Raw genomic sequence first — 112,435 nt, 5'->3', positions numbered from 1 at the left:
TCCCTGCAAATCGCAGCTATCGCGCAGAAGGAGGGGATGCGCACCCTGCGCACCTCGGGACTGGAGAAGGCCCGGCTCGGGGTCACCAGTCTGGCCGAGGTCAATCGGGTCACCACCAACTGATCCATGTGACGGAACGACCCGCCGGTTTGGTTGGCAGAGCGAATTCGTCGTTCACGAACACGGAATAGATGACAGCCCGAATGACAGAATAATCAGGCATTAAAGTGACCGGGCTGGCGCCAAGAAGGTACCACCCACCCTATCAGTACCCCGCAGGCATCAAGCCAGTCGGGCACCTTGACCAGGTTGGTGACGTGCAGAGTCCGACTCTGACAACTAACCCCATTGCAGGATGCAAAGATGGCAACCCTAACGAAAAAGAACAATGCCCCCAAGAAAGTCTTCGCCTTCCGCTGGCACGGGGTTAATCGCAAGGGGCAGAAGGTCTCCGGCGAGCTGCAGGCCGACAGCATCAACACCGTCAAGACCGAACTACGCAAGCAGGGAGTCAACGTCACCAAGGTAGCCAAGAAATCCCAGGGGCTCTTCTCCAAGGGCGGCGCCAAGATCAAACCGATGGATATCGCCATCGTCTCACGCCAGATCACCACCATGCTCTCCGCCGGCGTACCACTGGTGCAGAGCCTGCAGATCATCGCCCGCAGTCACGAGAAAGCCTCGATGCGCGAGCTGATGGGGCAGATTGCCGCCGATGTGGAGACCGGTACCCCCATGTCGGAGGCGCTGCGCCGCCATCCCCTCTACTTTGACGATCTCTACTGCGATCTGGTTGAAGCCGGTGAGCAATCCGGGGCACTGGAGACCATCTACGACCGTATCGCCACTTACCGGGAAAAGTCGGAAGCGCTCAAGTCGAAGATCAAGAAGGCGATGTTCTACCCCACCATGGTCATTCTGGTCGCCATCGTGGTCACCTCCATCCTGCTGCTGTTCGTCATTCCGCAGTTCGAGGATATCTTCAAGAGCTTCGGTGCCGAGCTGCCGGTGTTCACCCAGTTTGTTATCGGCATCTCCCGCTTTATGCAGAACTGGTGGTATGTCTTCTTTGGTGGCACCGCCCTTGGCATCTTCCTTTACGTGCGGGCCTGGCGGGCCTCCCAGAAGGTGAAAGACAATACCGACAAGTTCGTCCTCACCATTCCGGTGGTCGGGATGATCCTGCACAAGGCGGCTATGGCTCGCTTTGCCCGCACCCTGTCGACCACCTTCTCCGCCGGTATTCCGCTGGTAGATGCGCTGATTTCAGCGGCTGGCGCATCGGGTAACTATGTCTATCGCACCGCGGTAATGGCGATCCGCAACGAGGTTGTGGCCGGTATGCAGATCAACGTGGCAATGCGCACCGTCGATCTCTTCCCCGACATGGTGATCCAGATGGTGATGATCGGTGAGGAGTCCGGCGCCATCGATGATATGCTCTCCAAGGTCGCCACCATCTTCGAACAGGAGGTGGATGACTTGGTCGATGGCCTCACCAGCCTGCTGGAACCCCTCATCATGGTGGTGCTCGGGGTGCTGGTCGGCGGCATGGTTATCGCCATGTACCTGCCCATCTTCAAGCTTGGCGACGTGGTAGGCTGATTTATCAGGGCATGGCACCACAACCATGCCCTCCCCCCAATTCAATAACTGACGGTTGGTTATGACACTTCTTCTCGAGCTGGCTCACAGCTTGCCCTGGCTCTACTTCTCGCTGGTTTTTCTCTTCTCCCTGATGATCGGCAGTTTCCTCAATGTGGTGATCCACCGCTTGCCCATCATGCTGGAGCGAGAGTGGCAGGCCGAGTATCGCAGCTACTTCGCCCCCGACGAAGAGGCCATCGCACCAGAGCGCTACAACCTGATGGTCCCCCGCTCCGCGTGCCCTCACTGTGGCCACGCCATCACTGCGCTTGAGAACATCCCGCTGTTGAGCTGGCTCTGGCTCAAAGGGCGTTGCCGCGACTGCCAGGCCCCCATCTCGGCCCGCTATCCGCTGGTAGAGCTGCTGACAGCCCTGCTCTCGGTGGCCGTTGCCATGGTCATAACACCGGGCTGGGGGACGCTGGCCGCCCTATTGCTGACCTGGGTGCTGGTCGCCCTTACCTTCATCGATCTCGACAAGATGTTGCTGCCCGACCAGCTCACCCTGCCACTGCTGTGGGGCGGGCTGCTGTTCAATCTGGCAAGTGGCTTCGTCCCCTTGGCTGATGCAGTGAGCGGCGCCATGGTGGGCTATCTGGTGCTCTGGAGCCTCTACTGGGCTTTCAAGCTGCTAACCGGCAAGGAGGGGATGGGCTATGGCGACTTCAAGCTGCTGGCGGCGCTGGGCGCCTGGCTCGGCTGGCAGGCGCTGCCCATAATTCTGCTGCTCTCATCTCTGGTCGGTGCCGTGATCGGCATCAGCCTGATCGCCTTGCAAAAACATCATCAGGGCAAACCCATTCCCTTCGGCCCCTACCTCGCCATCGCGGGCTGGATTGCGCTGCTATGGGGCGATACCCTCACCCGCTGGTATCTCTCTACCCTGCTTTGAGCAAGAGGCCCCCATGTATGTAGTTGCTATCACAGGTGGTATCGGCAGCGGCAAGACCACTATCGCCAATCAGTTTGCCGCGCTGGGTATCGAGGTGGTGGATGCCGATGTGATCGCCCGCGAAGTGGTCGAGCCGGGCACCCCGGCCCTTGCTGCCATCGCCGACCATTTTGGCCCTGATGTGATTGCTCCGAGCGGTCAACTCGACCGTCGTGCACTGCGTGAGCGGGTCTTCAGCGACCCGCAGGCCAAGGGGTGGCTCAATGCCCTGCTTCACCCGCTTATTCGCAGTGAAATGCTGCGCCAGTGTGCCGCGGCCAGTTCTCCTTACTGCCTGCTGGTGGTGCCACTGCTGGTGGAGAACAAACTCACCGGCCTCGCCAATCGGGTACTGGTGATCGATGTGGACGAAGCAACCCAGATTGAGCGCACCTGCCGTCGGGATGGGGTATCGGCCGAGCAAGCCAAGGCCATCATCGCCGCCCAAGCGAGTCGGGTGGAACGCCTCGCTGCGGCGGATGATGTCATCGAAAACCACAATGGCAGCGAAATGGCGATTAAAACGCGGATTTTGGCGCTGCACGAGACATATCTGGCAATTGCCTCTCAACAAGGCCGCCAAGTGTGAGTACACTAGGCCGGTTTATGGCTGGCCAGGATTAGGCATGATTTACGATTTCCCCCTCAATGAAAAAAGCCGGACCTATCTTCGTCTGGAGTCCCTGTTTTCCCAGATCCGCGACAATCTGGAGAGTGAACAATCCTGGGCACATATCGCCTTCTTCAAGGGGCTGTTCGATCTGCAGGAGTTGCTGGAGCGTGGTGACCTGCGCGCCGACCTCATCAAGGATCTGGAGCGTCTCGGCCAGCGTCTGAGCCACTGGGCCAGCCTGCCCGACGTCGATCTGGAGCAGATCAAACTGATGCAGCAAGAGAGCAGCCAGCTCTCTCGCAACCTGCTCAACTCGCCACGCCCGGGTGCCCGCCTGAAAGAGGATCGTCTGCTCGGCTCCATCCGCCAGCGCTTCTCCATCCCCGGTGGCCTGTGTGCCTTCGATGTGCCGCAGCTGCACCACTGGCTCGGTACCCCGGCCATCACCCGTCACCAGCAGATGCAAGGCTGGCTGAGCGACATCAACCTGCTGATGAATGCCATCACCCTGCTGCTGCGTCTGTGGCGCGAATCAGGCAGCTTCAGTGAGCAGATTGCCAGCAACGGTTTCTTCCAGGACACCGCCGAGAGCGCCGAGCTGATCCGCATCAAGCTGCCGGGCAATCTGTTCTGCTACCCGACCCTGAGCGGCCACAAGAACCGCTTCGCCCTGCGCTTTCTGCCCACCGCAGAACAGCCGATTGGCGATGTGCCATTCCAGCTCGCCTGCTGCTAAGGAGGGCTTATGGTCACCAAGGTAAAGTGCCCGACCTGTCAGAGCGAAGTGGAGTGGGGCCCGCAGAGTCCGTTCCGCCCCTTCTGCAGCAAGCGCTGCCAGCTGATCGATCTCGGCGAATGGGCCGATGAAGAGAAGCGGATCCCGGGGGAGATCAACCCGGATCTGCTGCCGGAGCCGGAAGAGGGCGATCAGTGGCTATAAGCCCCTGGTCACGCACCTCTGCAATATCAAAAAAGGGCCGATTGGCCCTTTTTTCATGTTTGTTGATTACTACCGGCTCAAGCCTGCAGACCCTGTATCCGCGCTACAATCGGGCCATTGGCATCAGGGAAGTGGTAGTTGTTCAGCTCGGCCACCGGCACCCACAGGCACTCCTGCCCCTCTTTGCCGAACGGCTCACCGCTGAAACGGGTCACCTTCCAGATATCCAGCAATACCTGCTTCTCGGGGTAGTCGTGCTGCAGTTCCATGAAGGGGGCACAATCCAATACCCGGATGCCGATCTCTTCCCACAGCTCCCGATCCAGTGCGGTGAGCAGATCCTCACCCGACTCCACCTTGCCACCGGGAAACTCCCAGCGATCCCCCTGATGGCGATCGGAGGAGCGTCGGGCGATGAAGATATCGCCCCGTTCATTCTCGATGACGCCAACCGCCACCCAGATCCGTTTTTTCTGTTCCATCAATTACCTCTGTTCGCTTGTTGCCACCAATAACAAGGCGGGCTCTTGGCCCGCCTTGTTATGGCATAGCGTCGATCAGGTCAACTGACCGTGGCAGTGCTTGTACTTCTTGCCGGAACCACACGGGCAGGGATCGTTTCGGCCGACCTTCTGCTCGTCGCGTACGAAGGTGGTGTGACCCTCTTCGCCTGCGGCCTGTTCATCGGCCAGCTGGCTCTCGGCAGCGGCGTGGGTATAGGTACGGGGAGCGGCTTCCGCCTGCTGGCGTTGCTGCTCTTCCATCGCTTCCACATCGCGCTCCTGCACCTGAACACGGCTCAGGATGCTGACCACGTCGCGCTTGAGGGTTTCCAGCATCTGGGTGAACAGATCGAAGGATTCGCGCTTGTACTCCTGCTTGGGGTTCTTCTGGGCGTAACCGCGCAGATGGATACCTTGACGCAGGTGATCCATGGCCGCCAGATGCTCTTTCCAGAGGCCATCCAGGGTTTGCAGCATCACCGCCTTCTCGAAGTTGCGCAGCACCTCTTTGCCGACCAGATCTTCCTTGTGGGCATAGAGCTTGGTGGCTTCGTCCAGAATGCGCTCGCGCAGCTTCTCTTCATACAGCTTGTCATCTTCCGCCAGCCACTGCTGCAGCGGCAGATCCAGCGCGAAGTCGGCCTTCAGGCGCGCTTCCAGACCCGGCACATCCCACATCTCTTCCAGAGACTGGGGCGGGATGTACTCGTCGATCACCGCGCCGTAGACGTCGTCACGGATAACGTGAATGGTCTCGGAGATGTCGTTGGTATCCAGCAGCTCGTTGCGCTGCTCGTAGACCACCTTGCGCTGATCGTTGGCAACGTCATCAAACTCCAGCAAGCTCTTGCGGATGTCGAAGTTGCGACCTTCCACCTTGCGCTGGGCGTTTTCGATCGCCTTGGTGACCCACGGGTGCTCGATGGCTTCGCCCTCTTCCATGCCCAGCTTCTTCATCATGCCGGTCACGCGATCGGAGGCGAAGATCCGCATCAGGGTATCTTCCATGGAGAGGTAGAAACGGGAAGAGCCCGGGTCACCCTGACGACCGGAACGGCCGCGCAGCTGGTTATCGATACGACGGGATTCGTGACGCTCGGTGCCGATAATGTGCAGACCACCGGCGGCCAGCACCGCATCGTGACGCACCTGCCAGGCGGCTTTCAGCTCGGCAATCTGCTCGCTGGTCGGGTTCTCCAGCTTGGCAATCTCTGCCTGCCAGTTGCCACCCAACACGATGTCGGTACCACGACCGGCCATGTTGGTGGCGATGGTGACCGCACCTGTCTGACCGGCCTGGGCGACGATCTCCGCTTCCATGGCGTGGAACTTGGCGTTCAGCACTTTGTGCGGGATCTTCTCCTTGGTCAGGATGCCGGAGAGCAGCTCGGAGTTCTCGATAGAGACAGTACCAACCAGTACAGGCTGGCCCTTGGCCACGCACTGACGGATATCTTCGATGATGGCGGCATACTTCTCGTTGGCAGTCAGGTAGACCAGATCGCCCATGTCCTTGCGCACCATCGGCTTGTTGGTCGGGATAACCACGGTATCCAGGCCATAAATCTGCTGGAATTCAAAGGCTTCTGTATCTGCAGTACCTGTCATCCCCGCCAGCTTGTTGTAGAGACGGAAGTAGTTCTGGAAGGTGATGGATGCCAGCGTCTGGTTCTCGTTCTGGATCTTCACCCCTTCCTTCGCTTCAACGGCCTGATGCAGACCATCGGACCAGCGACGACCCGGCATGGTACGGCCGGTGTGCTCATCGACAATGACGATCTCATCTTTCTGGACGATATAGTCCACGTTACGCTCGAACAGGGTGTGAGCGCGCAGACCGGCATTGACGTGGTGCAGCAGGCTGATGTTGGAGGCGGAGAACAGGGAGTCGTTCTCGTCCAGCAGCCCCTCTTTCTTGAGCAGCTCTTCCACGAAGATCTGACCGTTTTCGGTCAGCAGGGCCTGACGGTTCTTCTCGTCCACCGTGTAGTGACCGTCGCCGGTGTACTCTTCGGTGTCTTCCTTGTCCTGCTTGACCAGCAGCGGGATCAACTTGTTGACGCGGATATAGAGCTCTGAGCTGTCTTCGGCCGGGCCGGAGATGATGAGCGGAGTACGGGCTTCATCGATAAGCACCGAGTCAACTTCATCCACCAGCGCATAGTTGAGCGGACGCTGTACGCGCTGCTCTGGCGAGAACGCCATGTTGTCGCGCAGGTAGTCAAAACCGAATTCGTTGTTGGTACCGTAGGTGATGTCGGCGGCGTAGGCGTCACGCTTCTGGGATGCGTCCATACCGGGCACGTTGCAGTCGACGGTCATGCCGAGGAAGGCGAACAGCGGACGGTTCGCTTCCGCATCACGCTTGGCCAGGTAGTCGTTCACCGTCACCACGTGGACGCCGCGGCCACTCAGGGCATTCAGGTAAGCTGGCAGAGTCGCAGTAAGAGTCTTACCTTCACCGGTTTTCATTTCCGCAATGCGGTTGGAGTTCAGCACCATGCCGCCGATCAGCTGCACGTCGAAGTGACGCATGCCAAACACCCGCTTGGAGGCTTCACGCACGGTCGCGAACGCTTCCGGCAGCAACTGCTCCAGGGTCTCACCCTGCTCGATACGCTGACGATACTCGGCCGTTTTGGCCTGCAACTCGGCATCGGACAGAGCCTCGAACTGCGGCTCCATGGCATTGATCTGTTTTACAATTTTGCGCAAAGCCTTGAGCGTTCTGTCGTTCCGGCTGCCGATAATCTTGGTAAGCAGTGTGCTAATCATGGGTACCAACTATTTCTGGTTATAAAAGCGTTCCGTCACTGGAACCTGAAGAAAAAAACCTAACCCCGTCTGGCACTGAGAAAGCGTGCGGGGTTGACCTGACGACCATCTTTCAACACTTCGTAATGCAGATGGACCCCGGTCGCGCGACCGGTGCGTCCCATCAAGGCAATCTTCTGACCCTGATCAACCAGGGTGCCCACCTCGACCAGCAACTTGGAGTTGTGGGCATAGCGGGTGACCAGGCCATTGCCGTGATTAATCTCCACCATATTGCCAAATTCCGGATGACGGCCCGCCCAGCTGACAATGCCGGGCCCGGTGGCCAGAATCGGGGTTCCGGGTTTGCCACGGAAATCGACCCCTTTGTGCATCTTGGCACGCCCGTTGAACGGATCGACCCGTCCACCAAACCCGGACGAGACCCAAACTCGCTCCTGTTTGACTGGCGTGCCGGAAATAAAACCGGCATCGGTGATATGGTGATTCATGATGAAAGATTCAAGTACCGACAGCTGCTCTTCACGGCTGCTGAGCTGCTGGCTGAGGTGCTTCATCGAGGCTTGCAGCTCGTTGAGGCTCACTTCCAGCTCTTCATCATAAGAAGGGCCGCCCATGGGGGGCAGCTCTTTGAAATTGAACTCGTCGGGATCGAGATCGGCCTGCTCGGTCAATCGTTCGCCGAGGGCATTGAGACGGCCAAGCTGGCCCTGCATGGTGCCTACCTGAGCAGCCAGCATTGCCAACTGTTCACGGGCTTCGTCGCCACTCTGGTCGACGGACTGTTGCTCGGCAACGGCAAGCGCCACTTCCAGCGCCTCCATTTTCTGGTGCCAGCTCTGCCAGAGCCAACCACCACCAAGGGCTAACAGGGAGAAGAGAATACCGCCGACCCAGGCCAGACGTTGTTTGGGCAGGTGCAACTTGCGTCGCTGCTTGCCATGGAGGATCAGGGTAATGCTCATAGAAATCAGTCTGCTCGGTCAGGTGCGGCCAGGAGCCTGCACGGGAAATAAAACCGGGAGATAATCGGTATTAAAGGATGGAGTAAACAAATGACGGAACGTCGGTGCGGAGAGAGGACCGACGTTCCGTTGCACAGCTATCAGGCCAGAACCAGACCGTTATCGTAGTAAGCGATAGGCGCTTTGTCGCCCTCACCCTCGAAGGTCACCAGTTCCCAAGCCTCCTGCTCGGCCAGCAAGGCACGCAGCAGCTTGTTGTTCAGGGCATGTCCGGTCTTGTAGGCACGGAACTCACCGATGATGCTGCGGTTACACATATAGAGGTCACCGATCGCGTCCAGCATCTTGTGCTTGACGAACTCGTCCTCATAACGCAAACCGTCTTCGTTCAGCACCCGATAGTCGTCCAGTACCACGGCGTTTTCCAGGCTTCCGCCCAGCGCCAGGTTCTGGGAACGCAGGTACTCGATATCACGCATGAACCCGAAGGTACGGGCACGGCTGATCTCTTTCACGAAGGAGGCACCGGAGAAATCCAGTACGCAACGCTGATTACGACCTTCAAAGACCGGATGCTGGAAGTCTATCTCGAGATCCATCTTGAAGCCGTTGCGATAGGGGTGGAACTCAGCCCACTTGTCGCCGTCTTCAACCCGGATGCTCTTCTTGATCCGCACAAACTGCTTGGCAGCATTCTGCTCACGGATCCCGACTTCCTGCAGCAGGTAGATAAAGGGATGCGCACTGCCATCCATCACCGGGATCTCGGGCGCGTCAACCTCAACGTAGAGGTTGTCGATCCCCATCCCGGCCAACGCGGCGGAGAGGTGCTCAATGGTAGAGACACGGACACCGGCTTCGTTGACCAGAGCGGTACAGAGCACGGTATCGCGCACCTGATCGGCATTGGCTGGCAGCTCCACCACAGGATTCAGGTCGGTACGCAAGTAAACGATCCCTGTGTTCACAGGCGCCGGACGGAACGTCATGGTGACTTTCCGGCCCGAATGCAGGCCGACACCAGTCGCCTGTACACTCGTTTTCAAGGTTCTTTGTCTAATCATGGGTGTACCCTAAACAGCTTAAAATCCGGACCAGATGGTCGTTGGCAGGCCATCTTAGCACATTCCTTGAACAACAAACAAACGAGAGCCATAAGAGGCTTAGTCAGCTTGCTTGCGCAGGAACGCCGGAATATCCAGGTAATCCGGTTCACGACGAGCTTGCGGCTCGGCGTTGACCACCTTGGCCGGGGCTTCGTCCATCACGCGGCCTTGCATCATGTCGCTAACCAGCGGCTGACGCACCGGGCGCTCTTGCACCTGGCTGCTCTTGACCAAAGTGATGTCCGGCTTGCGCTCGGCACCGATACCGGTAGCAACCACAGTCACACGCAGTTCGTCGTGCATTTCCGGATCGATTACGGTACCCACTACTACAGTGGCGTTCTCGGAAGCGAAGGCCTTGACCGCGTTACCCACGGTTTCGAACTCTTCGATGGTCATGTCCATACCGGCGGTGATGTTGACCAGGATGCCACGGGCACCGGCCAGATCCACATCTTCCAGCAGCGGGCTGGAGATGGCTTTCTCGGCCGCTTCTTCAGCTCGGTCATCACCGGAGGCGGAACCGGTACCCATCATGGCAGTACCCATTTCACGCATTACGGTACGTACGTCCGCGAAGTCGACGTTGATCAAGCCCGGGCGGGTGATCAGCTCGGCAATGCCCTGTACCGCGCCAAGCAGTACATCGTTGGCCGCCTTGAAGGCATCCAGCAGGGAGATACCGCGACCCAGCACCTTCAGCAACTTGTCGTTGGGGATGGTGATCAGGGAGTCGACGTTCTTGGAGAGCTCCTCAATGCCGTGCGCGGCGAAGCCCATCCGCTTCTTCCCTTCAAAGGAGAACGGCTTGGTCACCACAGCAACGGTCAGGATGCCCATCTCGCGTGCCACTTCGGCCACGATCGGCGCAGCACCGGTACCGGTACCACCACCCATACCGGCGGCGATGAATACCATGTCGGAACCGGTCAGCAGCTCACGCAGTGCTTCGCGATCTTCCATGGCCGCATCACGACCCACTTCCGGATTGGCGCCGGCCCCCAGACCCTTGGTGATGCCACCGCCGATCTGCAGGGTAGTGTTGGCGCTGGAGTTACGCAGTGCCTGGGCGTCGGTGTTGACGGTAATAAACTCAACACCCTCAATATTTTGACGAACCATGTGCTCGACAGCGTTACCGCCGCCGCCACCTACACCGATCACTTTAATGACGGCTTCGTCAGTGTGGCTATCCATAAATTCAAACATGTTGTCTCTCCGCTTTATTTGCCTGACTCAGCAAAATTCTTAGAACTCGCCACGCAGCCAGTTGCTAACCCGTTTGACCAGGCCACCGACGCTTGCCTTGGCGGCATATTCTTTGTTGCTACCTGTGGCTTGATGGGTGCGGCCATATTGCAGCAACCCGACCGCAGTCGAGTACACCGGTGCCTGCACGTAATCACTCAAACCACGTATGTTCATGGGCTCTCCCACCCGGACCTGGCTCTGGAAGATCTGCTCTGCACACTCCACAATGCCTTCAATCTGGGCAGCGCCGCCGGTCAAGACCACACCGGCTGCCAGCTGATGCTTGACCCCCTGCGCTTTCAACTCGCTCTGTACCCGCACCAGCTCATCATTCACCATGGAGAGCAACTCGGTGTAACGGGGCTCAATCACTTCAGCCAGTGTCTGCCGTTGCAGGCTGCGCGCCGGACGACCGCCGACACTGGGTACTTCAATATTGTCTTCCTTGCTGACCAGACGACCGAGGGCGCAACCGTAGCGCACCTTGATCGCTTCCGCGTCGAGCGGCGGCGTGCCGAAGGCATAGGCGATGTCGCTGGTCACAGTGCTGCCAGCGTACGGGATCACCTTGGTGTGGCGCAGGGCACCGCCGGTAAACAGCGACATGTCCATGGTGCCGCCACCGATGTCCACCACGCAGACACCCAGCTCTTTCTCGTCTTCGGTCAACACGGCATAGCTGGAGGCCAGCGCGGAGAAGATCAGTTGATCCACGCGCAAGCCGACCTTCTCCACACATTTCTCGATGTTGCGGGCCATGTCGTTGTGGCAGGTGATCAGGTGAACCTTGGCAGCCATCCGCACACCGGAGAGGCCGACCGGATTCTTGATCCCTTCCTGATAATCGATGGCAAACTCCTGAGGCAGCACATGCAGCACGCGCAGCTCGTCGGAGAGGCGAACCGACTTGGCGGTGTGGATCACGTTGTCCACATCCTCCTGGGTCACCTCTTCATCGGAGATGGGCACCATGCCGGTCTCGTTGCGGCAGTCGATATGCTTGCCGGACAACCCCAGATAGACCGAGCTGATCTGGCAATCTGCCATCATCTCGGCCTCTTCCACCGCGCGGCGCAGTGACTTGACCACGGAGTCGAGGTCATTGACCCCGCCCTTCTCCATTCCGCGAGAAGCGTGACTGCCCATACCGATGACGTTCAGTTCACCGTCCGGCAATACTTCCCCGACCAGTACCGCCACCTTGGTTGTGCCGATATCCAGTCCGACAATCAAATTCCTATCTGCGGTGTTGGTCATGCACTTTCTCTTCGCTCTTCTTCCAGCCAACTGCCATTCCGGTGTCGTATCGAAGATCCACGTAGGCGACTTGCGCACGGGGTTCGATAACCGGGAAGGCATCGATAAACCGCTGCAACCGGAGCGCAATGTCATTGCGTCCCAGGAACAGCTTGATATTGCCATCCAGGGTCAGTTCCCAGGCATGGCGGGGGGTCAGATTCACCCCCAGCAACTTGTATCCCTTGGCAGCCAGTTGCGACTCGTACTGCCGACTCTCTTTCAACACCCGGGCGGCCTGGTCATCCGGCCCTGACAGCTGCAACAGCGGCGTCTTGACCCGATCCGGGGCACTGAATACCTTGCCCTTGGTGTTGACGAAGCGGTTGCCATTCCAGCGCGCCGCCACATCTTGTTCCGTGAGGTAGATCTTGATCTTGTTCGGCCACTTCTTGCGTACCGAGACCGAGGCCACCCATGGCAAGGCATTGAGCCTTGCCTGCAATTCGTTGACGTCCAATTCGAAGAAGTTGCGCAGCTCGGCGCCATCCAGCACGGCCATCCGCAGCTCTTCGGTTTGCAAATACTGGTGTTGCCCCTGCAGCAACAGCTCGCTCATGGGCAACCGGTTGGCATCTGTCAGCCAACCTTTAACATCCAGCGCCGTCCGGTAGCAGCCCCATATCACCAGCAGGAAAAATGCTACCCCTGCGATGAAGCCACCCTTGGTGCGCCCCTGTGCCCTTGCCTCCACCCGATCGATCCCCGTGTAACGCGCTAAACCGGCCTTTGACAGACCGGTTCGCCATTATATAGGCCCCGGCTTGGCGGTCAAAATACTCATTGGGCCCTCAGGCGCCAGATTTCATGCTATCTATGCTCAATTTCATCTCTCCGAGACGACGGGCCAGCGCCCCGACGTTCCCGGCACCTTGAGTCAGCACCAAATCCCCCTCGCCGATCAGGTCGGCCAGCACGGCTGGCACGTCATCCGGTGTAGCGACGAAGATGGGTTCCAGGTTGCCGCGCGAGCGAATGGAGCGGCACAGTGCCCGTCCATCAGCGCCCGGGATCGGCTCCTCACCGGCAGCATAAACCTCCAGCATCACCAGCACGTCTACCTTGGAGAGCACATCGGCGAAGTCCTCGTAGAGGTCGCGGGTGCGGGTATAACGGTGTGGCTGGAACACCATCACCAGACGCTTCTCGGGCCAACCGGCACGGGCGGCGTTGATGGTGACCTTCACTTCGCTCGGGTGGTGACCGTAATCGTCCACCAGCATCGCCTTGCCCCGACCGGTTTCAAACTCGCCATACTGCTGGAAGCGACGACCGACCCCTTCAAATTTGGCCAGTGCAGAGATGATGGCCTCATCGCTGACACCGTCCTCTGTCGCGACAGCTATCGCCGCTGCGGCGTTCAATGCATTGTGAATACCCGGCAAATTGAGGGTCACCTGCAGCTCGCCCGCCTCTTTGCGGCGAACACGGAAGCAGCTGTGGTTGGTGGTCTGGACAAAATCCAGCACCTGCACATCGGCATCGTCAGAGAGACCGTAGGTCAAGGTCGGACGGGCAATCTCGGGCAACATGCCACGGATCACCGGATCATCGATGCAGACCACCGCCAGTCCGTAGAAGGGCAGATTGTGCAGAAACTCGATGAAGGTGGCCTTCAGCTTGGAGAAATCACCGCCGTAGGTGTCCATGTGATCCGCTTCGATGTTGGTCACGATAGAGACCATCGGCTGCAGATGCAGGAAAGAGGCGTCGCTCTCGTCCGCCTCGGCAATCAGGTAGCGGCTGCTGCCCAGGCGGGCATTGGTGCCGGCACTGTTGAGCAGGCCACCGATGACGAAGGTCGGATCGCGGTCGGCTTCGGCATAGATGCTCGCCACCAGACTGGTGGTGGTGGTCTTGCCGTGGGTACCGGCAATGGCGATACCGTGGCGGAAACGCATCAGCTCGGCCAGCATCTCGGCGCGGCGCACCACCGGGATCCGCAGTTCACGGGCAGCCAGCAGCTCCGGGTTGTCCTGCTTGATGGCGGTAGAGACCACCACCACGCTGGCACCCTCAACGTGTTCGGCACTGTGCCCGACGAAGATGTGCGCGCCCAGTCCGGCCAACCGCTCGGTCACGGCGTTGCGAGCCAGATCAGAACCCGTTACCTGATACCCTTCGTTGGCAAGCACTTCGGCGATCCCGCCCATACCGGCACCACCGATGCCGATAAAGTGGATGCGACGCACGCGGCGCATTTCGGGGATCACAGTGCGCAGTTTTGCCAGTTCAACCTTGGTCATAATCGTCTCTTTAGTCTGCCGCAGGCCATGTGCCGTCAAAGCGCGGCTGCACGGCGGCATCAATACATACAGGTACAAGGCTGCCCGGTGTCACCGCTGCAACCTTGCTCATCAATCTTTACCACACTGCCCGGTTGCGAGCTGTTTGCACTCATCCGCAACCCGCTCGGCCGCATCCGTGATGGCGACGCGGCGAGCCGCTTTCGCCATGTTAAACAGGGTCTCCCTGCGACCAGCCAGCCAGGTCAGGCGTGCCGCCAGCGATGCGGTATTCAGCTCGGACTGGGGCAGAAACTCGGCGGCACCGCCGTCGACCAGGGTCAGGGCGTTACGGGTCTGGTGATCATCCACCGCATGGGGCAGCGGCACGAAAATGGCGGCCACACCGGCGGCAGCCACTTCGGAAACAGTCAGCGCACCGGCACGGCAGACCACCAGATCGGCCCAGGCGTAGGCGCTGGCCATATCCTTGATAAATTCGCTCACCTCGGCATTGATGCCGTGCTGGGCATAGGCAGCAGAGACAGCCTCGGCATTTCCCTTGCCACACTGGTGACGCACTTCAATGGGCACGCCGGATGCCGCCACCGCAGCAGGTACCTGCTCGTTGAGCACCCGAGCGCCCAGACTGCCGCCCACGATCAGCAGATGCAGTGGCTCATCCCCGCTGCGCAGTTGCGGATCCGGCAGGGCGACCACTTCGGGACGCACCGGATTGCCCACCACGGCGGTACGACGGCTCGGCGCGAAGGCGCCCGGAAATGCCATCAACACCCGCCTGGCGATACGGGCCAGCAACTTGTTGGTCATGCCGGCAGCAGCATTCTGCTCATGCAGCAGCAGCGGGATGCCGGATAACCAGGCCGCCACGCCACCCGGGCCGGAGGCAAAACCGCCCATGCCGAGCACCACATCAGGGCGAACGGTCTTGAGTACCTGACGCGCCTGCAGGATCGATTTGACGATGCGATAGGGCGCCACCAGCAGTCGCTTGATGCCGTTACCACGCACCCCCTGAATATCGATGAAGGAGATGGGATAACCGTGGGCGGGCACCAGCTCCGCCTCCATCCGGTCGGCAGTGCCGAGCCAGTGGACAGTCCAGCCCTGGGCCTTCAGGCGATCGGCCACGGCCAGACCGGGGAACACATGCCCACCGGTACCACCTGCCATCACCAACAGAGTCTTGCTCACTAAACCTCCCGCACGCGCGCCTGGGCTGTCGCCTGACGCAACTCAAAATCGATTCGAATCAACATGCTCACCGCCACCGACATGATGATGAGACTGGAACCACCGTAACTGACCAGCGGCAGGGTCAAGCCCTTGGTCGGCATCATGCCGCTGGCCGCGCCGACGTTGACGAAGGTCTGGAAGCTGAACCAGATGCCAATACCGATGGCCAGATAACCGTCATAGAGCCGCTCTGCCACCAGCGCGCGATGCCCCAGCTTGAGCGCCTTGACCGCCAGCGCAAAAATCAGGAACAGGGCGCCCAGCACCCCGACGTAACCCAGCTCTTCACCGAGGATCGCAAACACGAAGTCGGTGTGCGCTTCCGGCAGGTACTCCATCTTCTGGATAGAGTTGCCAAGCCCTTCGCCAAACCAGCTGCCACGGCCAAACGCCATCAGCGACTGGGTCAGCTGGTAGCCACTGCCAAACGGATCGGCCCAGGGGTCCATAAAGGAGGTCACCCGCCGCATCCGGTAGGGCTCGACGATGATCAGCATCACCACCGAACCGAGGCCTGCGCCGATCAGGGTCAAAAACTGTCCCAATCGGGCTCCGGCCAGAAACAGCATGCCGAACGAGGTAACGAACATCACCACGGTGGAACCCAGGTCCGGCTGCAACAGCAGCAAGACCGCCAGCACCCCGAACACCGCCAGCGGTTTCAGGAAGCCGATCCAGGCTTCACGAACTTCGCTCTGGCGCCGCACCAGATAACCGGCCAGATAGACAAACAGCGCCAGCTTGCCAAACTCGGCAGGCTGCAGGTTGAAGGGGCCGAGCGGCAACCAGCGCACCGCACCGTTGACGTTCCGCCCCACCAGCAGCACCAGCACCAGCATCAAGATCGCCAGCAGCAACATGGGGCCGTTGTGCTGTTGCCAGCGCGCCATCGGCACTTGCAACACAAACCAGGAGATACCGAGCGCCATCACCAGAAACAGGGCGTGACGTTTCACAAACATGAAGGGGTCATCCCCCAGCGCAATCCCTTCGGGGATCGACGCCGAGGCCACGATGACCACCCCGACCGCCATCAGGGAGAGCGCCAGCAGTACCAGCTGCCGATCGTAGAGACCGGCAGGACGCGCTGGTAACAACCAGCGCTGGAACAGACCTGCTGCTGCGCGAAGGGCGTTCATAGTGCCAGCACCATCTCGGTGAAACGATCGCCGCGCACCTCGAACGACTTGAACTGATCGAGGCTGGCACAGGCTGGCGCCAGCAGCACCCAGTCACCGGGCTTGGCATCGGCAGCCGCTTTGGCAACCGCAGCGGCCAGGTCGGCCACCCGTTCGGTCTGCTCGCCCAGTGCCAGCAGCACCTCGGCATCCTGACCGAAGCAGTACATGTGATCGATCTGGTTGCCCAGCAGCGCCTGGATCGGGCCAAAATCCTGCCCCTTGCCCTGACCACCGGCCAGCAGCAGCAGGCGCCCCTTGACCGACTCGCGCACACCGGCAACGGCAGCCAGCGTGGCTCCCACGTTGGTGGCCTTGGAGTCGTTGATCCAGCGCACCCCGTTTACCTCGCGTACGAAGCGGGCGCGATGGGGCAAGCCCTCGAAGCGGCGCAGCACGGTGAGTTGCGCAGCGCGGGGAATACCGACCGCATCGCACAGCGCCATGGCCGCAAGGGCGTTGGCCTGATTGTGAGCACCGACGATCTTCATCTCGTCCACCGCCAGCAGCGGTTCGCCGTGCAGGGTCAACCAGTAGCGGCCATCCAGCAGGCAACGGCCATAACCATTGCAGTCGAGACCAAAGCTCTGCCACACCTGACCCACATCGGGCAGGGTCTGGGCATCATCACGATTGACCAGAATGTGTTTGGAGTGCTGATGGATCTCCATCTTGGCGGCGCGATAGTCGGCCATGCCCTGATAACGATCCATGTGATCTTCTGAGAGGTTCAGCACCACGGAGGCGGCTGCACGCAAACTGTGAGTAGTTTCCAGCTGGAAGCTGGAGAGCTCCAGCACGCAGAGATCCATCGGCTGCTTGAGCAGCTCCAGCGCAGGTGTGCCGATATTACCGCCCACGCCGACATTGAGACCGGCTTCGGCAATCATCTCGCCCACCAAGGTGGTAACGGTGCTCTTGCCGTTCGAGCCGGTGATGGCGATGACCGGAGTCTGGGTCTCGCGAACAAACAGTTCGATGTCACCGACGATCTGTACGCCACACTCGGCAGCCGCTTTCAGTTCGGGGGTCGCCAGCGCGATACCCGGGCTCGCGACAATCATGTGCGCCTGCTTGAGCAGCGCCTCGTCGAGCCCGTGGATCAGCTCCACCTCCGGCGGCAGTTGATCCTTGCCGGGCGGGTTGGCGCGGGTATCCATCACCAGTGGCGTCACGCCACGGCCGAGGAAGTAATCGACACAGGAGAGCCCGGTTTTGCCCAATCCGATGATGATGACCATGGCCTTACCTCACCTTCAGGGTGGCAAGACCCAGCAGCACCAGCACGAGGGTGATGATCCAGAAGCGCACGATAACGCGCGGCTCCGGCCAGCCCTTCTTCTCGTAGTGATGATGGATCGGCGCCATGCGGAAGATCCGCACGCCGCGCAGCTTGTATGAACCCACCTGCAGGATCACCGAAACGGTCTCCATCACGAAGACGCCGCCCATGATCACCAGCAGGAACTCCTGACGTACCAGCACTGCGATGGTGCCGAGCGCGCCACCGAGGGCCAGAGAGCCAACGTCGCCCATAAAGACCTGCGCCGGATAGGTATTGAACCAGAGGAAACCCAGACCCGCCCCGACAATGGCGGTACAGACGATCACCAGCTCGGAGGTATAGGGCACGTAGGGAATGTGCAGGTAGTTGGCAAAGTTGACGTTACCGGTGGCCCAGGCGATCAGGGCAAAGCCCCCCGCCACCATCACGGTCGGCATGATGGCCAGGCCATCGAGACCGTCGGTCAGGTTGACCGCATTGGAGGTACCGACGATGACAAAGTAGGTCAGCAGGATAAACATCAGGCCAAGCTGCGGCATCACATCCTTTAGGAAAGGCACCACCAGCTGGGTCTGTCCCTCATGGGTTGCAGTCGCATAGAGGAACACAGCCACCGCCAGCGCTACCGCGGATTGCCAGAAATACTTCCAGCGAGCAATCAGGCCGTCGGTATTCTTGCGCACCACCTTGAGGTAGTCGTCGGCAAAGCCGATGGCGCCGTAGGCACCCAGCACAAACAGCACCAGCCAGACATAGGGGTTGTCGAGGCGGCACCAGAGCAACACTGAAGTGAAAATCGCAGCAATGATCATCAGGCCCCCCATGGTCGGGGTGCCCCGCTTGCTGAGGTGGGACTCGGGACCGTCGTTGCGGATCACCTGACCAAACTTCAGGATCTGCAGACGGCGAATGAGGCGTGGCCCCATCCAGAGGGCAACCCCCAGTCCGGTGATGATCGACAGGATGGCGCGAAACGTCAGGTAGGAGAAGACGTTGAAGAAGGTGAAGTGCGGGGTGAGCAGTTCGGCCAGCCAGACTAGCATGTGGCTGACTCCTGATGGCCTTTGACCATCTCGACGATATCTTCCATGCGGGAGCCACGGGCGCCCTTGACCAGAATCGAAATTTCCTGATGTGTATTTATCATTTGCGCAAGCACTTCAAACAACGACGCCTTGTTATCGAAATGTCGGCCCACCGCGGCATCTGCGGTGTGGCGACTATCTTCCCCCACTGTCAGCACGGCATCCAGACCGCACTCGCGGGCATGACGGCCAACCCGGGCGTGTTGCTCGGCAGACTCCTCACCCAGTTCCCGCATATCACCGAACACCAGCACCTTGAAGCCGCCCATGGCGGTCAGGGCATCGATGCCCGCCAGCACGGACTCCACGCTGGCATTGTAGGTATCATCCACCAGAGTCAGACCGCCCCAGCGCTGCACGCAGAAGCGCCCCTTGACCGGCGCCATCTGTTCCAGCCCAGCCTTGACACAGGCGAGGGATGCGCCGAGGGCCAGACAGCCCGCGGCGGCAGCCAACGCATTGGCCACGTTGTGGCGACCCGGGATCGCTAGAGTCAGGCTCAGCTCGCCTTGCGGGGTTACCATCACGAACTCGGCACAACCTTGTTCGTTGAGTACAAGGTTGCGCGCGTGGAACGGCTGACTCTGATCTTCGATAGAGAAGGCCCACTGAATGCCACGCTCACGCCACTTCGGCCAGAATTCGTTGTCGGCGTTGACGATGGCGGTTCCACCCTCGCTCAGCCCCTCAAAGATTTCGCTCTTGGCGTGAAACACCCCTTCCAGCGAGCCGAAGCCCTCCAGATGGGCCGCCGCCACATTGTTGATGATGGCGGCATCGGGTTTGGCCAGTGAAGTAGTCCAGGCGATTTCGCCCGGATGGTTGGCACCCAGCTCCATCACCGCAAACTTGTGTTGCGGTTCGAGGCGCAGCAGGGTGAGCGGCACGCCCACCTCATTGTTGAAGTTGCCAGCGGTGGCCAGTACTTCCCCTTCGTTGCGCAGGATGGCGGTTGCCATCTCCTTCACCGTGGTCTTGCCGCAGCTGCCGGTAATGGCCAGCACTTTCGGGTTGATGCGCTCGCGCACCAGTTTGCCGAGACGGCCCAGCCCCTTCAGACTGTCGGTCACCACCAGCTGGGGGATGGCCAGCGGCAGCTCACGCTCGACCAGCAGGGCAGAGGCCCCTGCCTGAACGGCCTGCTCGCAAAAATCGTGGGCATCGAAGCGCTCGCCGCGCAGGGCAACGAACAGGGCACCCGCGCCCAGTGTGCGGGTGTCGGTACTGACGACGCTGATCTCGCCATCGTTACCAATCAGACGGGCATCGAGTACCTGCGCCAGCTCGGCAAGCCTGAGGGTCATCATTTGAATGACTCCAATAATGTGTGTAAGGCGGCCGCAACGGTTTCCCGGTCGCTGTAGTGCCGCTTGTCGGTTCCAATGATCTGATAATCCTCGTGACCCTTACCGGCCACCAGGATGATGTCCTGTTTGCTCGCCTGACCGATGGCCAGCGAAATCGCCTTGACCCGGTCGTGCTCCACCTGCACCGCAGCAGGATCGCGAAGACCCGCCACCATGTCGGCCATGATCCGGGCCGGCTCCTCGGTACGGGGATTGTCGTCGGTCAGGATCACGCGATCCGCATACTGCTCGGCCATGGCGGCCATCATGGGGCGCTTGCCGCGATCGCGGTCGCCACCACAACCGACCAGACACCAGAGCTGGCCTGTGCAATGCACCCGCAGGGCCTGCAATGCCTTCTCCAGCGCATCCGGGGTGTGGGCGTAATCGACCACCGCCAGCGGCGTATCGCCACCGCCAAAACACTCCATACGACCCGTCACCGGCTGCAATTTCGGGGCCGTTGCCAGTAGCTCATGGAAGTCATAGCCGAGCACCAGCATCACGCCCATCGCGGCCAGCACATTGCTGACGTTGAAGCGCCCGAGCAAGGGGGCGGATAATACACCATTCCCCCAGCTGGAGTTAATCTGCGCGCGAAAACCTTGCTGGTGAAAATCGAGCTGCTGCGCCGTTAATTGACGGCCAGAATGGTGTTCAATCGGGCCATTAACGCTGAACGCCACCGCTGCTGGGTACTTTTCGAGCCACTTGGCACCCAGCTCGTCATCGCGGTTGATCACTGCATTCGACTCATCGACCAGCTGCAACAGCTGCTCTTTGGCCGCGCCATAGGCTTCCATGGTGCCGTGGTAGTCGAGGTGATCCCGGCTCAGGTTGGTGAAAACGGCAGCGGCAAACGGCAGTGCGGCAACACGATGCTGCACCAGACCATGGCTGGAGACCTCCATCGCCACCAGATCCGCCCCCTGCGCTTGCAGCGCAGCCAGATTGGCTTGCACCTGCACGGCGCTACCGGTGGTATTTTCCGCTTCGATCAGATTGCCAAACAGGCCGTTGCCGATGGTGCCCATCACACCCGCCTTGCCACCCAGCAGGGTGCGCCAGTTGGCGACCAGCAAAGCGGTAGTGCTCTTGCCGTTGGTGCCGGTGATCCCGACCAGATCCAATTTTTGGGCTGGCTGATCGTAGAAATAGCCCGCAAGAGCAGAGAGGTGAGCGGGCAGATCCCGCATCCCGATACAGGGAACCGGAGTCGATGGTGGGATAAATTCATCATCCTCCTCAAACACAACAGCGGTCGCTCCCTGAGCCACCGCCTGTTCGATAAACCGTCTGCCATCCATCTGATGACCACGAATGGCCACGAAGAGCGAGCCGGGGCCAACCCGCCGACTATCCAGCTGGATATCGGTCAGGGTGAGCGTCGGCGCCTGGATACCGAAGGGGCGCAGTAATGCATCAAGTGCGCGGGACAAGAGAAGCCTCCGTACGGGCAAGTTTGGTGGGCACCGCTGGCGGCACCGCATCGGGACGAATATTGAAGAGCTGCAGCACCCCGCCCATGGCCTCTGCAAACGGTGGGGTCGCCACGGCGCCGCCATAATAGGCGCTGCCTTTTGGCTCGTTGATCACCACCACCATGACGAAACGGGGGTCACTGGCGGGCGCGAAACCGGCAAACCAGGCCATGTAATCCTTGCCATAGCCACCGGCGACGGCGACCTTGGCGGTACCACTCTTGCCACCGACCCGATAGCCCGGGATCTTGGCTTTTGGAATGGCGTTGTCGACCACATACTCCAGCGCCTGCAACATGGCAGCGGCGTTGTTGTGATCAATCACCTGCTCACCCTTGGGCGGCGTAGTCACCTTGACGATGGAGAGCGGCACCCGTTTGCCCTTGTTAGCCAGGGTGGCGTAGGCGGAAGCCAGCTGCAGCGGGGTGACTCGCAGACCATAACCAAACGAGAGGGTCGCACGCTCGATATCGGACCAGCGACGACGCTGGGGCAGCATGCCGCTGCTCTCACCCATCAGCCCGCTGCCGGTATCCATGCCGAAACCGAACATGCTGAGGGTATTGATCATCTCCTGCGCCGGCATCCGCAGCGCAATGCGCGACATACCGATGTTGGAGGAGTAACGCAGGATATCGTAGAGGTTGGTCGCCTTGTGGATACTGACGTCCTTGATCTGCTTGGCACCGATAAAGAGCGGACCACCGGGAATGAAATCTTTCCAGCTGGTGACACCTGCCTGCAAGGCACTGAGCAAAATCAATGGCTTGACGGTCGAACCCGGCTCGTAGGTATCGGTCACCACCCGGTTGCGTACCCGGAAGCTCTGATACTGGCCGCGGTTGTTCGGGTTGTAGGAGGGGGTGTTGACCATGGCGAGCACTTCACCGGTCTTGATATCCAGCATCACCATGGAGCCGGAGGTCGCCTTGTTCTCGTCGGTTGCCCGCTTGAGGGCACGGTAGGCCAATGCCTGCACCCGCTGATCGATACTGAGCTGCAGATCGTTGGCGTTCTTGCCCTCTTTGACGATGCCAAGCCGCTCGATGACGCGCCCCTGACGATCCTTGCGCACCCGCATTTCGCCTGGTGTCGCCGTCAGCCACTCGTTGTAGCTGCGCTCGATCCCTTCAATACCGCTGCCATCGATGTTGGTCACCCCCACCAGATGGGCACTGATTTCGCCGGTCGGATAGAAGCGGCGCGCTTCGGGGCGCAGGTAGACGCCACCCAGCTTGAGCCCCTTGATATATTCCGCCACCGCAGGAGTAACCTGACGCTGCAGATAGACGAAGCGCTTGCTGGGGTTGGCGATGCGGTGTTTGAGGGTATTGATGTCGAGCTTGAGCACGGCGGAGAGCGCCAGCCAGGCTCGCTCATTATTGATGGCACCGGACTCGTGTACCGTCTTGGGATCGGCCCAGACCGCTTCGACCGGCACAGAAACCGCCAGCTGCTCGCCGTTGCGATCGGTGATCATACCGCGCACCGCCTGGGTAGAGGTGGTACGCAGGGAGCGCATGTCACCCTCCTGACGCAGACGATCCGGATTGATCACCTGGATCCAGGCCAGACGCAGGATCAGACCCACAAACGCGATGCCGATAAACACCGCAAGCGTGCGAAAGCGCCACGGATAGATCGATGGCGCTTTGACATTCGCTTTGGCAGCTTTGGCTGTAGCCTTGCGTTTCATGGTTGGGTAATTACCTTCTCGGTGGTCACCAGCGGACGACCCATTTGCAACTTGTCCATCGCCAGACTCGCCACCCGGGAGTGTTCAGCCAGGGTGCCCTGCTCCAGCAGCAGGTGGCGCCATTCGATATTGAGGCGATCCTCTTCCGCCATCAGATCGTTCTGCTTGGCCGTCAGACCGCGGGTCATGTTGGTCACCAGGATCACGGCAAACGCGGTCACCAGCACGGCGACCGACAGAAAAATCTGCAGCTTGTGCCGCCAGAGATCGGCAACGATCTCCTTGGCCAGATGAACACGCACTTCGCTCATCGCTTACTCCGCCAGCCGTTCGGCAACCCGCAGCACCGAGCTGCGTGATCGGCTGTTTTCAGATACTTCATGATCAGAAGGCTTAAGTGCCTTGCCGACCGACTTCAATTTGCGACCGCCAGCCAGCTGGGCCTCGGTCAACGGAATGCCATAAGGCACTTCCGGCCCCTTCTCGTGCTTGCGGATGAAATGCTTTACCAATCGATCTTCCAGAGAATGGAAGCTGATCACCGACAGACGGCCATGTGGTGCCAGCACTTCCAGTGCACCGTTGAGCGCGGTTTCGATCTCGTCCAGCTCGCTGTTGATATAGATGCGAATGGCCTGGAAACTGCGGGTTGCCGCATGCTTGCCCTTCTCCTTGCTCGGATTGACCCGGGCAATCATCTCCGCCAGTTGGCGGGTACGCACATAAGGCTCGGTCACCCGGTCGTGCACGATGGCACGGGCGATCTTCTTGGCAAAACGCTCCTCACCGAAGGTCTTCAGCACCCAGGCGATGTCATCCACATCGGCCTTGGCCAGCCACTCGGCGGCGCTCTGACCGGAGGTGGGGTCCATCCGCATATCGAGCGGACCATCTTTCATAAAGCTGAAGCCGCGCTCGGCATCATCCAACTGGGGTGAAGAGACCCCCAGATCCAGCAGGAAGCCATCCACCTTGCCCAGCAAACCGCGCTCATCCAGATAGGAGGCGATGCCGGAGAAGGGGCCATGCACGATTTCGAAACGGGGATCCTGGATCTTGGCCGCTTCGGCGATCGCCTGGGGATCGCGGTCGATGGCGATCAGGCGGCCATTGGGGCCAAGGTGCTGCAGGATCAGACGAGAATGACCACCACGGCCAAAAGTACCGTCGACGTAGACACCGTCCGGCTTGATGGCCAGACCTTCAACGGCTTCGTGCAGCAGCACTGTGATGTGTTCAGCGGCTTGGGTCATTTATAAAGAGAAATCCTGTAGTCGTGGTGAGCTTGCCCAATCGTCCCCGGGCAGACCCAAGATGTCGTCATTGACCTGTTGTTGCCAGCGGGCTTCATCCCACAGCTCAAACTTGTTGAGCTGGCCCACCAGCATGATTTTCTTGTCCAGTCCCGCATGGTTGCGCAGTGGCTGACTGAGCAGCAGACGGCCATTGCCATCCAGCTCGCATTCGGTTGCATGTCCCAGCAGCAGACGCTGCAAACGGCGCTCTTGCGGATTCATGCTGGATAGAGTCTTGAGCTTGCGCTCGACCTCTTCCCATTCATTCAGGGGATAAAGCAGCAGACAGGGATGGGCAATATCGATGGTGCAGACCAGCTGGCCGTCGCTTTCGTCGCGCAGCCAATCACGGAATTTGGTCGGAATTGCCAGCCGCCCTTTACTGTCCAGGCTGATGGCATGAGCGCCACGCAACAAATTGCAGTCCCTGAAGGTGAGTGAGCAGGCAGATTGCCCCTCTAAAAACCACTTTGATCCACTTTTCCCCACCTTGAAGTTTAAGGACGTGCAGGGGGCTTTTCAAGCAAGGAGATGGGACAGAGGGAACATATTGACGCAGCAATTGCATACCGCGGATTGAGTGGGTTGATTTTCCACAAGTTATTTGGCGTTAAACTCTGGTGATTAATTGAAATAAGTGAATGAACTGAGAACACACACAATATGTGGGTGCGAACAACCATCCTAGGTTCTATCACCATCTATCGCTGCCATCGTGCCAAATACAAAACTATTCGATTGATTTAAAACATATATTTTCATGCAAAATGACAAGGTCGAAAATATCTTGCCAACGAAGCCATATTTTCTCATGCATAAAAAAGAGCCCCGCGATAAATCGCGGGGCTCTTCGGAATGAGGTCGGAGTCGGCCTGTAAGCCGGGTTCTGTACCGGGTTGCCCCGGGTAGCAATCATTCCTCTAGGCCAGCAATCGCTCGCTGGCTCAAGCAACCTACCCGCCCCCAACGCGGGCCGCGCCAATAGGGGCCTATTTGGTCTTGCTTCGGGTGGAGTTTACCGTGCCACGAACTGTTGCCAGTCGCGCGGTGCGCTCTTACCGCACCCTTTCACCCTTACCTGATCCCTTGCGGGCCATCGGCGGTCTGCTCTCTGTTGCACTGGTCGTAGGCTCACGCCCCCCAGGCGTTACCTGGCACCCTGCCCTGTGAAGCCCGGACTTTCCTCCCCTCCGCCCGTCTGTCCCGAGGGACACAACGACGAAGCAGCGATTGCCCAGCCAACTCCGAGGCGCGGATTATAGCCTTGCGATACGCACGGGGTAAACCGGCAATTCCCGTTTACAGCCATTTATCGCGCTTTGGTCCCCGTTTACAGGGTGAATGCTCGCCGGTTCGGGGGATTGCACAGGTCAGAAAAAAGTCTACTGGCCTATTTCATCGGCTCAATAGTGCTCGAGACCGTATTTATAGAGGGCATTCTTCTTCACGCCGTGGATCTCAGCGGTCAGGGCGGCCGCTTTTTTCAGTGGCAGCTCGGTTACCAGCAGCCCCAGAGTGCGGATCGCCTCGGCTGGCAGATCCTCTTCCTCTTTGGAAGCGCCAGCCACGACCAGCACGATCTCTCCGCGGCAGCGGTTGTCATCCTCGCCAAGCCAGGTCAGCATTTCGGACGCTGGCAGACCGTGGATCGACTCGAAGGTCTTGGTCAGCTCACGGCACACCACCACCTGACGCTCGCCGAGAATGCGAGCAATCGCTTCCACTGTATCCTGCACACGGCGCGGGGATTCGTAGAACACCAGCGAGCGGGTGTCTTCAATAACGGCTTGCAGGCGATCGTCACGTCCCTTGCTCTTGGCAGGCAGGAAGCCCTCAAAGGCAAATCGATCGGTGGGCAGACCGGCCGCGCTCAGGGCGGTGATGGCAGCACAGGGACCGGGCAGCGGCACCACCTTGACCCCGGCTTCACGACAGCGGGTGACCAAGTGATAACCGGGGTCGCTGATGAGCGGAGTGCCGGCATCGGAGACCAGCGCAACACTCTTGCCCTCTTTGATCCGACCGATCAGTACATCGGCCTTCTGCTGCTCGTTGTGATCGTGCAGGGCGAAGGTCGGCACCGAGATTTGGTAGTGGCTGAGCAGGATACCGGTATGACGGGTATCTTCGGCTGCCACCAGATCGACACTGCGTAAAATGTCCAATGCACGCTGGGTGATGTCCGCCAGATTGCCGATCGGAGTGGGGACTATATACAGGGTTGGGATGTCACTCATGGGATCTCCGAGTGCCCCGACAATTGTGTCGCCATATTGGCCCGTTTACACTATGGGGAACTTCAACACTGGTCGGGGAATGAACTTGAACCGGGTTACAAAGCAGCTAAGTGTATCACGACTCTTCGGCATCATACTCGCGGCAGTACTGCTCGCCGCCTGTGCGTCGGAGCCCAATCAACCGTCAGGGCCGTCAGGCATGCCCTCTGCGTTCTCCAATCTGACCAAGAATGCCCAGTGGTATCTTGAGCAGGTGGACCCGGCCAAGCCGGCTGAGGCCTTTACCTGGCAGATGCTGGCGGCACGCAGCTATCTGGCGCTGGGCCAGGCCAAACCGGCCTCGGCACTGTTCCAGCAATTGCAGAAGCAGGCCAAAGACCCCGCCCAGAAGGCGCAGTTGCAACTGCTGCAAGCCCATCTGTTGCTGGCACAAGGCCACGCCAATCAGGCGCTGATCCTGCTGGAAGGCAAACCCGAGGCGGTGCTGGATGCCGATACCCAGAAGGATTGGTATCGCCAGCGCGTGGTGCTGCAGCTCGACATCAACAACAAGTTTGGCGCAGCCAAGTCGTTGATTGCACTGGAGCCCTACCTCAATCAGAGCGAGCAGGCGACCAACCATCAGCAAATCTGGTCGTTGCTCAAAAGCATGACCCCCTCCACCCTGCAGGCGCTGGAAGAGGCTCCGGCCCCTGATGTGACCACCGGCTGGTTGCGACTGGCGGCACTGGTCAACGAGTTTGGCGCCCAGCCGAACCTGCTGGCCCGCCAGCTGGCAGGCTGGAAGCGCGACTTCCCCAACCATCCAGCCCAGAAGGATATGCCGGCAGGATTGGGCGATCTGGCTGCTACTGCCAGCACCTCGGTGCAACAGATCGCTGTGCTGCTGCCCCTCTCAGGCAATCTGGAGCCGCAGGGCGCCGCTATCCGTAACGGTATGCTGATGTCTTATAAGGAAAATCAGGGGCAATTCACCCTGAACTTCTACGACACCCAGAGCAAGTCGACCGGCGACCTTTACAAGCAGGCGATTCAGGAAGGGGCAGACATGATCATCGGTCCGCTGCTGAAAGACCGGGTCGAGGAGCTGCTCAAAGCCAATCCGACCGTGCCGGTACTGGCACTCAACGAGCTGGACAAGCCGGTCGTCAACGACACCACCTACTACTTCTCCCTCTCTGCTGCCGCAGATGCCGCACAGGCAGCCCAGTACCTCTACACCCAGGGCTACCGCAAACCGCTGCTAATCGCCGCCCAGGGGCGGATCGGTTACAGCAGTATCAAGGCGTTCGAGCAGAGCTGGGCCACCCTGAGCCAGGATAAGCCGGTCGTTGCCACCTTCGGTGCCCGCAACGAAGTACAGGGGATGGTCAAAAATGCCCTTAGCGGCCGCTCTACCGCCCGTGCTGGCGAGGTAGTGCAACTCTCTGATGCCGCACCGCGCAGCATCGATGCCGTTTATGTGGTGGCCAACAGCCTGGAAACCCGGATGATCAAGCCCTACGTGGATGTCTCGGTCAATCCGATGGGCAGCCTACCCATCTACACCAGCTCCCGTGGTTACGACAGCGCAGCCACCGAGGTCGCCTCCGAGCTCAATGGCATGCACATCGCAGATATGCCGCTGCTGCTAGGCGGCTACGAGAAACAGCGCGAGCAGATCGCCCTGCTCTGGCCGCAGACCCAGGGCGACCTGCTGCGTCTGTTTGCCATGGGCTACGATGCCGTCAGTCTGGCAGAAAACCTGCAGCAGATGCGCAAGGTAGGCGGCATGCAGCAGGCTGGCATGAGCGGTCAGCTGAGCGTGGATGCCCAGGGCAATATCGTGCGGATGCTGAGCTGGGGTACTTACCAGAATGGCAAACTGGTCGACGAGAACGCCGTTCAGCAACTGGAGGAGCCCTCCAATGAAGGAACTATGGAAACGGATGCGCCAGCAGTTGCCGAGCCTGTTCCCCTCACCAACGAGCAAGGGACAGCACTTTGAACAAGTCGCTGAACGCTGGTTGCAGGCTCAGGGCCTGCAACCGGTAGCTCGCAACTACCGCTGTCGTGGCGGTGAAATAGATCTCATCATGCACCAGGGCCAGACCCTGGTGTTTGTTGAGGTGCGCTACCGGGCCACCGGCAGCCATGGCGGGGCCGCCAGCTCGGTCACCCGCAGCAAACAGCACAAGATCATGCTGGCAGCGCGCCACTATTTGAAGCAACATGCCATCAACGAGGCCAATCAGGCCTGCCGATTCGATGTGATTGCGTTCGAGGGCGACCAGCCAGCCTGGATCCAGAACGCATTTTAAGAGGACCCTATGACTGACCGCATCAAAGAGAACTACACCGAAAGCATCCAGACCAAGATAGCCGCCGCCGAGGCGCTGCCGGATGCCATCCATACTGCAGCCCAGATGATCACCATCTGCCTGCTCAATGGCCACAAGGTGCTGGCATGCGGTAACGGTCCTTCTGCCGCACTGGCGCAGCTGTTTATCTCCGAGCTGGTCAACTGCTACGAGACTCAGCGCCCCTCCCTGCCCGGCATGGCCCTGACCCCGGACATGGCGACCATCAGCGCCATCGCCACCGATCACGGTTTTGAAGAGGTCTACGCCAAGCAGATCCGCGCGCTGGGCCAGCCTGGCGACATTCTGGTGGTCATCACCACCTCCGGCCACAGCCGCAGCCTGATCAAGGCCGCCGAGGCTGCCCTCTCCCGTGACATGACCATAGTGGTGCTGAGCGGGGGGGACGGTGGCGAAATGGCAGGTCTGCTCGGCCCGAACGATGTGGAGATCCGTGTTCCCTCCGCCCGTCGCCCTCGCATTCTGGAAGTGAACCTGTTGACCCTGCACTGCCTGTGTGATCTCATCGACCAGACACTTTTCCCGCAACAGGAAGATTGAAACCATGAAAAAGCACACTATCCTGCTCGGTCTGCTGGTTAGCACCCTGCTGCTGCAAGGCTGCGCAGCCTTGGTTGTTGGTGGCGCCGCAGGGACTGCCAAGGCCTCTGGCGATCGCCGAACCCTGGGCGCGCAGTGGGATGACCAGACCATCGAGCTGAAAGCGGCCAATCTGCTGGCCGACAACAAACCCCTCAGCGCAGCCAGCAAGATCAGCGTCTACAGCAACAATGGCCGCGTCCTGCTGGTCGGCCAGACACCTTCTGACGTTTATAAGATTGAGGCGGGCAAAATTGTCAGTCGCATCGAAGGGGTCCGCCACGTCTACAACGAATTGCGCATCGGCCAACCTGCCAGTTTCACCACTCGCAGCAATGACTCCTGGATCACCTCCAAGGTGAAAGCCGACATGTTCGGCACCAAGAATTTCGACAGCACCAAGGTCAAGGTGGTCACCGAGAACGGCGAGGTGTTCCTGATTGGTCTGGTGACTCGCCAAGAGGGAGAGCAGGCAGTCAACATCGCCCGCCATGTCACCGGCGTGAAGCGCGTGATCAAGGCCTTCGAGTTCGCCCAGAACTAAGCTCGACCGCACATAAAAAAACGCAGCCAATCGGCTGCGTTTTTTATTTGATCACCTTCAGGGTCGGACGACCGCTTGGACGCGGCGGTTCCGGCTCAGGCTCCACCGGCGCTTCAGCCTGCTCCAGCCAGATATCGTAACCCGGCTCGGGCGGGAACATGGTACCCACGCCGTTCTCCCGGGCATGGATAGCCAGCACTGCCGCCATCGGGATGTAAACCTGCTGGGAGACGCCGCCAAAGCGGGCACTGAAACTGATGGCCTCGTTATCCATGTGAAATTGCATCACGGCTCGGGGCGCGATATTCAGCACAATTTGCCCGTCCTGAGCAAACTGCATCGGCACCATCACATGGGGAATGTTGACGTTGACCACCAGATGAGGGGTCAGATCGTTGTCCAGCAACCAGTCAAAGAACGCCCGTAACAAGTACGGGCGGCTCGGTGTCATTGTCGGTTCCATGCTCATACGCCAGCACGGATCTCGCGTTCGGCTTCGGTCAGGGAAGCCTGGAAGGACTCACGCTCGAACAGACGAACCATGTAGGCCTTCAGCTCTTTGGCGCCACGACCGGTCAGGTCGATGCCAAGGCTCGGCAGACGCCACAGCAGCGGTGCCATGTAGCAATCCACCAGACCGAACTCTTCGCTCATGAAATAGGGCATTTCACCGAAGATCGGCGCGATGGCCAGCAGGTTGTCACGCAGTTCGTTGCGTGCCGCTTCAGCATCGGTACCGGCCATGATCTTGTCAGCCAGTGAGTACCAATCCAGCTCGATGCGGTGCATCATCAGACGGCTGTTACCGCGGGCAACCGGGTAAACAGGCATCAGGGGCGGATGCGGGAAGCGCTCATCCAGATACTCCATGATGATGCGCGAGGTGTAGAGCGCCAGCTCACGATCAACCAGGGTCGGTACAGAGTTGTACGGGTTCAGCTCGGCCAGCTCATCCGGCAGATTGGCTGGATCAACCTGGCAGATATCCACGCTAACACCCTTCTCCGCCAGGACAATACGCACCTGATGGCTGAACATATCGTTGGCACCGGAAAACAGCGTCATTACCGAACGCTTATTGGCAGCTACAGCCATTGAACCCTCCCGTCATTAAAAAGCAGAAACGGCAATGAAGCATCTTGGTCTTCATTGCCGTGCATTATATTACTCGGATCTGGTCGCTTAGTGAACGTCGCGCCAGAATTCCTTCTTCAACAGCACAGTGAAGATGAAGAAGATCACGATGAAACCAAGCACCCAGAAGCCCATGCGTTCACGCTCCTGTTGTACCGGTTCAGCCGAGTAGACCAAGAAGTTTACCAGATCCAGTACCGTCTTATCATACTCTTCGTCATCCATTTCACCATTACCGTCAGATTTGATGCTGACAACCTGTTGGGTTTCCACTCCGTCGACCGTGTGAGTAGCGAACTCGGCACGGGGGGTTCCCTGCAACGGCTCCAGCACATGGGGCATGCCCACGGACGGGAACACGGCGTTGTTCACCCCGAACGGACGGGTCTCATCCACGTAGAAGGAGCGCAGATAGGTGTAGATCCAGTCTGCACCGCGCACCCGAGCAACCAGTGTCAGATCGGGGGGCGGTGCACCAAACCACTTGGCGGCATCCTTCTCTGACATGGCGCTCTTCATCAGATCACCGACCTTTGCACCGGTGAAAATCAGGTTCTCTTTCATCAAATCTTCGGGGATCCCGAGATCTTCTGCGACCCGGTTATAACGCTGATACTGGGTGGAGTGGCATCCGGCGCAATAGTTCATGAAGGTGGCCGCGCCGCGTTGCAGCGATGCCTTGTCACTCAGATCGTAATTGGCTTTGTCCAGATGAACAGCTCCGCCACTTGCAAATACCAGAGATGGCAGCAGGGTCAGCACTGCAAATATTATTCTTTTCATTTAAATGTCACCCTCTCCGGCAGCGGCTTGGTGCTTTCATTCTTGCTATAGAAGAACAGCAGGACGAAGAACCCGAAATATCCCAGTGAACAGATCTGGGCAACCAGCGTCAACGTCGGCGTCGATGGCAGCACCCCCAACACCCCTAGGATGATGAAGCAGACCACAAACTGAGCAATGTTCAGCTTGTGCAGCATGCTGCGATAACGCACCGAACGCACCTTGCAGCGATCCAGCCACGGCAGCAGGAACAGTACCACGATGGAGAGACCCATCATGATGACGCCAAGCAGCTTGTCCGGCACCGCCCGCAAAATGGCGTAAAACGGCGTGAAGTACCACACAGGCGCAATGTGCTCCGGAGTTTTCAGACCGTTGGCCACTTCAAAGTTCGGTTTCTCGAGGAAGTAACCCCACATATCCGGCTTGAAGAAGATGATGGCGCAGAAGAAGAACAGGAAGCCTGCCACACCGATCATATCCTTGACGGTGAAGTAAGGGTGGAACGCCACCGCATCCAGCGGCCAGCCGTTCTCGTCCTTGTGCTTCTTGATGTCGATACCGTCCGGATTGTTGGAGCCTACTTCGTGCAGCGCCAGAATGTGCATGGCAACCAGCATCACCAGCACCAGCGGCAACGCGATGACGTGCAGCGCGAAGAAGCGGTTAAGGGTCGCACCGGAGATGACGTAGTCACCGCGGATCCACAGGGTCAAATCGTCACCGATGACCGGAATGGCGCCAAACAGCGAGATGATGACCTGGGCACCCCAGAATGACATCTGGCCCCAGGGCAACAAGTAGCCCATAAAGGCTTCCGCCATCAGCACCAGGAAGATCAGCATGCCGAAGATCCACAGCAGTTCACGAGGCTTCTGATAAGAGCCATAGATCATGCCGCGGAACATGTGCATGTAGACCACGATGAAGAATGCAGACGCACCGGTTGAGTGCATGTAACGCAGCAACCAGCCGTACTCCACATCGCGCATGATGTACTCCACGGAGGCAAACGCACCTTCCGCGGAGGGGTTGTAGTTCATGGTCAGCCAGATACCGGTGATGATCTGGTTAACCAGCACCAGCATGGCCAGCGAGCCGAAGAAGTACCAGAAGTTCAGGTTCTTCGGTGCCGGATACTTGGCCATGTGGTCGTTGTACATGGCCGTGAGCGGGAATCGATAATCGATCCAGCCCATCAGTTTACTCAACATGGTCAGGCCTCCTTGCCATCGGCACCGACCAGGATGGTGGTGTCATTAATGAATTGATAGGGCGGAATGACCAGGTTCAGCGGTGCAGGCACCCCCTGGAACACACGGCCGGCCATGTCGAACTTGGAGCCATGGCACGGGCAGAAGAAGCCGGACGTAACGCCCTGCACCTGCTCGCCAAAGCTGTCAGGCAGATAGGAAGGTGAACACCCCAAGTGGGTGCAAATACCGACCGCGACAAAAATTTCGGGCTTGATCGATCTGTACCCGTTATGGGCATAGTCAGGCTGCTGCGGCTCTTCAGATGAGGGATCCCGCAGCTTGTCATCATGCGCGGCCAAGGCATCCAGCGTCTGTTTGGTGCGTTTCACCACCCAGACAGGCTTGCCTCGCCACTCGACACGGATGAGCTGACCCGGTTCCAACTTGCTGATATCGACTTCAACCGGCGCACCGGCTGCTTTGGCCTTGGCGCTCGGATTCCATGACTTTATAAACGGCACTGCGGTAAACGCAGCTCCTACCCCACCAACGGCAACCGTTGACCAGGTAAGAAATCTGCGGCGACCGGTATCAACTGGCGCATTGCTCATCCAAAAACTCTCCCATGTGGACTCCGCACATTCTTATAGTGTCCCTGTTCCCCATTTTTCCCGTGACAACAGCGGCGGAAGCTGGATTTACAATTGCCACAGAAAACAGGGGAAATTTTAAAGAAAAGATAACAACTTGACAAGAAAGAGCGGTGAGCAATGAAAACAATAAAGAAACAATTTTTTGTCTTTTGTGACGCGTGGTTAGCATTGATGTCGGTAATATTACCAATAAAAAAAGCCTGGCAACCGCCAGGCTTTTTTGACACTCGAAAGAGTGAGTACCAAAAGCGAATTAACGCTTGGAGTACTGCGGACGCTTACGAGCTTTGTGCAGACCAACTTTCTTACGCTCAACCTTACGGGCATCACGAGTAACAAAGCCAGCTTTACGCAGTTCGGAACGCAGGGTTTCGTCGTACTGCATCAGAGCACGAGTGATACCGTGGCGGATCGCACCAGCTTGACCGGAGATGCCACCACCGTTAACGGTGATGTACAGGTCCAGTTTCTCGGTCATCTCAACCAGTTCCAGCGGCTGACGAACTACCATGCGGGCAGTCGGACGGCCGAAGTACTGCTCCAGGGAGCGCTGGTTGATTACGATCTTGCCGCTACCCGCTTTGATAAATACGCGAGCAGTGGAGCTTTTGCGACGGCCGGTACCGTAGTATTGATTTTCTGCCATGTTGCCAGTTCCCGATTAGATATCCAGTACTTGAGGTTGCTGAGCAGCATGAGCATGCTCGGCGCCTGCGTAAACTTTCAGTTTACGGAACATGGCACGGCCCAGAGGACCTTTCGGCAGCATGCCTTTGACGGCTGCTTCGATTACCATTTCCGGTTTACGCTGAATCAGCTTGTCGAAGCTGATTGACTTGATACCACCCGGGAAACCGGAGTGAGCGTGGTACATTTTGTCGGTAAATTTCTTACCGGTTACGTGTACCTTCTCAGCGTTTACAACGATGATGTAATCACCGGTGTCAACGTGCGGAGTGTACTCAGCTTTGTGCTTACCACGCAGACGAGCAGCGATCTCGGTTGCGATACGACCCAGAGTTTTACCTTCTGCGTCCACAATGTACCAGTCACGTTTTACGGTTTCTGGCTTGGCAACGAAAGTTTTCATTAAGTTAAACCCAATTACCTGTTACAGACCCAATTGCTTATGGGGGCTCTCCCACAAACAACAAACGATGGCCTACCTGTACCCCTTCGAATACAAGTAAAGCTTAAAGTGTTGCTGTCTTATCGACAGCTGTAACGTGGGCCGGGCGATTATAAGTGAAGTTGCCTTAAATATCACCTGCTAATTTCACTGCCATGAAACCAGCAAATGTCGCCCGGCCCTACCTGCCGCAGATGCCCATCCGACTGGCAGGCGCGGTATTGTGACTAAGGAAGGTGCACTCTGGCAAGGTATTCGTGCGATTGCATTTCCTGAAGCCGCGAAAGACAGCGTTGGAATTCGAAATTCAGCAGCCCTTCGCCGTAGAGTTCTGTCATGGGAACCGCCGCCGACATGATGAGTTTGACGTGCCGTTCGTAGAACTCATCGACCATGGCAATGAAGCGGCGAGCCGCGTCATCTGTGCCTGTGCCCATTGGCTGAACATTGGCCAGCAGAATGGTATGGAACAGTCTGGCCAGCTCGATATAGTCGTTCTGGGAGCGGGGAGTACAGCAAAGTTGCTCAAATTCCATATAGAGCACCCCTTCCCCCATCCCGAGCGACCTCAGCTGACGATGATTGACCTCGAACGCCCCCTCGCAAGCCGTGTGCCCACCGGTTAATTGCTGAAAATAGTGGTCAAGATTGGCTTTTGCCTGCAAATCCAGCGGGCAGTGATAAATCTCGGCTTGTTCCAGCGTACGCAGGCGATAGTCGATACCGCCATCCACGTTAAGTACCTCGCAATGACGCTCGATAAGCTCGATAGCAGGCAGAAAACGGGCTCGCTGCAGCCCGTTGCGATAAAGATCCTGCGGCGGAATATTTGAAGTGGCGACCAGCACGACACCGTGACCAAACAGCTCCTGAAACAGCGTGCCCAACAACATGGCATCGGTGATGTCGGAGACAAAAAATTCGTCGAAACAGATGATGTCTGTTTCACTGGCAAGCTTGCTGGCCACCAGCTTGAGGGGATCGGACTGCCCGCTCAGCTCCTGCAGTTCATCGTGAATGCGGTGCATGAAACGGTGGAAATGGCTGCGCATCTTGCGCGTCCCAGGCAGGCTGTCGAAAAAAGTATCCATCAGCCAGGTCTTGCCTCGGCCCACTCCGCCCCACATATAGATACCGAGGACGGGCTCCGGCGGCTTGGGCTTTTGCAGCCAACCCAGCAGCCCTCGAGATCTGGTCGGAGTCGGGCGCCGTAGCAAATCCTGATACAGTCGCTCCAGCCTGCTAATGGCCATCCCCTGCGCGGGGTCGGCCACAAAGCCGGGGCGCAGCAGATCCTGCTGGTATTTTTGCTGCGGTGTCATCCTTGAGCGCCTCTCCAAGTCCCTGAATCGAGGACAAAATGGTATCACGGCCTCAGGACGCACGGTATAGTGCCATCAAGGCATGGCGGTTATGACGACCGCATAAACCCACTCTGTTTTAGCTGTAACAAGGAGCATCTATGAGTCTGTTAACTGGGATCCTGCTGGCTGTCGCGGCCTTGATTATCGGTATCGTTCTCGGCCGTTTTTCGGTGCGTAGCCGCGATGCTGGCCGTCTGGAACAGGAACTGAAGAAGGCCCACAAGGAGCTCGAGAGTTATCAGGGCCAGATCAACACCCACTTCGCCGACAGCGCTGCCCTGATGGAGCAACTGGCCGAGCAGTATCAGACCCTCTATCGCCACATGGCCGAGCAGAGCAAATTCCTGGCCAAGGCGCAGGAACCGCTGTTCCGCGAGTCATTGGTAGAAGAAGCCCCTGCCAATGTGGCAGAAGAACCGGGCGTTCCGCCTCGCGACTATGCTGGTGCCTCTTCCGGACTGCTCAAGCAACCAAACTAGTTCCTCGCGGAACTAATTGGCCAGTCCCGTGGTCTGACCTTGACGATTGCAATGCAACTTTTTCTGGGAGCTGTTTTTCATATGCGTAAACCTCTTTCCATGCTCAGTGTGCTAGCCCTCAGTGTCGGTATCGCCATGTCTGCGGCCCCTGCTCAGGCTGCACTGCCTTCCCTGTTAGGTTCAAATCAGGAGATGCCAAGCCTGGCGCCTGTTCTCGAACAGGTCACCCCGGCGGTGGTCAATATCTCGGTTTCTGGCAAAAAAATTACCCGTCAGCGTCTGCCGGAACAGTTCAAGTTCTTCTTCGGCCCCAACATGCCCGATGAACAGGTGAGCGAGCAGCCGTTCCAGGCGCTCGGCTCCGGTGTCATCGTCGATGCCAAGAAGGGTTACGTGATCACCAACGCCCACGTGGTGCACGAGGCGGATGAGATCAAGGTCAACCTGAAGGATGGTCGTGAGTATGCGGCCAAGAAGATTGGTGAAGACAAGCAGTCCGACATCGCCCTGCTGCAAATCAAGGCCGAGGATCTGGTGCAGATCAAGTTCGCCGACTCCGATGAGCTGCGGGTAGGTGACTATGCGCTGGCCATCGGCAACCCGTTTGGGCTGGGCCAGACCGTCACCTCCGGTATTGTCAGTGCGCTGGGTCGCAGCGGCCTCAACATCGAGAATCTGGAGAACTTCATCCAGACCGATGCGGCCATCAACTCCGGTAACTCCGGCGGAGCCCTGCTCAACCTGCGTGGCGAGCTGATCGGTATCAACACCGCGATTCTGGGCCCGAACGGCGGCAACATCGGCATCGGCTTTGCTATCCCCTCCAACATGGTGCGGGATCTGACCGAGCAGATCGTCAAGTACGGTGAAGTGCGTCGTGGCCAGCTGGGGATTACCGGCACCGAGCTCACCTCCGACATCGCCAAAACCTTCGGCTACAACAAGAAGGATGGTGCCTTCGTCAATCAGGTCATGCCTGATTCGGCGGCCGACAAGGCGGGCATCAAGGCTGGCGATATCATCGTCAGCATCGATGGCAAACCGGTTCGCTCCTTTGGCGAGCTGCGTGCCAAGATCGCTACCATGGGCGCTGGCAAGCAGGTCGAGCTGGGACTGATCCGCGATGGCAAGTCACAAACGGCCAAGGTGACCCTGAAGCAGGCTGATGACAGCGAAGTACGCGCCAGTGCGCTGCATCCAGCACTGGAAGGGGCTAAGCTGAGCACCACTACCGACCCGGTCTCCGGCGTCGCGGTGGCCGACATTGATCCTCGCTCTCCGGCAGCCGCTTCAGGCCTGCAGAAGGGTGACATCATCATCGGGGTCAACCGCCTGCGCATCAACACCCTGGGCGAGCTGACCAAGGCGCTCAAGAACAAGCCTGACGTGCTGGCGCTCAACATCCAGCGCGGCGACTCCTCGCTCTATCTGGTGATCCGCTAACGCTCAAGTTGTTCGCCAACCCCTCCATCACCCGCGGCCTTCACCGCGGGTGATTTTTATCCATCGATAGTGTTATTCTCTGCGCGCAGCCTGTACGGATGAGAATGACATGAAAATCCCCCCTTTAGTCAGTTACTTGGGCAAGTCTGTCGGTTTTGGATTGACCGTCGCGGCGCTGCTGTTGCTGCTGTTTCCCCATTTTCGCGGTGGTGCCCAACTGCCCGGCATCATCACCAATGCCCGTGAACTGAGTTTCTCCTATGCCGCCCATCGGGCAGGCCCTGCCGTCGTCAACATCTACACCCGCAGCTTTGCCCCCAATCAGGGCAATCAGGGGGAACTGCGCCCGCAAGGGTTGGGTTCCGGCGTCATCATGAATCAGCGCGGCTATGTGCTGACCAACTACCACGTCATCGCCGATGCCGACCAGATCATCGTCGCGTTGCAGGATGGCCGGGTCTTCAGCGCCGAGCTGGTCGGTACCGATCAGCTCACCGATCTGGCAGTGCTCTACATCGAATCGGACAACCTGCCGGTGATCCCGCAGGATCCAGAGCGACTGCCAGAAGTGGGGGATGTGGTGCTCGCTATCGGCAACCCCTACAACGTCGGCCAGACCATCACCCAGGGTATCATCAGCGCGACCGGACGTACCGGCCTCTCCAGCATGGGACCCGACAGCAATGGCCGCCAGGATCTGCTGCAGACCGATGCAGCCATCAACGAGGGCAACTCGGGTGGCGCGCTGGTCAACGGCCGTGGCGATCTGGTGGGTATCAACACCGCCACCTATCACCTCAACGGCAATCAGGAGAGCTACGGCATCAGCTTCGCCATCCCCTACCGGCTGGCCAAACGGATCATGGATGAGCTGATCGCCAACGGCCGGGTGATCCGCGGCTACCTCGGGATCTCCAGTGTCGAGATCAACCCCATAGTCGCGCGGATGATGAACCTCGGCGACCTGCGTGGTCTGGTGGTGGAGAGTCTGGATCCCAACGGCCCGGCTGCCAAAGGCGGCCTGCAGCGAGGGGATGTGCTGCTCAAGATCAACGGAGAGGCCATCAGTGGCGTACGCAGCGCCATGGACAAGATTGTCGAGAGCCGCCCCGGCACCAAGCTGACCATCTCGGTATTCCGCTCCGGCAAGCCGCTGGAAGTGGTGGTCACCATAGAGGAAGACCTGCGCTATCAGCAGAGAACGGCCAGCTCGAGCGCCGCATCGGCCAGCTAGCGTCACTCCTTTTAATGAGAAGGGCGGGAAACCGCCCCTTTCCATATCTGCCCTCTAGGCAACGTCTCTTACCGTGAGATGACTCACAGTTTCCCGCAACGCTTGCCCTGCCCCCGCCCCCCGATTTGTGCGCTACCGATCACACAAAACCAGCTTCAATAAGCACTCTTTTTGCCTTTTCAGTATCCAAACGATCACTGCGGGGCCATTTCATCAGGAATTTCCGCTTCGAATCGGAAAACACTGCCTCCTCCACATCGACGCGCAGGCTTAGGGTAACGCCATACCTTCTGCCAGCCTTGGAGAGCAGACATTGCAAACAGAGACTCACGACCAGACCCTGACCCCGAACAGCCCGGAGTTGCTGCGCCAGACCGATCATATCCTCGCGCGCATTTATCCCCTGCTGGCCGAACAGGGCATCATCCCCAACGAGGTGCAACGGCAGATGCTGGCCTCCCATGTCAAAGCCATGGTGTGGCGCTCCCACAGTGGCGAGCCCCTGCCGGAGGTTGACCTCAGCCTGTTTGAAGAGATCTCCCCCCTCTCACTACGTCTCGCCGAACAGGTCGTCAGCTGGCTGGATCAACTTGCTTATGAAGAGGCACACCTCTTATCCGTCCATTTTGAAGTCGCCAAAGAAAACGAACTCAGCTCGGTGCAGAACCCGTAACTCAAGGAGAAATCGATATGACAGCCATCAAACTCGTGATTGGAGACCGTCTCGGCAAGGGTCAGAAAGTGGGCGCAGGCGCGGAAGCTGCCGGGGCCAACGTGACCATCATCCCCGGCATGGCCGCTGACATGAAGCTCGGCGACGTGATGAACAAGGAGCAGGCGGATCTCGGCATCTCCTTCTGCGGCAGCGGCGGCGCAGGGGCCATCACCGCCCAGACCAAGTACGGCTACAAGTGCCGCTACGGCATGCGCTCTGTTGAAGAGGGCGTCACCGCCATCAACGAAGGGTGCGTGGTGCTGGGCTTCGGTTTCATGGACAAGGAAGAGCTGGGTCAGAAGCTGGTTGAAGCCTTCGCCAAGAAGCACGGACGCGCCTGATGAAAGAGAACTTCACCACCCAGGTCATCGTCAACGGCAAGGGGACGACCCGCCAGCAGGCGTTTGCCTCCGCCCTCAGCCAGGTGCAACCCACACTGCTCAAGGACAACCAGCAGGTACTGCTGCGTATTGAGCCGGTCGATGTACAGGTGCTCAAAGCCGAGGAGTCGGTCCGGGTGGAGAGGTTCCTGTTCTTCTTCCTGCCGCGCCAGCGCCGCGAATACCGCGTCCAGCTGGAGATCAAGGTTCAGGTCACCAGTCTGGATGTCGCCAAGGTGACATTCACCCAGGTGTGATGCCTGCGCAGGCACAACCCCACAAGAAGGATACGTTGGATGTTTCTAATCATTTTTATCAAGTCACTCATCATTGGCGGCCTGGTTGGCGTCGGGGTGGGGGCCGGCGCGGCGCGGATGTTCCACGCCCCGACCGTACAGGGCATGGGTGCCTTCCGCACCCTGGGCGAACTCAACTCCTGCGAAGGGGATCCCGCTTCCCACTTCTCGTTTGGTCTGGGCTTCTTCTTCAACGCCTGGGCCTCGACCGTGGCGGCAGGCGCCTTCACCCAGGATGTGGATCACCGCATCATCCCGCACTGGGCCACGGCGGCACTGCTGTTCAAAAATCGGGATCTCGCCACCACTCTGCACGACCCGAAAAAGATGGCCATCGCCGGCGGCATCATAGGTGCCATCGTGGTCGCCTTCCTCAACAGCACTGCGGCTGCCGTCCCGGCCGCCCTGCAGGTCACTGCGGTCAAGGTGCTGGTACCGGCTGCCAACCTGCTGGTCAATACCGTCATGCCGGTGATCTTCTGGCTGGCCGCCATCGAGGCGGGCAAGAAATCCGGTTTCTGGGCAACCATCTTCGGCGGTCTGGCACAGCTCATCATGGGCAACGCGGTACCGGGTCTGGTGCTCGGCATCCTGATCGGCAAGGGTGTGGAAGAGAGCGGTTGGAACCATGTCACCAAGGTGATGATGGCAGCCATCGTCCTGCTGTTCGTGCTGAGCGGCTTCTTCCGCGGCTTCGACATGAAACTGATTGAATCCTTCCATATGGGTGTCCCCCTGTGGCTGGAAAACGTCCATAACCTGCTGAGCGGCAAATAAGGGGTCACACCATGGATGAGAAACTGAAAAACAACTTCTGGTACGCAGACTGGTCATTCCCCATCTTCGTCGGCCTGCTCTCGGCCGGGGTCTTTGCCGGTACCCACATGTTCTATCTGTACGGGGTTGGTGCCTTCAACGAGGTAGCCTTCGTCGCCATGCTGAAAGCCGGAATGGACACGGGTGCCTACGGCGCGGTGGCCGCGTTCGGTGCCAGCTTCCTGTTCGCCCGCATCATCGAGGGATCCCTGGTGGGGATCCTGGATATCGGCGGCGCCATCCAGACCGGGGTCGGTCTCGGCGTGCCAGCCCTGCTGCTGGGGGCTGGCATCGTCTATCCGGTGGAGAACTTCGGCGCCTCGCTGGCAACCGGCATGGGGATTGGTCTGGCCATCGGCTACGTCATCATTCTGGCGCGCAAGTTCACCATCAACCAGAGCAACTCCACTTACGGTGCTGACGTGATGATGGGTGCTGGCAACAGCTCTGGCCGCTTCCTCGGCCCCCTCATCATCCTCTCCGCCATGGGCGCCTCCATTCCCATCGGTATCGGTTCCCTGCTGGGTGCGCTGCTGTTCTACGTGTGGGGCAAGCCCATCACCGGCGGTGCCATTCTGGGAGCCATGCTGCTGGGTACCTTCTTCCCGGTCGCCCTTGTGTAAGTACCAGCCGCCCTGCGGGGCGGCTCGCCAGAGGTTCTCAGCATGTACGACATCATCATCAAAGCGGGGCGCCAGGGAGATGGCCAGCTCGTCGATATCGCCATCAGGGAGGGCAAAATTGCCGCCATCGGCTCCCTGCCGGAGACGGCAACGGCGCGGCAGATCCTGGATCTCGGCGGCCAGGTGCATGTGAGCGCAGGCTGGATCGACGGCCACACCCACTGCTACCCAGCCTCCCCCATCTATCACGATAAGCCGGACAAGGTGGGCGTAGAGTCCGGCGTCACCACCGTAATCGACGCCGGCAGTACCGGTGCCGACGATGTGGATGACTTCCAGCAGATCGCTGCGGGCTGCAAGACCCGGGTGCATGCCCTGCTCAACATCTCCCGTATCGGTCTGCTACGCCAGAACGAGCTGGCCGACAGCCGGGACCTCGATATGGATCTCGCCTCGGCAGCCATTCATCGCCACCCCGACTTTATCGTCGGCATCAAGGCGCGGATGAGCGGTAGCGTGGTAGGTGAGAACGGCCTGCAACCGCTGCGCATGGCCAAGGCGCTGCAACAGGCTCACTGCCAGCTGCCGCTAATGGTGCACGTGGGTAACACACCGCCGGATCTGGACGAGATCGTCGCCCTGCTGGGGGATGGCGATCTGCTGACCCACTGCTTCAACGGCAAACCGAACCGCATCCTGACTCCGGCCGGCGAGCTGCGGGTCGCGGTGCGCGAGGCGATGAAACGGGGGCTCTTGCTCGACATCGGCCACGGCGGCGCCAGCTTCAGCTTCGAGGTGGCGGAGCTGGCTATCCGGCAGGGGATCCTGCCCCGCACCATCAGCTCCGACATCTACTGCAAGAACCGCATCAAGGGGCCGGTCTACAGTCTGGCCCACGTGATGTCGAAGTTTCTCGCCATCGGCATGACGCTGGAGCAGGTGATTGCCTGCGTCACCCATCAGGCCGCCGATGCCCTGCGCCTTTCCGGCAAGGGGCGGCTCGAGGTAGGCGCCGATGCCGATCTGACCCTGTTCGAGGTCACCAGCGGCCCGACCCTGTTTATGGATACCGAAGCCCAGTCCCGCAGCGGTGACCAACAACTGCAGCCTCTCGCCGCCCTGGTCGGTGGCGAACTGGTTCTGACTCACTATGGGAAATCACACCATGCCTTCTGTTTATGAGAAATATCAGCTCAAACCGGTGATCAACGCCTCCGGGCGCATGACCATTCTCGGCGTCTCCACCCCCGAGCAGGAGGTGGTCGATGCGGTCAATTTTGGCCTGGGCCACTACTTCGAGGTCAAGGATCTGGTCAACAAGACCGGCACCTATCTGGCTGGTTTACTGGATGTGGAAGATGCGGTGGTGGTCTCCTGTGCCAGCGCCGGCATCGCCCAGTCAGTGGCCGCCATGATAGTGCGCGGCGATCCCTACCGCCTTGAGCACCTGCATGCCCACCCCCATGAGGTGCCGAGTGAAATCGTGCTGCCCAAGGGGCATAACGTCAACTTCGGCGCCCCGGTCGGCACCATGGTCAATCTGGGTGGCGGCAAAGTAATAGAGGCCGGTTACGCCAACGAGTGTTCCCCGGCCCAGCTGGCCGCCGCCGTCAATGCCAACACAGCAGCCATCCTCTACATCAAATCCCACCACTGCGTGCAGAAGAGCATTCTGTCGGTGGCCGAGGCAGCCGAGGTGGCCAGGGCCCACGGACTCCCGCTCATCGTTGATGCGGCAGCCGAGGAGGATCTGCGCCTCTACTACAGCCAGGGGGCAGCTCTGGTCATCTACAGCGGCGCCAAGGCCATTGAAGGGCCCACCAGCGGGCTGGTAGTTGGCAAGCGTCAGTACGTGGAGTGGGTCAAGCAGCAAGCCAACGGCATCGGCCGCGCCATGAAGGTGGGCAAGGAGGGGATCCTCGGCCTGACCCACGCCATCGAGCGCTATCTGGCCAAAGAGAAAGAGAGCGGCGCCGCCATGGTCTCCAAGATGGCCCCCTTCATCGAGCGCCTCAATCAGCTGCCCGGCGTTACCGCCAAAGTGGAGTGGGACAGCGCTGGGCGCGACATCGCCCGCACCGATATCGCCTTCGACCACCAGCAGGTCGGCATGACCACAGTGCAGGTCGTCAGCCGTCTGCAACAGGGCACACCTGCCATCTACTGCCGTGGCTACAAGGCCAACGAGGGGCACATCGAGATCGATGTGCGCAGCGTCACCGTGCCCCAGCTCGACCAAATCCACTCCGCCATTGCCAACCTCGTTCAGGAGAATCGCTGATGTCCCTTACCCCCAACTACTATCGTGATCGGGTCTGTCTCAACGTGTTGGCCGGTTCCAAAGAGAATGCCGTCGAGGTGTACGACGCAGCCGAAGGCCACGTGCTGGTCGGTGTGCTCTCCAAAAACTACCCGGATATTCCTTCAGCAGTTGCTGATATGAAGGAGTACGCCAAGCTTATCGATAACGCCCTCTCCATCGGACTGGGCGCCGGTGATCCGCGCCAATCCGCCATGGTGGCCGAGCTGGCCTGCCAGCTGCAGCCCCAGCACGTCAATCAGGTGTTCACTGGCGTTGGCGCCAGCCGGGCGCTGCTCGGCCAGTCGGAAACGCTGGTCAACGGCCTGATCTCCCCCACCGGCATGCCGGGGATGGTGAAGATCTCCACCGGCCCGCTCAGCGCCGGGCAGCCGGACGGCATCGTCCCCATCGACACCGCCATCGCCCTGCTCAAGGACATGGGTGGCAGCTCGGTCAAATTCTTCCCCATGGGCGGGCTGGCCTGCCGCGACGAGTATCAGGCGGTGGCCGAGGCCTGTGCCCGCCACGGCTTCTGGCTGGAGCCCACCGGCGGCATCGATCTGGACAACTTTGAAGAGATTGTGCGAATCGCGCTGGATGCCGGGGTCGAGAAGGTGATCCCCCACGTCTACAGTTCCATCATCGACAGCGCGAGCGGTCAGACCCGTCCTGATGATGTACGGACTCTGCTGGCCACGGTGAAACGACTGTTGGCGTGATGGCAGTCACGGGCACCGGTTTAATCACTGACCGGTGCCTGGCCTGCTGGTGACATGCTTGTTAACATCGATCCTTTTATCCTGCAACAGGAGATGTTCATCCCCACATGATCAAGCTGCCCCACCCGAGACTGCACCAGCTGCTGACCCAACTTCATGCCGAACCACTGCCGCAGGAGGAACTGGCTCGCCGCCTCAGTGTCTCCACCCGCACCGTACGCACCGATGTGGCGACCCTCAACGAACTGATTGCCACTCACGGTGCCCACCTGATCCACCAGCGTGGCAGCGGCTACCAGCTGAAGATCTACAATCAGACGCTGTTTGAGGCATTGCTGGCAGCGCAGGGACAGGAGAATACCTTGCCGCGTACCAGTCGCGAGCGGGTGCTGCATCTGCAGATCCTGCTGCTGACGGCAGAGCAGGGGATCAAGCTCGATGAGCTGGCCGATACCTGGTACCTGAGCCGGACGGCGCTGCAGGGCGATATGGCGGAAGTGCGGGAACAGCTGGCTCACTTTGGCCTCACGGTCGAGAGCAAACCAAGGGTGGGCATGCGGGTACAAGGGAGCGAGACGGCCATTCGCGCCTGTCTGACCCAGCTGCTCTGTCAGGAGCTGCTCAACAACCATCCCCTGCAGAGCCTGCTGCCCAACCTCTGCCCCAGCAAAACTCTGGAGGTAGTGGGCAATCACATTCACGACCAGTTGAGCCGTCATCAGCTGCGTCTGGCCGACGAGAGTTTGCAGCAGCTTGCCATCTACTGCGCCGTCGCCCTGCTGCGCCAGGCCGCTGGCCACGAGCTGCGCCAATTCGCCAGCGAGGATCTCACTGCCCCCCTGCTGGCAGTCGCCCGTGACATCTATGGTGAACTGCCGACCCTCACCCCGCCGGGAGAAGAGGAGATAGCCTGCCTCGCTATCCAGATCCAGGCGCGCCTGATTGCCGAAACGCCTCAGCTTAGCCCGGCCATGGCGGCCGAGAGCGAACAGCTGGTGGAACATCTGCTCACGTACATCCACCAGCACTACCCCTATGATCTGCGGGGTGACCAGCAGCTGCGAGCCGACCTGCAGACCCACATCAGCGCCATGCTGCTGCGGGTCAAGTACCAGATCGGCAGCCACAATCCGCTGGCAGACCACATCAAGCAGTACTACCCCCTCGCCTACGACATCACGCTGGCAGCCATCTCGGAGTGGATCAGGCAGACCCCTTACCGGCTGACCCACCACGAGATCGGTTATCTGGTGATCCATATCGGGGTCGGGCTGGAGCGCCACTACGATATCGGCTACACCAGACGCCCGCATGCACTGCTGTTGTGCGATGCGGGCAACGCCACCTTCCGCGTACTGGAAGCACGCATCAAGCGAGAGTATCCCCAGTTGCAGCTGACCACGCTGGAATCGGTGCGGGATTACGAAGGGCTGGCGCAGATCAAACAGGATTTTGTCATCAGTAGCGTCAAGGTGAGCGAAAAGGATGTGCCGGTGGTGCAGGTAGACCCCTTCCCGACCCAGTACCAGCTGGAGCAACTTGGCAAGCTGGTACTGATCGATCGCACCCGCCCCTATATGCTCGACAAGTACTTCGATGCCGACCACTTCATGGTGGTCAAAGAACCCCTTACCCAGGCCGAACTGTTTGCCCGTATCTGTGATCAGCTGGAGGCGGAAAATCTGGTGGAGAGCGGCTTCAGGGCCTCCCTGCAGGAGCGGGAGCGAATAGTCTCCACCATGCTGGGTGAGGGTATCGCCTTGCCCCACTCCCTCGGCCTGCTGGCTCGCCGGACGCTGGCCTATACCGTACTGGCACCGCAGGGGATCGACTGGGGCAATGGCGAAAACGCCACCCTCATCTTCGTGCTGGCCATCAGCAAGGCTGACTACGAGGAGGCGATGGGGCTCTACGATCTTTTTCTGGCGCTGATGAATGAAAAAGCCAGCAGAAGTCTGCTGGCTTGTCGCGATTTTGCCAGCTTCAAAGCGCTGGCGCGTACCGGTTCATAACATAAAACGAGGAGTGACTACTCCTCGTTGAAGCCGGAGGTGAACAGCTCCACCACGGCGGCCAGGGCCTCGACCTCTTCGGGCCCTTCAACCTGTACTTCCACCTGCCGCCCTTGCGCGGAATCAAGCATCAGCAGGCCGATGATGCTGTCAGCATCGGCCTCCACACCATCTTCATTGCGCAGCAGCACGTGGGCATCGAAACCCTGCACCAGCTCGAACAGCATCATGGCTGGTCTGGCATGAATACCCAGCTTGTTTTTCACTTCAACCGAGGCGGAAACAGTCATCGGGTCGTCCTATTGGTCCGTCAGGATTGGGGGGCACTCTTGTCGAGAGTGCGGTGGCGGATCTGCACGTTCTTGCCGAGCAAACGGAATGCACTGGCCAGCCGTTCTGCAATAAAGACCGAACGATGCTGACCGCCGGTGCAACCGATGCCGACCGTGAGGTAGCTGCGATTGTTGCGCTCCAGATGGGGCAACCAGGTCACCAGCATGTTTTCGATCTGCTGGGTAAACAGCATCACGTCAGCCTGCGCCGAGAGGTAGTTGGCGACCGGCTCATCCTTACCGGTAAACGGCTTGAGCTCGGGGATCCAGTGCGGATTGGGCAGGAAGCGGGCATCGAACACGAAGTCGGCATCCTTGGGAATGCCGTACTTGAAGCCGAACGACTCGAACACCAGCACCAACTCGTTCTCTTTCTTCCCAAGCACCCTGGTCTTGATGAGCTCGCTCAGGTCGTGAATGCTGAGGGTGGTGGTGTCGATACGCAGGTCAGCAGTCGAGGAGAGTGGCGCCAGCAGGTGGGTCTCCTCCCGAATCGCCTCATCCAGCGACAGCTTGTTGCGTGAGAGGGGGTGCAAACGGCGGCTCTCGCCATAGCGCTTGAGCAGGGTGCCGTTGTCGGCGTCGAAGAAGAAGCTGGAGAACTCTACCCGCCCCTCATTGCGCACCTGAGCCAGCAGATTTTCCAGTTTCTCCGGATCGCTCGGCAGGTTGCGCACATCGATGCTGACCGCCAGCTTGTCGTACTGGCTCTCCACCGAGACAATCAGCTGGGGCAGCAGATTGACCGGCAGGTTGTCCACACAGTAGTAACCCAGATCTTCCAGCACTCGCAGGGCTACCGTTTTACCGGAGCCCGAACGTCCACTTACCACGATTAACTGCATCTTGTTCCCTCACGCCAAAACGGGTGTCTCATCCTTGGCCTGCTGTCAGGCCGAGGTCATGATCTGATAGAGCTCTTCGTCGCTGGTTGCCTGACGCAACTGGCGGCAAACCGCCTTGTCACCCAGCTTGGAAGCCATCAGAGAAAGGGTCTTGAGATGCTGCTTGCACTCGCTTTCCGGCACCAGCAAGGCAAACAGCAGGTCAACCGGTTGATTGTCGATGGAGTCGAAAGGAATAGGGTCGGCAAAGGTCATCAGGATCGCGGTTGGCGGGAACTCATCGTCAATGCGACCGTGGGGGATCGCAATACCGGCACCGATCCCGGTACTACCCATTTTTTCGCGGGCCAGCAAGCATTCAAACAGCGCCTGACGGGAGGTGCCAAGGCGTTCGGCGGCCAGCTCGCTGATGATTTCGAGGGCGCGTTTCTTGCTGGTACAAGGGACTGCACTCTTGGTGCAGTCCCGACTCAGTATGTGTTCAAGTTGCATGGTTATTTTTTATTTAACTTATCTTTGTGCTTGATGATCTGCCTGTCCAGCTTGTCGAGCAAGGTGTCTATCGCAGCATACATATCGGCATGTTCAGAGTTGGCAAACACTTCGCCACCGCTGACGTGCAATTTGGCTTCCGCTATCTGGTTCAGTTTTTCCACGCTAAGCACCACATGAACATTGTTGATGTGGTCGAAGTGACGCTCGAGTTTGGCAAATTTGTTATTCACATAATCACGCAGAGCTTCGGTGATCTCGACATGGTGTCCGGTCAGGTTAATTTGCATAACATCATCCTTTTGTTTGCCTAAACCAGGCGTTTGCGCTGATTGGAAGGTGGGATAAACAAGGATTCGCGATACTTAGCGATCGTGCGTCTCGCCACCATAATACCCTGTTCGGCCAGCAAATCCGCGATCTTGCTATCACTTAACGGCTTGGCAGGATTCTCTGCCGTGACCAGCTTCTTGATGAGCGCGCGAATTGCGGTCGATGAGCACTCTCCTCCTCCTTCGGTGTTCACATGGCTGGAGAAAAAAAACTTCAATTCGAAGATACCACGGGGGGTATGCATGTACTTCTGGGTCGTCACCCGGGAGATGGTCGACTCATGCATCTCTACCGCTTCGGCGATGTCATTGAGCACCATCGGCTTCATCGCCTCTTCACCATACTCGAAAAAGCCCTGTTGCTGCTCGACAATGCAACTCGCCACTTTCAGTAGGGTGTCATTGCGACTTTCCAGGCTCTTGATGAACCACTTGGCTTCCTGCAAATGGGAGCGAATAAACTGGGTGTCGGTGCTGCTGCGGGCGTTGCGGGCCATGGCGGCATAGGTCTCGTTGACCCGGATGCGGGGGGCTGAGTCGGGATTGAGCTCGACCACCCACTTGCTGCCCTTCTTGACCACGGAGACGTCGGGGATCACGTACTGAGAGTCGCTCTGGATAATGCCATTGCCGGGACGCGGCTCCAGCAGCTGGATCAGATCCAGCACCTCCTTGAGGTCGCTCTCTTTGAGTTTTGTCTTGCGGGCGAGGGTGCGGTAATCCCGGTTGCCGAGCAGCTCCATGTGCTCGAGGATCACCTCTTTGGCCTCGTTGAGCCAGGGGGTCTGCGGGTCATACTGATCCAGCTGGATCAGCAAACACTCCTGCACAGAACGGGCAGCAATGCCGACCGGATCGAAGTGCTGAACCCGCTTGAGTACCGCCTCGACCTCATCGAGCTCCACCTCTACGTCATCGCTGGTGACGGCAGCCTGGATATCCTCCAGCGCAACGGTCAGATAACCGGATTCGTCGATGGCATCGATGATGGCGAGCGCGATGGCGGCATCCACATCGCTGAACGGCGTGAGCCGCATCTGCCACAGCAGATAATCCTGCAGGTTTTCGGTGGTCTCTCCCTGATAGACGCTATCTTCCCCATCGTGGATGGGGCCCGCGCTCTGGGCGGTGCCGGCAGAGTAAACCTCGTCCCATGTGGTATCCACCGGCAACTCGTCCGGCATCTGCTCCTGGGCCATGGCATCGCTGGAATCCAGCTGGCTGGCATCGACCGGCGCTTCCGGACTGGTCTCTTGCGCCTCGCTCTCTTCCTGCTCCAGCAGAGGGTTATTTTCGAGCGCTTGCTGAATTTCCTGCTGAAGTTCCAGAGTGGAGAGCTGGAGCAGACGAATCGCTTGTTGTAATTGCGGCGTCATGGTCAGGGACTGACCGAGACGCAACTGTAATGTCGGCTTCATCTACGTCGGGATATCCTTATGTTCAGCGAGGCACTCGTCAAAGGAAATGAAGGCATGCCCCCTTACTATAGACTGAATTGATCGCCCAAATAGACGCGCTTGACCTGCTCATCGGCAAGGATGTCAGCCGGTGCACCTTCGGCAATCATCTTGCCGTGGCTGACGATATAGGCCTTCTCACATACGTCCAGAGTCTCTCTGACGTTGTGGTCGGTAATCAAGACGCCAAGGCCTCTATCTTTCAGATGCTGAATGATCTTCTTGATGTCTATCACAGAAATCGGGTCAACCCCTGCAAAGGGTTCATCCAGCAGAATAAAACGCGGCTCGGCCGCCAGCGCACGGGCGATCTCTACCCGACGGCGCTCACCGCCGGAGAGGCTCTGACCCAGGTTGTCGCGAATGTGGGTGATATTGAACTCTTCCAGCAGTTGCTGAACCTTGTCCTCACGCTCCTCGCGACTCAACCCCTTGCGGGTCTGCATCACGCCCATCAGGTTGTCGAACACCGACAGGCGACGGAAGATGGAGGCCTCCTGCGGCAGGTAACCGATGCCATTGCGCGCCCGCACATGCATGGGCTGCAGGCTGATGTCCTGATCGTCGATGGTGATGAGACCGGCATCGCGCTGCACCAGCCCCACGATCATGTAGAAGGAGGTGGTCTTGCCCGCCCCGTTGGGGCCGAGCAGGCCGACAATCTGGCCGGTGCCCACTTCAAGGCTGACGTCACTCACCACCATGCGGCGCTTGTAGCTCTTCTGCAGGCCCACTGCTTTTAACACTGCCATGGCTTATTTTCCCTGCTTCTTCTGGTCGGCGGGCTTGTCGAAATTCTCTACCTGATCCGGCAGGAATACGGTTTTGACCCGCTGGCTCGGGCTCTTGCTCTCGGCGATCATCTTCTGTTTGACGATGTCGTAGCGGATCAGATCGCCATTGACCTGGCTATCTTCCTGCTTGAGCTGACCGTTACCGGTGATGGTCACCAGACGGTTCTTCAGCTCGTAGCGGATAGTGTTGCCGTGGGCATTGACCGGCTTGCCGTTATCCAGGATCTGGAAGAAGGTGGCGGGCTTGCCGTAGGCAGTCATCACCTCGGCCCCTTTCTCGCCGGAACGGGTCACTACCACCTTGTCAGCCTTGATCCGGATGGTGCCCTGATTGATGGTCACGTCCTCTTCGAAGGTGATGCGGTTGTCCTGCATCTCGGCCACCTGTTTGACGGCATCGACGTAAACCTTCTCGGCAAAGTCGGACTCTTTGGCGGTCACCGCACCACACAACAACAGGGCTGCGAGGGCCAGATTAGCGTTTTTCATTGAAATAGATGGCATGGCCTTGATCCAGTAACTCAAAATATTTGCGGTCCAGATGGCCCTTGAGGCCAACCCCTTGGGTCTGGAAATCCCGACCCAGAATGTTCACTTCCCGGTTGCTGCGCACATCCTGTGTCACCAGATCCAGCTCCAGATAGGGGGTATCCAGTGTGGAAATGAAAGAGGTGGGCAGCAGACCATCCAGATGCACCTTGTCCCGCAGGATGACGTTGTCGCCGGTGTTGAGCACGCCGGTTTCGGCGGTCACCTTCCACTCGGCGGCACCCTGATCGTCATACATGTAGACCACCGGCTTGTCGAAGGTGGCCTGCTCGAGGATTTGATAATACTCGGCGTAGGTCGACTCCAGCCGCTCGGTGCGCTTGCCATTGATATCAAAACGGGTGGTCACCAGATCTTTGGCGACAAAATCCGGCTGATAGTTTTCGATTTTGACGGCGCTCTCAGGCACCAGCTCAACCTTGCCCAGCTGCCAGGCAACCAGTGCAACCAGAAACAGCAGGGCAAACAACAGGGTCTGTCTGCTCATACCGAAGCCTCGGGCTGATAATCGTCGTGGCCCTGCGCCTGCAAAATGAGGTCACACACCTCGCGCACCGCACCCATGCCACCGCCAAGCCGGGTCACCATATCGGCACGACTCAGCACCAGCGGATGGGCATCGGCCACCGCGATACCCAAGCCGCAAGCGGCCATCACCGGCAGATCGATGGTGTCATCGCCCATATAGGCAGCCTGTTCCGGGGTCAGCCCCAGCTTGGCCAGCAGCGCTTCGAAGTGAGGCAGCTTTTTATCAGCCCCCTGCACCACATGAGCCACCCCCAGGCTTTTCATCCGATCACTGACGATTCGGGAGTTGCGCCCTGTGATGATGGCGATCTCGATCCCGGCATTGAGCAGTGCTCGCATGCCCGCACCATCACGGGTGCAGAAGGTTTTCAGCTCTTCGCCGTTGTTTCCCATGTAGATAAGGCCGTTGGAGAGCACCCCGTCCACATCGCACACCAGCAGGCGGATTTGCGCCGCCTTGTCGAACTGGCTGCGCGTCACCGGACCATAGAGGGTCGGTACGTTTTGCATCAAATGACTCCGGCTTTCAGCAGGTCGTGCATGTTGAAGGCGCCGAGCGGGCGTTTCTCTTCATCCACGACCAGTAATCCGTTGATTTTTCTCGTTTCCATCAGCTTGACGGCTTCCGCAGCCATCATCTCTGGACCTACGGTAACACAGTTGGCCGTCATCACGCGGCTGATGGGGGTGTGATGGATATCGATCTGCTGGTCAAGAATGCGGCGCAGGTCGCCATCGGTAAAGAGCCCGGCCAGCAGGCCATTGCCATCGACCACCGCCGTCATACCGAGCCCCTTGCGGCTCACTTCCAGCAGCGCCTGGCTGATGGTGGCATCTATCCCCACCCGGGGCAACAGCTCACCGCTGTGCATCAGGTCGCCGACCCGCAGCAACAGACGCTTGCCAAGGGAACCGCCCGGGTGAGAGAGGGCGAAGTCATCGGCGGTAAAACCGCGCGCTTCCAGCAGAGCCACCGCCAGGGCATCGCCCATCACCAGGGTTGCCGTGGTGCTAGAAGTGGGTGCCAGACCCAGCGGGCAGGCCTCTTTCTCCACCTTGATGCACAGGTGCACGTTGGCCTCTTTGGCCATGGTGGAGGCCGGATTACCGGTCATGCAGATGAGCGGTATGCCGCGGCGCTTGAGTACCGGCAGCAGGGCCAGGATTTCGTCGCTCTCGCCGGAGTTGGAGATAGCGATGATAAGGTCGCCGCTGGAGATCATCCCCAGATCGCCGTGACTCGCTTCTCCCGGGTGAAGGAAGAAGGCCGGGGTGCCGGTGCTGGCGAGGGTGGCGGCAATCTTGCTGCCGATATGGCCCGACTTGCCCATGCCGGTGACCACTATCTTGCCACCGCAGCGCAGCACCATCTCGCACGCCTTGTCGAAGGCGTCGTTCAGATACTGATAGAGTCCATCAATGGCTTGCTTTTCTGTGTCCAGCACCGCGCGGGCACTGCGACGAAAATCGAACAGTTCAGACACTTTCTCAGGCTTTACAGACATAAAGACACAGCTCCGGGCCGAAATTAGCTGCGGGATTATAAAAAAGTCTGCCCGGATAAGCGAATCGGATGGCAAGTCCCGCTCTCGATGACGCACTTTGTTACAGAAAACTGTCGTGCAAATGGGCTTGCAGCCTGTTCAATAGTTGTTCCTTGCTGTTGCTTAGACCTAGACTACCCCATAAAATTCGCACCTCATTTACACCGGATGGACAATTGTTTGAACAATGACCTGATCACCATCTCCGATCTGACCTTCAGTCACGGAGATCGGCTGTTGTATGACGGGATCAACCTGACCATTCCTCGTGGCAAGGTAACCGCCGTCATGGGCCCGAGCGGCATCGGTAAAACCACCCTGCTGCGGCTGATCGGTGGCCAGCTCAAGCCGGAGTCCGGTCACATTCTGTTTGACGGGGAAGATATCCCCACCCTCTCCCGTTCGCGCCTCTATGAAGTGCGCAAACGGATGAGCATGCTGTTCCAGAGCGGCGCCCTGTTTACCGGCATGACGGTCTACGACAACGTGGCCTTCCCGCTGCGGGAACACTCCGGCCTGCCAGAGGAGCTGATCCACACCATCGTCATGATGAAGCTGCAGGCGGTGGGCTTGCGCGGCGCGGCGAAACTGATGCCCTCCGAGCTCTCCGGCGGCATGGCACGCCGGGCAGCGCTGGCACGGGCCATCGCCCTTGACCCCGACCTCATCATGTATGACGAGCCGTTTGTCGGGCAGGACCCCATCACTATGGCGGTGCTGGTCAAGCTGATCAAGGAGCTGAACGATGCCCTTGGCATCACCTCCGTCATCGTCACCCACGATGTGAAAGAGGTGCTGAGCATCGCCGATTACGCCTACATCATTGCCAATCGCAAGGTGGTGGCACACGGCACGCCGGATCAGCTGCGCGAGGAGCACAATCCCGAAGTCGAGCAGTTCCTCAAAGGATTGCCCGACGGTCCTGTTCCGTTTCATTTTCCGGCAGGCGATCTGCTACAGGATCTCTGATGTTGATAAGTCAAATAAGCAAGCTGGGGCGGGTCGGAGTGCGGTTTATCAGCTCCGTCGGTCGCGCCACCATCATGTTGTTCCATGCGCTGGCGGGCAAACCCGAGCCGCGCAAGCACTTCCCGCTGCTTGTCCAGCAGCTCTATGTGGTGGGTGTGCAGTCGGTGGCCATCATTCTGGTCTCCGGCCTGTTCATCGGCATGGTGCTCTCGCTGCAGGGTTACAACGTATTGAAGGATTTCGGCGCCGAGCAGAGTCTGGGGCCGCTGGTTTCCCTCTCCCTACTGCGGGAGCTGGGCCCTGTGGTCACGGCGCTACTGTTTGCCGGCCGTGCCGGTTCGGCCCTGACCGCTGAAATCGGCCTGATGAAGGCCACAGAGCAGCTTTCAAGCCTCGAGATGATGGCGGTCGACCCGCTACGCCGGGTGGTTGCTCCCCGCTTCTGGGCTGGCGTCATCAGCATGCCGCTGCTGGCCTTTATGTTCAGCCTGATCGGCATCTTCGGCGGCAAGCTGGTCGGTGTGGACTGGCTCGGCGTGGACGAAGGGGGCTTCTGGTCTGCCATGCAGGCCTCCGTCGACTGGCATGAGGACATCATGCAGGGCGCCATCAAGAGCCTGATTTTCGCCCTGGTGGTCACCTGGATTGCGCTCTTTAACGGCTATGATGCCAAGCCGACCTCGGCCGGGATCAGTCAGGCCACGACCCGTACCGTGGTCCACTCATCCCTCGCCGTGCTCGGCCTGGATTTTATACTCACTGCAGTCATGTTTGGATAAGGTAAAGATGAAGTTCAGCAAAGTAGAATTCCTGGTCGGCACCTTCATGCTGGCTGGCATCGGTGCCATTCTGGCACTGGCCCTGCAAGTGGCCGGTTTGAGCTTCAAACCGGAAGGAGAAACCTATACCCTGCGCGCGCATTTCGATAATATCGGCGGCCTGAAAGTCCGTTCGCCGGTCAAGGTCGGCGGCGTGGTGGTCGGTCGGGTCAGCGACATAGTACTGGACCCGAAAACCCAGGTGCCCGAAGTGACCCTGATGATGCAAAAGAGCGCTGGCGAGTTCGCCGATACCAGCTCCCTCTCCATCCTCACCTCCGGTCTGCTCGGCGAGCAGTACATCGGTCTTGCCCCCGGCTTCAGCGATGAGGAGATGGGCACTGAGATGCTCAAGGATGGCGACCTGATTGAAGACACCAAATCCGCCATCGTACTGGAAGATCTGATTGGCAAGTTCCTCTACAGCCAATCCTCCGACAGCAAATCAGACAGCAAGAAGGAGTAATCATGTTCAAGAAAATCGCCCTGCTGCTGGGCCTGATGACCAGCATGCTCTTTTCCCTGTCTGCCCAGGCCGCAGTCGATGCCACCGACCCCAACGCGCTGGTGGATCAGGCTGCCAAGCAGACCTTTGCCCGCCTGAAAGCCGATCAGGCCCAGGTGAAGAGCAATCCGGATCACCTGCGGGTGATCATCCGCGAAGAGCTGCTGCCCTATGTGGACAACCGCTTCGCCGCCTACAAGGTGCTTGGCAACCAGATTAAAGAGACTACCGAAGCGCAGCGCAATGCCTTCGTCGAGGTGTTCACCGAGTACATGGTGAGCTCCTACGCAGATGCGCTGGCCCATTTTGACAAGCAGACCGTCAAGGTCGAGCCGGGCAAAGCTCCCAGCGGCAACATCACCGCCGTCAACGTCAGCGTGAAAGAGGCCGGCAAGCCGGACATCTTCCTCGAGTTCAAACTGCGCAAGAATAACAAGACTGGCGAGTGGAAAGCCTTTGACATGGTGGCCGAGGGGATCAGCCTGCTCTCCGCCAAGCAGAGCGAGCTGGGCGGCCTCATTCGCCAGAATGGCATCGATGCAGTGATCGCCCAGTTGCGCGAACACAACGCCAAGCCGCTGGTACTCAAACCATGACCCTCAGCGGTGAGCTGCAGGCGCCACAGGTCAATGACCTGTGGCAACGCCGCGCCGAATGGTGGCAGGACGACCGGCTCGAGCTCGGCGGCGTCACCACCCTCGACTCCGCCGGACTGGCCCTGCTGGTCAAATGGGCCAAAGCCGTATTAGCGCGAGGCGCCACACCGCAACTGGTGGGCGCCTCCAGTGATTTCTATACCCTGGCCAACCTCTACGGGGTGGCCGGGCTGTTTCAGTCAACCCCGCTCACAACTGAGGACGCATAATGCAAGTCTCTGAAATTGAAGCGATACTCCTTGAGGCTCTGCCATTGTCCGAAGTCCATGTCAAAGGGGACGGTAGTCACTACCAAGTGATCGCCGTCGGTGACATGTTTGACGGCATGAGCCGGGTCAAGAAGCAGCAGGCCATCTATGCCCCGCTGATGGACAAGATCGCCAGCAACGCTATTCACGCCCTCTCCATCAAGGCGTTCACCGACGCCGAGTGGAAACGCGAACGTAAATTCCTATTGCCCTCCTGATTTGGTAACGAAGTAAAAATGGACAAATTCAAAATCGATGGTCGTTGTACTCTCAACGGCGAAGTGACCATCTCCGGCGCCAAAAACGCCGCGCTGCCGATCCTGTTCGCGACCCTGCTCTGTGATGAAGAGGTACACCTCTCCAACGTGCCGCGCCTGAAAGATGTGGGCACCACCATCAAGCTGCTGGAGATGCTGGGCGCGACCACCAAGGTCAACGGCAACGTCACCGTGCTGACCGGTGCGGTGAACAACCACGTCGCTCCCTACGAGCTGGTGAAGACCATGCGCGCCTCCATTCTGGCGCTGGGCCCGCTGGCTGCCCGTTTCGGCGCGGCTGACGTCTCCCTGCCCGGCGGCTGCGCCATCGGTGCCCGTCCGGTCAACCTGCACGTCCACGGCCTGGAGCTGATGGGTGCCAAGATCACCATCGAAGATGGTTACATCAAGGCCCGTGTCGATGGTCGCCTGAAAGGCGCCCACATCTTGATGGATATGGTCTCCGTGACCGGTACCGAAAACCTGATGATGGCCGCCACCCTGGCTGATGGGCGCACCGTGATCGAAAACGCTGCACGCGAGCCGGAAGTGGTCGATCTGGCCAACTTCCTCAATACCCTGGGTGCCAAGATTCAGGGTGCGGGCACCGACACCCTGACCATCGACGGTGTCGAGCGTCTGCACGGCGGCAACTACAGTGTGCAGCCTGACCGCATCGAAACCGGTACCTTCCTGGTTGGCGCAGCGGTCACCGGCGGCAAGATCACCTGCCGCAAGACCGACCCGACCCTGCTGGAAGCGGTACTGGTCAAGCTGGAAGAAGCTGGTGCCCTGATTGAGAAGGGTGAAGACTGGATCACCCTCGACATGACTGGCCGCACCCTCAAGCCGGTCACCATCAAGACTGCCCCCTACCCGGCCTTCCCGACCGACATGCAGGCACAGTTCACCGTGCTGAACGCCGTCGCCAAAGGTACCGGCATGGTCACCGAGACCATCTTCGAGAACCGCTTCATGCACGTTCCCGAACTGGTACGGATGGGCGCAGACATCGAACTGCAGGGCAACGTAGCCATCTGCCGTGACACCGAGCAACTCAAGGGTGCCCAGGTGATGGCGACCGATCTGCGCGCCTCCGCCAGTCTGGTACTGGCCGGCTTCGTGGCCGAAGGCTCCACCATCGTCGACCGTATCTATCACATCGACCGTGGCTACGAAGACATCGAGCAGAAGCTTCAGGGTCTGGGTGGCCGCATCGAGCGCATCAAGGGCTGATAGCCCCCTGATCGCTGGCCGATAAAAAGGCCCCCTCGCGTTGGCGAGGGGGCCTTTTTCATGGTTTCGGTTCAGTTGAAACCGGGATCAGTGACCCGCCAGCTTCATATTTTCTACCAGCACCGAGCCGGTCTTGAGACTGGAGCGCTCATCCTCGTCACGACCCACCGCCACGATATGGCTGAACATCTCGGCCAGATTGCCGGCGATGGTGATCTCTTCGACCGGATAGGCTATTTCGCCATTCTCGACCCAGAAACCGGCAGCGCCGCGGGAGTAGTCGCCATTGACGATATTGACCCCCTGCCCCATCAGTTCGGTCACCAGCAGACCGGTGCCCATCTCTTTAAGCATGCCTTGAAAATCCTGGCCAGTATTGGAGACCTGCCAGTTGTGGATGCCACCGGCATGACCCGTAGTAGTCAGCCCCAGCTTGCGAGCGGAGTAGGAAGTCAGCAGCCAGCTCATCAGCTCGCCGTTACGGATGATATCCATGTCGCGGGTACGCACCCCTTCGCCATCGAACGGGGTACTGGCAAGCCCGCCAAGCAGGTGGGGGAACTCCTGAATGGTGAGCCACTCGGGCAGGATCTGCTTGCCCAATTTGTCGAGCAGGAAGCTCGACTTGCGATAGAGGTTGCCGCCACTGATGGCCATCACCAGATGGCCCCACAGGCCAGAGGCAGTATCGGGGTGGAACAGCACAGGCGCGTGACGGGTAGAGATCTTGCGGGCACCGAGGCGGGAGACGGTACGCTCAACGGCTTCGTCAGCAATGCGCTGCGGGCTCCAGAGCCCGCCGAGGGTACGGCTGGAGGAGTAGCCGTAATCACGCTGCATATCGCCATCCTGCTCGCCTATCAGCACGCAGCTCAGGGAGTTGCGCGACGCCGCGTAGCCTTTGACGAAGCCGTGGCTGTTGCCATAGACCTTGATGCCAAGATGGCTGGAAAAACCGGCGCCGTCGGAGTGCTTGATACGGGCATCGCGACCAAGCGCCAGCCGCTCGCACTCGATGGCCAGTTCGATGCCGCGCTGGGGATCCAGTTCGATTTGGTGGCACAGTTGCAGATCGGGGGCATCCCAGGCCAGCAGCTCGGCGTTTGCCAGACCGGCGCAATCATCAGCCGAGGTGTGGCGGGCAATCTCGATGGCCGCTTCAACGGCGGCACGAATGGCGGGTTTGCTCAGATCGGTGGTCGAGGAGGATCCCTTGCAACCATCGCGATAGACAGCGATGCCGAGGGCGCCATCCTTATTGAATTCAATGCTTTCCAGTTCACAACCCCGGGTGTTCACCGACAACCCGGTCTGCTTGCTGATGGAGACTTCGGCCAGCGAGGCGCCCAGTCCTTTGGCTATCTCCAGGGCTTCGGCAACCACGGCCTCGAGATGGGCTTGATCCTGGCGGATTTGGTCTTGCTGATCCATAACTCACATCTGTATGAAAGAAGGAAAGGGGGGTAAGCATATCAGACCCCTGCGCCCAGCGGGAGAAGCTGGTAACATATCCGCCAAACGTGAATGACAGGAATCAAGAGACCGATGAGTCAATATCAAGACGACAACGAGTTCGAAGACTGGGGCCCCAGCAAGAGCCAGCTCAAGCGCGATGCCGAAGCATTGCAGAAAATGGGGGAAGAGATCGTCTCCCTCAGCCACAGCGAGCTGGAAAAAATCCCTTTGGATGAAGAACTTGCAGAAGCTGTCGAGCTGGGTCGCAAACTCAAGCCGAAGAAGGATGAGTCCTTCCGTCGCCATCTGCAGTTCATCGGCCGCCTGATGCGCAGCCGCGATATCGAGCCGATTGCCGAAGCGCTCTCCATCATCAAGAACCGTCACTCCACCGTGAATGCACGCCTGCATCGCCTGGAGCAGTGGCGCGAGCGCCTGATCACCGAAGGTGACAGCGCCCTCAACGAGCTGATGTCCCAGTTCCACGAGCTGGATCGCCAGAAGCTGCGCCAGCTGATCCGCTCCGCCAACAAGGAGCGGGAGCTGAACAAGCCGCCGGTCGCCTACCGCGAGATGTACCAGTATCTGCGCGGCGAGATCGAAGACCTGCTGTGACCCCCGAAACACGCCTCCCCTTGCGGAGGCGTGCTTCTATTGATGCCTTTTCCTCTCCACATCTCCCGCCAGCCCTGCGCGTTTAATATATCCACCATTTTGCTACCCCAGCCATAACGGCTCATCTCAACAGCCCCGTTAAACCGCCGCTTCAGAGCAGTTCAAGATAAACCAGTTAACAATTTGGCATCATTTTGTTTGACATATTGAACGGCCTTGGCAGACTGAAGAGAGGATCCATGCCGTCGCTGCCTAGGCTGACCAACGATTCTGCCACCCGGCCCGACGCGGGATCCCATGACCATGCCTTGAGGCATGCCCTTGCCCTGCCGGTTTGCAAGGGCCTGCCCAAGGCGCAGGATGAGACTTCAACGCCAAGGATAATCAAGGTGCCCTATGCCAAATCCCCAGCCTCCCGCTCCCCGTAAACCTGTCGTGCTGATGACCATGGGTGCCCAGCCCCGCAACGGCCACGCCTATCAGGTGATGACCCACAAATACATCATGCCGCTGGTGGAAATAAGCGGCTGCGTCCCGCTGCTGGTACCCACCTGCTGCGGCACCGCCGATCTGGAGCAGTATCTGGATCTCGCCGATGGGGTCTATCTGAGCGGCGCCGGTTCCAACATCGATCCAGCCCTCTACGGCCAGGAGAACCTCACGCCGGAGAAACAACAGGATCGGGATCGCGACCTGTTCGATCTGCCCCTCATCAAGGGGGCGCTCGCCCGTGGCTTGCCGCTCCTCGGGATCTGCCGCGGCATGCAGGAGATCAACGTGGCGCTGGGGGGAGACATCCATCAGAAGGTCTATAACGAGCCGGGTTATGACGATCACCGGGAGGATGCCGACGATCCGGTCGACGAGCAGTATGGGCCGAGCCATCAGATCAAACTGCTGCCGGGCAGCTGGTTTGCCAAGCTGATGGGGGAAGAACAGATTCCGGTCAACTCCCTGCATGGACAGGGCATCAACCGGTTGGGGAAGGGTCTGGAGCCGTTGGCCCACGCCGAAGATGGGCTGATAGAGGCACTTCATGCTCCCGCACTGTCACCCTTTTTGCTGGCAGTGCAGTGGCATCCGGAGTGGAAAGCCAATGAAAACCCCCACTCCATCAAGATCTTTCAAGCCTTTGGCGATGCCTGCCGCCAACGCAGTGCATTGATGGCAGCGAGGTAACCCCTCATCGATTCAGTCGCCAAACCCGCGCGCCTTGAGCTTGGGCAGTCCACCCCGCTCGGGGCGCAAGGTGCGGCAGATATCCATCCCCTTGAGCCCGCGCTGGATATGGTCAGGCGAATGGCCAAACACCATACCGTTGCTGCGGTAGAGGTTGTTATCATCCAGCTCGAACTTCTCGCCGCCAATCAGCAACTGCTCGCGGCCATTGACCGTGTCACCCCGCTTGATGGGCACCTTCATGTCGCTCAGCACCTCGCCGGTGGCACACCCCTCGCGCCAGCGTGCCTCACTGGAGAAGGGGGTAATGGCTATTTCACGCCAGGAGCCATCCCGGAATTCGACCCGATATTTCTCGGCCAGCAGGTCGCAGCCAGCCAATGGCAACAGGGCCATCAAACAGATGATTTTCTTTGAAAATTTCACTCAATCGCACTCCTTTGCCCGGTTCTGCACAGGATAAATAAATTGCCGCCCCAACGCACTATTTCCCCGCGCCGTAGCAGCTATGCTGGAAATAAAACCACAATAAGGTGCTGCTATGGCTGGCGAAAACCTCACCGCGCTACCGACGCTGATCTGGATTGGCGAACACCCGTTCTGGACCCTGCTCACCCTCTCCCTGATGCTGCTCCACTTCTGGCGCCGTCCGGGACAGCGACGGGAGCTGCTCTCCGAGCTCAGTTTCGTGATGATTAGCGCGGTGGTGATCCTGCTGATCCAGCTGGAAGGGGGCTGGTTCAAACTGCCGCTGCCCCATCAATTGCTGATCGAGATCTCCACCCTGCTGGCTGGCCTGATACTGGTCAAGATATGGGGGATCCTGCTGTTCGAGTTTCTGCTCCCCCTCTGCCATGTGCGGATCCCGCGGATCATCGCCGATATCGTCATCACCATCGGCTATATCGGCTGGGGTCTGTTTCGCCTCTACGCCTCCGGCATGGCGCTCGGGGAGATAGTCACTACCTCGGCGGTCATCACCGCGGTTATCGCCTTCGCCATGCAGGACACCCTTGGCAACCTGCTGGCCGGGGTCTCCATTCAGCTCGACAACTCCATCGCCATCGGTGACTGGCTGCAAGTGGATACCACCCAGGGCCGGGTGGTGGAGATCAACTGGCGTGCCACCACCATCGAGACCCGCAACTGGGAGACAGTCGTCATCCCCAACAGCCACCTGCTTAAACAGCGCTTCACCGTGCTCGGGCGTCGCCGTGGCGAACCCTTGCAGTGGCGGCGCTGGGTCTGGTTCGATCTGACCCTGGATACCCTGCCGACCCAGATCATCGCGCTGATCGAGAAATCTCTGCGGGAGACCAAGCTCCCCTGCGTCGCCAAGCATCCGCAACCGGACTGCCTGCTGATGAATGTCGAAGGGGGCATCGCCCGCTATGCGGTGCGCTACTGGCTCACTGACCTGGCTCGCGACGATCCGACCGACTCCATGGTGCGCAGCCTGATCGATGCCGCCCTGCGCCGCAACGATCGCCGCCTCACCCCGCCAATCTTCAACGTTTTTATGGCCAAGGAGAAGCAGCATCTGGATGCCCGCCACAAGCGCCACACCGCCGAACGAACCGATACCCTGCGCAAGCTGCCGCTGTTTGCCATGTTGCAGGAGAATGAGCTGCTTCAGCTGGCCGATCAGGTGAAGTTCGCCCCCTTCGTCAGCGGCGACATCATGCTGGAGCAGGGGGATATCTCCAGCTGGCTGTTCGTGCTGGTCAAAGGGGAGGCCGAGATGGTGGTCAATGTCGAAGGGCGAGAGCTGAAACTCGGTACGCTCAACGCGGGAGACTTTTTTGGCGAACTGAGCCTGCTCACCGGCGAGCCCAGCTCCTTCACGGTGCGGGCGGTGGCCACCGTCGAAACCTATCGCATCAATCAGGCAATGTTTCAGGAGCTGGTGATGCAGCGCGAGGCGCTGGTCGAGCCCCTCTACCGGGTGCTGAGCGACCGCCAGCAGGAGCAGCAGGCGCTGCTGGAGCGGGAAGCGGAAGCCATGAAACAGCCACCACAACAGCTTGATCTGCTTGATAAGCTGATGAAGCTGTTCGGCGGAAGATGACGTAGCATGGCATCGTATTGAGGACGTGAAGAGAGAACCGCAGCCATGTTACTGACCACCCTCGCCCTTGCCGCCAGCCTGCAATTTGATTGTCCCGCCACCATCGAGAGTCGCCAGCAGCTGCTGACCCCGCAGCAGGGCTGGCAGGCGTTCACCCGCAATGACGATGGCAAACCGGACGAAACCCTCAGCCACCGGCTCGATAATCTGGCCCTGTTCGACGGAGATCCTACCGAGCTGGCCCAACTCAAACCGGATAATGGCGACAGCGACGAGATCCACTACTGGAGCCAGCTCGATAGCAGCCTGCGCCCGCTCTATCTGGTCTGCCGCTATCAGAACAGCGCCATCACCCTGCAGCAGGCGCTGCCCGTCGGCATCAGCTACTGCCGCGTCAACCAGCGCGATCGCAACACCCTGCTCGGGTTGATTTGTCGCAAATAGCGGGCGTCACCCCTTGCCATATATCGCTATTCGATGACAGCCCTTACCGCCTGAGCCGGGCCACCCGCCAGCGCCATCAGAGCAGCAGCTCAGCCAGCTCCTCCAGTGCCGTCAGCTCCACGTCCGGCAACAGTTGCAGCTGTTGCCACGGTTGCTGCCGCTCGTTGAGCCAGGCGGCGCGAAAGCCGTGCAAACGGGCACCCAGCACATCGGTCTCGGGATGATCCCCAACATGGAGGATCCGCTCCGCAGGCAGCTTGAGGGCACTGCGGGTCTGCTCAAACATATCCGGCGCCGGTTTCATTCTGGCGCCCGCCCCCGCCTTGCAGACCAGCGTGAAGTAGCGATCCAGCCCGGCCTGAACCAGATCCAGATTACCGTTGGTGATCACCACCAGCGGATAGCGTTCGGCCAGTCTGGCCAGCAGCTGATGAGTGGACTCGCTCACCTCGATCTTCGAGCGCTCTGCCAGAAACGCAGCAAACACCTGCTCCGCCTCGCGGCTGGCCTGCTGGTCGGCCATCCCACCCTCGACCATGGCGGTACGGATGGTCTGCTGACGCGCCAGGCTGACATCGTGGCGCAGCTCGGGGTTGGCCAGCAACACGGCGCGTTTTAGCTCCAGCCAGCGTTGCTTGTCGAGCATGGCTGTCGCCAGATATTCGCTGCGCAGATGGCTCAGCATCCACTGCTCGGCGCTCACGATGGCGGGGCCGTTGTCATAGAGGGTGTCATCGAGGTCAAACGAGATGGCAGCAACCGGCTGCCAGCGGCGATAGAAGTGCATGGACTCTCCTCTGCAACGGTGCTCAGGGCCCGTTATTCATCATCCTGCGCATCCGGGTCACGCTTGGCCCTGGGGTGAGCGCTGTCGTAGACCTTGGCCAGATGCAGGAAGTCGAGGTGGGTATAGATCTGGGTGGTGGAGAGGTCGGCATGTCCCAGCAGCTCCTGAACCGCCCGGAGATCGCCGGAAGACTCCAGCATATGGGTGGCAAAGCTATGGCGCAGCTTGTGGGGATGGACGTGGGCGTTGAGCGCCTGCTTGTTGCCCCAGCCATCGAGGCGGGCCTGCACCGAGCGCGCCGACAGCCGCTGCTTGCGGCTGGAGACAAACAGCGCCTCGCTCTCGTCCCCGGCAAGCAGCGGGCGCACCTTGAGCCACTTCTGCAGCCACTCGACCGCCATCCGGCCGATGGGCAGCACCCGCTCCCGCGAACCCTTGCCAGTCACCTTGAGCTGACGGTCGTCGAGCTTCAGATCCACCAGATTGATCCCCACCAGCTCGGCCAGACGCAGCCCTGAGGAGTACATCAGCTCCATGATGGCGCGATCCCGCACCGCCAGCGGATCCTGCTCGTCGGTGATGTTGAGCAGTTGGTGCATCTCGTCCACATCGAGGTTTTTCGGCAGCGGCCGCCCCTGTTTGGGGGTGACGATGCCACGGGCCGGATTGGCGGTCAGCCGACCCTGCCGCACCTGCCAGTCGCAAAAGCTGCGCAGGGCAGAGACCTTGGTGGAAAGGGAACGAGGAGCAAGTCCCCCCTTGTGCATCCGGGTCACCAGAGTGCGCACCTGACTCGCCTCGAGCCGACCCCAGTCAGTGAGCCCGAGGGCCACCAGCTCGGCGGTCATCGCCTCCAGATGGGCTTGATAGTTATTGCGGGTATGAGGGCTGAGCTGACGCTCGACCCTCAGGTATTCGATAAAGGCCGCCAGCTCGTCCGCCAGTGCCGCAGGCAGTGGCGGTGCGACGACGGGAGCTTTGGCGGGAGCCCTGGCCGATGTTCTAGCCATGAGTCAACTCGGGCAAACGCAGTTGCAGCAGGCGCCCCAGTTGGCCCAGCAGCAGGGTGTCGTTGTGGGGAGTAAAGTGGCCGGGATCCGAGCTGGCGAAGGCCAGCACACCGAGATCGCCGAGCCGCATCAGGGCCACCGAGTTGACCAGCACATCGTGGCCAAACAGCGCCTGCTTCTCGCTCTGGCTCAGGCGGCCAAAGTAGTAATCCTGCCCCGGCAGACGCTGACCCAGCAGGGATTCGAGCTGCTTGCCCTGTGCCAGAAAACGCTGCTCTGGCCCGCTCAGGGCAAACTTCTTGGGATTGAGCCAGAGCCGCAGCCCGGTCAGGCGCAGCCGCTGGACAAAAGCCTTGCCCATCACGGCACTCACTTCGAACAGAGTTTGGCAACCGTACAGCTCGCCGTAGAGATCGGCATAGACCCGGAAGATCCGTTCGTTCTCGCTGGCGATCCCCATCAATTCGGTGATCTCCTGCTCCAGCTGTTCGATCCGCTCGCGCTGACGCTCCAGCTGGCGCTCGACCAGCGAGACCGACCCTTTGCGTTCATGGGGAATGCGGATCCGGTCCAGCACGGCGGCATGGCGTTGGAAAAACTCGGGATAACGGGCCAGGTACTCCAGCACAGTGGCTTCATCCACCGATTGCTCCTGCCGTTTGAGTTCGCTCATAAATTGGTTGATCCATCAGAGAAATGGGGCTCGCTGCCCCGACATCATGGGCAAAGGGGGCCAACGCCCCCCGTACCTGAACCTTTATCGGCTAAACCTCTATCTGGCCGTCAAACACATGCTCGGCGGGACCTGTCATATAGACCGGCTGGCCCGGCCCCTTCCAGGCGATAGTCAGCTTGCCGCCCGGCAGGCTGACGGTGACCCGCTCCTTGAGCTTGCCCTGACTGATGCCAATCACCGCCGCCGCACAGGCACCGGTGCCGCAGGCCAGGGTCTCGCCACAGCCCCGCTCGAATACACGCAGCTTGATCTCGGTAGCATTGACCATCTCCATGAAACCGACGTTGACCCGCTCGGGAAAACGCTCGTGGCGCTCCATGATGGCACCGAGCGTCTCGACCGGCGCATCGGCGACCGAAGGCACCTCGATGACACAGTGGGGATTGCCCATGGAGACCACGCCACACATCACGGTATGCTCCTGCGCCCGCAGCAGATAGGTTTTCTCTGCCTTCTGGGCCCGGAACGGGATCTTGCCCGGCTCAAACTGGGGAACACCCATGTTGACCGTGACCTGATTCTCCCCCTCCAGCTGCAATACGATGCGACCCCGGGCGGTACTGACCGCGATGCGATCCCGGTTGATCAGCCCCTTGAGACGCACGAAACGGGCAAAACAGCGGGCGCCGTTGCCGCACTGCTCCACCTCGCTGCCATCGGCATTGAAAATGCGATAGTGAAAGTCGAGTTCAGGGTCATAGGGCGGCTCCACCAGCAGCAGCTGGTCAAAGCCGATCCCGAAGTGGCGATCTGCCAGCTTCTTGATGACGTCATTGCTGAAAAATACCTTCTGGGTGACGCCATCCACCACCATGAAGTCGTTGCCCAAGCCATGCATCTTGGAAAAATCTATCAACATCGTGCATTCCTGTGCTGTTAGGGCTGTAAAAATTCACCGAACCAAGGGTCGCCAAGCGCCATGAAGTCGTTGTCCAAAGCCCCATGCATCCTGGAACAATCTGTCAACATCGTGCATTCCTGTGCTGTTAGGGCTGTAAATACTCACCATCAACCACTATGAAGTCATTGGCCACAGCCCCATGCATCCTGGAACAATCTGTCCACATCGCGCACTCCTGTGCTGTCAGGGCTGTAAAATTCTGTCGTCTCTATCTACTGCATCAGGGCAGCAGGTGCTCACCGCGCCAGAGATCGGCCAACTGCTCACGCTCGCGGATCAGGTGTGCCTCGGCACCATCCACCAGCACTTCGGCTGCGCGCGGACGGGTGTTGTAGTTGGATGACATGGTAAAGCCGTAGGCTCCGGCCGAACGCACTGCCAACAGGGAGCCCTCGGCAATGGCCAGGGTGCGCTCCTTGCCGAGGAAGTCGCCGGTCTCGCACACCGGGCCCACCACGTCATAGATCGCGGGAGCATGACCGGCACGGCTATCCACCTCGATGATGTTCATCCAGGCGCCGTAGAGCGAGGGGCGCAGCATGTCGTTCATGCCGGCATCGATCAGCGCAAAGTTGCGGGTCTCGCCCGGTTTCAGGTACTCGACCCGGGTCAGCAGCACGCCGGCATTGGCGACGATGGCACGGCCCGGCTCGAACAGCAGGGTCAGATCCCGGCCCGCCAGCTTCTGCTTCAGCGCTTCGGCATACTCGGTCGGATGGGGTGGCTGCTCGGAACCATAGTTGACCCCAAGGCCGCCCCCCACGTCCAGATGGTGGATATGAATGCCTTCTGCAGCCAGACCGTCGATCAGCCGCAGCAGCTTGTCAGCCGCTTCCATAAAGGGATTCAATTCAGTGAGTTGCGAGCCGATATGGCAATCGACCCCGACAATCTCGATGTTCGCCATCGCGGCTGCCTTGCGATAGATGGCTGGCGCCAGCTCGATGGGAATGCCGAACTTGTTCTGCTTGAGGCCAGTGGAGATATAGGGGTGAGTACCGGCATCGATATCCGGATTGACCCGCACCGAGACGCGAGCCTTCTTGCCCATGCTGCCCGCCACCCGATTGAGGCGCTCCAGCTCGGCTTCCGACTCCAGATTGAAGCAGAGGATCTCTTTATCCAGCGCGAGGCGCATCTCCGCTTCACTCTTGGCGACCCCGGAGAAGACCACTTTGGCCGGATCACCGCCCGCCGCAAGAACCCGCGACAGCTCGCCACCGGAGACGATGTCAAACCCCGAGCCCAGTCGGGCCAGCAGGTTGAGCAGCGCCAGATTGGAGTTGGCCTTCACCGCATAGCAGATCAGATGGGGAATATCGCCAGCGGCCTTGTCGAAGGCGTGCCAGTGGCGCTCGAGGGTCGCACGGGAGTAGACGTAAAGCGGGGTACCGTACTGCTCGGCAAGCTGTTGCAGCGAGGTTTGCTCGGCCTGAAGCTGGCCGGCGGCGTCGTAGTTAAAGTGATCCAAGGGGGCGGTTCCTTCCTAGAATGGGTGCGGCATTAGTGCGGCGCGGCCTCGGTGGCAGCCTCGGAGGTCGCAGGCGGTACTGCTTGCGGTGTACTCTGGCTCTGTGGCTGCTCGGGGGGCGGCATATAGAGCGGCCCCTTCAGACCGCACGCGGCCAACCCGAGGGACAGAAGAGTGGCAAGCAGACACTTGGTGAACTGGGTGATCATAATGGTTCGCTGCGAAAAAATTTTTGGCCCTCTATAATCGCACTCACATTGTTAAAAGCAACAGGATAAACCGATGAAGGATCACGAGTATCACGCCCTGACCGACGCCTTTTTCCAATATGTGGAAGACACGCTCGACGAGGGGTATCCGGATATCGACTGCGAACGCAACGGCGGCGTATTGACCCTCTCTTTCGAGAACAAGACCAAGGTCATCATCAACAAGCAGGAGCCACTGCACCAGATTTGGGTCGCCACCCGCGAGAACGGCTTCCACTTCGAACTGCAGGGTGACACCTGGATCGACAACCGCTTCGGCCACGAGCTCAAGGCGCTGCTGAGCCAATCCTGCACCGCTCAGGCGGGCGAAGAGGTGGTGTTCCCATGATCGACCTGCACCCGCAGGGCGCCCGTCACGCGGTGATCTGGCTGCATGGGCTGGGTGATTCCGGCGCCGGTCTCGCCCCGCTGGTGGACGCGCTGGATCTGCCCGCCGAGCTACCGGTGCGTCACCTGCTGCCGGATGCTCCCGAGCGCCCCATCACCATCAACATGGGCTTCAAGATGCGCGGCTGGTACGACATCAGGAGCTTCGAGGATCCCGCCGAGCGGGCCGTGGAGTCCCATGTCCGTGAATCAGCCGACCAGATTGCCGCATTGCTCGATCAGCTGGTGGCCGACGGGTTTGCCCCCGAGCATATCGTGCTGGCAGGTTTCTCTCAGGGCGGGGTAATTGCCTCCTTCACCGCGCTGCGCTATCAGGCACAGCTGGCGGGCCTGCTCTGCATGTCCACCTATCTGGCAGCCCCCGACAAACTGCTCGGCGAGATGAGCGAGGCTGCTCGCACCCTGCCCATCTGCTACATGCACGGCATCTATGACGATGTGGTGAGCCTGTCGCTCGGTTGGGATGCCAAGAACCGGCTGGAAAGCGCCGGACTCGCCCCCGAGTGGCACGAGTACCCGATGCGTCACGAGATCTGCCGCCCGCAGCTGGGCGACATTCGCAGCTGGCTGCTGGCCCGCCTCGGCGCGTGAGCCCTTCCGGCAAAGCAAACGGCCTGCATCTGCAGGCCGTTTTTTATTGCGATTCCAACTGACGGGTCAGCCCACTTCCCGAGCGGGCGGCACCTGTTCGCGCAGAGTGCCCTGACTGCGATAGGGGATCACATCCAGCTCGCCATTCACTTGTACTATCTCGTAGTACTGCGGCAGGTTGAAGTTGATGAACTGCCCATCATCGCTGAACCGCTCGTGATTGGAGGTGTAGAAGCGGTTGACCCCCGCCACCAGCTCATCCTTGTTGCCGGCAAAGTGCTGGTAGATCTCCACCCGGTTCGCCTCATCGAGGATATAGATGTTGGTGCCCGCATCCCGGGTATCGAAGAAGAACTGCACCAATCCTTCGCTGGCGTAGGCATCGACGATGCTCGGCAGATGCTGGCTGTGGGTCTTGTCGAGCCGCAGCGGCAGGTGATCCAGCTTGTTGTGGGAGATGTGACGGTAAAAATCGATGGCGTTTTCCAGCTTCTTCACCGACACACCGCGCCGCTCGAAGAAGATGCCGTACTTCTCGCGGCCAAGGGCCATGGTCTTGACCAGCTGCTGCTTGTCGCGGGCAAGGCGCAGGTCGATACACTCCGCCACCAGCGTCTGGAAGCGGGAGCGCACCAGAGAGCGGAAGTGCTGGCTGTAGCAGAACACCTCGATCATCTCGGGGGCGGCAGCATCCTGATGCATCTTGCCGAGGATGGTGGTGAGGGCATCGACCACGGCTTCATCCCCTTGGAAGTGCAGGGTACGGATCTCGCTCCAGGAGTTGCGATAGACCAGATCCACCGAGCCGACCAGACACTCCTGATTGCGACCAAACGAGAAGACATCCACGGTGTTGGCGTCAAATTCGATCACCTGACCGACCCAGTGACTGGTCGGGTCCATCTCCAGATTGAGGAAGATGGAGAGCTGACGGATCTCGCACGGCCGACTGAGGGCCAGGTTGGTGGCCAGCGGGTACTTCTCGGGGAAGCAGCCGGAGAGATCGCGGCAGAACTGGTGCAGATTGTCGATGTGCAGATCCGAACCCTGATTGAACAGGTGCACCCGCGACTGGGGCGTCAACAGATCGTTGAAGTAGGCCCAGGAGACCAGCTTGCTGATGTAGCCGTTGAACTCCAGCGGCGCGCGGCCAATGATGTCCACCGGCTCCAGCGAATGTTTGTAGAGGTACCAGCCGGCGCGGTTGAGGCGACCATGCGGCACCTGCACGAAACTGAGATCCGGCTCGCTCAGATCCGGCGCGATCTTGAGGTTGATACGCTGCACCTTGCCCGGCAGGCTCTCGAACGCGGCGTAGAGTTTGCGCGACAGAATGCCGATATCTTCCGGGTTGATCGACTCGCTGATGTTGTTGCGGCGGGCGAACTGGATCAGGTTGCGGTAGCTCTGCATCAGGGCTTCCAGCAGCTCGGCGTGAGCGATCTTCACCTCTTCGATCTTCCACTCATGGCGATGATCGAGTTGATAAAGTTTGTCCTGACTCCAGCCCCAGTAGGAGACCAGCTGGCTCATCTGCTCGCGACGCCACTCGGGGGAGTGATCATCCTTGGGATGGCTGAGACCGTCGCACACCTTGAGGTAGAAGCAGCGGCGCACCAGATCGAGCCGCGCCATATCGCCGATGGACTTGAGGTAGTTGGTCACCTTGTCCAGCATCAGACAGTAGTTGTCGAGCCGGTAGTGCATCCCCTCGTTGTGCTGGAACCAGTCGCGACCAATCATCGACAGCAGGCGGGTGTTGGGATACTCGTGGGAGTAGGCCTCCATCAGCACCGACTTGAGCACCGCCTTGTAGGGGGAGTCGATCCCCTTGTAGAGCTGCCACAGGGCGGAGCCGAAATACTCTTCGGCCGGAATACGGTCAAAACTGCCGAGATCGAGCCAGTCGTCCTGCTTGAGCTTGCCGCTCTCGAACAGCTCGTTCACATACTCATCGTAGTGATCATCACACTCGGTGGGCACCAGATACCAGATCAAGCGTTTGCCCGCGATACGCATGGCACTGCGGTAGAACTCGTCGAGCAGCAGCAGGTGCTGGGCACTGCCGCAGCTCTCCCCCTGCATCTGGGCATCGTTGGTCTGGCGGAACTTGTCTTCCGGGATCAGGAAGAAGTTGAGATCGACCCCGCGCTGTTCGGCCCACTTGGAGAGTTGCTGGCACTTCAGCTCCAGCAGATCGAGCCGCTCCTGCGACAAACCGGCCACGTGGCAGACCCAGATATCGAGATCGGAGTGACAGCACTGACCGATGGAGGAGGTGCTGCCCATGGAGTAGAGCCCCTGAATGGCTCGATCATGGGTTGCCAGACCGCTCTGACAGTTGGCGTTGCGGCAGAGGTCATCGATAAAGGCTTGCTGCTCGGCGGTGGCGCTGAAGCTCCAGATGCCATGAGGGACATCACCGGAGACATAACCGGGCAGCAGGGGATGATTGAAGTGCAGCATGACAGGCAGCAGTTGAAATACCTGCTGCCCATAGCGACTCATGAGGCCTAACGCCCGTTGCGTCTTGAGACGGGTAATGTCGTCATAACGCGCAACCAGCGTATCGATGTGTTCCTGCAATGCCCTGCCTATCACCTAAGTGAAAATGACGCACCAAAAAGGGGGATACATCAAAAAAGTGTGATCATGTTAACAATGCAAACAGCGGTGGTAAACAAGCCTTCAGCTAAACGCCAGATTATTTCTGGTATGACCACATCAAGTATCAGGGGAAATCATTAAATTCCAATACATTCAATGAATTAATCAACACCTCTTGCTTAATGAAAATCATTTTCAGCATGCATTTTTGAGCTTGGCCCCGCTTTTGCCGGCTCCGCCATGAAAGCCCGGGCAAAGGGTGGTAATATCGATTTCCTTCTAAAAATGAAACAACTGATTGATATGGCAGCCCGAACCCTGAAAATTGCCACTCGCAAGAGCCCGCTGGCCCTGTGGCAGGCCAACTTTGTCAAAGACCGGCTCGAAGCCCTGCACCCGCAGTTGCAGGTCGAACTGGTGCCCATGAGCACTCAGGGTGACAAGATCCTCGATACCCCGCTGGCCAAAGTGGGCGGCAAGGGATTGTTCGTCAAGGAGCTGGAGACCGCCATGCTGGAAGGGCGGGCCGATATCGCCGTTCACTCCATGAAAGATGTGCCGGTGGAGTTCCCCGAGGGGCTCGGCCTGCACACCATCTGCGAACGGGAAGATCCCCGCGATGCCTTCGTTTCCAACCGTTTCAAGGCCATTGCCGAACTGCCGCAAGGGGCCGTGGTCGGCACCTCCAGCCTGCGCCGCCAGTGCCAGCTGCGCGCCGCCCGCCCGGATCTGGTGATCCGCGACCTGCGTGGCAACGTCAACACCCGCCTCGCCAAGCTGGATGCCGGTGAGTACGACGCCATCATCCTCGCCGCCGCAGGTCTGAAACGACTGGAGATGGCGCACCGCATCACCGCCTTTATCGAGCCGGAGCAGAGCCTGCCGGCCAACGGTCAGGGGGCTGTCGGCATCGAATGCCGCCTCGACGATACTGAGCTGCACGCTCTGCTGGCGCCGCTGGAGCACGCCGAGACCCGCGCCCGGGTGTTGACCGAGCGCGCCATGAACCGCGCTCTGCAAGGGGGATGTCAGGTGCCTATCGGTGCCTACGCACTGGTCGAAGGCGAGCAGATCTGGCTGCGCGGTCTGGTGGGCAGCCCGGATGGCAGCCAGGTAATCCGTGACGAGATCCGCGGCCCGCTGGCCGATGGTGAGGCCCTCGGCGAGCAACTGGCCCAGCGCCTGCTGGCCGCCGGTGCCGACGAGATCCTGGCCGAGGTCTACCGCGCATGATCCCGCTGGTGGTGCGTCCGGCCGCCCAGGCCGCCGAGCTGGTGCAGTTGCTGCGCCAGCACGGTCATGCACCACTCTGCTGCCCGCTGCTGGAAACCGTGGCGGGCAGCGAACTCCCTCTCCTGCCCGGCCTGCTGCGCAGTGCCGACGCAGTTATCGCCGTCAGCATCCATGCCGTTCATTTTGCACACGATTTTCTGTTGCAAACTGGTCAGACCTGGCCACATATTGAGTACTTTGCGGTGGGTCAGGCCAGCGCAGATGCGTTTGCAGCCATCGGCATCACGGCAAGTTGCCCGGATGACCCGCGTAGCGAAGGGCTGCTCGCCCTGCCCGCCCTGCTGCAGGTAGCAGGCAAACGGGTACTGATCCTGCGCGGCAATGGCGGGCGGGATCTCATCGCCAGCACGCTGGCCTCACGCGGTGCTCTGGTGCACTATTGTGCGGCCTATGAGCGCCACTACCCCGAGCTAGACGGGGACACATTAACCCGCCACTGGCAGGCAGCGGGGCTGGACAGCCTGCTCATTACCAGTGGTGAACTGTTGCAACGCCTGCTGGAGCTGGTTCCCACCAGCCAGCAGCCCTGGCTTTTTGACCGCCTGCTGGTGGTCCCCAGCCCGCGCGTGGCCGAGATGGCCAGCGCAGCGGGCTTTATCCATATCACGATTGCCCAAGGTGCATCCAACCAGGCCCTGACGGCCGCACTGGAACTGAGGAAGATGGAATGACAGAACAACAAGAATCCCAGGTAAAACCCCAGCCGACCGCTGCGGTCAATGGCAGCAAGAGCCGCTCCGGTGCCGTACTGGGAGGGGTTGCTATCCTGCTGGCCCTTGGCCTGACCGGCGGTCTCTATCTGCACGGTCACAAGAATGCGGTAGCCCAGCAGGCCGAACTGGCCCAGCTCAAGCAGCAGCTGGCGAGCGCCCTGAGCAAGATCGACCAGACCAGCAGCAAGGATGCCGAGCAGCTGGCCGCGCTGGATCAAACCCAGCAGCGGCTGCAAGGGGAGATGCAGGGCCTGCAGAATCGGGTACTGGATCTCAACGACAAGCGCCCCAACGACTGGATGCTGGCCGAATCCGAATATCTGGTACGAATGGCGGGCCGCAAGCTGTGGCTGGAGCATGACCTCGTCTCCGCCATCACCTTGCTCGGCAATGCCGACGAGCGGATCGCCGCCCTCAACGACCCCAGCCTGATGCCGATCCGCAAGGCGCTGGCCGAGGATATCGCCAAGCTCAAGGGGATGCCGCGCATCGACCGCGAGGGGCTGACCCTCAAGCTAGCTGCGCTCTCCGACCAGATCGAGCTGCTGCCCCTCTCCACCGTCAGCATGCCGGAAGCCAAGGCCGAGCCGGATCAGGCGGTCAGCACCAATCCCGACGAGTGGGAGAGCAACCTGAAGAAGAACTGGGTCAAGTTCACCGAGAACTTCGTCACCATCCGTCGCCGCGATGGCGCGGTCGAGGCGCTGCTCTCGCCGCAACAGGAGATCTTCCTGCGTGAAAACCTCAAGACCAAGCTGTTGCAGGCCCAGCTCTCCGTCTATCGCGAGCAGCAGGCCCTCTACGAAGACAGCCTGGACAAGGCCCAGCGCTGGCTGACCCAATATTTCGACACCGACAACAGCGCCACCCGCTACATGCAGGGCGAGATCGACAAGCTCAAAGGTGAGCAGATCCAGATCGACTATCCGGCCCAGTTCAAGACCCAGGCCATGCTGGAGCAGGTGCTGACCGAACGCCTGCAACGCATTCTGGCCAGCAGCTGAGGAGGGCACCATGATCCGTATAATCATTCTGGTTGCCGTGATGGTCGCAGGGCTGATCTTTGGCCCGCAAGCCTCCGGTAACAAGGGCTATGTGCTGATTGCCCTTGGCAATTACACCATCGAATCCTCCGTCACCAGTGCGGTGATCCTGGCCGTGCTGTTCTACGGCGCCCTGCTGATCGTCGAGTGGCTGCTGGGCCGGGTATTCGGCCTGCGCCGCAAGACCCTCGGCTGGTACGGCTCGCGCCGCCGCCGCAAGGCCAATCAACAGACCGTCGCCGCCACCCTGGCAATGGCCGAAGGGCACTACAGTCAGGCTGAAAAGCTGATGATCAAGGGGGCCAGCAACAGCGACACCCCGCTGCTCAACTACCTGAGCGCCGCCAAGGCGGCACAGGCCCGTGGTGACGACGCCCGCCGGGATCAATACCTGCAAAAAGCGCAGGAGGAGAACCCCAAGGCCGAGCTGGCGCTCACCCTGACCCAGACCCAGCTGCAGATCGAGCAGGGCCAGTACGATACCGCGCTGGCGATGCTGGAGTCGGTCTACGCCCTCAACCCGCGCCACCCCATGGTGCTGGATCAGCTGCGTCAGGTACATCTGGCCCGTCAGGACTGGAGCGCCCTATGCGACCTGATCCCGACACTGCACAAGGTCGGCAAGCTGACCCCGAAACAGGAAGAAGATCTGCTGCAACAGGCCTGGTGTGGCCGCCTGCAACAGGCTGCCGGCAGCCTCGAGACCCTCAAGGCGGTATGGCAGGATCTGCCGCGCAAGCTGCGCCTTGAGCCAGAATTGCTGGCCTGCTACGGCGATCTGCTGCGCCAGCTGGGTGCCGACGGCGAGGCTGCCACCCTGTGGCAGGAGGCGCTGCGCAAACAGCCGATGCCCCAGTTGCTGGCTCGTCTGCCCAAGCTGAAACTAGACAGCTACCAGCCGCTGCTGGCACTGCTGCAAAAACAGCAGGGGCAACCGGAGGTGGACACCGCACTGGCCCAGCTCTATCTGCTGGCAGGTCAGCTGGACGATGCCCAGAAGCTGCTGGAGCAGGAGGTGGAGCGGGCGCCGAGCGCCGCCGCCTACCACGCCCTCGGCCAGCTGATGGACAAGCGCCGCCTTACCAACAAGGCCAACGAGTACTATCGTCAGGCACTGGAACTGGCGGGGATCTGATCCCCGGCAAACAGAAACGCGAGAGGCCGCATGATGCGGCCTCTTTTTTTATCTCTTCGCCCTGCACTCGTCAGGTGGTGAGCCGCTCCAGCTCGCCGATCAGCCAGATGGCCTCGGCGCGATGGCTGCCGCACACATCCATCATGGGGCGGAAACCGCCGCACACCGCTGGCCGCTCCGGTTGACCGAAAATCTTGCAGCCAAGGGCGCTATCGAGCTGGATACAGGGGACGCCAGCCGGTTTGCCATCTGGCATACCGGGAATGGCACTGCTGATACTGGGGGCGATGCAACAGGCAGCACAGCCGCTACGACACTCCATAGACTCCACTCCTTTGGGACGGTCTGAGCCACCATAGCCGAAGCGGCGGCACAAACGTAGCTGGCGCACAACAAAAAGCCCGACCGCACGGGCGATCGGGCTTCAGACAACACGGGAAGTTCAGCGAGCCATCATCACAGGATGATGTCGCGTACCACGCTGTCTTTGCGTTCCAAGTAATGGATCGACTTGATACGGCGAATGGTACGGGATTTACCACGGATCAACAGAGTCTCGGTGGTCGCCATCACGCCATCGCTGGTGATGCCATCCAGCAGATCACCCTTGGTGATGCCGGTGGCGGAGAAGATGACGTTGTCATTCTTCGCCATGTCTTCCAGCTTGAGCACCTTGTTGACATCGATGCCCAACGCTTCGCAGCGGGCAATTTCCTGCTCGCCCAGCGCACGCACTTCCGGGCTGTCACCCTTGACGCGGTGACGCGGCACCAGACGGGCCTGCATGTCGCCATCCAGCGCGCGGATCACCGCAGCGGAGATCACCCCTTCCGGTGCGCCGCCGATGCCATACAGCATGTCGACTTCGCTGTCCGGCAGACAGGTGAGAATGGAGGCGGCAACGTCACCATCAGGAATGGCGAACACCCGCACGCCCAGACCCTGCATCTCCTTGATTGCCTTGTCATGACGCGGCTTGGCCAGGGTAATGACGGTCAGACGGGAGAGCGGCTTGCCCAGCGCCTTGGCCACGGACTTCAGGTTCAGCTCGAGAGCCTGATCCAGGTCGATGGCGCCTTTGGCCTTGGGCCCGACGATCAGCTTTTCCATGTACATGTCAGGCGCTTTCAGGAAAGAACCCTTGTCGCCCACCGCCAGCACGGCCAGCGCGTTGGCCTGACCCATGGCGGTCATGCGGGTACCCTCGATGGGATCGACCGCGATATCCACCGCGTCGCCGTGTCCGGTACCGACCTTCTCGCCGATATAGAGCATCGGCGCTTCATCAATTTCACCTTCGCCGATCACAATCTCACCATCGATCTCGATCTGGTTGAGAATGTGGCGCATGGCCGCTACGGCCGCCCCATCAGCGATATTCTTGTCACCACGTCCGAGCCACTTGTAGCCAGCCAGTGCAGCCGCTTCCGTCACTCGGGAAAACTCGATTGCCAGTTCACGTCTCATCGCATATCCAACCTATGGAGCTCGAAAACGGGCGGCATTCTACCACAAGGGCAAACCTTTGCGCACAAAAGTAGCCGCTGCGAGCAAGAATGTAGCCAATTCATCCAATTGCAACCCAATTGCCATCGACTCTTCATCCAACTGTCACCCCGCTGTCATCCCCGCTACCTAGCATGACCCCGTTTTCAAAACAAAAGCTTGCAACACCACAAGGGATTAAGATGAAAAAGCTGACTGTAGTGGCACTGGCTCTCACCGCAGCCTTCCAGGCTCAAGCCGTTGAAGTGTACAAAAATGACACCTCCATGCTGGATCTCTATGGCCGCGTCTACGCTGGCCACTTCTTTGGTGACAAGAAGGAACTGGATGCCAGCGGCAAACCGAAAAGCGAATACAGCGACAAACAGGGTGCCAACCAGTTTGTCCGTTTCGGCGCCAAGGCCGAGACCCAGATCCAGAGCGGCCTGAAGGCTCTGGCTCAGTACGAAGTACAGATGTATATCAATGACAGCGAGAAGACCATCAGCGAGAACTCCGACAACCTGCGCACCCGTCTGGCGTTCGCCGGTGTCGGCGCTGACTGGGGCACCGTGACCTTCGGTCGCCAGAAAGGGGCCCCGGGTTTCCTGGCCGACTGGACTGATGTTTCCCTCTCCGACGGCTACGGCAATGAAGCGCTGGGCGCCAAGACTGACACCTTCGCCACCAACCGCGCCGGTTCCGTGCTCAAATACTCCGGTCTGTTCAATGGCTTCCAGCTCGACACCAGCTACAAGTTCGACGGTGGTGACACTGAAGAGACCACTAGCAAGGATAGCGACGCCGCCTACGGTGCTGCCGTGGCCTACACCTTCCCGTTCAACCTGTCTCTGGGTACCGCTTACAACGTCGGTATCCGCGACAAGAGCGGTGAAGAAGATGCCAAGCTGTGGCTGATCTCTGCCAAGTTCGACAACAAGGCTGCCTACGCCGCCCTGAGCTATGCCGATGGCAGCGACTTCCTGGCGACCGGCACTGATCATACCGGTTGGGAAGCCGCGCTGGGCTACAACTTCGAGAACGGCTTCGGTCTGATGGCCCTGTGGAACAAACAGGAGCAGGACAAGGCTGGCATCAAGAAAGACAACGTGGATTACTACACCCTGGGTGCCCAGTACAAATTCAACAAGAACCTGCGGGTGATTGGCGAGTACCGCATCAACAATCTGGACAGCAAGGAGAGCGGCAAGCTCAACGTCAAGGATGACTTCCAGCTGGCTGCCCGCTACGACTTCTAATCGAGGTTTTGCGGATCCCCAAAGCGCGATGGCTTGCCATCGCGCTTTTTGCTGGGCGTCGCTCACGACCGGATAAAGTAGCCTAGGCTCAACAGTAGATGTATCGCCGGAGAGATGATCATGGTCAGGCTGCCTTTCGTCCTGCTGTTGCTGCTGGCTCTTCCCGCTCACGCCCTCTCTATCGCCATGGTGCTGTGGCGCGGTGAAACCGCAGCCGAAGCGGGCTTTCGGGCAGAGCTGACCCGTCTTGGCTATCAGGCCACCATCACCACCTATAACGCCGATCAGGATCGTACGGCGCTGGCAACCATGCTGCGCCAGCAGATGCTGCCGAAACTGGCCGAATACGACTACATCTACACTTTTGGCACCACCGCCACCACCATGACCAAGAGTCTGGTGGCCAACCGCAAGCCACTGATCTTCAACGTGGTATCCGATCCGGTTGGGGCAGACATCCTCTCGGAAGACAGAGCCCAGAACAGCATGGTGGCCGGGGTGAGCAACATGGTGCCGATGGCACTGCAACTGGCCAACGCCAGCGAGCATCTGGCCACCGGCAAACGGCTGCTGCTACCCTTCAACCCCCGTGAGCAGAACACCCTGCTGGTGGCCGATATGTTGCTCAATGAGGCGAAACGCTACCAGTGGCAGATGGTCACCTGGCGAATGGCCCCTGACCCACGGCGGCTGGACAACGAACTGAAGCGGCTGCAACAGGATGCCAAAAACGACATCGTCTTTCTGGCCGCAGACAGCTATCTGCTCTCCATCGCCCCCCGTTTGCTGAATGCACTGAACGAGGCCGCCATCCCTACCATCTGCAGTGCCGAGCTGTTCGTTGAACACGGCTGCAGCGTTGGCACCATCAGCAGCTACGAGGCGCTGGGCAAGATGGCCGCCGGGATCATCCATCGCCATCAGCAGGGAACAGAGTTGCAGGATATTCCGCTGCAGACCGACCCCCATCCCAAACTGGTGCTGGGGCAGCTGGGTAACGCCACCACACAGGAGGCGAGCCCCGAAAAGCCGAAGCCTTGATAAAGATCTCGGCCAATCAGGCTCCGGGCGGGTATGCTGTTGACCCCCATCGCCCGAGAGCCCTTTCCCATGAACACCACCGTCTTTTTTGCCGTTCTGCTGGCAGCCCTGCTTCACGCCAGCTGGAATGCGCTGGTCAAAATTGGCGAAGAGCGGCTGATAGGCGTGTCACTAGTGGCGATCTTCTCAGGGCTTATCGCCGCCATCGCACTGCTGCCCATGGGGCTTCCCTCTGCTGCCGAGCTGCCCTGGCTCGGCCTCTCAGTCCTGCTCCATATCGGTTACTGCCTGTTTCTCAGCCATGCCTACAATCAGGGCGATTTTGGCCAGATCTATCCGCTGGCCCGTGGCAGTGCCCCGCTGCTCGCCATGGTGTTAAGTGCCCTGCTGCTGGGGGACTACCCCGGTTACGGCGGCATCATCGGCGCCTGCGTGCTGATCATGGGGGTCTTGCTGATGGCCTGGCGAGGCGGGCAGCAGCGCCTTGACAGCAAGGCAGTTCGGGCGGCACTGATCACGGCCATGTTCACGGCGACCTATACCCTCTCGGATGGAGCCGGCGCCCGCGCAGGAGGTGAACCGGTACGCTACACCCTCTGGCTCTTTGCCTGTACCGGGCTGGCGATGCTGCTGGTGCTGATCGTCCACCAGAGGCGCAACGCATGGCGCCAAATCCGCCGCCATGCGCTGTCAGGAATGGCGGGAGGCGCCATGTCACTGCTCGCCTACGGAATTGTTATCTGGGCCATGACCCAAGCCCCCATTGGCGTGGTCGCGGCTCTGCGCGAAAGCAGTGTGCTGTTTGCCATGCTGCTCTCGGTCTGGCTGCTGAAAGAGCCGCTCGGGCGCATGCGGCTGACGGCGGCGGCCATTATCACTGGCGGCGTGCTGCTGACCCGGCTGGGAGGATAAGCGCGGTCGCCATTGGTGCGGATTTATCAGGCAGGATGGCGTAATTCACTCCGCCAAATATGCCGAATACCAATAATGGAAATAAGTCTCGGCCCGGGCGTAAATGTTTACATCCGCAACGTATCAATTAACTGGCAGGTCTGTTTATTTCAACCACAGCTTCATTCGGGAAACTTACCTGCCCAGCAGCATTAATGATAAAATCGTTCACAGTTAATTTTCGGCAACGCTGACCAATACCGCGCATGGCACAGACCATGCCGCTCCGCCCATACATTCATTGACCGCCTGACGGGTAAGCCAGCCCGGTCAGAGATAACCTGATCGCGCCCGCCACAGCAGGATGGCATGGCGCTACCGCGTTATTAATGGGTCCGGTTTCGTCTGTTTAATTTTTGATTATTTTAAATCCAGCACCATCAGGGAGTTTTTAATATGTCGGCAAAAAAGCTGAAGTTGGGCGCCTTTATATTGATGATATTAACATCGGTATTTGGCGTCACTAATATCGGGATCGGTTTTTACCGAATGGGATATGCCGCAATTCCGATGTTCGTGATCGGCGGTCTGTTTTTCTTCATCCCGTTCATTTTGATGATGATTGAGTTTGGTACCAGCTTTCGCAAAGAGGCGGGCGGTATCTTTACCTGGATGCGCCACTCGGTCTCGACCCGATTCGCCTTTATCGGTCTGACCATGTGGTTCGCCTCCTACGTCATCTGGATGTTTGGCAAGGCGCTCTCCATGTGGGTGCCCCTCTCCTTCATGCTGTTTGGCCGCGACATCACCGTCATCCCGGTCACCCTGGGCACCGGCATCGACTTCGGCCCCTTTATTCTGGGAGTGGTCGCCATCGCGCTGGTTGCCACCGTCACCAAGCTCATCACCTTGGGTAGCGCCCGCTTCGCCAAAGTGGCGGCCATCGGCGGTCTCTCCGTGGTGGCACTCAACGTGTTGCTGCTGGTCGGTGGCGTCTTCACCTTCGCGGTGAGCGGCATGACTCTGCAGGAGCCCTTCACCCAGGCATCGCTGACGGCGTCTCCCAATGCCGCTTTCAACGACATCATCCCCTTCCTCGGCTTTATGGTGTTCGCCATCTTCGCCTACGGCGGGGTCGAGGCGATGGCCGGGGTGGCTGACGAGCTGGAAGATCCGGAGCGCGACCTCAAGCGCGGCATCTTCCTCTCCGGCGCCTTCATCGTGCTCTGCTACATCATCGGCTTTCTGGCGGTCGGCTCCATCATGCGCTGGAGCGACTTCCCGGCCGAGGGGATCACCTCTCTCTCCGCTCTCTTCATCATCATGCTGGAGCTGGGGCGCCATCTTGGTGGCGAGTGGCTGGGACAGGTGTTCATGCGCTTTGCCGGATTGGGCATGTTCCTGAGCTATCTGGGTGCCTTTATCGCCCTCTCCTACGCGCCGCTGCGCCAGTTCATCACCGGCACCCCGAGCTACTTCTGGCCGGAGCGTTTCCAGCGCGAGAACGAGAATGGCGTGCGGATTGAAGCCCTCAAGGTGCAAGCCTGGGTGGTCTGTCTGTTCATTGCCGCCAAGTCCATCTTTACCCTGATCAACCCGGAAGGGGCCGCCGCCCTCTATGAGCTGATCATCACCATGACCAACGTCGGCATGACCCTGCCCTACATGTTCCTCATCTACGCCTGGTATCGCTATCGCAACAACCCGGCGCTGGGCAAGGACCTGACCTTCTTCAAGAGCGCGGGCTCGGTACTGCTTGCCACCATCATCAGCCTGATCCTAGTCGCCTTCGGCAACGTCTTTACCGTGGTGGCCCCCTTTATCTCCGGCGATATCTCCACCGGCGTCTGGACCATCATTGGCCCGCTGCTGTTCGTGGTGATCGCCATGCGCTTCAAGATCAAGCAGGAAGATACCCACTAACCGGCAGGCAATGCTCCATGCCAATCGGGACCGTTTTGGTCCCGATTTTTTTAGCGCCGGCTTCCGCTCGCCATCACGGCCAGTCCATAGTTTCAATGCAAAAAAGACTCCATGGAGACCTCTTTTACGCTCTCCTCGCCGTCAAAGCACGCTCAACGCCGTAAATTATCAATATCAAGGTGAGAATGATTGTGAAGCGCCAGTTCACGACATATAACTTAGCGAGATATCCCTGTATTTCGTCCGGTAGAGCTGATCATGATGATGCGTTCCCTCCTTCCCCTGTTGCTTGGCGCAGTAATGCTGCCGGCCACTATGGACAGTGCCCATGCCAACCCCTTTGCCGCCAGCAGCAAGAGCAGCAGCGGCTTTCTCGAGCGACGGGATGTGCCTAACCTCAGCTCGGCTGCCTTCGTGGTGGCCAACCACAGAACCGGCGAGGTGATCTCCGAGCGCAACGGCAACCGGGTAATGCCCATCGCCTCACTCACCAAGCTGATGACGGCGCTGGTGGTGCTGGATGCCAACCTGCGCCTGAATGAAATGCTCACCGTGACCAATGCCGACATCGACCGCATCAAGGGAACCGGCTCGCGCCTGGCCATAGGTTCCAGACTCAGCCGCGCCGAAATGCTCCATATCGCCCTGATGTCCTCTGAAAACCGCGCCGCATCGGCGCTGGCCCGCCACTATCCCGGCGGCCAGCGTGCCTTTGTCGAGGCGATGAACGCCAAAGCCCGCATGCTGGGGATGTGGAATACCCGCTACGCCGACAGCACAGGGCTCAACCCACGCAATGTCTCCACCGCGCAGGATCTGGCCAAACTCGCCGCCGCAGCTGCCTCCTATCCGCTGATCCGCCAGTACTCCACCGACGAGCAGAGTTATGTGCGCACCAACAAGCGTCAGCTGCACTACCTCAACTCCAACCGGTTGATCCGCGAAGGGCAATGGGAGTTCACCCTCTCCAAGACCGGCTATATCCGCGAAGCGGGCCGCTGTCTGGTGCTGGGTACCAAGGTCAATCGTGAGCCGGTGATCATGGTGCTGCTCAATGCCGAGACAACCAACGATCGGGTCGCCGATGCCAAGCGGATCAAAACCTGGCTGGAGAGCTCGGGCAGAACCACCCTGGCCGCCAACCAGAGCAGCATGCTGACTCACCAGTAAGCTCGAGCTCCCCAACCAAGCGAGGCACCTGCCTCGCCTTTTTTATCTGCATGAGCGCGCCCAAAAAATGGGATCCAGTTCCCGCTACAGGTAACACCTTCCGCCATCCCGTTACAAAACGTAACTACTCAACAGCGTGATTCACACTAATAGAATCAATTGGTTGTAAGTTTTCGGCAAGAATTTTAGCGTGCCGTCACAACCCCTGTAACGACGAGCCACCATGCGTATTTCCAGTATCGAGTGCGGGCGGGTGCTGGCCATTCTGGCCGTGATGACCATTCACGTCTCCCCCTTCGCCAATCCGTTCAATCCCGCCCTGTGGGAAAGCGGATCTTGGCTCTGGCTGAGCGGCACAATCAACCAGCTATGCCGCTTTGCCGTGCCGCTGTTTTTCCTCTGTGCCGGTTACTTTCTGCAGCCGAGACTGAGCCGCGAAGCGCCGCTGACCGTTGCCTGGCGCTACTGCCGCCCCTTGCTGCTGCTCTGGCTGGTGTGGAGTCTGGTCTACCTGCTGGTGCCGTTCAATCCACTGGATGCCGTGCAGCAAGGCTATCTGACCTCCCTGCGCGGGCAGTGGCAATTCCAGCTCGGCGACCCCCTCAATGGCTGGCTGGTGGGCGGCATGATCCACCTCTGGTTCCTGCCAGCCCTGGTCATGGCGGTGACCCTGCTGGCACTCTGCTACCGGCTTGGCAGACCATCGCTCGCCCTCTGGCTGGGTCTTGGCCTTTACCTACTGGCGCTGCTGGGGGGCTCCTATGCCAAGCCGCTGCTGGGCGCCGAGTGGCCACTGCTCACCCGTAACGGCCCCTTCTTCTCCCTGCTGTTTGTGGCGCTCGGGGCCCTGCTGCGCCAGCGTCAGTGGCAGCCCGATGCCCGCACCGGCTGGCAACTACTGCTGGCGGGCGTGGCGCTCTATGGCTGTGAAGCCTGGGCGCTGCAGCACTTTGCCGCAGTGCCGCTCACCCGCCACGACTTCCTGCTCGGCTCCCTTCCCTGGGCTATCGGCCTGTTTGGACTGCTGCTGGCCAACCCCGAGTTGGGCAAGGGCAGCTGGCTTGAACGTCAAGCCCCCAAAGTGCTCGGGATCTACTGCCTGCACATGATGCTGGTGGTCTGGCTCTTCGTGTTCGGCCCGCAGGGCGCATCCATCCTGTGGGAGATTGCCAAGGTGCCGCTGCTGCTGGGATCGTCTCTGCTGGCCTATCGCCTGCTGGCGGCCCAGCCACTCGCCCATCGACTGCTGCGTACTCGCTGAGTCCGATATCCGGCCCGTCCTATCGGGCCGGATATCGCTTCACATTTCGCACCTTTTTCTTCCGCTAAGCCCTTTTCCCTCGCTTCGTTCGCGCGGTTTGCTGCAATGGCTCTGCTTTTCAGCCGAGCACCCCCGACCGCACAACCAGTCCCCAATGCTCCCCTCCATTTTCACCTTGCCAGACAAATGAAAATCAATATCATTGGCATCCCGCTTTGGCGGGTCAGGCTAATTATAATTAAATCAATATGTTCGAGCCGTCAGGTCGACATCCAAAGAGTCAATATTGAATATGCAGCACCCTCACTTTCGCAGAACGCTGGTCTCGCTGGCACTGCTGGGCACCGGCTTCACTGCCCAAGCCGCCGATGAAACCATGACAGTGGTTGGCAAACGCTCCCAACATCAGGAAGTTGCCACCGCAACCCGTACCAATACGCCAGCCAAGCTGGTTCCCCAGACCATCGACAGCGTCAAGGTCAGCGAGCTGACCGCCTTCGGCCAACCGACGCTGAGCGAAGCCCTGAGCGGTATTCCCGGGGTCAACGCCAGCGGTGATACCCGCTTCGATGGAGTCAATATCCGCGGCTTCAGCGCCAGCAACGACTTCTATCTCGACGGGTTCCGCGACGACATGCAGTACACCCGGGATCTCGGCAACATCGAGCGGGTGGAAGTGCTCAAGGGCCCGGCTGCCGTACTCTACGGCCGTGGCAGCACGGGGGGCATCGTCAACCGGGTCAGCAAGAAGCCGCAGAAAGGGCAGGAGTCCAGCGTCACCGCCCGGGTCGGCAGTTTTGACAGCCAGCGGCTGGCCGCCGACCTCAATGGCGAGGCGAGTGAGCAGGTGCAACTGCGCCTCAACATGGCGCAAGAGGACAAAGATAGCTTCCGCAACGGCGTGAAGAGCAAGCGCACTCTGCTGGCCCCTTCCGCCAACTGGGAGATCAGCGACAACCTCAACTGGCTGGTGCAGTACGAGCGCAACGAACATGACCGCACCCCGGATCGCGGCATTCCCGGGGTCAATGGCCGTCCGGCCGATGTGCCGCGAGAGTATGTTTACAGCGATACCAGCCGCGACTTCATTGATGACGTGGCGCAATCCACCCGCTCCCGCCTCTCCTGGGATATCAACGATCAGTGGCAGTTGCGCCAGCAGCTCGGTTACTCCACCCTCGACAGCCAGTTTGACAACACCTATGTCACCAGCGTCAAAGGGGATAAGGTGACCCGCTCCCGCTGGCAACAGGATCTGAAAGCGAAGAACCTGATCAGCAACACCGAGGCCGAGGGTCTGTTCCAGACCGGCCCGGTGGAACATCGCCTGCTGGTTGGCTTCGAGCAGAACTGGCAGGAGCGCACACCCAAGCTCTACCAGAACGCCACCGCCATCCCGTCTGGCAATCTCTACGACCCGGGCTCACTGCCTACCTACAATGGCGCCATGAAGCTCTCCAGCGACGCCAAACACAAGGTGCGCGGCAATGGCCTCTATCTGCAGGATCAGCTCAGCCTGGGTGACTGGCATCTGGTTGGCGGGCTGCGCCGTGACGACTTCACCGTCACCAGTCGCCGCTACGACCTCAACAAGGAGGAGAGCGTCTCGGTCAACAGCCTGAGCCCGCGCCTCGGTCTGGTGTGGAACCCCCTCGAGGATCACGCCTTCTACACCTCCTACAGCAAGACCTTCACTCCGGTGGGCGGCGAGCTGATCGGCATCACCCCGGGTGACAAGAACAACGGGCTGGAACCCCAGCACACCCGCCTCTACGAAGGTGGTGTGAAGAGTGACTGGCTGAACGGCAAGCTGGCGACCACTCTCTCCCTCTATCGACTGGAGATGTACAACAAGCGCACCAAGGATCCTCTGGATCCCACCAAGGTGATCCTCACCGGCCTGCAGCGTACCGAGGGAGTCGAGCTGAGCGCCCGCGCCGAGCTGACCGACGAGATCTACCTGCGTGGCGGCTTCGCCATTCAGGATGCCGAGCAGGTCAAGGCGGATGCGGATCTGCAGGGCAAGCGCCCGATGAACGTCTCCCGTCAGAATGGCCAGCTCTATCTCGGCTACAAGAGTGGCGAGCAGGGCTGGTTCGGCGAAACCGGCGTGACGGCGGTGGGCGATCGCTTTGCCGACAACGCCAACACCACCACACTGCCCGGTTACGCCCGCTTCGATGCGCGCGCCGGTTATCGCTGGCAGCAGTGGGAAGCCGAGCTGAGCGCCGAAAACCTGACCGACCACGAGTACTTCGTCAGCGCTACCAGTGCCAACCAGATCATGCCGGGTACGCCCCGTCAGCTGAGTCTGACCGGAACCTACCGCTTCTGATCTCTGTGACAACCACCCCGACTGGCCAGCCCTTGCTGGCCAGTTTTTTTATGAAGCAACCACGATGAAACGCAGAAGAGTTCCCCTTCACAACAACAAATGGGTACGCCGCCTCCATGCCTGGGCCGGTTTTTTTACCCTCGCCCTGATGCTGATGTACGGCATCACCGGTCTCTGGCTGCAACACCGTGCCGTGTTGCCCATCCCCGGCCCCCACACCGACAAATCGAGTGAAGAGATAATGCTGGAGGCGCCACTCGCCAGCCCGGAGCAGCTGAAAAGCCTGCTGCAACAGCGCTATCCCGATACCTTTGCCGACGGGCGAACCATGATCACCCCGGCCCAGACCCTGCCCACCCCGAACGGCCCGCTCACCCTGCCCGCCAAGTGGGAGATGCGCGGCGTCACCCTCAGCCAGAGCGTGGCCGCCAGCTATGTCGAGGGTACCCTGCTGGTACGTACCGACCTGCAGCAAGCCAACTTTGCCGCCAGCCTCAACCGGCTGCATCGCGGCATGGGTACCGGCCTCGGCTGGCAGCTGTTTGGCGATATCGCCGCCCTGGCCCTGCTGCTGCTGGCCCTCACCAGCCTGTTTATGTGGACCAAGCTGCACGGCACACCCAGAGCCATCATCGTGCTGACACTGGTTGGCACCCTCGGTACCCTGCTGTTTGCCCTGCGGGGATAGTGCGGCAACCATGTTCTGATGCAGCAAGGTTTGGAGAGAAAACCGCAATAGAGACAGGCCGCTGGCGGCGATGCCGTCAGCGGCTATATCAAGAAAAAGAAATAACGGAGAGAGGGAAAAGAGAAGGGATACCAAGAGGTAACGGGAAGTACTGCCAGCTCAACAGTAACGCTCCAATGTGCAGGAACGCTAAAAAACAAAAGGCCATCATTGCTGATGGCCTTTTGTCATGAATTTGATGGCGGGGTCGGACTCGAACCGACACGGTTATTCACCGGCGGATTTTGAATCCCTAAACAACGGTTGAGATTAAATTATGGTAGTTATAAACCATTGATTCAAGGCTGTTTGGTTATTTTTGGTTGCGTACAGTTTCTGGTGGTTTGCACTGAATTACACGAAATTGCACGAAAACGGCAGGCAAAACAGAGGCCCGAATTGGGTTCCCAGCATATCAAATCAAAGACCAAGCACGTGTTCATGCCAAAGTGAGCAGACCAGCGAGAGAGGACGGATGAAGAGGTTAGACGAGCGGAGCAATTGCTCAACTGGTGGCCTCGGAAATGTCTCAGGTTTAGACAACCTGACAAGGTATTCGATGAGTATCGTCCGACCGCATAGGCTGGTGTCGCACTTCTAAGTTAAATTCGTGACTCACAGCCATGGATTGGATGCTTGGCAACCCGGGGGCGATTCACTATGAGTTTTATGGGTAGTCGGGCCGGTCTCTTCGTAATGCGAAGGTCGCAGGCTCGACTCCTGTTTCCGGCACCATATGTAGCAAGACTCGCAGCGATGCGATCCTTATTCATTTTTGAGACGGGCTAACACTGGGCTAACGTCAGCCTCGGCGTACAAGTGGCATCGGCCCTCCCATCAACCGCTCAGCATGCTGCTGTACCAGGTAGGTTCGCGCCAGTTCAGGGTCCTTGCACCCCAGCCAGGTGTCGTAGTCATCCGGTGACACGATGACCAGGCTACGCTTCTCGTCTCCGGGCTTGTGCATTCGCCGCAGCAGTGGGTGGGTGTCGGCATTGATAGTGAGCTGGGAGAAGCTGAAGGTGTAGCCCTGCTCCTCCTGCCATGCCCGCCAGGTGCCGGCCACCGCGAAGGGCATGCCGTCGGCCATGCTGATCATCGACCGCGCCGTCACAGCTCGCCATGGCGATATCGTGCTGGCCTGTCTGGATGGTGAGTTCACCGTCAAAATCTTGCAGTCCGCCCCACCCGCGCTACTACCGTCCAACCCGGATTTCTCCCCCATCATTCTGCAAGAAGGGCAGGAGCTGGATATCTTCGGCGTCGTCACCTTCGTCCTGCACAAAACCCGGCGAGGGTAGCCATGCCAACCGCCATTGCCCTGGTCGACGTGAACAACTTCTATGCCTCCTGCGAGCGCTTGTTTCGCCCCGACCTCAAGGGGGTGCCGATCGTGGTGCTCTCCAACAACGATGGCTGTGTCGTCGCCAGATCCGCGAACGGGTGCAGCAGTGGACCGGTCTTACCGTCGGAGTGGGCATTGCGCCGACCAAGACCCTAGCCAAGCTTGAGAACTACGCCGCCAAGAAGTGGCCTGCCACCGGCGGCGTGGTGGATCTGCGTGATGAGGGGCGCCGCGCCAGGCTGATGGCCATCATCCCGGTTGAGGAAGTCTGGGGGATAGGGCGCAAGCTGACCGCCAAGCTCAACAAACAGGGCATCAACACAGTGGCGGATCTGGTGGCGGCCGACCCCAAGAGCCTGCGCAGACAGTATGGGGTCGTCGTCGAACGCACCGTGCAGGAGCTACAGGGGCTCCCCTGTGCCGAGCTGGAACCGATGGCCCAGGCCAAGCAGCAGATCATCTGCAGCCGGAGCTTTGGTGAACGCATCACCGCGTTTGGCCCTATACAGCAGGCGCTGGCCGGCTACATGGAGCGGGCCGCAGAAAAGCTCAGAGCGGAGGGCATGTGCTGCCGACTCGTCACCCTCTTTATAAGGAGCAGCCCCTTCTCGGAGCGAGAGACCTATTACAGCAACCAAGTATCGACCAAGCTGCAGCTCCCCACCTCAGACACCCGGGACCTGCTTGCCCTGGTTGAACCGCTGCTGCGCCGTATCTGGCGGGATGATGTCCGCTATATGAAGGGAGGCGTGATGCTGACTGACTTCACCCCGACCAGCATGCACCAGGGAGACCTGTTCGCTGACCGGCAGCAGGATCCCCGCAGCGAGGCACTGATGAAGGTGATTGACCTGATTAATCAGGGAAGGTTGGGGAAGGTCTACTTTGCAGCCCGGGGCCGGGACTCTACGGAGTGGACAATGAAGCGAGAGCAACTAAGCCCCCGCTATACCACCTGTATCATGGAGCTTCCCTCTGCGAGGGCATAACGGAAAAAACATGAGGAAAAGTCAATGAAATAATTGAATTTTCTAAAAAATGTGCTATAATGACATTTAGCCGCGCTTTTTATTTGGCACGTGCTAATCATCAAGCTAAACAAACCCAACGAGGGGCTTTAGATGAGTAACTAAATCAACAAAAGAGGAGAGCTATATATGCTCAAAAAACAGAAGGGCTGCGTCTGCAGCAAAAAAAATAACGATTCAAATGAGAACCAAAAGCCAAAAAATTTCGTTCGTGACTTTGCCCGCTCACTTGGGCGGCAACTCGTCATTAACTTTTTCATCAACAAAATGAAGATGGGGTTGAACTACGTCTTGCCGGACACTAACCCCATCGATGCTTTCGTTGATTTTCTTAAAGATTTTTTTAGTGATTTTTAATCACTAAATCGCATCTAGTTTTGGGGAAGCTTAGCTTCCCTTTTTTACGTCTGTATGCGTAAAGATTATCTGTAAAAGATAATACAGTTCTATTAATCACTTTTCAACCTTAAGTTGAGTTTTAGAGTGCGGAAAACTGCACCGAACTATTGCTTTTCTATGCATCAAAAATGATGCTCTTTAGACACAATTTTTTACAGTGTCCGATTCGGAAACCATCTTGTCCAGTACCCCCCCCCACACAAGACTGATTTTTTTCAAATTTTAACCCTGCGAACATGCTCAGATCATGTCGCCGTCACACGCTTGTAGAACGCCTACACCTCGCTCTCCTGAACATGACACCAGGCCAACACTGCTTGATAAAGCGGGTACCACTGCCGCTCCCATTTCCCGCGGCTAAGCGTCCCCAGCAGCGGTTCGATGGCGCGACACACCAGGGTTCCGGGGATGGGACGCTGCCCGGTACCGCCGCAGCGCGGGCACACCTTGTCGACGGCCTTACCGTGCAGGTGGCTCAGCTCCAGATCGCGGATCACGCCCCTCCCCCGGCAGAACTGCGGGTGACAGGCTGCCCCCGGGGTATCCACCGTGCGGCAGTAGTGTTGCACCGCCAGCGCGGCGATCGCCTTCAAGGCCATCCCCTAGCCGCGCTCCTTGATGACCCCCACATACTTGGGCGCCAGCTTGCTGCACTGAGCCATCACTCCGATCACCGCCTTGTGGTGGCTGGCTTTTTCCTTGGTGTAGCGGGCCATCATCAGCGCCAGGCCCACCCCTTCATATTTCTGCACCAGCCCCAGCGCCCCAGCACATCGGCCTGCGTCAGGTGAGAGGGTCCGGTGGAGCGGGGCTGAATGGCCTGGATCATCGCCGAGCGGGGTTCCCCTATCGACAGCGCATATTCGAGTCGCATCAGAATTCCTCCAGTGACCAGTGGGCGCCTTTGCGCTGAACCCCGACGAAGGTGAACATCCAGTGCTGCTTGGCCGCAACCTTGATCTTCACCCTGGCATCGTCCTCCCAGAACCCCTTCACCTCGTGCAACTCAACGAGCCAATCCCGATGACCATCCATAAAGGATGGTTTACTGAACATATGAAAAATCTCATTTGGGGCTATCGCAACTCCAATTGCCGGATTAACATTCCCGTCATGTTTTTAACATCCCGGTAGAGTCGACGAGATATCGGATGAGCGACCCTCAACCGTTGCGGCAATGTTGAAGCTGATTGCATTCATTTCCTAACTGCTGGGCCCAGGCCTCAGCTGAAGGGTTCAAGGAGACAGTGTTGCGAATTCCAGCACAGGCGAGTGTAGCCAACATCGAGCGGGCGCTGCGTGAAGCTGCCGGCGCGCCCAAGAATGAGCCCTTCATTTTGCCGTCGAACCTGCGTCATTTCGGATGCGGCGGCGAGGCGGCCCTGAACCAATTGCTGGTCACATGGGCCCAGCCGAGACCTCCCGTTACTCTGAAAACTTACGTTGAAACGCCTGAGCAGATCGGGGAGCTAGTCCGTCGCCTGCCCGGGCTGACTGGCGCCCTTTGCGCAGGGGCCATCATAGGCGGTGGCAAAGCGGGAGATCTAACTCATCAGGTGCGGAATGCAGCGCTTGCTCGCCTAACAACTTTACAGAGTGCCAAGCCGAAAGCGGCCTATCGCGGCTCTTCGGTGGAAATTATCTGCGCAGATCACCTTGGGCGTAATGCGCCTTATCTCCTCTACAAGACCGATAGCGGCCAGGCCTCCCAATTGCGGCCGCGACACTCCTTTACCTCGTTGGCCTCGTGGCTTTTGCGACAAACCGTGCCGAACGCGTACCAGAACAGGATCGCGCCACAAATGCCCGATGCCCTAGGTGGCATGATCTTTGAGTTGTTCAAAAACACCGAGGAACACGGTCAGTCCGATGCCTTCGGCAATATCCTGTCGATGTCGATCCGCGCTATCAAGACCGTACATCATGCTATCAAGCCGGAAACGTTAGCCCAGATCGTGGCGGATTATCCCCCGCTCGCTCACTATTGCCAGTCCCTAGAACCGGCAGAAGGAGCCGCCCAGACTCACCTATTCGAGCTATCTATTCTTGATTCTGGACCAGGCTTTGCTGTCACGCGTGCAGGCAAAAAGCTCATTGAGCTCGATATTGAAGAGGAAGAGGCCGCGGTCCGGGACTGCTTTACAACCTTCAGCGCCAAGGGAGGCTCGCGCTTTGGACAGGGGTTACCGCATGTGCTGCGGGTCCTACGTCAAGAGCAGGGGTTTCTGAGACTGCGAACAGGACGCTTATCGATCCATGCAGATTTCTCGGACACGAATGAGCGGGAAGGCCCTGAGGCCCTCCAGGTCTTCCGTCCCGAGGGCGAGGTCCTTGCCCCGGTAGCTGGAAGTCTACTTACAGTCCTACTGCCACTGCGGAGGGGATGGTGAAATCACTGTTTCACTTGAGGTTCGACCTCCACCGTTCGAACGAAGAATCCGAAGCCTGCACACGTGATACGTTGATGGTCTTCGTCGCGGAGCCGCAACTCGACCCAGAAGCGTTCGCAAGTCTGATGGAGGCAGAGATTCAAACCAATCTCGTTCCCGACGATGTTGCGATCATTGTGCGCGATCCGTCGTTTGAGGCCACGCTGAAAATGTTAACCAGCCATTCGCTTCATCACTCGACGTTGGGTAGGCTCGGCCATAGCACCGTCACCCTCATCGGTTACGACTGCAATGGAGGCGAAAGTAGACGCCACAGCATCGCGGGCACCATGCCTACCACCAGCATGACCATCGATGATGTGCGGCGCCGTGGGATCACCTTTATCTTCAACGAGCGCCAAGGCTTCGTCGAGGCGAACGCCACTTATCATTTCGAGAACCCTTCTGGCCGCCACACCGAGCGGTTCATACGGTTATCCAACATATTGGCGCGTGGAGCAGAGATCGCATTTATCGGTTTCTGCTGCCTGCCTCACATAGCCCCCTCAGCAATGAAGGCTTACCTTGATACTCCCTCGCTATACGCCGTCGTCGCCGCAATCAATGAGCAGCGTCGCTCATTTTCCGGTGCGAGTTGGATTCTCGCTGACAATTTCTCGTCCTATGCCGGTTTTGATCAATGCGAGTTCGACAGCGACGATAACGCAGTGGTGTTGATCTCTGCATCCTCCAGCGGCTCTCTCGCTGCTCGCCTCATCGACGAGAAGAATGTCGAGCCGCAGCGGATTGTGCACTTGCTGTACCTCGGGCAAAACCCGAGCACAACATCGGTCGTTTGTGACCTCTCTCAAGACAACCAGGCGAACCCCACCGGATTCACGACTTTACCCTCAGCCAACGAATCCATGGATTGCCCAATGTGCAAAAGAGGCTCACACGCTATCAAGCTCCGGGGTGATCAGTTCGAGTTCGCGGGCCCCCAACAGGATGCGCTGCTTGTGGGGCTCGCCGACGCACCGAAGGGACTTTCAGCACTGATGGGGCGCTACGCCTGCGCCGAAGTATTCGAGGTAGGGCTCGGACGTAGCGGTTTGAAGATGCCTCGCTTGTTCCACATAAACGCTGACAAGCTGCTCCAAAGCGCAGAGTTTGGCAACAAGCTCGACTATGCTCTGCGCCGATCGCTACCGGCGCGTTTGTCGCATGTGATCGCCGCCGACCAACAGTCACAGGCGCTTGCAACGCGCGTGGCGGCCCACCTCGCCACGCCAGCGCTGGTGATTGCACGGGATAATATCGATGACATTCCTGCCAAAACAAGCGAAGCAATAGTCATTGTCGCGAGTGTCATTGAGAGCGGTAGGACATTGCTCGATATCAGCCGAGACCTGCGAAGCATCTCGCCCGATGCGCCACTAATGTACTTAGTTGGCATGGCGAAGACCACAGGCGAACCAAAGCGCGAGCGGCTTGAGAACAGCCTAATCCAGACGCACAACCTCTTTCCCTATCAGTTGCTGACGGTCGACCAGATCGTGCTGCCAGCCTCATACGATAATCATGCTTGGGCCGCCGAGCTCCAGTTGCTGATCGATCCGGAAATCAAGAAACTGGTACCGAAGCAGTTGTTGCCTGTCGTAGAGTCGCGGATTAACCGCCTACGTCTTGCGAGCCAGCCTATGGGCGATGACCTGTTCTTGGCTAATGCGCAGCAGCAACTGTGTCTCCAGCCAGGATTTGTGTTCTGGCCAAAAAGCCTGCCGGAAAAGCCCGGACACAGGCAGGCGGATGTGTACTTCACGATCTCTTCGGTGCTACAGCGGCTCCGTGCGAATGCTTTCGTACCCAGCGAGCGCCGGATCATCAGCAATTGGTTCCAGCAGACGCTTCTTGCGCCCGGCAACTTCGGCCGATTCAACGACGATGTCATTCAGGCTTCACTGTTGCGCGCTGCTTATCCCTACGAGCTCAATTTCGCTGACACGGTCGCTGAAAGTCGTGAAATGGGCCGGCTGATTAGGCGGGTCATCCTCGCCAGCCAAAGCCCTCGCGGCGGTGCTGCAAGTGAATTCCTGCTGGCACTTGCCACACGACGCCTGCAATTATGCAAAGACGATATGGACTATGTGCTAGAGACTGAAGCGCCCAACGTCCCGATGATACGGTTCTTATTGGAGTCATGCCGGCACCGGCTATCCTGAATCGGCTCATGGATCGGTGGTATAGAAACTCCACAAACGGCAGATTCTGGGAATGTCGCTTGGACGACGGGTATTCGGGCTGGGGCACATTGCCGACTTTCGCAGTGGCTGGCATTCAAGAGCATCAAAGCTTCCGTCAACAACGCCAGCCGACATTCTCTTTGGGTCGGAAATGCTCGAAATATTGTGTGGCCCAAGCCTGCGCGTCACCAAGCGGGGCCGGTGAACGCCTGCACAGCAAGCTAATTACGCAGACCGACATGCGCGCTTCACACTAGCGGGCGAGATACCGAAATGTTCAGCCGTCAACTTGATGCTTGCTGAATTCTCTTTGCGCCAAATGGCAACGGCAGCATCGTCAATTGTCTTCTCCCGCCCCAGCGCCTTACCTTCTGCCTTCGCCTTGGCAATCCCTGCCATCTGCCGGAGCCTGATGTTTGAACGTTCCAATTCTGCAACAGCTGCCAACATTGTCAGCATGGCTTTGCCAATCGGCGTTGACAGATCAAACCCTTCCCGCAGACTGATGATTGAAACGCCCTTGCCTTGAAGTGCCTCAACCGTATTTAACACGTCGATGGTATTGCGCCCAAGACGGTCTACCGCAGGAACGATCAGCGTGTCTCCCTTGCGTATGAACTTGAACAACTCGGCAAAGCCAGGGCGCTGTAGTGCCTTCACTGCACCCGATACACCCTCGTCAGCAAACCAGGTCTCCACCTTGTGAGTCTGCTCAATACTGTGACGCTGAGCACCAATGCTCTGCTCGCCGGTGCTGACTCTGAGATACCCGATCACCGCCATGATGTGCCCTTTTGGTTGGCTCATTATCTATGGCTCTAAATGTAGATATAGCTCATAGAAAAAACAACAGATTTGAGCCAGTGGTTTGAAAGGGATGGCTGAGTGGGTCAAAAGGTACACGTTTTGAACCGCATGAATGAGCAGGTAGCAAAAAGGAGCGCCGGTTTACCGTAACGCTCCGTATGTGCGGTGACAGACAGTGCCTTCCCTATTTAGGCCGAGATGCCTCGAAATACTGCGTGGCTAAGGCTTGCGCCTCCCTAAACCGGTCTGGTGTTAAAGCCTTCGCTATGATATCGCGATTCTTTACTGCCTCAGTGTTTCCATTCGCAACCGAGACAGCTAACCACGCATATGCCTGCTCGTTATCCTGTTGCGCGCCCAGACCTTTGCCATACATCACCCCTAGGTTGTATTGCGCAACAGCATTTCCCTGCTCGGCAGCCTTGCGGGTCCAAGCCAGTGCTTGCCCATAGTCCTGCGGTACCCCTTGGCCTCTGTAGTACATCAACGCAAGGTTGTGTTGCGCGGCTAAATACCCTTGCTCGGCAGCTCTGCGGTACCAAGCTAGCGCCTGCCCATAGTCTTGCGGCACCCCTTGGCCGTTGTAGTACATCATCCCCAAGTTGTATTGCGCGTTGACCTCCTCCTGCTCAGCAGCCTTGTGATACCAAGCCAGCGCCTGCCCATCGTCTTGCGGCACCCCTTGACCTTTGTCGTGCATAACCCCCAAGGAGAATTGCGCTTTGGCATACCCCTGCTCGGCGGCTTTGCGATACCAAGCCAGCGCTTGGGTATCATCTTTCGCCACACCTTTACCGTTTTCGTACATAACCCCCAAGGCGAATTGCGAAGCAGCATGCCCCTTCCTAGCAGCTTTGCTATACCAGTTCTGCGCCTGCGCATAGTCCTGCAACCCCCCTTCACCGTTGTCGTACATCACCCCTAGGTCGTATTGTGCGACAACATTTCCCTGCTCGGCAGCTTCACGGAACCAAGTCATCGCCTCACCAAGGTCTCGTTTGATTCCTTCGCCGTTGGCGTACATTACCCCAAGTTGGTATTGCGCGTGGTCATGCCCCTGCTCAGCCGCTTTGCGGAACCAGTACGCCGCCAGTGAACCATCTCTGGAGGCGTAAGCCCACCCCAGATTGTATTGCGCATCGATATGCCCCTGCTCGGCAGCTTTATGTAACCAGCTCTTCGCTTGGGCTGCGTCCTCCACCACACCATCGCCCAAAGTGTACATTCTCCACAGCCTGTATTGTGCGTTGGCATCCCCCCGCTCAGCAGCCTTGTGAAACCAAGCCAGCGCTTGGGCATCATCTTGCGGCACCCCTTTACCTTTGTAGTGCATCATCCCCAAGGCGACTTGCGCATTGGCATACCCCTGCTCGGCAGCTTTGCGATACCACGCCACCGCCTGGGTATCGTTCTGTGGCACACCTGCACCATATTCATATGCCATGCCCTTCTCAAACTGTTTCTGAGGATCACGTTCTGGTAAAAGCACTGTAATCCCACCGACCAACGCAATTGCAATTATCAAGGAGCGCACAAGGACAGACATAAGACCTCACAGAACCACTATTGTTTGTTGCTCAAATGATAGCCAAGCTTAAATTGAGCTTGAATGGGTCTCTTGGCGAAACCATCGACGCGATCACCAAACCGTCATTCACATCGGCATCATGGTCAGAACACCGGCCAAAGGTAGTGTATCGAATGCTCATTTGTGTTTAATGACCATTTTCACTTGGAAAAATGGGGGCGCACGCCCCGTTTCTGCCCGCTCACGCGGTAAACGCCCATCATCTCGCCCCTTACAAACCAGATCGTGGCTGAAAGTTTGTAACTGTCTTCACTGCTAGTTGACCCTATTGGTTAGTTGTTCTGGCTTGGCTCCAAAATGTGACTCGACCATTCGCATCCTCATTGCTTTGTCGGGATATAGCGTAGCTTTGTTGATGGGCGACACAGGGCGTTCCTATGCAAACAAGGATTCACCCAGATGTTCTCATGAATACGGGGGAAGCATGATAAGGATATGAGCCCAAAACTTGAGCAGGAACGGATCTATTGCGTTGGTATGGGGGAAGGAAGCCGCCCTGAGTGAACCACCGAGAGTGACCTTAGATGAAGGAACGAGAAAAGGAGTATCGAGAAAAATGCCCCACAGAACTAGGAGGCAGGAAAAGCACAAGGGCCTAGCCGAAGCTAAGCGCTTGTTGAATTTGGTCGGTGTGAGATGATTCGAACCTCCGACCCCTTCGTCCCGAACGAGATTGCCACGATGGCTTTGGGGCTTTCATTCGATCTTGCAAAATTCAGTCATCCTTATAAACCTCGCTATCTTCGTACCAGTTGGGTGGATGCACAAACGTTACTGTGGATTTCACCTGCATGCTCCCGTGGTTAACGCCCGTATTTTCTCGCCGCCCCCCATCGCCATACTTCTTGGGAGCCAGCTTTGAGGCCAGCCATTTACGAGCATCGATCTGCAGGCGGGCACGAACAATCACATCATGGTTAACTTTTACGTTCCCGTTGGCGTCGAGGAAGGTGTCATTGCTACCGTCATCGGCAATCTGGAGGATCTCATCGGCCAGTTTGTCGGCAAGATCCTCGCGCGCGCACGCGTACTGGTCCCTAAATTCTATGTAGCGTTCATCAGCCAACCAGCGCATTACCATGGATTTGGACGGCATACCTGGACGAGCAAGCACTGCGCGTAGACTCATCCCATCAGCAATGGCGCTGCATATAGCCTCCCCCAACTCGTTTGTGAATGCACTCCGACGGCCTCTAGTTACCGACTTGGAATTCGACGTGTTGGTTTCCACAGTGGAAACCTTAGGAGTGAAAACTGGGATCATAACTTGAGTTGTAGAATCCACGTGTTCAGAGCTACTTATAGGGGCCGTAGGCATACCTGAAGATGAGGCAGCGTTAACAGGTGTTGTGACTCTTGACCATTCGTGAGTCTTGGCCCGCTTGTTAATGGCAGTATGTGAAACGCCGTGCTCTATCGCTATTTGGCGCACACTCTGGCGGCCAGCACAGTACGCGAGTTCGATACCGTGCCAGTCTGGATAATCTGTTGTCTGCATAGGGGAATTGGTCATAGGCGACCAGTATTTACTATGGGGGGAGACCGGTTCCAGCCCTACAGGGGGAAGACGCTCATTATTGCTAGGATGTGCGGAAATAAATCAGCCAGCCCTCCTTTGCTGGAACAGTGGATTACGTATCTGGCGCGAGGCTACTCAGAGCAAGGCATTGCGGCCAGCAGCGGGGAAAAACGTGTGCAAAAACGAAAAAGGCTCCGGGGGACCTTTGACCATGATACTTTGAGCGGGCTTTGCCTGCTTCCGGGTCTCCTTCTCGAATTTTTCCTAGGACAGCGCCTTGTCGCGCAATAGCTGCACTTCGCCATCACTAGGTCATCACTTTTACTCACCATCACTCCCCCCTGAAAAAGCAGACCAAGTGATAGCTGCCTTATCCCAGTAACCGCGCGGGTTTCAGGTCAATCTACCCCCTTCACCATCACTTTTTTCGTATAAGCAAGAAAAGTGATGGTGTCTGGTTGTTTTCAGTGATGACCATCACCTCTCCATCACTTTTAGTCCTCGGCGCCCCTCATCACCCAGACTGTCTTTTCTTTGACGTTGACACCGATAACTCCCTCATCGTTCAGCTTCTTGAACCAGCGCCAGCCGTTGGCTTCGTGCCAAGTGCCCGCAGCCCTCATCTGCTTGACGATGGTTGCCCGCTTGACTGGCCCTTCCTGCTTTTCGCATGCCGTACGGATGACTTGAAACAGCGCCTTGTGGTTCATGGTCACGTTGCCAGCGCCCTCCAGTTCATCAGGGTCTGCCGGGTCGCGACTATCAGCGATAACCACCAAGCTCGTTACCTCGTCGTTGTCGTCGTCATAGCAAACGACACGGGTACGCAGGTCGTATGCGCGGCGGCCGGGCTCGTCGCCGTCCTTCATTTTGGTGCAGAGCAAGGTGAACGCTTGGGCGTCTGTCACTTCACGCTTGAGAAGAAATTCAGCATCCAGGGCAGCACGGAACGCGCTGGAGCCGCGAGCGCCGTTGTCCTCGTTCTTACCGGTGTGGTGAACCAGAAGAATAACGGCCTTGGTCAGCGCCTTGATTGTGTCGCAACCGTTGATGAAGGCCCCCATATCCGCAGCCCTATTCTCATCGGCACCACCAAAGCAGCGAGCCACCGTATCAACCACAATGAGCCGCACGGGCTGACCGGTAGCCTCCTTCACCTGATTAACGGCAGCATTCAGGCGGGCGATCTGGGCACCATCAGCCATGAATACCGGCATATCAATGCGGTAGAAGTTGAACACATCCTGACCACGGTTGTACTGGTCGCACCAAGCGCGGATGCGCCGTGACACACCTGGGCCACCCTCACCAGCGATATAGAGCACAGCGCCCTCCTCCACACGGCGGCCATCCCACTCCTTGCCGGTCGCAACATGGCACGCCAGCGACACGGCAGCAAACGACTTGTACGAGCCGGACGGGCCGTAGATGGAACACATGCTCTCAGCGGGCAGCAGCCCCTTGATCAAATACGCCGATTGCCGATCAAACCCGGCATAACCAGCAACCAACGGGAATGACTCGGGTTGATGGGCCTCATCATTAGCAGCCAGCACGGCATTCACCAAATTGTCCCAAGGTTCGGCGGTGTCACCATTGCGCCCGCGATAGATGGCGGCATTGGGTGCCTGCTTGCGCAGCTCGGAGGCCAGCCGTTGCAGCTTCTGGACTGGGAGGGAACCGCGAACATGAATGATTAACTTGGTCGTCATATCACCATCAGCCATCTGATACAACTTGCCACCTTCCTCCAATTGCTTATTGCTCACGTAGAGGCTCTGGACTGGCTCCTGCTCTCCGGTGATGGGGTCGGCGGATTGGATGGAGACATTATTGCTACGCTGCCAGATTTCACGGTTCTCGGCGTTCGGGTCTGCTTGGTGCCCAGTATGGATAACGATGGTGCCCAAACTCTTCAGGTCCGAAAACTTGGTGAAGGGCGCCATTTGCACGACATTCTGCACACCATTGGCACGGGGGCCGCGCTGTGCTTGAGTTTCAGTGGGTTTGGTCATCCATCACCTACTGCTGTTCAGGTAATTGACCCGCCAGCCACAGGCCGAATAACGGCACATTGACATACAGACGCTTCCCCACCAGACGGCTGCACCTTTCCAAGCCGGGGCGTTCGGCGCGTTTCCAGAAAAGCGTCTTCAGTGTCGAATAGCCAAATTGCTTATAGATGTTCGGTAGCTGGCTCATCGGAACCCAGTTATCTAGGTTCTGCGTCATGCCAATAAGTTCGCGATTAGTCATCTAACCCCCTAAATTTGTTGTCTTGAGTCACTGCGGTTTTGGTCAAACGCAGATTGCAACAATCCAGCTAGCCATTCGCAAAAAAATGAAATTTGTTGTTTTTGCATATTTCAGGTCGAACTTAGCCATCCCACAAATTTGTACTGTCACGGGGTGCTGAGTTGGAAGGATACTGGTGACCGTTCAGTAACCGTCTCATCGAAAGTAATACGCGCCAGCGCTGCTGAGTCCACACGCAATAGACTGTAGCTACGGTTGCGATGAGCAATGACCCGGTTATTCAATCCATCTGCTCCCGGCTAATGTTTCTAGTGAACACGGTGACCCTGCATTGCTATGGATAAGGTCTGCTGAGCCGAGAACGATGCATGCAAAGGCTATTTGGAAAACGGATTACCCTATTCCAATGGAATTGATGCCATCAAAGATAGTTCTGGTGAATAGTTAGGGACTTTTCGAGAGTTTTGGTGACACACCGGAGCTCATCCCCCTTGAGGAGTTACCGCTTCTTCTGTGTTGAACTGGGGTTGGAATACATATGGTTAATGAGGCGCAACTGGCGCCTCTTCTGCTTCATGGTTTCCATGCAGTGACTTACTATTCGGAACAACTTCCCAGCAGAAGCTCTTCCGCTTGTGATATTCGCCTACTAAGAGACTCCATTCTAGACATTAACTCTAACTGTTCGGACTTAAGGTCGTCCAAGAGGGTTCGGCCGCGATCATCCTTCTCTTTTTTCCTCTGAGTAATTTGTAGCTTGCGCGAACGAGGCGTACTTATACGCTGCTCAGCCGACGGATGAAAACTATAGAAGAAGGTAACAACTACTGGGTCAAATTTATCAAAGATCTTCTTAAAGGGTGTTTCTACTAGTGTTGCGAGGATGTTAAGCATTTCACAAAGATCAGCTTTAGGGTTGCTCCTCGTGTTCTTTTCGGGATATTCATACCTAAAATAGAAAACGAAAATGGCGATTTCATACCCATTTCTGCGAAGATAGTTACTTACCGTTTGTGGTGTACACCCAAGGTGCGCAGCTATGTCACTCCGAAGCTTTCTATTGCGACGCCCATTAATCCTTCCAAAGCGCTCCTCTATGACCTGTACCATAGCAATCACTCGTGGGCATATCTCACGCTTGCTATATGTCGGCCCATGAAGGCCTCGGCTAGCTCGATTGGTGTGGAGTGCCTTCATCCAGTCAGGTAGTTCTTTACCTTCTGCGAGCAAGCTGTCGAAGTTAGAACGTACTGCACGAACCCTTATATTCTTATACATGCAGCTCTCATACTGCAGTAGGTTATCTTCCCTAAGGTCATGGCCGTACAATAAACGACCTTTCAATACTTTCTGGGAAAGATGCTTCATATTTTCATTATTCATTTTTGAGTACCCACAATATTGCCAAAAACTCGCTCAGTCAGGGCTGCCTTATGTGACAAACACAGGTGGGCGTACCGCATAACCATCGCAAGAGTTTTATGTCCCAAGTGGTTGGCAATCTCCAACAGGGTTGCGCCATTCATGGCAAGCAGGGAGGCGCAAGTATGGCGCAAATCGTGGAATCGGAAGTCGGTGATTGCGGCCTCGATAAGGCATGCTTTCCAGTGATGATCGAAATGCTCCAACGGACCATGCAGCTCAGAAGTGTGGGGGAACAGATAAGCGTCGCCCACCTGACGAAACGGCATTAACTCTTGGATAACAGCTGTTGTCAGCGTCAAAACACGCTTCGAACTATTCTTCGTGTGCTCCAGGACCGCCGTCTTACGCTGAAAATCGAGATCTGACCATTTCAGATTGATCAGCTCACTCCTACGAGCGCCGGTAGCGATAGCCATGTGGATAAGCAGATGCAAGCGTTCCCACTTACTGACACTTGCAGCTTTCAGCAGGCGGGACAGCTCATCATCAGATAAGAAACGGGTGCAGCCATTGTTTTCAGCCTTCTGGCGAACTTCGCGGGCAGGATTGTGTTTGGTATTGTGCTGCTCGTTAAACCACTCGAACAAGCTGGAAATAGCTGCCTTGTAGCGATTAAGTGTAGCCGGGGACTTCTTGCGCTTTGTCAGCACATCTAGGGCAGCCTTGATGTGTTGGCGCGTGACCTTACCGACAGGCTTCCCCTGGAGGTGCTCAGCCCACCAACCAAGACGTTGGATGATGGAACGATCACGGCCTTTGTACTGATCGAGAAATGCCGTTATTGCGGAATCAATTAGGATTGTGGAAAGGCTGGAGTGCGTCAAAGCATCGGCCATGTCATCGTAAACAATGAGCTGTGCCATAAAGGCTTCGGCTGCTTTTTTGGTTTTGAAGGTTTGACCGATACGACGGCCATTTTTCATGAACTGGACGCGATAGCTACTGCCACGCTTACCGGTGATTTTTTGAATGTTTGCCATGGTTGAAACCCTTTGCACGAAATTGCACGAAGTTTTGGTTTTCAACCGCAGTACTCAGGAGACATAACGCCGCATCAGCTACGTTAACCTGTTGACCAAACAGGGTTTAATAATGGTGCCCGGGGTCGGACTCGAACCGACACGGTTATTCACCGGCGGATTTTGAATCCGCTGCGTCTACCGATTTCGCCACCCGGGCAACTGCGAGGGATTATACGAATGGCGCGATGCCATGCAAGGTGTTTTTCGATTGAACACTCCCGTTTGTTCATTTATTCAACGCCTTGCCGATGCGGGGCCAGTTACATAGAATGCCGCCATCATCTTAATGGAATAAAAACGATGGCCAAGCCTAAAAAAGTCCAACAAAAATCCCCCTCTCCCGCCACTCAGCCATACCCGTCAGCGGGTCTGCTGCGTCGCCTCGGCGCCCTCATCTATGATGCGCTGGTGGTGACTTCGCTGCTGATCATCGCTGGCTTTCTCGGCATGGGTGTCGCCAAGCTGTTGCTGGTCACCGGCATGGCCAGCGTACCGGCGGGTGAAGATACCGTCTGGTTGCTGACCCGCCACCACCTGAGCCTGATCTACACCCTGTGGCTCGCCTTCGTCATCTGTGGTTTCTACACCTGGTTCTGGACCCGTGCTGGCCAGACCGTCGGCATGCGCGCCTGGCGGCTGCGCATTCAGAACGAAGATGGCAGCCATATCCGTATTACCCAGGCACTGATCCGTCTCGCCACTGCCGCCTTTGGTCTGGGCAACCTGATGTGCCTGTTCAACCGCCAGCGTCCGCGGGCGTTCCAGGATATCTGGGCCGAGTGCGAAGTGATTGTGCTGAGCAAAGAGGCAAATCTGGAATTGTTGAACAAGTAATCCCGGATCAATGCAATAACGAAAGAGGGCACCAACAGGTGCCCTCTTTGCATTTCCTCATAACCTCGTGCGGATTACTGCTTGCGGCTGAGGATGTAGAAGGAGATGCCGCCAAACAGCAAGCTGGGCGCGATAGCCGCCAGAATCGGCGGTACCGCATAGACCAGACTGATGGGGCCAAACACCCGATCACTCACATAGACGGCAAAGCCGGTCATGATCCCCATCAGCATCCGAGCCCCCATGCTCACCGAGCGTAGCGGGCCAAAGATGAAGGAGGAGGCCAGCAGGATCATCGCCACCACCGAGAGTGGTGACAGCAATTTGCGCCACATCTCCAGCTTGTAGCGACCGGCATCCTGCTTGTTGGCATCGAGATAGCCGATGTAGTCGAGCAGACCGGAGACCGAGAGGTTCTCGGGGTCGATACTCACCACCCCCAGCTGTTTGGGCGTCAACTCCGAGCTCCACTCCATCTTGTCATGCTGCTCGCTGCGGATCTGCGCGGGATCGTCGAAGCGGGTAACCTGGGTCTGCTTGAGCAGCCAGTGGTGACGCTCAAACACCCCCTCCTGCGCCTGCACCACGTCGATCAGCTTGCGCTCGGGGGTGAAGCGATAGAGGGTGATGCCGGTGAGGGCGCCATCGTTACGCACCCCGTTGATATTGACGAAGTTGTTGCCATCGCGAGCCCACACCCCGTAGGCGGAAACCGTCAGACGACCTTCGGAGAGCGCGCCCGCCTTGATGTCATCTGCCATCCGCTTGGCGATGGGGGCCACATACTCCCCCATCAACCCCACCATGATCATCAGCGGGATCGCCGTCTTGAGCGCCGCCATCACGATACTGATCTTGGAGCGACCCGCCGCCTGCATCACCACCAGCTCGGAGCTGGTCGCCAGCTGACCCAGACCAATCAGGCCACCCAGCAGCGCGGCCAGCGGGAAGAAGAGCACCGCCTCCTTGGGCATGGAGAGCAGCACATAGTAGAGGGCGTTGATCATGTCGTAGTTGCCGTCACCGACCGACTTGAGCTGCTCCACATACTTGATGAGCGCCGCCAGACCAACCAGCGTGATTTCACACAGCAGGATCGACATAAAGATGACCCTACCGATATATCTATCGAGAATGCCAAACATCAGCAGAAGTTCCTATGTTGCAGCATCATGCTGATTTTCTGTTGAAATAGCGCCCTTTCACCCCGTTCCACCAGCTGGTGCCCTGCAGATTGAGGGGCAGGCCGATAAACAGCAGGTAACCGAGCGGCACCAGGAACATCCCCGGCCAGTAGGGCAGCCGACCGCTGTCGATGGCCGAACGGGCAGCGCTGAGCAGCAGGAAGTAGGAGAGATAGAGCATGATGGCCGGCAACAGCTTGGCGTAGCGCCCCTGACGGGGATTAACCCGCGCCAGCGGTACCACCAGCAGGGTGAGCACCGGAATGGAGAGGGGCAGCGAGATACGCCACTGCAATTCCGCCATCATGGCGTTGTCCTGGGTACCGAACAGTTCCATGGTCGGCTTGGCCGCCGCCTTGCGGTTGGAACGCTCCATCTCTTGCTGACGGATCACCAGACCATATTCGCGAAAATCGGAGATCTGGAACTGCTTGCCGGAGAAGTTCCCTTCGTAGCGGGAGCCATCCATCAGGGTCAGCCACTGCAGACCGTTCTCGTCGACCGTCACCACCCCTTCGGTCGCCACCACCACCGAGGGAGGATTGTTCCCCTCCGCCCGCTGCAGCACGAAGATCTTTTGCAGTTTTGAGCCGTTGTCGTTCAAATCCTGGATATAGGCAACCAGGCGCCCCTTGTCGAGCTCCATAAAGCGGCCAGGCTGCAGGAAGGAGATACCCGGATCGGCTTTGAACTGGTCGATCACCTGCGACTCGCGCTCCTTGGCCTGCGGAGCGATCCAGCCGGTGTTGAACGCTGCGACTGCGGCAGTCAGCAAGGCTAGCAACATGGCGCTGCGCATCACGAAACGGTGGCTGAAACCAACCGCATGCATCACCGTCATCTCGCTTTCGGCATAGAGGCGTCCGTGAGCGAACAAGATGGCCAAAAACAGGCTGATTGGCAGCATCAACAGCGCCATATTGGGCAAGTTGAGCAGCAGCAGGGTAGAGACCAGACGTGTCGGCACCTGGCCATCGGCGGCGTCACCGATGATCTTGATAAATTGTTGGCTGACAAAGATAAGCAGCAATACGAATAACACTGCCAGCTGGGTTTTCAGGGTTTCCCTGAACAAATATCGGAAAACGATCACAGTCATTCCCAAGTAAACTTGTGTTTTTAGTCGAATGCCTGAAAAATAGGGCCGTATATTGGATTTTTACCAGTTTGAACTGCGGAGCCTGTGGCTGTTCGCTCCGCCTCTGATACCCCAACAAGCACCGCATTATTCAATAAAAGGTGCCTTTTGTCTTTAGGATGTAGGAGATTCCATGGAGTTCAGTGTAAAGAGTGGCAGTCCAGAGAAGCAACGGAGCGCCTGCGTCGTAGTCGGCGTATTTGAGCCTCGTCGCCTCTCTCCGGTTGCCGAACAACTGGACAAGATCAGCGATGGCTATATCAGTTCGCTGCTGCGCCGTGGCGACCTGGAAGGGAAACCAGGCCAGATGCTGCTGCTGCATCAAGTACCGGGCGTGCTCAGCGAGCGCGTACTGCTGGTCGGATGCGGCAAGGAGCGGGAACTCGACGAACGCCAGTACAAGCAGATCATCAACAAGACCATCACCACCCTGAACGAAACCGGCTCCATGGAAGCGGTCTGCTTCCTCACCGAGCTGCACGTCAAGGGGCGGGATACCTATTGGAAGGTGCGCCAGGCGGTAGAAACCACCAAGGCGGGCCTCTACAGCTTCGATCAGTTCAAGACCAACAAGGCCGAGCCACGTCGCCCGCTGCGCAAGCTGGTATTCAACGTGCCGACGCGTCGGGAACTGACCATTGGTGAAAAAGCCATCGCTCACGGTCTGGCCGTGGCCAAGGGTGTACGGGTCTGCCGCGACGTAGCGAACATGCCGCCCAACGTCTGCAACCCGGCCTATCTGGCCTCCCAGGCCCGTCGTCTGGCCGATGCCTACGACAACATCACCACCAAGGTGGTGGGCGAGCAGGAGATGGCCGAACTCGGCATGAACTCCTATCTGGCGGTGGCTCGCGGCTCCGACAACGAAGCCATGATGGCCATCATCGAATACAAGGGTCATCCGGATGCCAAGCCCATCGTGCTGGTCGGCAAGGGTCTGACCTTTGACTCCGGCGGCATCTCCATCAAACCGGCCGACGGCATGGACGAGATGAAGTACGACATGGGTGGCGCCGCCTCCGTGCTCGGTACCATGCATGCGCTGGCCCAGCTGCAACTGCCGATCAACGTCATCGGCGTACTGGCTGGCTGCGAGAACATGCCGGGTGGCAACGCCTATCGTCCGGGTGACATCCTCACCTCCATGTCCGGCCAGACCATCGAAGTGCTCAACACCGATGCGGAAGGTCGTCTGGTGCTGTGTGATGCGCTGACCTATGTGGACCGCTTCGATCCGGAAACCGTGATCGACGTGGCGACCCTGACCGGTGCCTGCGTCATCGCGCTGGGCCATCACACCTCGGGTCTGCTGGCCAACCACAACCCGCTGGCCCACGAGCTGCTCAACGCCTCCGAGCAGGCGGGTGATCGCGCCTGGCGTCTGCCGCTGTTTGACGAGTATCAGGAGCAGATCGACAGCCCGTTTGCCGACATGGCCAACATCGGCGGTCGTCCGGCCGGCACCATCACCGCAGCCGCCTTCCTGTCACGCTTCACCAAGAAGTACAACTGGGCCCACCTGGATATCGCCGGGACAGCCTGGAAGAGTGGCAAGGATAAAGGCTCCACCGGTCGTCCGGTGCCCCTGCTGACCCAGTTCCTGCTGAACCGGGCTGGCGTGGATATCGAAGAGAAAGAGTAACTTTTTCATCCCTTCTGATGCGTGCATCGGAAGGGTTGGCGTTACCCTGAACCACAAGGAAGAGGCCCGCCTCTTCCTTGTTTCATTCTTGAATCAGTGAGCTGCGGACGGGAAACGCCCCGTCAGCCTCATGAGGCGGTCAACAGTCCGTCACAGCAAAACGGGATCAACCTGATGAGCCAAGTGACCTTTTACCTGATGAGCGAACAGGATGACGCTCAGGCCTCTGCGGTCGAGCGACTGGCCTGCACTCTTGCGGCCGAGTCGTGGGCCGCGGGCCATATCTACCTGTTCTGCGACGATGAGGCTCAGGCTCTGCGCCTGGACGAGCTGCTGTGGCAGCTGCCGCCGGAGCGCTTCGTACCGCACCAGCTGCAAGGCGAAAGCGGTATGGCCCCGGTGGAGATCGGCTATCAGCCACCGAAACGGCGCTACGCCCGCCTCATCAATCTGGCCACTGCGACACCTTTGTTTGCAGGACACTTCGCTCAAGTGGTAGATTTTGTCCCCACTGACGAAACACAAAAGCAGCAAGCCCGCGAGCGCTACAAGCACTATCGCCAGGCAGGCCATACCCTCGAAATGAGGGATCAGCCCGTCCTTGCCGCACCGGATCCGGCGCAGCCCTGACTGCAACCAATTGATCCATAAAGAATCAACACCAGACTCCATCCATCCAGATTACGGCGAGACCATGGAAAAGACTTTTAATCACAACGCCATCGAACAGGCGCTCTATCAGCACTGGGAAGCCCAGGGTTACTTCAAGCCCCACGGCGATACCAGCAAAGACTCCTTCTGCATCATGATCCCGCCGCCGAACGTCACCGGCAGCCTGCACATGGGTCACGCCTTCCAGCAAACCCTGATGGATACCCTGATCCGCTACAACCGCATGCAGGGCAAGAACACCCTGTGGCAGGCAGGTACCGACCACGCCGGTATCGCTACCCAGATGGTGGTTGAGCGCAAGATCGCCGCAGAAGAGGGCAAGACTCGCCACGATTACGGCCGTGATGCCTTCATCGACAAGATTTGGCAGTGGAAGGAAGAGTCCGGTGGCACCATCACCCGCCAGATGCGCCGTCTGGGCGACTCCGTGGATTGGGAGCGCGAGCGCTTCACCATGGATGAGGGTCTCTCCGCCGCCGTGCAGGAAGTGTTCGTTCGTCTTTACGAAGATGGCCTGATGTACCGCGGCAAGCGTCTGGTGAACTGGGATCCGAAACTCAACACCGCCATCTCCGACCTGGAAGTGGAAAACCGCGAGATAAAGGGCCACATGTGGCACCTGCGCTATCCGCTGGCCAACGGCGCCAAGACTGCCGAAGGCAAAGATTACCTGATCGTCGCCACCACCCGTCCGGAGACCATGCTGGGCGATACCGCCGTGGCCGTGAACCCG

The 112,435-nt window shown here is 58.8% G+C and carries 116 protein-coding genes, 1 tRNA gene, 1 other RNA gene and 2 pseudogenes (2 of these 120 only partly in view); 57 read left to right on the top strand and 63 right to left on the bottom strand.

Going from position 1 to position 112,435, the window contains the following annotated elements; all coding sequences use genetic code 11:
- The 6 genes from tapB to yacG all read left to right on the top strand — a co-directional run.
- Positions 1-123 carry the final stretch of a PilB family type IVa pilus assembly ATPase TapB gene (gene tapB, locus AB5Y71_RS04230; protein WP_005336134.1) on the top strand. 1,584 nt of this gene lie to the left of the window's left edge, so only the last 123 of its 1,707 coding nucleotides appear in the window; its start codon lies beyond the left edge, outside the window; the stop codon is at positions 121-123.
- Between the two features lie 240 nt (positions 124-363).
- Entirely contained in the window at positions 364-1,605 is a 1,242-nt protein-coding gene (locus AB5Y71_RS04225) for a type II secretion system F family protein (protein WP_005336136.1), read from the top strand.
- 61 nt (positions 1,606-1,666) lie between these two features.
- Positions 1,667-2,539 carry an A24 family peptidase gene (locus tag AB5Y71_RS04220; protein WP_368171060.1) on the top strand — a complete coding sequence of 291 codons (873 nt, stop codon included), beginning with the start codon at positions 1,667-1,669 and terminating at the stop codon, positions 2,537-2,539.
- A 13-nt stretch (positions 2,540-2,552) separates the two neighbouring features.
- The gene (gene coaE, locus AB5Y71_RS04215) at positions 2,553-3,167 is read left to right on the top strand and encodes a dephospho-CoA kinase (protein WP_368171059.1); all 615 of its coding nucleotides are present in this window, start codon (positions 2,553-2,555) and stop codon (positions 3,165-3,167) included.
- A gap of 37 nt (positions 3,168-3,204) precedes the next feature.
- Complete coding sequence (zapD, locus tag AB5Y71_RS04210; RefSeq protein WP_005356622.1) at positions 3,205-3,927, top strand: cell division protein ZapD; 723 nt, start codon at positions 3,205-3,207, stop codon at positions 3,925-3,927.
- Positions 3,928-3,936: 9 nt separating this feature from the next.
- Entirely contained in the window at positions 3,937-4,131 is a 195-nt protein-coding gene (gene yacG / locus AB5Y71_RS04205; protein ID WP_005336142.1) for a DNA gyrase inhibitor YacG, read from the top strand.
- A 77-nt stretch (positions 4,132-4,208) separates the two neighbouring features.
- Here yacG and mutT read toward each other — a convergent pair whose 3' ends face one another.
- The 20 genes from mutT to rsmI all read right to left on the bottom strand — a co-directional run bounded on the left by mutT (position 4,209) and on the right by rsmI (position 27,112).
- Complete coding sequence (gene mutT / locus AB5Y71_RS04200; protein ID WP_368171058.1) at positions 4,209-4,613, bottom strand: 8-oxo-dGTP diphosphatase MutT; 405 nt, start codon at positions 4,611-4,613, stop codon at positions 4,209-4,211.
- Positions 4,614-4,688: 75 nt separating this feature from the next.
- Entirely contained in the window at positions 4,689-7,409 is a 2,721-nt protein-coding gene (gene secA, locus AB5Y71_RS04195) for a preprotein translocase subunit SecA (RefSeq protein WP_368171057.1), read from the bottom strand.
- A 59-nt stretch (positions 7,410-7,468) separates the two neighbouring features.
- On the bottom strand, positions 7,469-8,374 hold the full coding sequence (locus tag AB5Y71_RS04190; protein ID WP_005355107.1) for a M23 family metallopeptidase: 906 nt from the start codon (positions 8,372-8,374) through the stop codon (positions 7,469-7,471).
- Positions 8,375-8,514: 140 nt separating this feature from the next.
- Positions 8,515-9,438, bottom strand: a complete 924-nt coding sequence (lpxC, locus tag AB5Y71_RS04185; protein WP_005336146.1) for a UDP-3-O-acyl-N-acetylglucosamine deacetylase — start codon at positions 9,436-9,438, stop codon at positions 8,515-8,517.
- Between the two features lie 99 nt (positions 9,439-9,537).
- The gene (ftsZ, locus tag AB5Y71_RS04180) at positions 9,538-10,689 is read right to left on the bottom strand and encodes a cell division protein FtsZ (RefSeq protein ID WP_005336147.1); all 1,152 of its coding nucleotides are present in this window, start codon (positions 10,687-10,689) and stop codon (positions 9,538-9,540) included.
- A gap of 39 nt (positions 10,690-10,728) precedes the next feature.
- A complete protein-coding gene (gene ftsA, locus AB5Y71_RS04175; RefSeq protein ID WP_005336148.1) occupies positions 10,729-11,988 on the bottom strand; it encodes a cell division protein FtsA in 1,260 nt (419 codons plus the stop codon).
- A complete protein-coding gene (locus tag AB5Y71_RS04170; protein WP_005336149.1) occupies positions 11,969-12,721 on the bottom strand; it encodes a cell division protein FtsQ/DivIB in 753 nt (250 codons plus the stop codon). The genes ftsA and AB5Y71_RS04170 overlap by 20 nt, the downstream gene beginning before the upstream one ends.
- A 97-nt stretch (positions 12,722-12,818) precedes the next feature.
- On the bottom strand, positions 12,819-14,273 hold the full coding sequence (murC, locus tag AB5Y71_RS04165) for a UDP-N-acetylmuramate--L-alanine ligase (RefSeq protein ID WP_005336150.1): 1,455 nt from the start codon (positions 14,271-14,273) through the stop codon (positions 12,819-12,821).
- A gap of 111 nt (positions 14,274-14,384) precedes the next feature.
- On the bottom strand, positions 14,385-15,467 hold the full coding sequence (murG, locus tag AB5Y71_RS04160; RefSeq protein WP_257690902.1) for an undecaprenyldiphospho-muramoylpentapeptide beta-N-acetylglucosaminyltransferase: 1,083 nt from the start codon (positions 15,465-15,467) through the stop codon (positions 14,385-14,387).
- Positions 15,467-16,648 carry a cell division protein FtsW gene (gene ftsW / locus AB5Y71_RS04155; RefSeq protein WP_005336154.1) on the bottom strand — a complete coding sequence of 394 codons (1,182 nt, stop codon included), beginning with the start codon at positions 16,646-16,648 and terminating at the stop codon, positions 15,467-15,469. The genes murG and ftsW overlap by 1 nt, the downstream gene beginning before the upstream one ends.
- Positions 16,645-17,928, bottom strand: a complete 1,284-nt coding sequence (murD, locus tag AB5Y71_RS04150; RefSeq protein WP_005336156.1) for a UDP-N-acetylmuramoyl-L-alanine--D-glutamate ligase — start codon at positions 17,926-17,928, stop codon at positions 16,645-16,647. The genes ftsW and murD overlap by 4 nt, the downstream gene beginning before the upstream one ends.
- A 4-nt stretch (positions 17,929-17,932) precedes the next feature.
- A complete protein-coding gene (gene mraY / locus AB5Y71_RS04145; RefSeq protein WP_040068911.1) occupies positions 17,933-19,015 on the bottom strand; it encodes a phospho-N-acetylmuramoyl-pentapeptide-transferase in 1,083 nt (360 codons plus the stop codon).
- Positions 19,009-20,364 (bottom strand): UDP-N-acetylmuramoyl-tripeptide--D-alanyl-D-alanine ligase, encoded by a 1,356-nt coding sequence (gene murF, locus AB5Y71_RS04140; RefSeq protein WP_368171056.1) that lies wholly within the window; start codon positions 20,362-20,364, stop codon positions 19,009-19,011. The genes mraY and murF overlap by 7 nt, the downstream gene beginning before the upstream one ends.
- On the bottom strand, positions 20,361-21,893 hold the full coding sequence (gene murE, locus AB5Y71_RS04135; RefSeq protein ID WP_368171055.1) for a UDP-N-acetylmuramoyl-L-alanyl-D-glutamate--2,6-diaminopimelate ligase: 1,533 nt from the start codon (positions 21,891-21,893) through the stop codon (positions 20,361-20,363). Before murE ends, murF begins: the two co-directional genes overlap by 4 nt.
- Complete coding sequence (locus AB5Y71_RS04130; RefSeq protein WP_005336163.1) at positions 21,826-23,580, bottom strand: peptidoglycan glycosyltransferase FtsI; 1,755 nt, start codon at positions 23,578-23,580, stop codon at positions 21,826-21,828. The genes murE and AB5Y71_RS04130 overlap by 68 nt, the downstream gene beginning before the upstream one ends.
- Entirely contained in the window at positions 23,577-23,891 is a 315-nt protein-coding gene (ftsL, locus tag AB5Y71_RS04125; protein WP_005336166.1) for a cell division protein FtsL, read from the bottom strand. The genes AB5Y71_RS04130 and ftsL overlap by 4 nt, the downstream gene beginning before the upstream one ends.
- A 3-nt stretch (positions 23,892-23,894) precedes the next feature.
- Positions 23,895-24,833 carry a 16S rRNA (cytosine(1402)-N(4))-methyltransferase RsmH gene (gene rsmH / locus AB5Y71_RS04120; protein WP_005336168.1) on the bottom strand — a complete coding sequence of 313 codons (939 nt, stop codon included), beginning with the start codon at positions 24,831-24,833 and terminating at the stop codon, positions 23,895-23,897.
- The gene (mraZ, locus tag AB5Y71_RS04115; RefSeq protein ID WP_013723406.1) at positions 24,834-25,292 is read right to left on the bottom strand and encodes a division/cell wall cluster transcriptional repressor MraZ; all 459 of its coding nucleotides are present in this window, start codon (positions 25,290-25,292) and stop codon (positions 24,834-24,836) included.
- 442 nt (positions 25,293-25,734) lie between these two features.
- An RNA gene (gene rnpB / locus AB5Y71_RS04110) (RNase P RNA component class A) lies at positions 25,735-26,121 on the bottom strand.
- Between the two features lie 157 nt (positions 26,122-26,278).
- Positions 26,279-27,112, bottom strand: coding sequence for a 16S rRNA (cytidine(1402)-2'-O)-methyltransferase (gene rsmI / locus AB5Y71_RS04105; RefSeq protein ID WP_047438714.1), 834 nt, complete (start codon positions 27,110-27,112; stop codon positions 26,279-26,281).
- Positions 27,113-27,311: 199 nt separating this feature from the next.
- Here rsmI and AB5Y71_RS04100 point away from each other — a divergent pair, with 199 nt between their 5' ends.
- The 4 genes from AB5Y71_RS04100 to dolP are packed head-to-tail and all read left to right on the top strand — an operon-like array spanning position 27,312 to position 30,595.
- Positions 27,312-29,099 (top strand): penicillin-binding protein activator, encoded by a 1,788-nt coding sequence (locus AB5Y71_RS04100; protein WP_231719993.1) that lies wholly within the window; start codon positions 27,312-27,314, stop codon positions 29,097-29,099.
- Positions 29,041-29,412 carry a YraN family protein gene (locus AB5Y71_RS04095; RefSeq protein WP_005341723.1) on the top strand — a complete coding sequence of 124 codons (372 nt, stop codon included), beginning with the start codon at positions 29,041-29,043 and terminating at the stop codon, positions 29,410-29,412. Before AB5Y71_RS04100 ends, AB5Y71_RS04095 begins: the two co-directional genes overlap by 59 nt.
- Positions 29,413-29,421: 9 nt before the next feature.
- A complete protein-coding gene (locus tag AB5Y71_RS04090) occupies positions 29,422-30,012 on the top strand; it encodes an SIS domain-containing protein (RefSeq protein WP_005336275.1) in 591 nt (196 codons plus the stop codon).
- Positions 30,013-30,016: 4 nt separating this feature from the next.
- Entirely contained in the window at positions 30,017-30,595 is a 579-nt protein-coding gene (gene dolP / locus AB5Y71_RS04085) for a division/outer membrane stress-associated lipid-binding lipoprotein (protein ID WP_005336277.1), read from the top strand.
- Between the two features lie 43 nt (positions 30,596-30,638).
- Here dolP and AB5Y71_RS04080 read toward each other — a convergent pair whose 3' ends face one another.
- The 8 genes from AB5Y71_RS04080 to zapE form a co-directional block, all read right to left on the bottom strand.
- A complete protein-coding gene (locus tag AB5Y71_RS04080) occupies positions 30,639-31,064 on the bottom strand; it encodes a ClpXP protease specificity-enhancing factor (protein WP_005336278.1) in 426 nt (141 codons plus the stop codon).
- Positions 31,061-31,690 (bottom strand): stringent starvation protein SspA, encoded by a 630-nt coding sequence (sspA, locus tag AB5Y71_RS04075; protein ID WP_005336279.1) that lies wholly within the window; start codon positions 31,688-31,690, stop codon positions 31,061-31,063. Before sspA ends, AB5Y71_RS04080 begins: the two co-directional genes overlap by 4 nt.
- Positions 31,691-31,777: 87 nt before the next feature.
- Entirely contained in the window at positions 31,778-32,512 is a 735-nt protein-coding gene (locus AB5Y71_RS04070) for a cytochrome c1 (RefSeq protein ID WP_368171054.1), read from the bottom strand.
- Positions 32,509-33,726 (bottom strand): cytochrome bc complex cytochrome b subunit, encoded by a 1,218-nt coding sequence (locus AB5Y71_RS04065; protein WP_005336282.1) that lies wholly within the window; start codon positions 33,724-33,726, stop codon positions 32,509-32,511. The genes AB5Y71_RS04070 and AB5Y71_RS04065 overlap by 4 nt, the downstream gene beginning before the upstream one ends.
- Before the next feature lie 2 nt (positions 33,727-33,728).
- Positions 33,729-34,319 carry a ubiquinol-cytochrome c reductase iron-sulfur subunit gene (gene petA, locus AB5Y71_RS04060; protein WP_040068840.1) on the bottom strand — a complete coding sequence of 197 codons (591 nt, stop codon included), beginning with the start codon at positions 34,317-34,319 and terminating at the stop codon, positions 33,729-33,731.
- A 295-nt stretch (positions 34,320-34,614) separates the two neighbouring features.
- Positions 34,615-35,007, bottom strand: coding sequence for a 30S ribosomal protein S9 (gene rpsI / locus AB5Y71_RS04055; RefSeq protein ID WP_005336286.1), 393 nt, complete (start codon positions 35,005-35,007; stop codon positions 34,615-34,617).
- 15 nt (positions 35,008-35,022) lie between these two features.
- The gene (rplM, locus tag AB5Y71_RS04050) at positions 35,023-35,451 is read right to left on the bottom strand and encodes a 50S ribosomal protein L13 (RefSeq protein WP_005336289.1); all 429 of its coding nucleotides are present in this window, start codon (positions 35,449-35,451) and stop codon (positions 35,023-35,025) included.
- A gap of 266 nt (positions 35,452-35,717) precedes the next feature.
- Positions 35,718-36,812: a cell division protein ZapE gene (gene zapE / locus AB5Y71_RS04045; protein ID WP_368171053.1), complete on the bottom strand. Its 1,095-nt coding sequence runs from the start codon at positions 36,810-36,812 to the stop codon at positions 35,718-35,720.
- A 140-nt stretch (positions 36,813-36,952) separates the two neighbouring features.
- Here zapE and AB5Y71_RS04040 point away from each other — a divergent pair, with 140 nt between their 5' ends.
- The 12 genes from AB5Y71_RS04040 (at position 36,953) to AB5Y71_RS03985 (ending at position 47,873) form a co-directional block, all read left to right on the top strand.
- Positions 36,953-37,333 carry a YhcB family protein gene (locus AB5Y71_RS04040; protein WP_005356646.1) on the top strand — a complete coding sequence of 127 codons (381 nt, stop codon included), beginning with the start codon at positions 36,953-36,955 and terminating at the stop codon, positions 37,331-37,333.
- A gap of 81 nt (positions 37,334-37,414) precedes the next feature.
- Entirely contained in the window at positions 37,415-38,776 is a 1,362-nt protein-coding gene (locus AB5Y71_RS04035; RefSeq protein ID WP_005336295.1) for a Do family serine endopeptidase, read from the top strand.
- A 109-nt stretch (positions 38,777-38,885) separates the two neighbouring features.
- Complete coding sequence (gene degS / locus AB5Y71_RS04030; RefSeq protein WP_005336297.1) at positions 38,886-40,010, top strand: outer membrane-stress sensor serine endopeptidase DegS; 1,125 nt, start codon at positions 38,886-38,888, stop codon at positions 40,008-40,010.
- 313 nt (positions 40,011-40,323) lie between these two features.
- Complete coding sequence (locus AB5Y71_RS04025) at positions 40,324-40,683, top strand: transcriptional regulator (protein ID WP_005355140.1); 360 nt, start codon at positions 40,324-40,326, stop codon at positions 40,681-40,683.
- Between the two features lie 17 nt (positions 40,684-40,700).
- A complete protein-coding gene (locus AB5Y71_RS04020) occupies positions 40,701-41,066 on the top strand; it encodes an SFCGS family glycine-rich protein (RefSeq protein WP_005355141.1) in 366 nt (121 codons plus the stop codon).
- The gene (locus AB5Y71_RS04015) at positions 41,066-41,362 is read left to right on the top strand and encodes a DUF4312 family protein (RefSeq protein ID WP_159144464.1); all 297 of its coding nucleotides are present in this window, start codon (positions 41,066-41,068) and stop codon (positions 41,360-41,362) included. The genes AB5Y71_RS04020 and AB5Y71_RS04015 overlap by 1 nt, the downstream gene beginning before the upstream one ends.
- Before the next feature lie 39 nt (positions 41,363-41,401).
- Positions 41,402-42,178, top strand: a complete 777-nt coding sequence (locus AB5Y71_RS04010) for a DUF4311 domain-containing protein (protein ID WP_005341754.1) — start codon at positions 41,402-41,404, stop codon at positions 42,176-42,178.
- 11 nt (positions 42,179-42,189) lie between these two features.
- Positions 42,190-42,840: a DUF4310 family protein gene (locus tag AB5Y71_RS04005; RefSeq protein ID WP_005355144.1), complete on the top strand. Its 651-nt coding sequence runs from the start codon at positions 42,190-42,192 to the stop codon at positions 42,838-42,840.
- A 42-nt stretch (positions 42,841-42,882) separates the two neighbouring features.
- Positions 42,883-44,022 carry an amidohydrolase/deacetylase family metallohydrolase gene (locus AB5Y71_RS04000; protein ID WP_368171052.1) on the top strand — a complete coding sequence of 380 codons (1,140 nt, stop codon included), beginning with the start codon at positions 42,883-42,885 and terminating at the stop codon, positions 44,020-44,022.
- Positions 44,006-45,121 carry a DgaE family pyridoxal phosphate-dependent ammonia lyase gene (locus AB5Y71_RS03995; protein ID WP_368171051.1) on the top strand — a complete coding sequence of 372 codons (1,116 nt, stop codon included), beginning with the start codon at positions 44,006-44,008 and terminating at the stop codon, positions 45,119-45,121. Before AB5Y71_RS04000 ends, AB5Y71_RS03995 begins: the two co-directional genes overlap by 17 nt.
- Entirely contained in the window at positions 45,121-45,861 is a 741-nt protein-coding gene (locus AB5Y71_RS03990) for a KDGP aldolase family protein (protein WP_043850965.1), read from the top strand. The genes AB5Y71_RS03995 and AB5Y71_RS03990 overlap by 1 nt, the downstream gene beginning before the upstream one ends.
- 107 nt (positions 45,862-45,968) lie before the next feature.
- Complete coding sequence (locus AB5Y71_RS03985; protein WP_368171050.1) at positions 45,969-47,873, top strand: transcription antiterminator; 1,905 nt, start codon at positions 45,969-45,971, stop codon at positions 47,871-47,873.
- Between the two features lie 17 nt (positions 47,874-47,890).
- Here the strand turns inward: AB5Y71_RS03985 and npr are convergent, their stop codons facing one another.
- The 10 genes from npr to AB5Y71_RS03935 form a co-directional block, all read right to left on the bottom strand.
- Positions 47,891-48,163: a PTS phosphocarrier protein NPr gene (gene npr, locus AB5Y71_RS03980; RefSeq protein ID WP_005336318.1), complete on the bottom strand. Its 273-nt coding sequence runs from the start codon at positions 48,161-48,163 to the stop codon at positions 47,891-47,893.
- Positions 48,164-48,183: 20 nt separating this feature from the next.
- The gene (gene rapZ / locus AB5Y71_RS03975; RefSeq protein WP_040068818.1) at positions 48,184-49,050 is read right to left on the bottom strand and encodes an RNase adapter RapZ; all 867 of its coding nucleotides are present in this window, start codon (positions 49,048-49,050) and stop codon (positions 48,184-48,186) included.
- Between the two features lie 45 nt (positions 49,051-49,095).
- Positions 49,096-49,542: a PTS IIA-like nitrogen regulatory protein PtsN gene (gene ptsN, locus AB5Y71_RS03970; protein ID WP_005336322.1), complete on the bottom strand. Its 447-nt coding sequence runs from the start codon at positions 49,540-49,542 to the stop codon at positions 49,096-49,098.
- A 2-nt stretch (positions 49,543-49,544) separates the two neighbouring features.
- Positions 49,545-49,832, bottom strand: a complete 288-nt coding sequence (gene hpf, locus AB5Y71_RS03965; protein WP_005336323.1) for a ribosome hibernation promoting factor — start codon at positions 49,830-49,832, stop codon at positions 49,545-49,547.
- 20 nt (positions 49,833-49,852) lie between these two features.
- On the bottom strand, positions 49,853-51,292 hold the full coding sequence (locus AB5Y71_RS03960; protein WP_005336331.1) for an RNA polymerase factor sigma-54: 1,440 nt from the start codon (positions 51,290-51,292) through the stop codon (positions 49,853-49,855).
- 65 nt (positions 51,293-51,357) lie between these two features.
- A complete protein-coding gene (gene lptB / locus AB5Y71_RS03955; RefSeq protein ID WP_005336333.1) occupies positions 51,358-52,083 on the bottom strand; it encodes an LPS export ABC transporter ATP-binding protein in 726 nt (241 codons plus the stop codon).
- A gap of 3 nt (positions 52,084-52,086) precedes the next feature.
- On the bottom strand, positions 52,087-52,614 hold the full coding sequence (gene lptA, locus AB5Y71_RS03950; protein WP_040068817.1) for a lipopolysaccharide transport periplasmic protein LptA: 528 nt from the start codon (positions 52,612-52,614) through the stop codon (positions 52,087-52,089).
- Positions 52,601-53,161 (bottom strand): LPS export ABC transporter periplasmic protein LptC, encoded by a 561-nt coding sequence (lptC, locus tag AB5Y71_RS03945; protein ID WP_005336338.1) that lies wholly within the window; start codon positions 53,159-53,161, stop codon positions 52,601-52,603. Before lptC ends, lptA begins: the two co-directional genes overlap by 14 nt.
- Entirely contained in the window at positions 53,158-53,712 is a 555-nt protein-coding gene (kdsC, locus tag AB5Y71_RS03940) for a 3-deoxy-manno-octulosonate-8-phosphatase KdsC (protein ID WP_088868289.1), read from the bottom strand. Before kdsC ends, lptC begins: the two co-directional genes overlap by 4 nt.
- Positions 53,712-54,707: a KpsF/GutQ family sugar-phosphate isomerase gene (locus AB5Y71_RS03935; RefSeq protein ID WP_058057518.1), complete on the bottom strand. Its 996-nt coding sequence runs from the start codon at positions 54,705-54,707 to the stop codon at positions 53,712-53,714. The genes kdsC and AB5Y71_RS03935 overlap by 1 nt, the downstream gene beginning before the upstream one ends.
- A 207-nt stretch (positions 54,708-54,914) precedes the next feature.
- Here AB5Y71_RS03935 and mlaF point away from each other — a divergent pair, with 207 nt between their 5' ends.
- From mlaF to murA, 7 genes are read left to right on the top strand one after another with little or no spacing between them, the layout of a single operon-like run.
- The gene (gene mlaF / locus AB5Y71_RS03930; RefSeq protein WP_005336343.1) at positions 54,915-55,715 is read left to right on the top strand and encodes a phospholipid ABC transporter ATP-binding protein MlaF; all 801 of its coding nucleotides are present in this window, start codon (positions 54,915-54,917) and stop codon (positions 55,713-55,715) included.
- Positions 55,715-56,494 carry a lipid asymmetry maintenance ABC transporter permease subunit MlaE gene (gene mlaE / locus AB5Y71_RS03925; protein ID WP_005336345.1) on the top strand — a complete coding sequence of 260 codons (780 nt, stop codon included), beginning with the start codon at positions 55,715-55,717 and terminating at the stop codon, positions 56,492-56,494. The genes mlaF and mlaE overlap by 1 nt, the downstream gene beginning before the upstream one ends.
- Before the next feature lie 7 nt (positions 56,495-56,501).
- Entirely contained in the window at positions 56,502-56,999 is a 498-nt protein-coding gene (gene mlaD / locus AB5Y71_RS03920) for an outer membrane lipid asymmetry maintenance protein MlaD (RefSeq protein ID WP_005336348.1), read from the top strand.
- Positions 57,000-57,001: 2 nt separating this feature from the next.
- Positions 57,002-57,634 carry a phospholipid-binding protein MlaC gene (locus AB5Y71_RS03915; RefSeq protein ID WP_005336350.1) on the top strand — a complete coding sequence of 211 codons (633 nt, stop codon included), beginning with the start codon at positions 57,002-57,004 and terminating at the stop codon, positions 57,632-57,634.
- A complete protein-coding gene (locus tag AB5Y71_RS03910) occupies positions 57,631-57,903 on the top strand; it encodes a lipid asymmetry maintenance protein MlaB (protein WP_100652493.1) in 273 nt (90 codons plus the stop codon). Before AB5Y71_RS03915 ends, AB5Y71_RS03910 begins: the two co-directional genes overlap by 4 nt.
- Positions 57,903-58,160, top strand: coding sequence for a BolA family iron metabolism protein IbaG (gene ibaG, locus AB5Y71_RS03905; protein ID WP_005306001.1), 258 nt, complete (start codon positions 57,903-57,905; stop codon positions 58,158-58,160). The genes AB5Y71_RS03910 and ibaG overlap by 1 nt, the downstream gene beginning before the upstream one ends.
- 18 nt (positions 58,161-58,178) lie before the next feature.
- Positions 58,179-59,435 carry a UDP-N-acetylglucosamine 1-carboxyvinyltransferase gene (murA, locus tag AB5Y71_RS03900; protein WP_005336355.1) on the top strand — a complete coding sequence of 419 codons (1,257 nt, stop codon included), beginning with the start codon at positions 58,179-58,181 and terminating at the stop codon, positions 59,433-59,435.
- Between the two features lie 87 nt (positions 59,436-59,522).
- Here the strand turns inward: murA and pmbA are convergent, their stop codons facing one another.
- The gene (gene pmbA, locus AB5Y71_RS03895; RefSeq protein ID WP_368171049.1) at positions 59,523-60,866 is read right to left on the bottom strand and encodes a metalloprotease PmbA; all 1,344 of its coding nucleotides are present in this window, start codon (positions 60,864-60,866) and stop codon (positions 59,523-59,525) included.
- Positions 60,867-60,980: 114 nt separating this feature from the next.
- On the opposite strand from pmbA, the gene yjgA reads away from it, so the two are divergent.
- A complete protein-coding gene (gene yjgA / locus AB5Y71_RS03890; RefSeq protein WP_005336359.1) occupies positions 60,981-61,505 on the top strand; it encodes a ribosome biogenesis factor YjgA in 525 nt (174 codons plus the stop codon).
- A gap of 396 nt (positions 61,506-61,901) precedes the next feature.
- Positions 61,902-62,684 carry a gamma-glutamyl-gamma-aminobutyrate hydrolase family protein gene (locus AB5Y71_RS03885; RefSeq protein WP_368171048.1) on the top strand — a complete coding sequence of 261 codons (783 nt, stop codon included), beginning with the start codon at positions 61,902-61,904 and terminating at the stop codon, positions 62,682-62,684.
- Positions 62,685-62,696: 12 nt separating this feature from the next.
- On the opposite strand, the gene AB5Y71_RS03880 is transcribed toward AB5Y71_RS03885, so the two are convergent.
- Entirely contained in the window at positions 62,697-63,080 is a 384-nt protein-coding gene (locus AB5Y71_RS03880; protein WP_040069030.1) for a hypothetical protein, read from the bottom strand.
- Between the two features lie 145 nt (positions 63,081-63,225).
- On the opposite strand from AB5Y71_RS03880, the gene AB5Y71_RS03875 reads away from it, so the two are divergent.
- Both AB5Y71_RS03875 and AB5Y71_RS03870 read left to right on the top strand, forming a co-directional pair.
- A complete protein-coding gene (locus tag AB5Y71_RS03875) occupies positions 63,226-64,752 on the top strand; it encodes a cyclic nucleotide-binding domain-containing protein (protein WP_368171047.1) in 1,527 nt (508 codons plus the stop codon).
- Positions 64,753-64,797: 45 nt separating this feature from the next.
- A complete protein-coding gene (locus AB5Y71_RS03870; protein ID WP_368171046.1) occupies positions 64,798-65,196 on the top strand; it encodes an STY0301 family protein in 399 nt (132 codons plus the stop codon).
- A gap of 76 nt (positions 65,197-65,272) precedes the next feature.
- On the opposite strand, the gene AB5Y71_RS03865 is transcribed toward AB5Y71_RS03870, so the two are convergent.
- The 6 genes from AB5Y71_RS03865 to AB5Y71_RS03840 form a co-directional block, all read right to left on the bottom strand.
- A complete protein-coding gene (locus AB5Y71_RS03865; protein WP_368171045.1) occupies positions 65,273-65,983 on the bottom strand; it encodes an HAD-IA family hydrolase in 711 nt (236 codons plus the stop codon).
- Positions 65,984-66,015: 32 nt separating this feature from the next.
- Positions 66,016-66,993, bottom strand: a complete 978-nt coding sequence (gene xerC, locus AB5Y71_RS03860; protein WP_368171044.1) for a tyrosine recombinase XerC — start codon at positions 66,991-66,993, stop codon at positions 66,016-66,018.
- On the bottom strand, positions 66,986-67,666 hold the full coding sequence (locus AB5Y71_RS03855) for a DUF484 family protein (protein WP_005336370.1): 681 nt from the start codon (positions 67,664-67,666) through the stop codon (positions 66,986-66,988). The genes xerC and AB5Y71_RS03855 overlap by 8 nt, the downstream gene beginning before the upstream one ends.
- A 91-nt stretch (positions 67,667-67,757) precedes the next feature.
- On the bottom strand, positions 67,758-68,588 hold the full coding sequence (gene dapF, locus AB5Y71_RS03850) for a diaminopimelate epimerase (RefSeq protein WP_005336371.1): 831 nt from the start codon (positions 68,586-68,588) through the stop codon (positions 67,758-67,760).
- A gap of 262 nt (positions 68,589-68,850) precedes the next feature.
- Positions 68,851-70,101: a diaminopimelate decarboxylase gene (gene lysA, locus AB5Y71_RS03845; RefSeq protein ID WP_123172212.1), complete on the bottom strand. Its 1,251-nt coding sequence runs from the start codon at positions 70,099-70,101 to the stop codon at positions 68,851-68,853.
- Positions 70,102-70,133: 32 nt separating this feature from the next.
- A complete protein-coding gene (locus AB5Y71_RS03840; protein ID WP_081990731.1) occupies positions 70,134-70,310 on the bottom strand; it encodes a lipoprotein in 177 nt (58 codons plus the stop codon).
- 73 nt (positions 70,311-70,383) lie between these two features.
- Between AB5Y71_RS03840 and cyaY the strand changes: the two genes are divergently transcribed.
- Positions 70,384-70,698 carry an iron donor protein CyaY gene (gene cyaY, locus AB5Y71_RS03835; protein ID WP_069554181.1) on the top strand — a complete coding sequence of 105 codons (315 nt, stop codon included), beginning with the start codon at positions 70,384-70,386 and terminating at the stop codon, positions 70,696-70,698.
- Positions 70,695-71,348 carry an alpha/beta hydrolase gene (locus AB5Y71_RS03830; RefSeq protein WP_368171043.1) on the top strand — a complete coding sequence of 218 codons (654 nt, stop codon included), beginning with the start codon at positions 70,695-70,697 and terminating at the stop codon, positions 71,346-71,348. The genes cyaY and AB5Y71_RS03830 overlap by 4 nt, the downstream gene beginning before the upstream one ends.
- 66 nt (positions 71,349-71,414) lie before the next feature.
- Here AB5Y71_RS03830 and AB5Y71_RS03825 read toward each other — a convergent pair whose 3' ends face one another.
- Positions 71,415-73,934, bottom strand: coding sequence for a class I adenylate cyclase (locus tag AB5Y71_RS03825; protein WP_021231823.1), 2,520 nt, complete (start codon positions 73,932-73,934; stop codon positions 71,415-71,417).
- A 324-nt stretch (positions 73,935-74,258) separates the two neighbouring features.
- Between AB5Y71_RS03825 and hemC the strand changes: the two genes are divergently transcribed.
- From hemC to AB5Y71_RS03805, 4 genes are read left to right on the top strand one after another with little or no spacing between them, the layout of a single operon-like run.
- Complete coding sequence (hemC, locus tag AB5Y71_RS03820; RefSeq protein WP_136501663.1) at positions 74,259-75,188, top strand: hydroxymethylbilane synthase; 930 nt, start codon at positions 74,259-74,261, stop codon at positions 75,186-75,188.
- Positions 75,185-75,919, top strand: coding sequence for a uroporphyrinogen-III synthase (locus AB5Y71_RS03815; protein ID WP_368171042.1), 735 nt, complete (start codon positions 75,185-75,187; stop codon positions 75,917-75,919). Before hemC ends, AB5Y71_RS03815 begins: the two co-directional genes overlap by 4 nt.
- Positions 75,916-76,965, top strand: a complete 1,050-nt coding sequence (locus AB5Y71_RS03810) for a uroporphyrinogen-III C-methyltransferase (protein WP_005336380.1) — start codon at positions 75,916-75,918, stop codon at positions 76,963-76,965. Before AB5Y71_RS03815 ends, AB5Y71_RS03810 begins: the two co-directional genes overlap by 4 nt.
- Before the next feature lie 10 nt (positions 76,966-76,975).
- Positions 76,976-78,139, top strand: coding sequence for a heme biosynthesis HemY N-terminal domain-containing protein (locus tag AB5Y71_RS03805; RefSeq protein WP_139731421.1), 1,164 nt, complete (start codon positions 76,976-76,978; stop codon positions 78,137-78,139).
- Between the two features lie 70 nt (positions 78,140-78,209).
- Here the strand turns inward: AB5Y71_RS03805 and AB5Y71_RS03800 are convergent, their stop codons facing one another.
- Complete coding sequence (locus AB5Y71_RS03800) at positions 78,210-78,461, bottom strand: YkgJ family cysteine cluster protein (RefSeq protein WP_005336384.1); 252 nt, start codon at positions 78,459-78,461, stop codon at positions 78,210-78,212.
- Between the two features lie 134 nt (positions 78,462-78,595).
- Complete coding sequence (gene glpX / locus AB5Y71_RS03795) at positions 78,596-79,606, bottom strand: class II fructose-bisphosphatase (protein ID WP_005336386.1); 1,011 nt, start codon at positions 79,604-79,606, stop codon at positions 78,596-78,598.
- 221 nt (positions 79,607-79,827) lie between these two features.
- On the opposite strand from glpX, the gene AB5Y71_RS03790 reads away from it, so the two are divergent.
- The 9 genes and pseudogenes from AB5Y71_RS03790 to AB5Y71_RS03750 all read left to right on the top strand — a co-directional run.
- Positions 79,828-80,883, top strand: a complete 1,056-nt coding sequence (locus tag AB5Y71_RS03790; RefSeq protein WP_368171041.1) for a porin — start codon at positions 79,828-79,830, stop codon at positions 80,881-80,883.
- Positions 80,884-81,003: 120 nt separating this feature from the next.
- Positions 81,004-81,924 (top strand): ABC transporter substrate-binding protein, encoded by a 921-nt coding sequence (locus AB5Y71_RS03785; RefSeq protein WP_368171040.1) that lies wholly within the window; start codon positions 81,004-81,006, stop codon positions 81,922-81,924.
- A gap of 33 nt (positions 81,925-81,957) precedes the next feature.
- Entirely contained in the window at positions 81,958-82,836 is an 879-nt protein-coding gene (locus AB5Y71_RS03780) for an EamA family transporter (protein ID WP_368171039.1), read from the top strand.
- A gap of 435 nt (positions 82,837-83,271) precedes the next feature.
- Positions 83,272-84,738, top strand: a complete 1,467-nt coding sequence (gene yjeM, locus AB5Y71_RS03775; protein WP_368171038.1) for a glutamate/gamma-aminobutyrate family transporter YjeM — start codon at positions 83,272-83,274, stop codon at positions 84,736-84,738.
- 258 nt (positions 84,739-84,996) lie between these two features.
- Positions 84,997-85,908: a D-alanyl-D-alanine endopeptidase gene (gene pbpG, locus AB5Y71_RS03770; RefSeq protein WP_019444871.1), complete on the top strand. Its 912-nt coding sequence runs from the start codon at positions 84,997-84,999 to the stop codon at positions 85,906-85,908.
- Between the two features lie 223 nt (positions 85,909-86,131).
- Positions 86,132-87,169 (top strand): acyltransferase, encoded by a 1,038-nt coding sequence (locus AB5Y71_RS03765; protein ID WP_368171037.1) that lies wholly within the window; start codon positions 86,132-86,134, stop codon positions 87,167-87,169.
- A 292-nt stretch (positions 87,170-87,461) separates the two neighbouring features.
- A complete protein-coding gene (locus tag AB5Y71_RS03760; RefSeq protein ID WP_368171036.1) occupies positions 87,462-89,504 on the top strand; it encodes a TonB-dependent receptor in 2,043 nt (680 codons plus the stop codon).
- Positions 89,505-89,568: 64 nt separating this feature from the next.
- Complete coding sequence (locus AB5Y71_RS03755) at positions 89,569-90,192, top strand: PepSY-associated TM helix domain-containing protein (RefSeq protein ID WP_368171035.1); 624 nt, start codon at positions 89,569-89,571, stop codon at positions 90,190-90,192.
- Positions 90,193-90,669: 477 nt separating this feature from the next.
- Positions 90,670-90,813 (top strand): annotated as a pseudogene (locus AB5Y71_RS03750) (IS30 family transposase); the annotation flags it as partial.
- A 220-nt stretch (positions 90,814-91,033) separates the two neighbouring features.
- Here AB5Y71_RS03750 and AB5Y71_RS03745 read toward each other — a convergent pair.
- Entirely contained in the window at positions 91,034-91,330 is a 297-nt protein-coding gene (locus AB5Y71_RS03745) for an SOS response-associated peptidase family protein (protein ID WP_368171034.1), read from the bottom strand.
- Here AB5Y71_RS03745 and AB5Y71_RS03740 point away from each other — a divergent pair.
- The 3 genes and pseudogenes from AB5Y71_RS03740 (at position 91,320) to AB5Y71_RS03730 (ending at position 92,961) form a co-directional block, all read left to right on the top strand.
- Positions 91,320-91,532, top strand: coding sequence for a S24 family peptidase (locus tag AB5Y71_RS03740; protein WP_368171033.1), 213 nt, complete (start codon positions 91,320-91,322; stop codon positions 91,530-91,532). The genes AB5Y71_RS03745 and AB5Y71_RS03740 overlap by 11 nt on opposite strands.
- A gap of 2 nt (positions 91,533-91,534) precedes the next feature.
- A pseudogene (locus tag AB5Y71_RS03735) lies at positions 91,535-92,565 on the top strand (DUF4113 domain-containing protein).
- A 168-nt stretch (positions 92,566-92,733) separates the two neighbouring features.
- Entirely contained in the window at positions 92,734-92,961 is a 228-nt protein-coding gene (locus tag AB5Y71_RS03730; protein ID WP_368171032.1) for a hypothetical protein, read from the top strand.
- 317 nt (positions 92,962-93,278) lie between these two features.
- Here the strand turns inward: AB5Y71_RS03730 and AB5Y71_RS03725 are convergent, their stop codons facing one another.
- The 3 genes from AB5Y71_RS03725 to AB5Y71_RS03715 all read right to left on the bottom strand — a co-directional run bounded on the left by AB5Y71_RS03725 (position 93,279) and on the right by AB5Y71_RS03715 (position 94,059).
- Complete coding sequence (locus AB5Y71_RS03725) at positions 93,279-93,602, bottom strand: hypothetical protein (RefSeq protein ID WP_368171031.1); 324 nt, start codon at positions 93,600-93,602, stop codon at positions 93,279-93,281.
- A gap of 3 nt (positions 93,603-93,605) precedes the next feature.
- Entirely contained in the window at positions 93,606-93,755 is a 150-nt protein-coding gene (locus AB5Y71_RS03720; protein WP_368171030.1) for a hypothetical protein, read from the bottom strand.
- 121 nt (positions 93,756-93,876) lie between these two features.
- Positions 93,877-94,059: a hypothetical protein gene (locus AB5Y71_RS03715; RefSeq protein ID WP_368171029.1), complete on the bottom strand. Its 183-nt coding sequence runs from the start codon at positions 94,057-94,059 to the stop codon at positions 93,877-93,879.
- Positions 94,060-94,253: 194 nt separating this feature from the next.
- On the opposite strand from AB5Y71_RS03715, the gene AB5Y71_RS03710 reads away from it, so the two are divergent.
- The gene (locus AB5Y71_RS03710) at positions 94,254-95,393 is read left to right on the top strand and encodes a hypothetical protein (RefSeq protein ID WP_368171028.1); all 1,140 of its coding nucleotides are present in this window, start codon (positions 94,254-94,256) and stop codon (positions 95,391-95,393) included.
- Positions 95,387-97,594 (top strand): hypothetical protein, encoded by a 2,208-nt coding sequence (locus AB5Y71_RS03705; protein ID WP_368171027.1) that lies wholly within the window; start codon positions 95,387-95,389, stop codon positions 97,592-97,594. The genes AB5Y71_RS03710 and AB5Y71_RS03705 overlap by 7 nt, the downstream gene beginning before the upstream one ends.
- A 246-nt stretch (positions 97,595-97,840) precedes the next feature.
- On the opposite strand, the gene AB5Y71_RS03700 is transcribed toward AB5Y71_RS03705, so the two are convergent.
- From AB5Y71_RS03700 to AB5Y71_RS03665, 8 genes are all read right to left on the bottom strand, one after another.
- Positions 97,841-98,422: a recombinase family protein gene (locus AB5Y71_RS03700; RefSeq protein ID WP_368171026.1), complete on the bottom strand. Its 582-nt coding sequence runs from the start codon at positions 98,420-98,422 to the stop codon at positions 97,841-97,843.
- 184 nt (positions 98,423-98,606) lie between these two features.
- Positions 98,607-99,968, bottom strand: a complete 1,362-nt coding sequence (locus AB5Y71_RS03695; RefSeq protein ID WP_368171025.1) for an SEL1-like repeat protein — start codon at positions 99,966-99,968, stop codon at positions 98,607-98,609.
- Positions 99,969-100,725: 757 nt separating this feature from the next.
- Entirely contained in the window at positions 100,726-101,274 is a 549-nt protein-coding gene (locus tag AB5Y71_RS03690) for a terminase (RefSeq protein ID WP_368171106.1), read from the bottom strand.
- A 749-nt stretch (positions 101,275-102,023) separates the two neighbouring features.
- On the bottom strand, positions 102,024-103,544 hold the full coding sequence (locus AB5Y71_RS03685; RefSeq protein WP_368171024.1) for a helicase RepA family protein: 1,521 nt from the start codon (positions 103,542-103,544) through the stop codon (positions 102,024-102,026).
- 7 nt (positions 103,545-103,551) lie between these two features.
- Positions 103,552-103,785, bottom strand: coding sequence for a hypothetical protein (locus tag AB5Y71_RS03680; RefSeq protein WP_136501644.1), 234 nt, complete (start codon positions 103,783-103,785; stop codon positions 103,552-103,554).
- 597 nt (positions 103,786-104,382) lie between these two features.
- The gene (locus AB5Y71_RS03675; protein WP_368171023.1) at positions 104,383-105,168 is read right to left on the bottom strand and encodes a hypothetical protein; all 786 of its coding nucleotides are present in this window, start codon (positions 105,166-105,168) and stop codon (positions 104,383-104,385) included.
- Positions 105,165-106,190 carry a tyrosine-type recombinase/integrase gene (locus AB5Y71_RS03670; protein ID WP_368171022.1) on the bottom strand — a complete coding sequence of 342 codons (1,026 nt, stop codon included), beginning with the start codon at positions 106,188-106,190 and terminating at the stop codon, positions 105,165-105,167. Before AB5Y71_RS03670 ends, AB5Y71_RS03675 begins: the two co-directional genes overlap by 4 nt.
- 113 nt (positions 106,191-106,303) lie before the next feature.
- Positions 106,304-106,389: transfer RNA gene (locus AB5Y71_RS03665), tRNA-Leu, on the bottom strand.
- Positions 106,390-106,532: 143 nt separating this feature from the next.
- Between AB5Y71_RS03665 and AB5Y71_RS03660 the strand changes: the two genes are divergently transcribed.
- Positions 106,533-107,066, top strand: coding sequence for an RDD family protein (locus AB5Y71_RS03660; protein ID WP_368171021.1), 534 nt, complete (start codon positions 106,533-106,535; stop codon positions 107,064-107,066).
- Between the two features lie 74 nt (positions 107,067-107,140).
- On the opposite strand, the gene lptG is transcribed toward AB5Y71_RS03660, so the two are convergent.
- Together lptG and lptF are read right to left on the bottom strand one after the other, a co-directional pair.
- Positions 107,141-108,211 (bottom strand): LPS export ABC transporter permease LptG, encoded by a 1,071-nt coding sequence (lptG, locus tag AB5Y71_RS03655; protein WP_021231808.1) that lies wholly within the window; start codon positions 108,209-108,211, stop codon positions 107,141-107,143.
- 25 nt (positions 108,212-108,236) lie between these two features.
- Positions 108,237-109,349 carry an LPS export ABC transporter permease LptF gene (gene lptF / locus AB5Y71_RS03650; RefSeq protein WP_162506282.1) on the bottom strand — a complete coding sequence of 371 codons (1,113 nt, stop codon included), beginning with the start codon at positions 109,347-109,349 and terminating at the stop codon, positions 108,237-108,239.
- A 172-nt stretch (positions 109,350-109,521) separates the two neighbouring features.
- Here lptF and pepA point away from each other — a divergent pair, with 172 nt between their 5' ends.
- From pepA to AB5Y71_RS03635, 3 genes are all read left to right on the top strand, one after another.
- Positions 109,522-111,030 (top strand): leucyl aminopeptidase, encoded by a 1,509-nt coding sequence (gene pepA / locus AB5Y71_RS03645; protein ID WP_005336423.1) that lies wholly within the window; start codon positions 109,522-109,524, stop codon positions 111,028-111,030.
- Positions 111,031-111,204: 174 nt separating this feature from the next.
- A complete protein-coding gene (locus tag AB5Y71_RS03640) occupies positions 111,205-111,660 on the top strand; it encodes a DNA polymerase III subunit chi (RefSeq protein ID WP_201990634.1) in 456 nt (151 codons plus the stop codon).
- Positions 111,661-111,724: 64 nt separating this feature from the next.
- Positions 111,725-112,435, top strand: the beginning of a protein-coding gene (locus tag AB5Y71_RS03635) for a valine--tRNA ligase (protein ID WP_201990636.1). Its footprint extends 2,142 nt past the window's final position; only the first 711 of its 2,853 coding nucleotides appear in the window; the start codon lies at positions 111,725-111,727; the stop codon falls past the right edge of the window.

This window comes from Aeromonas sp. R9-2, from assembly GCF_040908025.1.
In the GTDB taxonomy this organism is placed as follows: domain Bacteria; phylum Pseudomonadota; class Gammaproteobacteria; order Enterobacterales; family Aeromonadaceae; genus Aeromonas; species Aeromonas veronii.
This window is presented reverse-complemented; position numbering and strand designations above follow the sequence as displayed.

Excerpts from the sequence above, each read along its gene's own strand:
- yjgA (WP_005336359.1), top strand. The coding sequence starts at position 60,981 with ATGAGTCAATATCAAGACGACAACGAGTTCGAAGACTGGGGCCCCAGC.
- yjeM (WP_368171038.1), top strand. The coding sequence starts at position 83,272 with ATGTCGGCAAAAAAGCTGAAGTTGGGCGCCTTTATATTGATGATATTA.
- AB5Y71_RS03815 (WP_368171042.1), top strand. The coding sequence starts at position 75,185 with ATGATCCCGCTGGTGGTGCGTCCGGCCGCCCAGGCCGCCGAGCTGGTG.
- sspA (WP_005336279.1), bottom strand. The coding sequence starts at position 31,690 with ATGGCTGTAGCTGCCAATAAGCGTTCGGTAATGACGCTGTTTTCCGGT.
- AB5Y71_RS03685 (WP_368171024.1), bottom strand. The coding sequence starts at position 103,544 with ATGACCAAACCCACTGAAACTCAAGCACAGCGCGGCCCCCGTGCCAAT.
- AB5Y71_RS04130 (WP_005336163.1), bottom strand. The coding sequence starts at position 23,580 with ATGAAACGCAAGGCTACAGCCAAAGCTGCCAAAGCGAATGTCAAAGCG.
- AB5Y71_RS03855 (WP_005336370.1), bottom strand. The coding sequence starts at position 67,666 with ATGAGCGAACTCAAACGGCAGGAGCAATCGGTGGATGAAGCCACTGTG.
- AB5Y71_RS04090 (WP_005336275.1), top strand. The coding sequence starts at position 29,422 with ATGACTGACCGCATCAAAGAGAACTACACCGAAAGCATCCAGACCAAG.
- AB5Y71_RS03985 (WP_368171050.1), top strand. The coding sequence starts at position 45,969 with ATGATCAAGCTGCCCCACCCGAGACTGCACCAGCTGCTGACCCAACTT.
- AB5Y71_RS04220 (WP_368171060.1), top strand. The coding sequence starts at position 1,667 with ATGACACTTCTTCTCGAGCTGGCTCACAGCTTGCCCTGGCTCTACTTC.
- mlaE (WP_005336345.1), top strand. The coding sequence starts at position 55,715 with ATGTTGATAAGTCAAATAAGCAAGCTGGGGCGGGTCGGAGTGCGGTTT.
- AB5Y71_RS04065 (WP_005336282.1), bottom strand. The coding sequence starts at position 33,726 with ATGTTGAGTAAACTGATGGGCTGGATCGATTATCGATTCCCGCTCACG.
- AB5Y71_RS03715 (WP_368171029.1), bottom strand. The coding sequence starts at position 94,059 with ATGTTCAGTAAACCATCCTTTATGGATGGTCATCGGGATTGGCTCGTT.
- AB5Y71_RS04010 (WP_005341754.1), top strand. The coding sequence starts at position 41,402 with ATGTTTCTAATCATTTTTATCAAGTCACTCATCATTGGCGGCCTGGTT.
- ftsZ (WP_005336147.1), bottom strand. The coding sequence starts at position 10,689 with ATGTTTGAATTTATGGATAGCCACACTGACGAAGCCGTCATTAAAGTG.
- AB5Y71_RS03700 (WP_368171026.1), bottom strand. The coding sequence starts at position 98,422 with ATGAGCCAACCAAAAGGGCACATCATGGCGGTGATCGGGTATCTCAGA.
- AB5Y71_RS04035 (WP_005336295.1), top strand. The coding sequence starts at position 37,415 with ATGCGTAAACCTCTTTCCATGCTCAGTGTGCTAGCCCTCAGTGTCGGT.
- AB5Y71_RS03840 (WP_081990731.1), bottom strand. The coding sequence starts at position 70,310 with ATGATCACCCAGTTCACCAAGTGTCTGCTTGCCACTCTTCTGTCCCTC.
- cyaY (WP_069554181.1), top strand. The coding sequence starts at position 70,384 with ATGAAGGATCACGAGTATCACGCCCTGACCGACGCCTTTTTCCAATAT.
- AB5Y71_RS03790 (WP_368171041.1), top strand. The coding sequence starts at position 79,828 with ATGAAAAAGCTGACTGTAGTGGCACTGGCTCTCACCGCAGCCTTCCAG.
- zapD (WP_005356622.1), top strand. The coding sequence starts at position 3,205 with ATGATTTACGATTTCCCCCTCAATGAAAAAAGCCGGACCTATCTTCGT.
- murD (WP_005336156.1), bottom strand. The coding sequence starts at position 17,928 with ATGGTCATCATCATCGGATTGGGCAAAACCGGGCTCTCCTGTGTCGAT.
- yacG (WP_005336142.1), top strand. The coding sequence starts at position 3,937 with ATGGTCACCAAGGTAAAGTGCCCGACCTGTCAGAGCGAAGTGGAGTGG.
- lptG (WP_021231808.1), bottom strand. The coding sequence starts at position 108,211 with ATGTTTGGCATTCTCGATAGATATATCGGTAGGGTCATCTTTATGTCG.
- AB5Y71_RS03870 (WP_368171046.1), top strand. The coding sequence starts at position 64,798 with ATGTTACTGACCACCCTCGCCCTTGCCGCCAGCCTGCAATTTGATTGT.
- AB5Y71_RS03690 (WP_368171106.1), bottom strand. The coding sequence starts at position 101,274 with ATGATCCCAGTTTTCACTCCTAAGGTTTCCACTGTGGAAACCAACACG.
- AB5Y71_RS03805 (WP_139731421.1), top strand. The coding sequence starts at position 76,976 with ATGATCCGTATAATCATTCTGGTTGCCGTGATGGTCGCAGGGCTGATC.
- murC (WP_005336150.1), bottom strand. The coding sequence starts at position 14,273 with ATGACCAAGGTTGAACTGGCAAAACTGCGCACTGTGATCCCCGAAATG.
- AB5Y71_RS03960 (WP_005336331.1), bottom strand. The coding sequence starts at position 51,292 with ATGAAGCCGACATTACAGTTGCGTCTCGGTCAGTCCCTGACCATGACG.
- rplM (WP_005336289.1), bottom strand. The coding sequence starts at position 35,451 with ATGAAAACTTTCGTTGCCAAGCCAGAAACCGTAAAACGTGACTGGTAC.
- AB5Y71_RS03725 (WP_368171031.1), bottom strand. The coding sequence starts at position 93,602 with ATGGCCTTGAAGGCGATCGCCGCGCTGGCGGTGCAACACTACTGCCGC.
- ftsL (WP_005336166.1), bottom strand. The coding sequence starts at position 23,891 with ATGAGCGAAGTGCGTGTTCATCTGGCCAAGGAGATCGTTGCCGATCTC.
- AB5Y71_RS03640 (WP_201990634.1), top strand. The coding sequence starts at position 111,205 with ATGAGCCAAGTGACCTTTTACCTGATGAGCGAACAGGATGACGCTCAG.
- AB5Y71_RS03935 (WP_058057518.1), bottom strand. The coding sequence starts at position 54,707 with ATGTCTGTAAAGCCTGAGAAAGTGTCTGAACTGTTCGATTTTCGTCGC.
- pepA (WP_005336423.1), top strand. The coding sequence starts at position 109,522 with ATGGAGTTCAGTGTAAAGAGTGGCAGTCCAGAGAAGCAACGGAGCGCC.
- AB5Y71_RS04190 (WP_005355107.1), bottom strand. The coding sequence starts at position 8,374 with ATGAGCATTACCCTGATCCTCCATGGCAAGCAGCGACGCAAGTTGCAC.
- AB5Y71_RS03765 (WP_368171037.1), top strand. The coding sequence starts at position 86,132 with ATGCGTATTTCCAGTATCGAGTGCGGGCGGGTGCTGGCCATTCTGGCC.
- lptA (WP_040068817.1), bottom strand. The coding sequence starts at position 52,614 with ATGAAAAACGCTAATCTGGCCCTCGCAGCCCTGTTGTTGTGTGGTGCG.
- hemC (WP_136501663.1), top strand. The coding sequence starts at position 74,259 with ATGGCAGCCCGAACCCTGAAAATTGCCACTCGCAAGAGCCCGCTGGCC.
- AB5Y71_RS03875 (WP_368171047.1), top strand. The coding sequence starts at position 63,226 with ATGGCTGGCGAAAACCTCACCGCGCTACCGACGCTGATCTGGATTGGC.
- AB5Y71_RS04080 (WP_005336278.1), bottom strand. The coding sequence starts at position 31,064 with ATGAGCATGGAACCGACAATGACACCGAGCCGCCCGTACTTGTTACGG.
- AB5Y71_RS03740 (WP_368171033.1), top strand. The coding sequence starts at position 91,320 with ATGCTGATCATCGACCGCGCCGTCACAGCTCGCCATGGCGATATCGTG.
- pmbA (WP_368171049.1), bottom strand. The coding sequence starts at position 60,866 with ATGGATCAGCAAGACCAAATCCGCCAGGATCAAGCCCATCTCGAGGCC.
- AB5Y71_RS03810 (WP_005336380.1), top strand. The coding sequence starts at position 75,916 with ATGACAGAACAACAAGAATCCCAGGTAAAACCCCAGCCGACCGCTGCG.
- AB5Y71_RS03990 (WP_043850965.1), top strand. The coding sequence starts at position 45,121 with ATGTCCCTTACCCCCAACTACTATCGTGATCGGGTCTGTCTCAACGTG.
- petA (WP_040068840.1), bottom strand. The coding sequence starts at position 34,319 with ATGAGCAATGCGCCAGTTGATACCGGTCGCCGCAGATTTCTTACCTGG.
- pbpG (WP_019444871.1), top strand. The coding sequence starts at position 84,997 with ATGATGATGCGTTCCCTCCTTCCCCTGTTGCTTGGCGCAGTAATGCTG.
- rpsI (WP_005336286.1), bottom strand. The coding sequence starts at position 35,007 with ATGGCAGAAAATCAATACTACGGTACCGGCCGTCGCAAAAGCTCCACT.
- murE (WP_368171055.1), bottom strand. The coding sequence starts at position 21,893 with ATGCGGTGCCGCCAGCGGTGCCCACCAAACTTGCCCGTACGGAGGCTT.
- mlaF (WP_005336343.1), top strand. The coding sequence starts at position 54,915 with ATGGACAATTGTTTGAACAATGACCTGATCACCATCTCCGATCTGACC.
- AB5Y71_RS03780 (WP_368171039.1), top strand. The coding sequence starts at position 81,958 with ATGCTGTTGACCCCCATCGCCCGAGAGCCCTTTCCCATGAACACCACC.
- AB5Y71_RS03865 (WP_368171045.1), bottom strand. The coding sequence starts at position 65,983 with ATGCACTTCTATCGCCGCTGGCAGCCGGTTGCTGCCATCTCGTTTGAC.
- AB5Y71_RS03830 (WP_368171043.1), top strand. The coding sequence starts at position 70,695 with ATGATCGACCTGCACCCGCAGGGCGCCCGTCACGCGGTGATCTGGCTG.
- AB5Y71_RS03660 (WP_368171021.1), top strand. The coding sequence starts at position 106,533 with ATGGCCAAGCCTAAAAAAGTCCAACAAAAATCCCCCTCTCCCGCCACT.
- lpxC (WP_005336146.1), bottom strand. The coding sequence starts at position 9,438 with ATGATTAGACAAAGAACCTTGAAAACGAGTGTACAGGCGACTGGTGTC.
- dapF (WP_005336371.1), bottom strand. The coding sequence starts at position 68,588 with ATGTTGATAGATTTTTCCAAGATGCATGGCTTGGGCAACGACTTCATG.
- AB5Y71_RS03910 (WP_100652493.1), top strand. The coding sequence starts at position 57,631 with ATGACCCTCAGCGGTGAGCTGCAGGCGCCACAGGTCAATGACCTGTGG.
- AB5Y71_RS03730 (WP_368171032.1), top strand. The coding sequence starts at position 92,734 with ATGCTCAAAAAACAGAAGGGCTGCGTCTGCAGCAAAAAAAATAACGAT.
- murF (WP_368171056.1), bottom strand. The coding sequence starts at position 20,364 with ATGATGACCCTCAGGCTTGCCGAGCTGGCGCAGGTACTCGATGCCCGT.
- ptsN (WP_005336322.1), bottom strand. The coding sequence starts at position 49,542 with ATGCAACTTGAACACATACTGAGTCGGGACTGCACCAAGAGTGCAGTC.
- kdsC (WP_088868289.1), bottom strand. The coding sequence starts at position 53,712 with ATGCAAAACGTACCGACCCTCTATGGTCCGGTGACGCGCAGCCAGTTC.
- AB5Y71_RS04095 (WP_005341723.1), top strand. The coding sequence starts at position 29,041 with ATGCGCCAGCAGTTGCCGAGCCTGTTCCCCTCACCAACGAGCAAGGGA.
- AB5Y71_RS03755 (WP_368171035.1), top strand. The coding sequence starts at position 89,569 with ATGAAACGCAGAAGAGTTCCCCTTCACAACAACAAATGGGTACGCCGC.
- npr (WP_005336318.1), bottom strand. The coding sequence starts at position 48,163 with ATGACTGTTTCCGCCTCGGTTGAAGTGAAAAACAAGCTGGGTATTCAT.
- AB5Y71_RS03745 (WP_368171034.1), bottom strand. The coding sequence starts at position 91,330 with ATGATCAGCATGGCCGACGGCATGCCCTTCGCGGTGGCCGGCACCTGG.
- lptF (WP_162506282.1), bottom strand. The coding sequence starts at position 109,349 with ATGACTGTGATCGTTTTCCGATATTTGTTCAGGGAAACCCTGAAAACC.
- AB5Y71_RS04100 (WP_231719993.1), top strand. The coding sequence starts at position 27,312 with ATGCCCTCTGCGTTCTCCAATCTGACCAAGAATGCCCAGTGGTATCTT.
- AB5Y71_RS04040 (WP_005356646.1), top strand. The coding sequence starts at position 36,953 with ATGAGTCTGTTAACTGGGATCCTGCTGGCTGTCGCGGCCTTGATTATC.
- mlaD (WP_005336348.1), top strand. The coding sequence starts at position 56,502 with ATGAAGTTCAGCAAAGTAGAATTCCTGGTCGGCACCTTCATGCTGGCT.
- AB5Y71_RS03670 (WP_368171022.1), bottom strand. The coding sequence starts at position 106,190 with ATGGCAAACATTCAAAAAATCACCGGTAAGCGTGGCAGTAGCTATCGC.
- rsmH (WP_005336168.1), bottom strand. The coding sequence starts at position 24,833 with ATGACCCAAGCCGCTGAACACATCACAGTGCTGCTGCACGAAGCCGTT.
- ftsW (WP_005336154.1), bottom strand. The coding sequence starts at position 16,648 with ATGAACGCCCTTCGCGCAGCAGCAGGTCTGTTCCAGCGCTGGTTGTTA.
- rsmI (WP_047438714.1), bottom strand. The coding sequence starts at position 27,112 with ATGAGTGACATCCCAACCCTGTATATAGTCCCCACTCCGATCGGCAAT.
- AB5Y71_RS04015 (WP_159144464.1), top strand. The coding sequence starts at position 41,066 with ATGAAAGAGAACTTCACCACCCAGGTCATCGTCAACGGCAAGGGGACG.
- lptC (WP_005336338.1), bottom strand. The coding sequence starts at position 53,161 with ATGAGCAGACAGACCCTGTTGTTTGCCCTGCTGTTTCTGGTTGCACTG.
- secA (WP_368171057.1), bottom strand. The coding sequence starts at position 7,409 with ATGATTAGCACACTGCTTACCAAGATTATCGGCAGCCGGAACGACAGA.
- ibaG (WP_005306001.1), top strand. The coding sequence starts at position 57,903 with ATGCAAGTCTCTGAAATTGAAGCGATACTCCTTGAGGCTCTGCCATTG.
- AB5Y71_RS03885 (WP_368171048.1), top strand. The coding sequence starts at position 61,902 with ATGCCAAATCCCCAGCCTCCCGCTCCCCGTAAACCTGTCGTGCTGATG.
- AB5Y71_RS03680 (WP_136501644.1), bottom strand. The coding sequence starts at position 103,785 with ATGACTAATCGCGAACTTATTGGCATGACGCAGAACCTAGATAACTGG.
- degS (WP_005336297.1), top strand. The coding sequence starts at position 38,886 with ATGAAAATCCCCCCTTTAGTCAGTTACTTGGGCAAGTCTGTCGGTTTT.
- AB5Y71_RS04070 (WP_368171054.1), bottom strand. The coding sequence starts at position 32,512 with ATGAAAAGAATAATATTTGCAGTGCTGACCCTGCTGCCATCTCTGGTA.
- AB5Y71_RS04000 (WP_368171052.1), top strand. The coding sequence starts at position 42,883 with ATGTACGACATCATCATCAAAGCGGGGCGCCAGGGAGATGGCCAGCTC.
- mutT (WP_368171058.1), bottom strand. The coding sequence starts at position 4,613 with ATGGAACAGAAAAAACGGATCTGGGTGGCGGTTGGCGTCATCGAGAAT.
- AB5Y71_RS03880 (WP_040069030.1), bottom strand. The coding sequence starts at position 63,080 with ATGGCCCTGTTGCCATTGGCTGGCTGCGACCTGCTGGCCGAGAAATAT.
- hpf (WP_005336323.1), bottom strand. The coding sequence starts at position 49,832 with ATGCAAATTAACCTGACCGGACACCATGTCGAGATCACCGAAGCTCTG.
- glpX (WP_005336386.1), bottom strand. The coding sequence starts at position 79,606 with ATGAGACGTGAACTGGCAATCGAGTTTTCCCGAGTGACGGAAGCGGCT.
- xerC (WP_368171044.1), bottom strand. The coding sequence starts at position 66,993 with ATGGCTAGAACATCGGCCAGGGCTCCCGCCAAAGCTCCCGTCGTCGCA.
- lptB (WP_005336333.1), bottom strand. The coding sequence starts at position 52,083 with ATGGCAGTGTTAAAAGCAGTGGGCCTGCAGAAGAGCTACAAGCGCCGC.
- AB5Y71_RS03800 (WP_005336384.1), bottom strand. The coding sequence starts at position 78,461 with ATGGAGTGTCGTAGCGGCTGTGCTGCCTGTTGCATCGCCCCCAGTATC.
- AB5Y71_RS03675 (WP_368171023.1), bottom strand. The coding sequence starts at position 105,168 with ATGAATAATGAAAATATGAAGCATCTTTCCCAGAAAGTATTGAAAGGT.
- murA (WP_005336355.1), top strand. The coding sequence starts at position 58,179 with ATGGACAAATTCAAAATCGATGGTCGTTGTACTCTCAACGGCGAAGTG.
- ftsA (WP_005336148.1), bottom strand. The coding sequence starts at position 11,988 with ATGACCAACACCGCAGATAGGAATTTGATTGTCGGACTGGATATCGGC.
- AB5Y71_RS03695 (WP_368171025.1), bottom strand. The coding sequence starts at position 99,968 with ATGTCTGTCCTTGTGCGCTCCTTGATAATTGCAATTGCGTTGGTCGGT.
- mraY (WP_040068911.1), bottom strand. The coding sequence starts at position 19,015 with ATGCTAGTCTGGCTGGCCGAACTGCTCACCCCGCACTTCACCTTCTTC.
- dolP (WP_005336277.1), top strand. The coding sequence starts at position 30,017 with ATGAAAAAGCACACTATCCTGCTCGGTCTGCTGGTTAGCACCCTGCTG.
- AB5Y71_RS04225 (WP_005336136.1), top strand. The coding sequence starts at position 364 with ATGGCAACCCTAACGAAAAAGAACAATGCCCCCAAGAAAGTCTTCGCC.
- AB5Y71_RS03760 (WP_368171036.1), top strand. The coding sequence starts at position 87,462 with ATGCAGCACCCTCACTTTCGCAGAACGCTGGTCTCGCTGGCACTGCTG.
- zapE (WP_368171053.1), bottom strand. The coding sequence starts at position 36,812 with ATGACACCGCAGCAAAAATACCAGCAGGATCTGCTGCGCCCCGGCTTT.
- rapZ (WP_040068818.1), bottom strand. The coding sequence starts at position 49,050 with ATGCAGTTAATCGTGGTAAGTGGACGTTCGGGCTCCGGTAAAACGGTA.
- coaE (WP_368171059.1), top strand. The coding sequence starts at position 2,553 with ATGTATGTAGTTGCTATCACAGGTGGTATCGGCAGCGGCAAGACCACT.
- AB5Y71_RS03995 (WP_368171051.1), top strand. The coding sequence starts at position 44,006 with ATGCCTTCTGTTTATGAGAAATATCAGCTCAAACCGGTGATCAACGCC.
- AB5Y71_RS03915 (WP_005336350.1), top strand. The coding sequence starts at position 57,002 with ATGTTCAAGAAAATCGCCCTGCTGCTGGGCCTGATGACCAGCATGCTC.
- AB5Y71_RS03785 (WP_368171040.1), top strand. The coding sequence starts at position 81,004 with ATGGTCAGGCTGCCTTTCGTCCTGCTGTTGCTGCTGGCTCTTCCCGCT.
- AB5Y71_RS04005 (WP_005355144.1), top strand. The coding sequence starts at position 42,190 with ATGGATGAGAAACTGAAAAACAACTTCTGGTACGCAGACTGGTCATTC.
- AB5Y71_RS03705 (WP_368171027.1), top strand. The coding sequence starts at position 95,387 with ATGGTGAAATCACTGTTTCACTTGAGGTTCGACCTCCACCGTTCGAAC.
- AB5Y71_RS04020 (WP_005355141.1), top strand. The coding sequence starts at position 40,701 with ATGACAGCCATCAAACTCGTGATTGGAGACCGTCTCGGCAAGGGTCAG.